Source organism: Aeromonas veronii (assembly GCA_041319085.1).
Classification (GTDB): Bacteria; Pseudomonadota; Gammaproteobacteria; order Enterobacterales; family Aeromonadaceae; genus Aeromonas; species Aeromonas veronii_F.
Genome location: CP101033.1, coordinates 170,344 through 279,986 on the forward strand (window position 1 = coordinate 170,344; position 109,643 = coordinate 279,986).

Sequence of the window (109,643 nt, forward strand, 5' to 3'; positions counted from 1 at the left end):
CCAGCGGCGGATCAGCGGGTCGACATGACCCGGATGCCTATCCATGAGGACATGTGTCCATCTTCTGCATCTACCTCGATCAGGCGTTTGAGTAGTGATCCCGCAGGCCGAGCCAGCGCCGTATCAGCGGTTCAACATGACTCGGGTGGCGGTCCATAAGGACATCTGCCCATCTTCTGCATCTACCTCGATCAGGCATTGGAATAGTGATCCCGTAAGCCGAGCCAGCGCCGTATCAAGGGTTCGACATGACCCGGATGCCTATCCATAAGGAAGCGCGCCATCTTTTGTACCTGCGGAATAAGTGGCTGATCCCGCACCAGATCGGCGATCTTGAGATCGGCCAGACCGGTCTGGCGGGTGCCGAGCAGTTCCCCCGGGCCGCGCAGTTCCAGATCGCGCTGGGCGATCAGGAAGCCATCGTTGGTCTCCCGCAGCACCCCGAGTCGGCTCTGGGCCGTCTTGGACAAGGGGGCATGATAGAGCAGCACGCAGTGAGAGGCCACCGCCCCCCGGCCAACCCGACCGCGCAACTGGTGCAGCTGGGCCAGTCCCAGTCGTTCCGGATTTTCGATGATCATCAGGCTGGCGTTGGGCACATCCACCCCCACCTCGATGACGGTGGTGGCGACCAGCAGTTGCAGTATGCCTGCCTTGAACTCCTCCATCACCCGCTGTTTCTCGACCGGACGCATCCGGCCGTGCACCAGCCCGATATGCAGGCCGGGCAGCAGGTTTTGCAGCTCGGCGGCGGTATCCTCGGCGGCCTGACATTCCAGCACCTCCGACTCCTCGATCAGGGTGCAGACCCAGTAGGCCTGCTTGCCCTCGGTGCAGGCGAGCTTGACCCGTTCGATCACATCGCCGCGACGGCTGTCGGGCAGCGCGACTGTGGTGATGGGGGTTCGGCCCGGTGGCAGTTCGTCGATGACCGAGGTATCGAGGTCGGCATAGGCGGTCATCGCCAGGGTGCGGGGGATGGGGGTGGCGGTCATGATCAGCTGATGGGGATGCACCCCTTCCCGCTCCCCTTTCTCGCGCAGGGCGAGGCGCTGATGCACCCCGAATCTGTGCTGTTCATCGATGATGACCAGCGCCAGACGCTGAAATACCACCTGCTCCTGAAAGATGGCGTGGGTGCCCACCACCATCTTGACGCTGCCATCGGCGATGGCGGCCAGCGCCTCTTCCCGCGCCTTGCCTTTCTGTTTGCCCGCCAGCCAGCCGACTCCGATGCCGAGCGGCTCCAGCCACTTGGCGAAGTTGATGGCGTGCTGTTCCGCCAGCAGTTCGGTCGGCGCCATCAAGCCCACCTGACAGCCGTTACCGATGGCTTGCAGAGCGGCCAGCGCCGCGACCAGCGTTTTGCCGGAGCCCACATCCCCCTGCACCAGCCGCATCATGGGGTGGCTCTGTTGCAGATCCTTAGCTATTTCCGCCACCACCCGGCTCTGGGCACCGGTCGGCTTGAACGGCAGGGCGCCGAGCAGCTGTTCAACCAGCGCGGGTGCCGGTTTAAGAGCGCGGGCCAGTTGGGTTTGCGCCTGCGCGCGCACCTTGAGTACCGAGAGGTTGTGAGCCAGCAGCTCCTCCAGCACCAGTCGCTGCTGGGCCGGATGCTGGCCGCTTTCCAGCAGCGGCAACGCCACCGAGGGGGGCGGGCGATGCAGTAGTTTCAGGGCGGCGGCCAGTTCAATCTGGTGGGGATAGAGGCCGGCGGGCAGCAGTTCCTCCACGCCATAGAGGTCGAGCTGGGCCAGCGCCTGATCGGTGAGGCTGCGCAGGGTGAGCTGGCGCAGCCCTTCGGTGGTCGGGTAGACGGGGGTGAGCGCCTCTTCGGTCTGGCCGGCTTGCTCCTCGCCGAGCAGCTTGTACTCGGGGTGGGCCATCTCCAGCCCGTACTTGCCGGGGCGCACCTCGCCAAAGCAGCGGATCAGCCGGCCCGCCGCCAGACTGTTTTTCTGGGCGGCGGTGAAGTTGAAGAAGCGCAGGGTGAGGGTGCCGGTACCATCGCTGATGCGACAGACCATCATGCGGCGGCGCCCCATCACCAGCTGAGTGTCCTGGATTTCGCCCTCGACGGCGCCATGCAGCCCGGGCGGCAGATCGCCGATGGGCCACACCTGGGTGCGGTCCTCGTAGCGCAGGGGGAGGTGGAACAGCAGATCCTGTACCGTGGCCAGCCCCAGCCGCTCGAGCTTCTCCAGCATCTTGCTGCCGACACCCTTGAGGCTATCGAGAGGAATTTTATCCAATTTCATCAATTAGATGCCCGAAAACACTGTAAATATGTCCAGATGATAGGGGTTGTTGAGGGGCCGATGCAAGCCGAGTTGCTGCTGGCAGGGCCGTCAAGGCGGGGGAAACGGCGGATATAACAAAGGCCTGCCGAAAACGGGAGGCCTTTGTACAGCTGTCAACGGGCGGGATGCAGGCGCATGACGCCCAAGGTCAGATGATCCGCTTGAGCAGCAGATGGGCCTTGACCCGGTGGATCCGTCCCAGCAGTTTGCGTACCTGTTCCGGGTAGTCCTGGATCTGCTCCACCTGATCGAAGTGGCTGATCCGCTTGGTGTTGGTCAGGATGTTCTCCCGCTCCGCGTTGAACTGGGGACGCAGCAGGTGGCGACGATCGTGCACCAGCAGGCCGTTCTCCAGATCCAGCGCCCAGGCGCGGGGGTTGAGGTTGTTGCCGGTGAGCAGGGCCCACTCGTCATCCACGAAGATCCCCTTGAGATGGTAGGAGTTGCGCTCGCAACACCAGAGCATCAGGTTGAGGCGACCATCGTCAATGTGACGCTGGTTGCGCTCGGCAAACTTGCGCAGGTTGGTCTCGTAGAGATAGGGCAGGCCACCGATGGTGGAGAACTTCTCTTCCGGCGGGATGAAGAAGTCGTTGGCGGTCTTGTCGCCCACCACGATGGTGACTTTGCAACCGCGCTGCAGCAGATCCTCGATATCCTTGCTCAACTCCTTGGGCGGGTTGAAGTAAGGGGTGCAGATGAAGATCTCCCGCTCGCTGGCGCGCACCAGATTGCGGATCATCAGGTTGAGCTGGTTGTTGCGCTTGCCCAGACCCGCCATGGGGGTGACGGCCACCTCCTGGGTGTTGACCGGCATGGTGCTGAAGCGGTACTGGCTCTGGCGCAGGTTCTGCTTGAAGCGGCGGATCGGCCCCTTCAGCTGTTTGGCGCTGGGGATATCGCTGTGATCCAGTCGCTGCACCGCGTCGCTCTTAACGAACAGGTCATCCACATAGTTGACCATGCTGCGGGCCAGTTCGGGGCTGGCGATCTGGTGATAGCGATCGAAGCGGTAGCGATCCTGTTGATGCAGGTAGATGTCATTGAGACTGGCGCCGGAGTAAAGCACCACATCGTCAAAGATGAAGCCCTTGAGGTGGAGCACGCCGAGCAGCTCGCGCCCCTTGACCGGTACGCCGTAGATTTCGATCTGGTGCTGGTGTTCGGCAGCCATGCCCTGATACATCAGATGGTTGCCACCCTGTTTGCCCTTGCCGATCAGGCCGCGCTGGGCACGATGGAAGTCGACGAACAGTTTGATGTCGAGGGCCGGATTGCGCTGCTTGGCGGCGTAGAGGGCGGAGAGGATCTCCCGGCCCGCTTCGTCATCCTGCAGATAGAGCGCGACCAGATAGATGCGCCGGGTGGCACTGGCGATAAGCGCCAGAATGCGGCGTTTGAAATCCTGGGCGCTGTAGAGCACTTCAAACTGATCCGCCGTTACGGCGATCTGGGGCAGGCGCGCCAGCAGTTGTCGATAATGGGCCGATGAATGCATAGAGAAACCTGAAATCACGGGGTTAAGCGTTCCACTCGGAGCGATGAATAGGCGATTCTAGCAATCTCGCCTTCTCAGCCAAAGAAAGAATCATCAGAAAGATGAAAAAGGCCTCACGAGTGAGGCCTTTTTGTCAACTTTTCGCCCTTGTCAGAGGAAGCTGTAGATGATCATCGCCATCACGCCGCCGGTGGTGCCGATAATGGTTTCCATCACGGTCCAGGTCTGCAGGGTCTGCTTCTCAGTCAGGCCGAGGTAGCGGTTGGCCAGCCAGAAACCGGAGTCATTGACGTGGGAGAGCACGATGGAGCCGCCACCGATGGCGATGGTGATGGCCGCCAGCTGGGCACCGTTGAGGCCGAGGGGTTCCAGCATTGGCAGCACCAGACCGCAGGCGGTCAGCATGGCGACGGTGGCAGAGCCCTGAATCACCCGTACCGCGGCGGCCAGAATGAAGGCCAGTGCGACGATGGGCAGACCTGAATCGGCCAGCATATTGCCCAGCGCGGCGCCCACGCCGGAATCAACCAGCACCTGCTTGAATACGCCACCGGCACCGGTCACCAGAATGATGACGCCGGCCGGCTGGATGGCGCTGTTGCAGACGCTCATCACCTCGTCACGGGACATGCCGCGGCGAATACCCAGCAGATAGAAGGCGGCCAGACAGGCGACCATGATGGCGGTGAAGGGGTGACCGATAAACTCCAGCCAGCCGTGCAGGGTAGAGCCTGCATCGACGAAGCGGCCGACGATGGTCTTGAGGCCGATCAGCAGCAGCGGCAGACCGATCAGACCCATGGCCAGCCCGAAAGAGGGCAGGGATTTGCTGTCATCGTGGGCGCTGTTCTGGGCATCGGCAGGCAGTGGCACATCGACGATCTTGCTGATGAAGTCACCGAACAGCGGGCCCGCCAGGATCAGCGCCGGGACGGCGGCGATCAGGCCGAACAGGATCATATAGCCGAAGTCGGCCCCCAGTTGGGAAGCCACCAGGATTGGGCCCGGCGCCGGAATAAGGAAGGCCTGGCAAGTGGCGATACCGGCCAGCAGGGCGATACCGATCTTCACCACGCTGCCGCCGCCGCGACGGACGATGGCGAAGGCGACGCCGATCAGCAGCACCACGGCCACGTCAAAGAAGAGCGGCAGGGCGCAGACAAAGCCGGTCAGCGCCATGGCCCAGTTGGCGCGCTTGACGCCGAACTTGCCAAGCAGGGTGTGAGCTACCCGGTCGAGGGCGCCGGTCACTTCCATCACCTTGCCGAACATGGCGCCCAGCGCCACCACTACCGCGACGAAACCGAGGGTGCCACCCATCCCTTTCTGGATGGTGGCGGCGATATCGGCCGGGTTCATGCCAGCGGCGAGGCCCGCCACCATGGAGACCAGGATCAGGGCAACCACGGCGTGGAGCCGGGCCTTCATCACCAGGAAGAGCAGCAGCACAATCGAGCCGGCGGCCGTCATGATCAGGGAGAGGTCAGACATTGTTATGCGTTCCTTTTTCCAAGTTCGGTCGTGACACCTTGCCGATCCATCGGCAAACCATATCTTTATGATTTATTTAGATTTATGGCGAGGGCTCAACATCATGTGCCCAGGTGACTATGGGTTTGCTCAGTCTGTGGCAGACTTCACATTTTCAATCGTTACCGGTAACATGTTACCGGTAACGTGCTAGATTAGAACCCATCAACAGCTGGTTTTTTGAAAAGTGGGACAGAGGTCAAATTATGGCGGGTAAGTGCATTATCGTGATGGGTGTATGTGGTAGCGGCAAATCCAGCGTGGGTCTGAAAGTGGCCGACGCGCTGGGCGCCAAGTTTATCGATGGTGATGACCTGCACCCCAGGGCCAACATCCAGAAGATGGCTGGCGGTAACCCCCTCAACGATGAGGATCGTGCCCCCTGGTTGGAGCGGATCCGCGACGCCGCCTACAGTCTCGAGCAGAAGAACGAGACCGGCATCATTGTCTGTTCCGCCCTCAAAAAGAAGTACCGCGACCAGATCCGCGAAGGCAACGAGTCGGTCAGCTTCATCTTCCTCGATGGCAGCCAGCCGCTGATCCTCGAGCGGATGCGTGCCCGAAAAGGCCATTTCATGCGTGAAAGCATGGTACAAAGTCAGTTCGATACTCTGGAGCGCCCGGATGGCGAAGCCGGTGTATTCCACATCGATATAGACGGCACCTTCGAACAGGTGGTTGACCGCGCCGTCACAGCATTGGAGCAAGCCCAATGATTCATCAGGTAATTTCCGACGTCACCGCCCGCATCCGCGAGCGCAGTGTCGTCCGTCGTCAGGCATTTCTGGCCCGCATCCAACGTCAGGCAGAGCAGGGCAAGACCCGCGCCGCGCTGGCCTGCGGCAACCTGGCCCACGCCGTGGCCGCCTGCAGCAGTGACGAGAAGGGTCGCATTCTCGATATGACCCGCGCCAACGTCGGCATCGTCACCGCCTACAACGATATGCTGAGCGCCCATCAGCCCTATCAGGGCTATCCGGATCAGATCAAGGCGGTACTGGCCGAGCTGGGCCACAGTGCCCAGGTCGCCGGCGGCGTGCCCGCCATGTGCGACGGTGTGACCCAGGGTCAGCCGGGGATGGATATGTCCCTCTTCTCCCGCGACCTGATCGCCCAGGCGACCGCACTGTCGCTCTCTCACAACACCTTTGATGCCACCCTGCTACTCGGTATCTGCGACAAGATAGCTCCGGGTCAGATCATGGGGGCCCTCTCCCACGCTCACCTGCCGACTGCATTTGTTCCTGCTGGCCCGATGGCGAGCGGCATCAGCAATGACGAGAAGGTGAAGGTGCGTCAGAAGTACGCCGCCGGTGAAGTGGGTCGCGATGCCCTGCTGGAGATGGAGTGCGGCGCCTACCACGCGGCAGGCACCTGCACCTTCTACGGCACCGCCAACACCAACCAGCTGGTGTTCGAAGCCATGGGCCTGATGCTGCCGGGCTCCGCCTTTGTGCACCCGCATAGCGAGCTGCGCCGCGCCCTGACCGCCGAAGCGGCCCGCCGTATCAGCGCCATGATCCCGGGTTCCCCGGCCTATCGCCCGTTGAGCGAGGTGCTGGATGAGCGCTCGCTGGTCAACGGTCTGGTGGCCCTGCTCGCCTCCGGCGGCAGCACCAACCACAGTATCCACATGGTGGCGCTGGCCCGCGCCGCCGGTCTGGTACTGACCTGGGATGACATCAGCGATCTCTCCGACGTGGTGCCGCTCTTGGTTCGCATGTACCCGAACGGCCCGGCCGACGTCAACGCCTTCGAACAGGCAGGCGGCGTGCCCGGCCTGATGCGCCGTCTGGCGCAAGAGGGGCTGATCCACATGGACGCTACTCCGGTCTTTGGCGAGATGCAGGATTACCTCAGCCGTCCGGCACTGGTGGATGGCCAGCTGGTATGGCAGCCGGTGGGCGAGAGCGGCGATGCGAGCGTGTTGTCGCCTTCCGGCAGCGTGTTCCAGGCCACCGGCGGCACCAAGCTGCTGGCGGGCAATCTGGGCCGCGCCGTGGTCAAGGTCTCCGCCGTGGCTCCCGAGTATCGGGTGATTGAAGCCCCGGCGCGGGTCTTCTCCTCCCAGCATGCGGTGGAAGCGGCCTACAAGGCGGGCGATCTCAATCAGGATGCCGTGATCGTGGTGCGCCACAATGGCCCGGCCGCCAACGGCATGCCGGAGCTGCACAAGTTGATGCCGGTGCTCGGCAACCTCCAGAAGGCGGGTTACAAGGTGGCGCTTGTCACCGATGGCCGCCTCTCCGGTGCCTCCGGCAAGATCCCGGCCGCCATCCACGTCACCCCGGAAGCGCTGCACGGCGGTGCTATCGGCCTGCTTGCTGACGGCGACCTGCTGCGGGTTGATGCGGTAAACGGCAGCCTCGACTGCCTGACCGATTTGAGTGGCCGTACCCAGGCCGAGATTGACCTCACTCTGGAACAAGAGGGGTGGGGCCGTGAACTGTTCAGCGTGATGCGTCGCGCGGTATCGAGCGCCGAGTGTGGCGCTACCATCTTTGACTAAGGAAGAGCTATGCAGAACTGGAAAGTGACCCCGGCCGAGGTGTTTGCCGCCTCCCCGCTGGTACCCGTGATGGTTATCAACGAGCTGGATCAGGCCCTGCCGATGGCCAAGGCGCTGCTCGACGGCGGCATCTCTGTCTTCGAAATCACCCTGCGCACCCCGGTGGCGCTCGATGCCATCGCCCTCATCGCCAAGGCGATGCCGGATGCCATGGTCGGTGCCGGTACCGTGCTCAACTGCGAGCAGTTTGACGCCGCCGTCGCTGCCGGTGCCCGCTTCGTCATCTCCCCGGGGATGACGCCGGCCCTGCTGGCCCACGCGGCCAAGAGCACTGCACCGCTGATCCCGGGTGTGGCAACTCCGTCTGAAGTGATGCAGGCGCTGGAAGCGGGCTACGACCACCTGAAGTTCTTCCCGGCCGAAGCGAACGGCGGTACCAAGGCGCTCTCCGCCATTGCTGCCCCATTGCCCCAGGTGAAGTTCTGCCCCACCGGCGGTATCGGCCCGAAAAACGTGGCCGACTATCTGGCGCTCAAGTGCGTGGCTACCGTCGGCGGCTCCTGGATGCTGCCGGCCGATGCGGTCAAGAGCGGCAACTGGGAAGAGGTGACCCGCCTCTCCCGCGAAGCGGTTGAGCTGGTTAAACGCTAAGAGAAAGTTGTGTAGATAAATCAAACAGGCCACCCTCGGGTGGCCTGTTTGCTTTTCGTTTCTCCCTCGGTGGGGTCAAATATCTTCGCGCGGCCGATTACGCTTCGCTAATCGACCCTACCCGATCCGTTGTTGTGGGTGATCACCCGAGGCTTTCCCCTTCATAGAGAGAAAAACCGATGTCTTTGTGGGTCTCGGGCTGGGGGTGGCCGTTGAGACGCGCCAGCAGCATGGTGGCCGCTTCCCGACCGATCGCTTCGCGCGGGGTGGCGATACTGGCCAGCTTGGGAGTCATGGCGTGGCCGATGTCGAGGGCGTTGCAACCGGCGATGGCGATCTGCTGGGGCACCGGAATCCACTTGGCCTGACACTGCAGCAGGGCGCCCACCGCCAGGTCATCGTTGGTGCAGAACAGGCCGTCGAGGTCGGGATAGCGCACCAGCGCCTGATCAAGCAGCTCGCCCCCCAGAGTGAAGCTGGAGGATTGCTCGGTCAGCAGATGCTGGCCGGTGAGGCCGAATTCGGTCATCGCCTGATAGTAGCCTTCCATCCGCAGCTGGGTACGCACATCTAGCCGCGCCCCAAGATAGACCACCTTGCGTCGGCCCCGGCGCAGCATCTCTGTTACCATGGCCCGGGCAGCGGCTCTATGATCCATGCCGACCACCATGTCGATGGGAGTTTGCGGCAGATCCATGGTCTCCACCACCGGAATGCCGGCGGTGGCGATCATTTTGCGGGTGCGCTCGGTGTGCTGGCTGTCGGAGAGGATCAGCCCGTCCACATGATAGGAGAGCAGGGATGCGACCTGTTCCTCCTCCCGCTCTGGGCTGTAGCTGTAGTGAGCGAGCAGGGTCTGGTAACCGGCTGGTCGGGTCACCGACTCGATGCCGTGGATCACCGCCGAGAAGACCTGGTTGGAGAGGGAGGGGATCAGGATGCCGATCGCCTTGCTGGTCGCGTTGGAGAGAATGTCCGGCGCCCGGTTGGGGATATAACCCAGCTCTTCCACCACCGCCGCGATCCGCTCTCGGGTCCCCTCCGCCACGGTCTGCGGGTCGCGCAGATAGCGGCTGACGGTCATCTTGGTCACGCCGGTCTGGTCGGCGATATCTTGCAGGGTGGGGCGGCGCTTGCGGGTGGGGTTCATAGGGGTGTCCAGCATGGATGTTACTTGTAACATTACCGTTTTTGGCGGATAAAGTCAGCATATGAAGCCGTTTTTGTAGGAGTTTTCCGATGATCAGAGGCAAGCAGTTCGTGGATGTCCGGTTCGAGCAACAGGATGTGGAGGGGGAGCAGTTCTCGGAGTGCCGCTTTATCGGCTGCAACTTCTCCTGGCTGGATCTGAGCGATAGCCGCTTCATCGATTGCAGCTTCTACGATCGGGAGAGCGAGCGGGGCTGCCTGTTGCAGGGTTGCGATCTGCGTGAGGCCAGCTTCCTGCGCTGCGATCTCACCATGGCTGATTGCAGCCGCAGCCAGTGTCTGGGGCTGGAGCTGCGCGACTGTCAGGCGGTCGGCATCAACTTCGGCCACGCCAGCTTCGCCAACCAGATCACCGTCAAGAGCTACTTCTGTGAGGCCCATCTGACCGGCAACAACTTCAGCTACGCCAGCTTCGAGGGCTGCTTGCTGGAGAAATGCGAGCTGACCGGCAACCGCTGGCAGGGGGCCAACCTGTTCGGTGCTTCGCTGGCGGGTTCCGATCTCAGCGGCTCCGAGTTTGGCCAGATCGAGTGGACCAGCTTCAAGCTGCAGGGCAGCGATTTGCGTCAGTGCGATCTGCCGGGGCTGGATCTGCGTCGGGTCGATCTGCAAGGGGTGCAGATCAACGAGGATCAGCAGCAGGCCTTGCTGGAGCAGATCGGTCTGGTGGTGTTCCCCTGAGCCGAGCGAAAATGAGGTAATTTTTCATCAAATGGGCGCGACAGTGGGTGGCGGCGTCTCTGAAACGACAAAAGCCTGCATGATGCAGGCTTTTGCTAGTGAGCGTGTGATGCGCTTGTCGGCCGGGTTAACTCAACCCTTGGACAGCCATTTGGTCGGGTTGATCGCCTCGCCCTGATAGCGGATTTCGAAGTAGAGGCCCGGTCTATCCTGACCGCCACTGTCACCGACCAGTGCCACCGGTTCACCCTGTTCCACATTCTGGCCAACTTGACGCAGCAGCGACTGATTGTGACCGTAGAGGCTCATGTAACCCTTACCGTGGTCGATCACCAGCAGCATACCGAAGCCATCGAGCCAGTCGGCGTAGACCACCTGCCCCGGTGCGACCGCCTTGACCTGAGCCCCTTCGCTGGCGCCGATCAGGGTGCCTTTCCACTTGAGCTGGGCGGTACGGGGCGAGCCATAGGAGATGAGGATCGGTCCCTGCACCGGCCAGCGCAGGCTGCCATTGGTCTTGAGGCCGCTATAGTGACCGGCACTGCTGATGCCCGAGCCACGCTCCGGTTTGCTGCTGGCCATCTCTTCGACCGGTTCTGCCGGTTTGACGGTTTTGTTCTGCTGGGCGGCGAGTCGTTGCTGCTCGGCGCGGCGTTGTTCGGCCAGCTTGCGCTGACGCTCCTGCTCCGCTTTCAGCTTGGCCAGCCGTTCCCGCTCGGCCCGTTCACGGCGCTCCTGCTCTTCCCGCTTGCGGCGCAGCTCTTCCAGCCGGGCTTTCAGCGCCTTCTCCGCCTTGACCAACTTGGTGAGCTTCTGCTCGTTATCCTGTACCGACTGCTGCAACTGGTTGCGCACCTTGGCCCGGCTCTGCTGGCTGGCCAGCAGGATCTGGTGATGCTCCTGCTGTTCGGCAAGCAGGGTCTGCAGTCTGGTCTCGGTCTCTTTGGTTGCCTGCTGGTTTTTCGCCAGCTTGTCGCGGGTGGCGCGCAGGGCGTCGATGGCCTCGATACGGGCCTTGTTGAGGTAGTCGTAGTAGTCGAGTGAGCGGCTCAGTTTGGCCGGATCCTGCTGATTGAGCAGCAGTTTGAGGTAGTCGTGGTTGCCCGCTTGAAAGGCGCTCTCCGCCTGTTTGGCCAGCAACTGCTTTTGATGTTTGGCTTGAACTTCCAGCCCCAGCTTGTCTTTTTGCAGGGTCGCCAGCTTCTGCTGGTTCTGCTTCAACTGCTGCCTGGTCTGGTTGAGTTTGGCGGCGGCGGCCGAGATGGCCTGCTCGTCAGCCTTGAGCTGGGTATTGAGCTTGGCAAGCTCCTGCTTGCTGAGCTTGATGGTCTTCTGTTGCTCTTTGATCTGGGACTGCATGGTCCCCAGCTGCTGATTGGCGGCCAAAGTCGGTGTGCTGGCGCCAAACGACAGGCAAAAAAACAGCGCGCCGGCCAACAGGCCGACGCGACTGGTTTTCTGTGAAATAACTTCGCATCCCCGCATGGGGAAGGATTATTTCAGAATCATCAGGGGCTTGCCAGTCATTTCCGGCGGTACCGGCAGACCCATCAGGGTCAGCATGGTGGGGGCCAGATCGGACAGTTTGCCACCTTCAACAACCTCGGCTTTGCGACCGAAATAGATGAGCGGAACCGGCAGATTGGTGTGGGCGGTGTGGGCCTGACCAGTCTCTTCGTCCAGCATCTTCTCGGCGTTGCCGTGGTCGGCAGTGATCAGGCACTCGCCACCCACTTCGGCCAGGGCGTCGGTGACGCGACCGATGCAGTGGTCAACGGCTTCACACGCTTTGACTGCGGCATCGAACACACCGGTGTGACCAACCATGTCGCCATTCGGGTAGTTACAGATGATGACGTCGTACTTGCCGCTCTTGATGGCCGCAACCAGCTTGTCGGTCAGCTCTTCGGAGCTCATCTCCGGCTGCAGGTCATAAGTTGCAACTTTCGGGCTGGCCACGATCTCGCGATCTTCGCCGCTGAAGCAGGACTCTTCGCCACCGTTGAAGAAGAAGGTGACGTGAGCATACTTCTCGGTTTCGGAGATGCGCAGCTGGGTCTTGCCCTGCTTGGCCAGCCACTCACCGAGGGTGTTGACCAGAGCGGTCGGCGGGTAGGCGCAGGCAGTTTTGATGTCGGCCGCGTATTCGGTCAGCATCACGAAGTTCAGCTTTGGCTCGACTGCACGGGCGAAGCCGGTGAAGTCGGTGTCAACGAAGGCGCGGGTGATTTCACGGGCACGGTCGGCACGGAAGTTCATGAAAATCAGCGCATCGCCATCTTCCATCGGTGCCGCTTCACCGATGCGAGTGGCTTTGACGAACTCGTCGTTCTCGTCGCGAGCATAGGCGGCAGCCAGTGCTTCGGTGGCGCTCTCGGCGGTGAACTCGCCCTTGCCCTGGGTCATCAGGTCATAGGCTTGCTGCACGCGATCCCAGCGGTTGTCACGGTCCATGGCGAAGTAACGGCCGATCATGGAGGCGAAACGACCCTTGCCCAGCTTGGCGAACAGGGCATCGAACAGCTCGATGGAGGACTGAGCGGAGCGCGGCGGAACGTCACGGCCATCCAGGAAGGCGTGCAGATAGATCTTCTCTGCGCCACGCTTGGCAGCCATTTCGATCATGCCCATGATGTGCTCTTCGTGGCTGTGTACGCCACCCGGAGACATCAGGCCCATGATGTGAACGGCTTTGCCGTTGGTCACGGCAGCGTCAACAGCCTTGGCCAGCTCGACGTTCTGGAAGAATTCGCCGTCCTGGATGTCTTTGGAGATGCGGGTCAGCTCCTGATAGACGATGCGACCGGCACCGATGTTGACGTGGCCCACTTCGGAGTTGCCCATCTGGCCATCCGGCAGACCGACGTCCAGACCGGAGCCGGAGATCAGGGTGCTGGTGTAGTCACGGGCCAGACGGTCGAGGTTGGGAGTCTTGGCGGCAGCGACGGCGTTGTGCTCTTGCTTGGTGCTGTAGCCCCAACCGTCCATGATGACCAGAACCAAAGGTTTCTTAGCTGTTGACATAAGACTATGTCCTCTCGGATTGGAAAAAATGCGGGAAATGAAACTAGCGTAATATTACTACATCTGCCGAAATAGTCACCTGATAGCCAAGGGGCGCTCCCGCGGCCCCGCAAGCCACGCCTTTCCTGCCATGCTCGCTGCCCAATGATGATGGGAGCCTGCTCGCGCTTTGCCGCCAAGATGGCTGATCTTATCAATACCCCCATGTATACTCGGGCCCTTGTCTTGGTCCCTGGATAGTAGAAGATGCAAGAGTATTTGGATTTTGCGGCCCGTAACCCGCTGCTGACCGCAGCCTGGTTGGGTCTGGCTGGCACCCTGGTTTACACCACTGTGCGTGCCCGTTTGTCACCGGTAAAAACCGTCAACAATCACACCGCGACCCTGCTGATCAACCGCGAGAATGCCACCGTGGTGGATATTCGCAGTCAGGAAGAGTACGCCAAGGGCCATCTGGCCGGTGCCCAGCACCTGCCGCTGACCCAGATCCAGAGCAATAATCTGGGCCCGGTTGAAAAGCATAAAGATGCCCCCATCATAGTGGTGTGCGAGTCGGGAATGACTGCGGGCGGCGCGGGCCGTCAGCTGAGCAAAGCTGGCTTCAAGCAGGTTTATGTGCTCGGCGGTGGCATGGCCCAATGGCGTGCAGAAAATCTGCCGGTAACCAAGAAACGCTGATTTAAGCAGGGCCTGAGCCCACTTATCCATATAACAAGGAATCAAACGAAATGGCTGACGAGATCAACAACCAGGAAGTACAACCGGAATTCCACATCCAGCGTGTTTACACCAAGGATGTCTCTTTCGAAGCGCCGAACACCCCGCACATCTTCCAGAAAGAGTGGCAGCCGGACGTCAAGCTGGATATGGATACCAAGACCAACATCCTGGCTGAGAACGTGTACGAGGTTGTCCTGACCCTGACCGTAACTTGCAAACTGGAAACCGAAACCGCCTTCCTGTGCGAAGTACAGCAAGCTGGTATCTTCACCATCGGTAACCTGCCGGAGCCGCAACTGGCTCACTGCCTGGCTGCCTTCTGCCCGAACATCTTGTTCCCGTATGCCCGCGAAGCCGTGGCCAACATGGTGAGCAAGGGTTCCTTCCCGCAGCTGAACCTGGCACCGGTCAACTTCGATGCCCTGTTTGCCCAGCACATGGCGCAAGCACAGGCCCAGCAGGCGACTGCGGAAGCCTGATAATGGCTGACCAGATCGCTATCTCGGTCTTGGGGGCGGGGTCTTATGGCTCCGCCCTTGCCATTTCTCTGGCGCGCAACGGTCATCCGACCCTGCTGTGGGGTCACGACCCTGCTCATGTCGCCGAGCTGGAACAAGACCGCTGCAACAAGGCTTTTCTGCCTGATGTCCCTTTTCCTGCCGATCTGCAGCTAACTGCGGATCTGCAACGTGCGGTACAGGCTGCCCCCGTGCTGCTGCTGGTCGTGCCGAGCCATGTATTTGGCGATGTGCTGACCCGGATCAAGCCCTTCCTGCGCCCCGATACCCGTATCGCCTGGGCCACCAAGGGTCTGGAGCCGGACAGTGGCCGTCTGCTGCAGGATGTGGCTCGTGAAGTGCTGGGTGACGAGATGCCGCTGGCGGTCATCTCCGGCCCCACCTTCGCCAAGGAGCTGGCTGCCGGTTTGCCGACCGCCATCTCGGTCGCCTCGACTCACGACGAGTTCGCCGACGATCTCTCCCACCTACTGCACTGTGGCCGCTCGTTCCGGGTCTATACCAATCCGGACTTCGTCGGTCTACAGCTGGGTGGGGCGGTGAAGAACGTCATCGCCATCGGTGCCGGTCTCTCCGACGGGCTCGGGTTTGGCGCCAATGCCAGAACCGCGCTCATCACCCGGGGTCTGGTGGAGATGCAGCGTCTGGGGGCTGCGCTGGGTGCCGATGCCAAAACCTTTATGGGGATGGCGGGGCTCGGGGATCTGGTGCTCACCTGTACCGACAACCAGTCGCGCAACCGTCGCTTCGGGCTGGCCCTCGGGGCTGGCAAGGATGTGAACACCGCCATGACCGAGATCGGTCAGGTGGTGGAGGGATATCGCAACACCAAAGAGGTGCATCTGCTGGCGGCCCGCTGCGGCGTCGAGATGCCCATCTGCGAGCAGATCTTCAAGGTGCTTTACGAGGGTAAGAACCCGAAAGAGGCGGCCATCGCCCTGCTGTCGCGAGACAAGAAGGACGAGTAATCTGCCGATTGCCCATGCAAAAGGCCCCTCCAGATGGCGGGGCCTTTTCTTTGCTGCAAGGGCTGCAAATCAGTAGTAGGAGTGGTCGCCGCGCTGGTGCTCGGTGGCGTCTTTCACACCGTTGAGCTCACCCGGGAACTTCTCCAGCAGCTGCTTCTCGATTCCCTCTTTCAGGGTGTAATCGACCATGGAGCAACCGTTGCAACCACCGCCAAACTGCAGGATGGCCAGTTTGTCTTCAGTCAGCTCGACCAGGGTGACTTTGCCACCGTGACCGGCCAGCATGGGGTTCACTTCGGACATCAACACGTACTCGATGCGCTCGATCAGCGGCGCGTCGTCGGCCACTTTACGCATCTTGGCGTTCGGTGCTTTCAGGGTGAGCTGGGAGCCCATCTGATCGGTCACGAAGTCGATGGTGGCATCCACCAGGAAGGGGGCGCTCAGGGGATCAACCATGCAGTCGAAGCCGCTGAAGGGCAGGTGTTGATCTTCCGGGTCCACGGCATCGGGCGGGCAATACGATACGCCACACTCGGCATTCTGGGTTCCCGGATTGACCACAAACACCCGGATATTGGTGCCATCAGGCTGTTTTTCCAGCAGTTTACGGAAATGGGCCTGGGCGGCGTCGGAAATGCTGATCATCACTATCCTCATAAACCTGAGTGTACGACTAGGGTATTCATGATAACGCGGTTATTAATGCTTGGGTAGCATGCCGATGGCTACTTGTTGTGCCGCAGGGTTCGACAGATTGCCCATACTTCTACCTTTGTGATGCCGCTCTCATGGAGCAAACGGCTGAGCTGCCCAGCGGTGGCGCCTGTGGTCACGACGTCATCGAGCAGGGCGACATGGCGATAGTGGTGGGGGCGGATCCGGAATGCCCCGCGCAGATTGCGCCGCCGTTGCCCGGCGCTCAGGGTTGTTTGTTGCGGGGTCGCCTTGATGCGCTGCAACAAAGTGTTGTCGCAGGGAATGTCGGTGAACTCGCCAAGGGCTTGCGCGATCTCCTCCGCCTGATTGAACCCTCGCCGCCACTGCCGCCACCAGTGCAGGGGAACCGGAATGATCGCCTCCGGCGGCTCGCGGCCATCCAGATGATCGGCCAAGAGGCGTGCCAGTAGCGGCGCCAGCAGGATCTGGCCGGAATATTTGAGCCGGGGGATCAGCATGGGGTAGGGAGCCTGGTAGTCGCCGATCACCTGCAACCGCTCCCAGGGGGGAGGCCTGCGCTGGCAGCGACCACAGACCGGTGTGCTCTCTTCTATATAGTCAGCCAGCGGTGCGGCGCAGAGGTGGCATCTCGGCTGTGACTGGTGCAGCGCCTGCCGACACCAGCTGCAGAGCAGGGGCTCGTTGTCGCAAGGCTGATGACAGAGCAGGCAACTCCCTTGCCAGTCGCCGTGGTTGCCGAGCAGCGGGCTTGCTTTAGCGAGCAGTCGCTTTAACATGCTGACCCCAAGAGCATGAACAGGGATCTTGAGTCTAGATGAGCATATCGGTAGAGCAGTTTGGCCAGGGGCCCGATCTGGTGCTGTTGCACGGTTGGGGGATGAACGGTGCGGTCTGGCATGGTATTGCCCAACAGTTGGCGCCCCACTATCGGGTTCATCTGGTAGATTTGCCCGGTTTTGGCAACAGCCTGCTGGCAGACGAGGTGGATTACAGCCTGCCCTGGCTTGCCGAGCAGGTGGCCGCCATCTTGCCGCAGAAGTGCCATCTGCTTGGCTGGTCGCTCGGCGGTCTGGTGGCAAGCCGGTTGGCGCTGACGCATCCCGATCGGTTGCACTCCCTGATCACGGTAGCCAGCTCTCCCTGCTTTATGGCGCGGGACGAGTGGCCCGGAATTGCCCCCAAGGTACTGACCGGCTTCAACCAGATGTTGGCGGGGGATTTTCGCCAGACCATAGAGCGCTTTCTGGCGATCCAGGCGATGGGCAGCGAACATGCCCGAGATGATATCCGTCAGTTGCGCCACTGGCTGGCCGAGCGCCCGGCGCCCCAGTTTGCCGCACTTGAGGCCGGGCTGACGCTGTTGGCCGACATTGACCTGCGCGAACCGCTGCGGGAGCTGGATCTGCCCTGGTTGCGGATCTATGGCCGACTGGATTCATTGGTACCCAAGGCGGCCATTCCCCTGCTGGATGATCTCTACCCTGCCAGCCGCAGTGTGACCCTCAATAAGGCCTCACACGCACCTTTTATCTCCCACCCTGACGAATTCTTTGAAATCGTTCGAGATTTTGTTGGCTAAAAAACAGCCTGCAAGCTTCATTAATCCTCTGGTCTGGCGGATAATTAAGCTATGACCAGAGGAGTAACATCATGCGTATTGATTCTGCTTTCAACAGCGGGGTACAGGGATTTCAGCGAGCCGAGCAGATTGCCGACAAGGCATCCAATCAGATCGCCCGCCTCAACACCCCCAGCGGGGATCAGGTGCAAGTGACCGATGAGCTCGTCAATCTCAAGGTGGCCGAGCAGCAGGCTGGCGCTTCCGCCAAGGTCGTGCAGACCGCCAGCGACATGATGGGAACCCTGATCGACATCCGGGTGTGAGATGAACATCAATGTCAGTCTGCCCCCCCTTATTCCGACACAGCTGCAACCCCAGGTGGAAGCGGCGAGGATGGATAATCGCCGGGCAGAGCTGATCCCGCAGGCCCGACAGGGTCAAGCCTCAAGTGCCGAATCCGAAGTCGGCTCCCAGAAAGAGAAATCCAAAGCCGGTCAGGCCTCCAGCAATCAGAGCTCCCAGAACAGCCGTGAAACCGGGCAATTAGCGCCGACGACACTACCAGACAATCGCTTTGTCGAGGCAACCGGTGAGGATGGTCAGCGCAAACAGCAAGATCCCAAACATCAGGAGCAGCAACAGCGGCAAGATCAACAGGTGCAGGATCTGATCGAGCGGGATCAGGAGGTACGCACCCACGAGCAGGCCCACCAGTCAGCGGGTGGTGAATACGCCAGCTCGCCCACCTATCAGTTTACCCAGGGGCCGGATGGCAAGCATTATGCGACGGGTGGCGAAGTCCAGATCGATACCGGTGCGGTGCCCGGTGACCCTGCAGCCACCATCGCCAAAATGCAGCAGATCCACTCTGCGGCGCTGGCCCCTGCCGAACCCTCCACTCAAGACCTGTCAGTCGCGCGCAGTGCCGCCGCGAGTGAAGCCAAGGCGCGCAAAGAGCTGATGGCCGAGCAGAGCGCAAAATCGGGCTGCGTGCTGAGCGCCTATATGGACAAGCGCAACAGCGTCATCGCGGGCCACTATCAACAGGCCGTCAGCCCGGCCGCTAACCAGTCCCTCAGCCTGCATATCTGAATCCCCCTCACCAAACTTTCAGCTGCGATACCTGTTTTGCAACTAATCTGAAGATCAGGCCCATGCCAACTTCTCAGGGGCTGTCGTGCATTTCGATGAAATCAAAGCGGAAGATTTCACCACCTTCCCACGTGTGCCGCCTCACCTGCAGATGGAGCAGTTTCTGATGCAGCTCGGAGGAGAGGGAACCGAAGGTGCCCATTTCAAGCAAATAAAGTGGTGCTGGCGGCTGGCTGGCCCAGCATGGAGAGCCCGAGAGCATGCTTGCCGCCCTGGCCCAGTAATCCTGAACTTCTCTGGTAAAAAAGCCCCTTGCGGGGCTTTTTGCATTCAGAGGGCTTCTGGAAGGTTTCGTTACTTTTTCGCTTTGGAGAGCGCTGCCGCGAAGGCGTTGCCCATGGCGCCCCCCATCGGGGCGCTTTGCCGCGGCTCACTTCTTGGTTTGGTGTTGCCAGCACTGCTGTTGCGTGCTTCAGCCGGCTTGCGCGCAGCTTGCCCCGCTTTTTCATCGAGGCGCATGGTCAGGCTGATCCGCTTGCGCGGGGCGTCCACTTCCAGCACCTTGACCCGTACTATGTCGCCAGCCTTGACCACCTCGCGGGGATCCTTGATGAAACGGTCGGTCAGGGAGGAGATGTGCACCAGCCCGTCCTGATGGACACCGATATCGACGAAGGCGCCGAAGTTGGTAACGTTGGTGACCACCCCTTCCAGCACCATCTCGGGCACCAGGTCGCTTATCTTCTCCACCCCGTCTCTGAAGGTCGCGGTTTTGAACTCGGGGCGCGGGTCGCGGCCCGGCTTGTCCAGCTCGCCGATGATGTCGGTGACAGTGGGCACGCCGAATTGCTCATCGGTGTAGTCGGCCGGTTTCAGGCTGCGCAGCAGGCTGCTGTTGCCGAGCAGGCTCTCCACTGTTTGCTCCAGTCTGGCGAGGATCCGCTCCACCACCGGATAGGACTCCGGGTGCACCGCCGAGCTATCGAGCGGATTGCTGCCACCGCGAATGCGCAGGAAGCCGGCGCACTGTTCGAAGGCTTTGGGGCCGAGTCGGCTCACTTTCAGCAACTGCTGACGGCTCTTGAAGGCGCCGTTCTCATCCCGGTAGGCGACGATGTTCTGGGCCAGCGTCTGGGAGAGGCCGGAAACCCGATTGAGCAGGGCGACCGAAGCGGTGTTCACATCGACACCGACCGCGTTCACGCAATCCTCGACCACGGCATCCAGTCGGCGGGCCAGCTGGCTCTGGCCGACGTCGTGCTGATACTGGCCCACCCCGATACTCTTGGGGTCGATCTTGACCAGCTCGGCCAGCGGGTCTTGCAGACGGCGGGCGATGGAGACGGCGCCACGGATCGAGACGTCGAGATCCGGGAACTCCTGGGAGGCGAGTTCGGAGGCGGAGTAGACTGAGGCCCCCGCTTCGCTCACCACGATTTTCTGCGCTTTGGCGTTGGGGTAGCGTTCGAACAGATCGCTCACCAGCCGGTCGGTCTCCCGCGAGGCGGTGCCGTTGCCGATGCTGATGAGCTCGACCTTGTGCTTCTGGCACAGCTCGCTCAGGGTCTTGAGGCTCTGATCAATCTGGCGTTTCGGTTCGAACGGATAGATGGTGGCGTGATCGACCAGTTTGCCGGTGGCATCGACTACGGCCACCTTGACCCCGGTGCGGATGCCCGGATCCAGCCCCATGGTGCATCGCATGCCCGCCGGGGCCGCCATCAGCAGATCCTTGAGGTTCATGGCGAACACCTTGATCGCCTCGTCTTCGGCTGATTCGCGGATGCGGCCGATCAGCTCGGTCTCCATCTGCAGCGACAACTTGATCTTCCAGGTCCAGCTCACGATCCCCTGCAGCCATTTGTCCGCCGGGCGGTTCTGCAGATTGAGCTTGAGGTGGTGGGCAATGATCCCTTCGCAGGGGCTGACACGCTCATCGTCACCGGTGACCAGCGCCAGATTGAGGATCCCCTCATTGCGGCCGCGCAGCATGGCCAGCACCCGGTGTGAGGGGGCCTTGTGCAGTGGTTCGTCGTGTTCGAAATAGTCCTTGAACTTGGCCCCTTCCTGCTCCTTGCCTGCCACCACGCGGGCGCGCAAGGTGGCATTCTGCCACAGGTAATCGCGCAGCTTCTCCAGCAGGTCGGCTTGCTCGGCGAAGCGCTCCATCAGGATATAGCGGGCACCATCGAGAGCCGCTTTGCTGTCGGCAATGCCCTGTTCGGCATTGAGGAAGGCGGCCGCCGCTTGCTCGGGATCCTGCATCGGGTCGCTGAGCAGCAGGTTGGCCAGCGGCTCCAGCCCGGCTTCGATCGCCATCTGCCCCTTGGTGCGGCGTTTGGGCTTGTAGGGGAGGTAGAGATCTTCCAGCCGGGTCTTGCTGTCGGCACCCTTCAGCTCGCGGGCCAGCTCGGGAGTCAGCTTGCCCTGCTCTTCGATGGAGCGAATGATCACCTGACGGCGATCTTCCAGTTCACGCAGATAGCCGAGTCGGCTCTCCAGAGTACGCAGCTGGCTGTCGTCCAGACCGCCGGTCACCTCTTTACGGTAACGGGCGATAAAGGGCACGGTCGAGCCTTCATCCAGCAGGCGCACCGCGGCCTGCACCTGTTCCGGGCGAGCATTGAGCTCACCGGCAATCTGTCTCTCTATAGTTTGCATCATGATGTTGTTGAGGGCCTCTGTGGTCGAGTCCGCGCCATCAGGCGCCAAGTGTGAGCACTATATGGGGTCGTGTAGCGGGATGCCACCCTGCGCCGGGGTCTGCACCAGTCAGACTGATAACGTCGCAGGGGAGGGCCGCTTATCTTGCTTTGGTTCCTGCTGCTCAGGATGTGCCTGTGGCAAGCCGCTCGCCAGCAGTCCGACTATTTGGGGTAGCTGATTGCGTTGATATACCAGCAGGCGTCACCCACAGGCGTACGGACGATGGCTTCGTCCCCGACCTCTTTCTTGAGCAGGGCGCGGGCCATGGGGGAGTCGATGGAGATGTAATCCTTGCGCTCGAAGATCTCGTCATAGCCGACGATGCGAAAGCGCTTGGTCTCGCCCTCTTCGTTTTCCACTTCAACCCAGGCGCCGAAGAAGACCTTGCCCTCCTGCGCGGGGGCATAATCGACAATTCCCAGCTCTTCGAGGCATTTACGCAGGTAGCGCACCCGCCGGTCGATCTCCCGCAGCCGCTTCTTGTTGTACTGGTAGTCGGCATTTTCGCTGCGATCTCCCAGGCTGGCAGCCCAGGCTACTTTCTTGGTGACCTCGGGTCGCTCCTGACGCCAGAGGAAATCGAGCTCTTCTTTCAGCTTGTTGTAGCCTTCACGGGTGATCAGCTTTGTCTTCATGGTGATGCGAACCTGGTCAAAGAGGGGTATTCATCGCTAACTGCTCGGGAATATTAGCTTTTGTCCTCTTGCTGTCGAGGGAAATCGTGATGGCTCGGCTGGCACCATTCAGGGCGTGGCTGGCCAGCGCGGTGACTTGATGGCCGTCACGCTCTCCAGATGAGTCATAAGCGGTAACATATTTGTGCTTTGTTCCCGCTATATCGCCCCCTAGTATTGGGGGCAGCTAAAGAATGAAGAGGCAAAGCAATGAGTCAGCAGCAATACAAGGTTCTGGTCGTGGACGATGACCTGAAATTACGTTCCCTGTTGGAGCGCTATCTCACCGAGCAGGGATTTGTGGTGCGCGGCGTGGCCAATGGCGAACAGGCCGATCGCTTGCTGACGCGTGAAAACTTCAGCCTGATGGTGCTCGACCTGATGTTGCCGGGGGAGGATGGGCTCTCCATCTGCCGTCGTCTGCGGGAAGCGGGCAACCAGATCCCGGTGCTGATGCTCACTGCCAAGGGGGATGAGGTGGATCGCATCGTCGGGCTCGAGATGGGGGCCGATGATTATCTGCCCAAGCCATTTAATCCCCGCGAACTGCTGGCGCGGATCCGTGCCGTGCTGCGTCGCCATACTGTCGAGCTGCCGGGGGCCCCCTCTGCCGCAGAGAAAGTCGTCAACTTTGGGGCCTTCCAGCTCAATCTGGCTACTCGCGATCTGAGCCGGGATGGTGAGCCGATGGCGCTCACCAGCGGTGAATTTGCGGTGCTCAAGGTGCTGGTCAGCCATCCGCGCGAACCGCTCTCCCGCGACAAGCTGATGAATCTGGCCCGTGGCCGTGAATACACTGCCACCGAGCGCAGCATCGACGTGCAGGTTTCCCGCTTGCGCCGCCTGCTGGAGCAGGATCCGGCCCAGCCCCGCTATCTGCAGACTGTCTGGGGGTTGGGGTATGTGTTCGTGCCAGATGGTGACGGTGCATGAAAAAGGTCGGCAGCATGTTCTCGCGCATGCTCTGGTTTCTGGCCGCCGTTCTGGTGGTCTATCAAGCGGTCTCCTACGTCACCTTCTACAACTATCTGCTGGCGCCTACCGTCAAGCAGATCAGCCACTTGCTGGCCAATCAGGTCAAGCTGATCTTTCCGGTCAACACTGAACAACTGGCGCTGAGTGAAGATGCCGAGCTGGTCTATGTGACGACCGGTACCGATATCTATACCCAGAGCGAGGCGGTGCCGCATGGCTTCAACGATGCCAAGCCGTACCCCTATCTGGAGGAGAACATCAGCCGCGAACTGGGTGGCCCGGCCAAGGTGCGGGTCGAGATCCAGGATCACTACATCATCTGGATCCAGCCGCCGCAGGCCAGCAACATCTGGGTGCGGATCCCGCTGACCGAGATTGAAGATGACGATATCGAACCCCTCATCATCTATCTGAGCGTGCTGCTGGTGATCACCCTGTTTGCGGCCTGGCGCTTTGCCCGGCAGTTGGTTCGTCCGCTGGAGGATCTGGAGGCCGGCGCCGTAGCCGTGGCGCGCGGCAACTTTCCCGATGCACTGGGGGAACAGGGGTCGCGGGAGGTACGCCGACTGACCCGGACCTTCAACCATATGTCGTGCTCCATCAAACGCTTGATCGAGGAGCGTAACCTGATGATGGCCGGGGTCTCGCATGACTTGCGCACCCCGCTGACCCGCATCCGGCTGGCCACCGAGATGATGTCCTCCGGTGACGAGAACCTCAAGGAGAGCATCAACGCCGATATCGATGAGTCCAACGCCATCATCGATCAGTTCATCGACTACATCCGCCCCGATGAGGGACAGGATATGGAGCAGATCGACCTGACCCAGCTGGTGCACGATACCCTGCTGATCTATTCGGAGCAGGGGCTGGAGGTCGATCTGGCGCTGCCGCGAGAGGCGGTGCGGGTGGCCTGCAATCCGGTTAGCATCCGGCGGGTGTTGAACAACCTCTCAAGCAACTCGTTGCGTTATGGGGCAAGCAGGCTACATGCCGAGTTGAAGGACGATGGGCACTGGGTGCGCTTGCGCCTCTCCGATGATGGTCCCGGCATTGCGGAGCAGGACTACTCCCGGGTGCTCAAGCCCTTTACTCAGGGCAATGTGGCGCGCACCGTCGGCGGCAGTGGCTTGGGGTTGGCCATCGTGGCCAAGATCGTCGCCCAGCACCATGGCACTCTCCGGCTGGGGCGCTCGGATCTCGGCGGCTTGCTGGTCGAGATGCGACTGCCGAAACATCAGCCACAGGAGTGGATGGATTGAGAGAAGGGCGTATCCGTGGATACGCCCTTCTGCATTATCAGACTACTTTTTCCGGCGTGATAGCGGCCGCCTTGCGATAGCGCTTGCCATATCTCAGTTGCTGGATCAGCAGGGCTGCCACGATCAATCCCAGCCCGATGGGGGTGGCGGGATGGATCGCCTCGCCGACCAGCAGGTGGAGCAAGACTAGCGAGGCAAAAGGAGAAATAAAGATGAGGTTGCTGATGGGAGCCGTGTTGGTGGCATGGCGCATCGCCATCAGCCAGAGTACGAAGCCAAACCCCATCTCGATGATCCCGACATAGATGGCGCCCAGCCAGCCTTGCCAGGCGGTCAGCTGGAAGTCGGCCAGCAGCCAGGTGGCGAGTACGATGAAGGGGAGGCTGATAATGAAACCAAGCAGCAGGCTGACGACGGGGTCCCCCTGATTGCGGGTATTGAGGATCCAGTAACTGGCCCAGATAAGGGTCGAGAGCAGCACCAGCGCGACCCCAAAGGGATTTTCAAAATGCAACCCAAAGACATCGCCCTTGGTGGCAATCACCAGGGCCCCGAAATAACCCAGCACGATCGCCACCCCATCGCGGCGGCGCAGGGTCTGACCGAGGAATGGCACAGAGAGCAGCGTGAGGGTGATGGCCCAGGTGTAGCTGAGGGTCTGTGCCTGCTGTGCTGGCAGCAAATCATAGGCTTTGAATAGCAGCAGGTAATAGAGGAAGGGATTCATCACCCCCAGCATCAGGTAATAGAGCGGGCGACTGCGCAAATAGCTGCAGAGTAGCGGCAGTTTACCCTGCTTGAGCACGATGGAGCCCAGCAGCAGGGTCGAGGTCAGCGCTGCAACCAGCAGCAGTTGCACCGGAGCGAAATAGGAGAGGGATATTTTGAAGGCCGTTGCCACAGTGGACCAGAGGGCCACGGCGCTGAGCGCGTACTGGTAGGCTTTCTTTTGATCTTTGATCATTGCTGTCGTGTCATGAACGGAAGAAAGCGGCAGTCTATCAGCCCATTGACGAGCTTGACTTGACGCCGGACATTCCTTGAGGTGATTCCTCTCATCGAAGAGCCTTTTCGGGGGCCGTCACAGAGATCCATCTGTCACAGAAAATTGCGCACAATATGTTCGCCCTCTCTTGCGCAAACGTGAAAAATCCGTATAATTCCCTCCGCTTACCCATGAGGTAAGCCAGACGATATGTCTGCTGCTGAGTGTCCTGTTTACAGGAGCCAGCCATACAGTCCTCCCGATATGGGGGGAAACGTGAAAAATCACACCTCTGGCGGGAGTAATCTCGGTCGGGCGGTGTTGATTTATGTTCTTTTATCTATTGGAGCTCTGTCAATGCAGAACCAAAGAATCCGTATCCGCCTGAAGGCTTTTGATCATCGCCTGATCGATCAATCCACTGCGGAAATCGTTGAAACTGCAAAGCGCACCGGCGCGCAGGTTCGCGGTCCTATTCCGCTGCCGACTCGCAAAGAGCGCTTCACCGTCCTGATCTCCCCGCACGTCAACAAAGATGCGCGTGATCAGTACGAGATCCGCACTCACAAGCGTCTGGTAGACATCGTTGAGCCGACTGACAAGACCGTAGACGCCCTGATGCGTCTGGATCTGGCAGCTGGTGTAGACGTCCAGATCAGCCTGGGTTAATTACGGAAAGAGGTTGATAACAATGACAATCGGTCTTGTAGGTCGCAAAGTGGGTATGACTCGCATCTTCACTGAAGATGGCGTTTCTATCCCGGTGACTGTTATCGAAGTTGAAGCTAACCGTGTAACTCAGGTCAAATCTGTAGAAACCGACGGCTACAACGCTATTCAGGTTACCACTGGCGCCAAGAAAGCCAGCCGTGTGACCAAGCCGGAAGCTGGCCACTTCGCCAAAGCTGGTGTAGAAGCCGGTCGCGGTCTGTGGGAATTCCGCCTGAACAACGGTGAAACTTTCACTGTTGGTAGCGAGCTGAAAGTAGATCTTCTCGCTGACGTTAAGCTGGTAGACGTTACTGGCACATCCAAAGGTAAAGGCTTTGCTGGTACTGTTAAGCGCCACAACTTCCGCACCCAGGATATGACCCACGGTAACTCCTTGTCTCACCGCGTTCCGGGTTCTATCGGTCAGAACCAGACTCCGGGTCGTGTATTCAAGGGCAAAAAGATGGCTGGTCACATGGGTGCTGAGCGTGTAACGACTCAGAACCTGGAACTGGTTCGTGTTGACGCTGAACGCAACCTGCTGCTCATCAAAGGCGCAGTACCGGGTGCAACCAACGGCAACGTGATCGTCAAACCTGCCGTCAAAGCGTAACGTCTGAGGAGATAGTAATGGAATTGGTAATGAAAGACGCCAAGAGCGCTCTTGAAGTTTCCGAGACTACCTTCGGGCGCGAATTCAACGAAGCTCTGGTTCACCAGGTCGTCGTTGCATATGCCGCTGGTGCCCGTCAGGGTACTCGTGCGCAGCTGACTCGCTCTGAAGTGTCTGGTGGCGGCAAAAAGCCGTGGCGTCAGAAGGGTACTGGTCGTGCCCGTGCTGGCTCCATCCGTTCGCCCATCTGGCGTTCCGGTGGTGTGACTTTTGCTGCTAAGCCGCAAGATCACAGCCAGAAAGTAAACAAGAAGATGTACCGCGGCGCTATCCGTAGCATTCTGTCCGAGCTGGTACGTCAAGAGCGCCTGATCGTTGTCGAGAAATTCGGCATCGAAGCGCCGAAGACCAAAGAACTGATCGCCAAGCTGAAAGAGATGGAACTGACTGACGTTCTGATCGTGACTGCTGAAGTCGATGAGAACCTGTTCCTGGCTGCTCGCAACCTGTACAAGGTCGACGTGCGTGATGTTGCCGGTATCGACCCGGTCAGCCTGATCGCCTTCGACAAGATTCTGATGACTGCTGACGCAGTTAAGCAAATCGAGGAGATGCTGGCATGATCCGCGAAGAACGTCTGTTGAAAGTTCTGAAGGCTCCGCACATCTCTGAAAAGAGCACCATGGTCGCAGAAAAGCAGAACACTATCGTGTTCAAAGTTGCTGTTGATGCCACCAAGGCGGAAGTCAAAGCTGCAGTTGCGAAACTGTTCGAGGTCGAAGTTGAGACCGTCCGTACCCTGAACATGAAGGGTAAGACCAAGCGCTCAGGTGCGCGTGTAGGCCGTCGTTCCGATTGGAAAAAGGCTTATGTGACCCTGAAAGCTGGTCAGGACATCGACTTCATGGGCGCAGCCGAGTAAGAGGAGTTCTCAAAAATGGCAATCGTTAAGTGCAAGCCTACTTCTCCGGGCCGCCGTCACGTCGTCAAGATCGTCAATCAAGAGCTGTACAAGGGCAAGCCCTTTGCCGCTCTGCTGGACAGCAAAAGCAAGTCCGGTGGTCGTAACAACAACGGCCGTATCACTACCCGTCATATCGGTGGTGGTCACAAGCAGCACTACCGTATCGTCGACTTCAAACGCGACAAAGACGGTATCCCGGCTAAAGTAGAGCGCCTGGAATATGATCCTAACCGTACCGCTAACATCGCTCTGGTGTTGTATGCAGACGGTGAGCGTCGTTACATCCTGGCTCCGAAAGGCCTGAAAGCTGGTGACGCAATCGCTTCTGGTGCTGATGCTGCCATCAAGGTAGGTAACGCCCTGCCGATGCGCAACATCCCGGTTGGTTCTACCGTTCACGCTGTAGAGATGAAACCTGGTAAAGGTGCCCAGCTGGCTCGTTCCGCTGGTACTTTCATCCAGATCCTGGCTCGTGAAGGTAACTATGTAACTCTGCGTCTGCGTTCCGGCGAAGTACGTAAAGTTCTGGCCGAGTGCCGCGCTACCATCGGTGAAGTCGGTAACTCCGAGCACATGTTGCGTCAACTGGGTAAAGCCGGTGCAAACCGCTGGCGTGGTATTCGTCCGACCGTTCGCGGTATGGCGATGAACCCGGTTGATCACCCGCACGGTGGTGGTGAGGGTCGTAACAAAGGCATGCAGCCTGTGTCCCCATGGGGCCAGAAGGCTAAAGGCTTCAAGACCCGTAAGAACAAGCGTACCGACAAGTACATCGTACGTCGTCGTAACAAGTAATTGTTAACATAGAGGAATCACCATGCCACGTTCTCTCAAGAAGGGTCCATTTATTGACCTGCACTTGCTGAAGAAGGTAGAGAAAGCGGTGGAAAGCGGGGATAAAAAGCCGGTTAAGACCTGGTCCCGTCGTTCAATGATCATCCCGAACATGATCGGTTTGACCATCGCTGTCCATAATGGTCGTCAGCACGTTCCGGTTTTCGTTACCGAAGAAATGATCGGTCACAAACTGGGTGAATTCGCACCGACTCGTACTTATCGCGGCCATGCTGCTGATAAGAAGGCTAAGAAGCGCTAAGGGATAAATGATGGAAGCTATCGCTAAACACCGTTATGCCCGTACTTCTGCCCAGAAAGCTCGTCTGGTAGCCGATCAAGTACGTGGTCTGTCCGTAGACAAGGCTCTGAATATCCTGACCTTCAGCCCGAAAAAGGCTGCTGTGCTGGTTAAGAAAGTGCTGGAATCTGCCATTGCAAACGCTGAGCACAACGAAGGCGCTGATATCGACGCGCTGCGTGTTGCTACTATCATGGTCGACGAAGGTCCCTCCATGAAGCGCATCCGTCCGCGTGCCAAAGGTCGTGCGGATCGTATCCTCAAGCGTACCGCTCACATCACTGTAGTGGTATCCGACGCTAAGGCTGGGAGATAAGCAATGGGTCAGAAAGTACATCCTAATGGCATTCGCCTGGGTATTACCAAGCCTTGGAATTCTACCTGGTTCGCGAACACCAAAGACTTCGCTGACAACCTGTACAGCGATTTTCAAGTACGCCAGTTCCTGACCAAGGAACTGAAAAACGCGTCCTTGTCCAAGATCACCATTGAGCGTCCGGCCAAGAGCATCCGTGTGACCATTCACACCGCTCGTCCGGGTGTTGTCATCGGTAAGAAAGGCGAAGACGTTGAGAAACTGCGCAAAGCTGTAGCCACTATTGCTGGCGTGCCTGCTCAGATCAACATTTCCGAAGTCCGCAAGCCGGAGCTGGATGGCAAACTCGTTGCCGACAGCATCACTTCCCAGCTGGAGCGTCGTGTCATGTTCCGTCGTGCTATGAAGCGCGCCGTACAGAACGCAATGCGCCTGGGTGCCAAGGGCATCAAAGTGGAAGTTTCCGGTCGTCTGGGCGGCGCTGAAATCGCGCGTACCGAATGGTACCGTGAAGGTCGTGTGCCGTTGCACACCCTGCGTGCCGACATCGACTACGCAACTTCTGAAGCCCACACCACTTACGGTGTGATCGGCGTTAAAGTTTGGATCTTCAAGGGCGAAGTTCTGGGCGGTCTGGCTGCTGTTAACGCTGCCGCTGCTCAAGAGCAAGCTCCTGCAAAGCCCAAGCGTGACAACAAGCGCCGCGCTGCTAAGTAAGGAGATTCGGTAAATGTTGCAACCTAAGCGTACTAAATTCCGCAAGACCCATAAGGGTCGTAACCGCGGTCTGGCCACCTCTGGTAACGAAGTATCCTTCGGTACCTTTGGCCTGAAGGCGACATCCCGTGGCCAACTGACTGCTCGTCAAATCGAAGCAGCCCGTCGTGCCATGACCCGTCACGTTAAGCGTCAAGGTAAGATCTGGATCCGTGTGTTCCCGGACAAGCCCATCACCGAAAAGCCCCTCGAAGTTCGTATGGGTAAAGGTAAGGGTAACGTGGAATACTGGGTTTGCCCGATCCAGCCTGGCAAGGTTCTGTACGAGATGGACGGTGTACCTGAGGCTCTGGCGCGTGAAGCGTTTGCCCTGGCCGCAGCTAAGCTGTCTGTTCAGACCACTTTCGTAATTAAGACGGTGATGTGATGAAAGCCCAAGATCTGCGTCAAAAGAGCGTCGAAGAACTGAACCAGGAGCTGCTGGGCCTGCTGCGTGAGCAATTCAACATGCGCATGCAAGCGTCCACCGGCCAGCTGGCTCAGACTCACACTCTGAAACAAGTGCGTCGTGACGTCGCACGTATCAAGACTGTACTGACTGAGAAGGCAGGTGCGTAATGACTGACAAGATCCGTACTCTGCAAGGTCGTGTAATCAGCGACAAGATGGACAAGTCCATCACTGTTGCTATCGAGCGCAAGGTAAAGCACCCGATCTACGGTAAGATCATCAAGCGCACTACCAAGCTGCACGTGCATGACGAGACCAACGAGTGTAAAGCAGGCGATCTCGTGGAAATCCGCGAATGCCGCCCGCTGTCCAAGACCAAGTCCTGGACCCTGGTTGCGATCTTAGAAAAGGCCTAATCGGTACTTTGTAGTTCAAGCGGCCCCTTATCGGGGCCGTTTGTTTTTTAGGCTACCTTTTCTGAAAATCCTGTGTTATAGTTTCGCGCCTTTTGAAGGCAGCCAGATCCCATTAGGGATAAGAAGTAAACAAAGCGGAGCACTAAGATGATCCAGATGCAAAGTATGCTGGGTGTTGCCGACAACTCCGGCGCTCGCAGTGTAATGTGTATTAAGGTTCTGGGTGGCTCGCACCGCCGTTACGCCGGCATCGGCGACATCATCAAGGTTTCCATCAAGGAAGCCATTCCTCGCGGTAAAGTGAAGAAAGGTGATGTGTATAACGCGGTGGTCGTACGCACCCGTAAAGGCGTTCGTCGTCCGGACGGCTCTGTCATCCGTTTCGACAACAATGCGGCTGTGTTGCTTAACAACAACCAACAGCCAATCGGTACTCGTATTTTTGGCCCGGTGACCCGTGAACTGCGTAATGAGAAGTTCATGAAGATTGTGTCCCTGGCACCCGAAGTACTGTAAGGAGTCGAACGATGGCAGCTAAAATCCGTCGCGAAGACGAAGTGATCGTACTTACCGGCAAAGACAAGGGCAAGCGTGGCAAAGTCACTCAAGTCCTGATTGCAAAAGGTAAGGTAATCGTTGAAGGCATCAACCAGGTGAAGAAACACCAGAAGCCGGTACCCGCACTGGGTCAGGCTGGCGGTATCGTCACCAAAGAAGCCCCCATCGATGTATCAAACGTAGCGCTGTTCAACTCTGCCACTGGCAAAGCTGACCGCGTTGGTTTCCGGATTGAAGACGGCAAAAAAGTCCGTTTCTTCAAATCCACCGGCGAACTTGTGAAGTAATTGGAGTTTAACGATGGCGAAACTGCATGATTACTACAAATCCGATGTAGTAAATGAACTGTCAAAGCAGTTCGGTTACAAGACTATCATGCAAGTCCCTCGGATCGAGAAAATCACCCTGAACATGGGTGTTGGTGAAGCGATCTCTGACAAGAAATTGCTGGAAAATGCTGCTGCCGATATGGCTGCCATTTCCGGTCAGAAGCCGCTGATCACCAAAGCTCGCAAATCTGTTGCGGGCTTCAAGATTCGTGAAGGCTACCCGATAGGTTGTAAAGTAACCCTGCGTGGCGAGCGTATGTGGGAGTTCCTGGAACGGCTGATCTGCATCTCCGTACCGCGTATCCGTGACTTCCGTGGCCTGAACGCTAAAGCGTTCGATGGTCGTGGTAACTACTCCATGGGCGTGCGTGAGCAGATCATCTTCCCGGAAATCGACTATGACAAAGTCGATCGCGTCCGTGGTTTGGATATCACCATCACCACTTCCGCGAATACCGATGAAGAAGGCCGTGCTCTGCTGGCTGCCTTTAACTTCCCATTCCGCAAGTAAGGTTAGGGTTATGGCTAAAACATCCATGAAAGCGCGCGAAGCAAAGCGTGCCAAGCTGGTAGCCAAGTACGCGACCAAGCGTGCCGAGCTGAAAGCTATCATCGTTGACATGAACGCTTCTGAAGAAGCGCGTTGGGATGCTGTACTGCAACTGCAACAGCTGCCCCGTGATTCCAGTCCGTCCCGCCAGCGTAACCGTTGCAATATTACTGGTCGTCCGCACGGTTTCCTGCGCAAGTTTGGCCTGTCTCGCATCAAGGTGCGTGAGCATGCCATGAAGGGCGAAATTCCGGGCCTGAAGAAGGCTTCTTGGTAACGAATCTCGGGAGTTAGACTTATGAGCATGCAAGATCCGATCGCGGATATGCTGACCCGCATCCGTAACGGTCAGGCGGCGAGCAAAGTTGCGGTTTCCATGCCTTCTTCCAAGCTGAAAGTGGCTATCGCCAAAGTGCTGAAAGAAGAAGGTTACATCGCTGGCTACTCCGTAGCTGGTGACGTGAAGCCGGAACTGGAAATTGAACTGAAATATTTCCAGGGCAAGCCAGTTGTAGAACTGATCCAACGCGTAAGCCGTCCAGGCCTGCGTATTTACAAGCGCACTACTGATCTGCCGAAAGTTATGGGCGGTCTCGGTGTTGCTATCGTGTCCACGTCTAAAGGTGTGATGACTGACCGTGCTGCTCGCAAAGCAAGCATGGGCGGTGAGATCATCTGCTACGTCGCTTAATAGGAGGTAGGAAATGTCTCGTGTTGCTAAGGCACCCGTCACTATTCCTGCTGGCGTAGAGGTGACTCTGAACGGCCAGGAACTGACCATCAAAGGTGGTAAAGGTTCTCTGGTTCGCTCTATTCACGCCGGTGTAGAAGTGACCAAAGAAGACAATGTACTCAAGTTCGCCCCGCGCGGCAGCATCGCTGGTGCTGACGCTCAGGCCGGTACTGCCCGTGCATTGGTCAACAACATGGTAATCGGTGTTACCCAAGGCTTCGAGCGCAAGCTGCAGCTGGTTGGTGTAGGTTATAAAGCCTCCATCAAGGGCAATGCTGTTGCGCTGGCTCTGGGCTTCTCTCACCCGGTAGAGCATGCGCTGCCGGCTGGTGTGACCGCTGAGTGCCCGACTGCTACAGAAATCGTTCTGCGTGGCGTCGACAAGCAGCTGGTTGGCCAAGTCGCCGCCGATATCCGTGCTTACCGCGCTCCGGAGCCCTACAAGGGCAAGGGTGTACGCTATGCCAACGAGCAAGTGCGTACTAAAGAAGCTAAGAAGAAGTAAGGTAACACTATGGACAAGAAAGCAGCTCGTCTCCGTCGTGCTACTCGTGCTCGGAAAAAGATGCAGGAACTGGGAGCCACCCGTCTGGTTGTTCACCGTACTCCGCGTCATATCTATGCGCAGGTTATTGCAGCCAACGGTTCCGAAGTTCTGGCCTCTGCTTCCACAGTAGAGAAAGCCATCAGTGAAGCTATCAAATACACCGGTAACGCAGATGCTGCTACCGCTGTAGGTAAAGCTATCGCTGAGCGTGCTATTGCCAAAGGCGTTCAGAACGTATCTTTCGATCGTTCCGGTTTCAAGTATCACGGTCGCATTGCTGCTCTGGCAGCTGCCGCACGTGACGCTGGTCTTCAGTTCTAAGCTAGGAGTCGAAGATGGCTAAAGTCGAATCTCAAGCCGGCGAACTGCAAGAAAAGCTCATTGCAGTAAACCGTGTTTCGAAAACTGTTAAAGGTGGTCGTATCATGTCCTTCACCGCGTTGACCGTGGTGGGTGATGGTAACGGCCGTGTAGGTTACGGTTACGGTAAAGCCCGTGAAGTTCCAGCTGCTATTCAAAAAGCAATGGAACAGGCTAAGCGTAACCTGAACAAGGTTGAGCTGAACAACGGCACTCTGCACCACCCGGTGCGTGGTGTTCACTCTGGCTCCACCGTGTTCATGAAGCCGGCCTCCCAAGGTACTGGTATCATTGCAGGCGGCGCTATGCGTGCTGTTCTGGAAGTTGCTGGTATCCACAACGTGCTGGCCAAGACCTACGGTTCCACCAACCCAATCAACGTTGTTCGCGCTACTGTAGACGCTCTGGTTCACGGTCAATCACCGGAACAGATCGCTGCCAAGCGTGGTCTGCGCGTTGAAGAAATTCTGGGGTAATGCGACATGGCTAACACTGTAAAAGTAACTCAAACTCGCAGCTCTATCGGCCGTCTGCCAAAGCACAAGGCGACTCTGCGTGGTCTGGGTCTGCGTCGCATTGGTCACACCGTTGAGCTGGAAGATACTCCTTGCGTACGCGGCATGATCAACCAGGTTTATTACATGGTTAAGGTGGAGGGCTAAGCATGCGTCTGAATACTCTGTCTCCGGCCGCTGGCTCCAAGCGTGTTAAGCACCGTCCGGGCCGTGGTATCGGTTCTGGTCTGGGCAAGACCGGTGGTCGTGGTGTTAAAGGTCAAACCTCTCGTTCCGGTGGCGGTAAAGTCCGCAACGGTTTCGAAGGCGGCCAGATGCCTTTGAAAATCCGTCTGCCGAAGTTCGGTTTCTTCTCTCGCAAATCTTTGGTTTCTGCCGAAGTGCGTCTGAACGAAATCGCCATGGTAGAAGGTGATGTGGTCGACCTGAGCACTCTGAAGCAAGCCGGTGTTGTTACTAAGAACATCGTATTCGCTAAAGTTGTTCTGTCAGGCAACATTGACCGTGCTGTGACCGTTCGTGGTCTGTCCGTCACCAAAGGTGCACGCGCAGCCATCGAGGCCGCTGGCGGTAAAATCGAGGAATAATCAGTACAATGGCTAAGAAACCAGGATTGGAAATTAAAGCACAGGGTGGTCTGAGTGAACTGAAGAGCCGTCTGCTCTTCGTTCTCGGGGCGATTATCGTTTTCCGTGCAGGCTCTTATGTGCCGATTCCTGGTATTGACGCCGCCGTACTGGCCGAGTTGTTCCAGCAACAGAAGGGCACCATCATTGAGATGTTCAACATGTTCAGTGGTGGTGCACTCTCGCGTGCTTCTATTCTTGCGTTGGGGATCATGCCGTACATTTCGGCGTCGATCATTATCCAGCTGCTGACAGTGGTTCACCCCGCTCTTGCTGAACTCAAGAAAGAAGGTGAATCCGGCCGTCGCAAGATTAGCCAATATACCCGTTGGGGCACGCTGGTTTTGGGAACTTTCCAGGCCATTGGTATTGCAACCGGTCTGCCGAATATGATGCATGGACTCGTGACTCATCCGGGTTTGGGCTTCTATTTCACAGCGGTTGTGAGTCTGGTCACCGGTACCATGTTTTTGATGTGGTTGGGTGAGCAGATTACCGAGCGTGGGATTGGTAATGGTATCTCGTTGATTATTTTCACGGGTATCGTTGCTGGTCTGCCGCATGCCATTGGCGCTACGGCCGAACAGGCACGTCAAGGGGAATTGCACATCCTGCTGTTGTTGTTGCTGGGCTTGATTGTTTTCGCAGTGACTTACTTTGTGGTGTTCGTGGAGCGTGGTCAGCGTCGTATCGTCGTTAACTATGCCAAGCGTCAACAAGGCCGCCAGGTATTTGCCGCGCAAAGCACACACCTGCCGTTGAAAGTGAATATGGCTGGTGTGATTCCTGCGATTTTCGCATCCAGTATCATCCTCTTCCCGGGGACCATTACCTCTTGGTTTGGTCAGGGCGAGGGTAAAGTAGCTGATATCCTGCAACAGGTCTCTATGGTCCTGCAGCCGGGTCAACCGCTTTACGAGATGCTGTATGCAGCAGCCATTATCTTCTTCTGCTTCTTCTATACCGCGCTGGTGTTCAACCCCCGCGAGACAGCAGATAATCTGAAGAAGAGTGGAGCCTTTATCCCGGGGATTCGCCCGGGCGAGCAGACAGCACGTTACATCGATAAGGTTATGACTCGCCTGACATTGGCAGGTGCGCTCTATATAACCTTTATCTGTCTGGTACCCCAGTTCTTGATGACTGCCTGGAACGTACAGTTCTACTTCGGTGGCACTTCGCTGCTGATTATCGTGGTAGTTATCATGGACTTCATGGCTCAGGTACAAACCCATATGATGTCTCATCAATATGGCGACGTCCTGAGGAAGGCCAACCTGAAGGGCTACGGCCGCTAAAGGTCGGCGTAGTTACGGAGTTAAGCAATGAAAGTTCGTGCTTCCGTTAAGGCAATCTGCCGTAACTGCAAAATCATCAAGCGTCACGGTGTGGTGCGTGTGATTTGCAGCGAGCCAAAGCATAAACAGCGCCAAGGCTAATTTTTTACGGTTAGTACTTGCAACAAATAGTTGTGCTGGCTAATATAGCCAGCCAACTTTTGTTGTGTATTGGTTGACCGCCACGTATCCGCTCACGGGCTTTGTGGTGGTCGTAATCTACTATATGTAGGAGTGAATAGTGGCCCGTATCGCTGGCATTAACATTCCTGACCATAAGCATGCAGTCATCGCTTTGACTGCGATTTATGGCGTCGGTCGTACCCGCTCCAAGGCCATCTGTGCCGCAGCCGGTATCGCTGAGAATGTGAAAATTAAAGACCTGGACGAAACTCAGATCGAGAGTCTGCGTGAACAAGTAGGTAAATTCACCGTTGAAGGTGACCTGCGTCGTCAGATTTCCATGAACATCAAGCGATTGATGGATCTGGGTTGCTACCGTGGTTTGCGTCACCGTCGTAGCCTGCCTGTTCGTGGTCAACGTACCAAGACCAACGCTCGTACCCGTAAGGGTCCGCGCAAGGCTATCAAGAAGTAACGGGAAGGTAGAAAATGGCTAAAACTCCGACTCGTGCTCGCAAGCGCGTTAAAAAGCAAGTGAGCGACGGTATTGCACACGTTCATGCATCTTTCAACAACACAATCGTGACCATTACTGACCGTCAGGGCAACGCTCTGTCATGGGCCACCTCCGGTGGTTCAGGTTTCCGTGGTTCCCGTAAGTCCACTCCGTTTGCTGCCCAGGTAGCTGCTGAGCGTGCTGGTGAGATCGCCAAAGAATACGGCGTGAAGAACCTGGAAGTCATGGTTAAAGGTCCGGGTCCCGGTCGTGAGTCTTCCATCCGCGCTCTGAACGCGGCTGGTTTCCGCATCACTAACATTACTGATGTGACTCCGATCCCGCACAACGGTTGTCGTCCTCCCAAGAAGCGCCGCGTATAACGCAGTAGCAACTTGGTCTAGGATTGTTGGAGAAAGAAGATGGCAAGATATATCGGTCCTAAGCTTAAGCTTAGCCGTCGTGAGGGCACCGACCTCTTCCTGAAGTCTGGTGTTCGTGCGATTGATTCTAAGTGCAAGATTGACACCGCCCCTGGTCAGCACGGTGCGCGTAAAGCGCGTCTGTCCGACTACGGTGTTCAGCTGCGCGAGAAACAAAAAGTTCGTCGTATCTACGGCGTATTGGAAAAACAGTTCCGCAACTACTACCGCGACGCTGCCCGTCAAAAGGGTAACACCGGTGAAAACCTGTTGCAGCTGCTGGAAGGTCGTTTGGACAACGTTGTTTACCGTATGGGCTTCGGTGCTACTCGTGCTGAATCTCGTCAGCTGGTGAGCCATAAGGCTATCATGGTAAACGGTCGCGTTGTAAACATTCCTTCTTTCCAGGTTTCCCCTGAGGACGTGATCTGCGTTCGCGAGAAGGCTAAGAAGCAAGCGCGTATCAAAGCTTCTTTGGAAGTTGCTGGTCAGCGTGAGAAGCCGACTTGGGTAGAGGTTGACGCTGCTAAAATGGAAGGTGCTTTCAAGCGTCTGCCAGAGCGTTCTGACCTGTCTGCCGACATTAACGAACAGCTGATCGTCGAGCTTTACTCCAAGTAAAGCTAGCTTCTAAAGAGAGGACACAATGCTGGGTTCTGTAACAGATTTTCTTAAACCGCGGCTAGTTGACATCGAGCAAGTTAGCCCGACTCATGCGAAAGTGACTCTTGAGCCACTTGAGCGTGGCTTTGGTCACACGCTGGGCAACGCCTTGCGTCGTATTTTGCTGTCATCTATGCCCGGTTGTGCAGTTACTGAAGTCGAAATTGACGGGGTACTGCATGAGTACAGCAGCAAAGAAGGTGTACAGGAAGACATTCTTGAAATCCTGCTCAACCTGAAAGGTATCGCTGTGAAGCTGGAAGGCAAGGACGAGGTAACTCTGTCCCTGACCAAGTCTGGAACAGGCCCCGTTACCGCTGGTGATATCACTCACGGTGATGAAGTCGAGATCGTAAACCCGGAGCACGTAATCTGCCACCTGACTGGAGCCAATGCTGAAATCAGCATGCGCCTGAAAGTTCAGCGCGGTCGTGGTTATGTGCCTGCTTCTGCTCGTGTTCACAACGATGACGAAGAGCGTCCTATTGGTCGCCTGCTGCTGGACTCCGCGTTCAGCCCCATCGTTCGTATTGCCTACAATGTTGAGGCAGCACGTGTGGAACAGCGTACCGACTTGGACAAGCTGGTCATCGACATGGAGACCAATGGTACTCTGGATCCTGAAGAAGCCATCCGTCGTTCTGCCACTATTCTGGCCGAGCAACTGGAAGCTTTCGTGGATCTGCGCGATGTCAGCGTGCCCGAGAAGAAAGAAGAGAAACCCGAGTTTGATCCGATTCTGCTACGTCCTGTCGATGATTTGGAGCTGACAGTTCGTTCTGCGAACTGTCTGAAGGCAGAAGCTATCCACTATATTGGTGATCTGGTACAGCGTACCGAAGTTGAGTTGCTTAAGACTCCTAACCTCGGTAAGAAGTCCCTGACTGAGATCAAGGACGTGTTGGCCTCCCGTGGTCTGTCTCTTGGCATGCGCCTTGAGAACTGGCCGCCCGCCAGCATCGCTGACGAGTAATCCAGATTACGGGTTTCACAGATTTAGTTAGAAGGATAAGGTCATGCGCCATCGTTTGAGTGGTCGTCAACTGAACCGGAACAGCAGCCATCGTCAGGCAATGTTCCGCAACATGGCCAGCTCCCTGGTTCGTCATGAGATCATCAAGACGACTCTGCCTAAGGCAAAAGAGCTGCGTCGTGTAGTTGAACCGCTGATCACCCTTGCCAAGACTGATAGCGTTGCTAATCGTCGCCTGGCATTTGCCCGTACTCGCGATAACGCGATCGTGGCTAAGCTGTTCAATGAACTGGGCCCGCGCTACCTGGAGCGTGCCGGCGGTTATACTCGCATTCTGAAATGCGGGTTCCGTGCAGGTGACAACGCCCCTATGGCTTATATTGAGCTGGTAGACCGCCCGGCCGCTGCTGAAGCAGCTGCTGAGTGATAAAGAAAAAGCCGGGCTTGTCCCGGCTTTTCTTTTAAAAGACTGTAATTTGAAATTCTTCTTCTTCATTGTCATTTAATCCCCTACTTACCCACCCATTTTTCTTATTCATCGCGGCTTCCGAGGAAGGCAGCCTTGATTCGATTATTCACTCTCTCCAGCAGGCTGTTGTGCATTGGAAAAAGGGTGCTGGTCAAAGATACCCAAGATGTAACGTCGAAGGTTTTTGGCAAAACGCTGTAATGTCAATCAGCATCCAAAATTGACCAGGGTTAGCTGGCTGATTTCATCCTCTGTTTGAAGCGGTACGAGACATTTCCTGTCTCGATGATCTCGCAGTGATGGGTGATCCTATCCAGCATCGCTGTTGTCATTTTCTCATCCGTAAATACCTTGCCCCATTCGCTGAACGCCAGGTTGGTGGTCAGGATCAGGCTGGTGCGCTCGTACAGCTTGCTTAGCAGGTGAAACAGCAGGGCTCCACCGCTTTCGGCAAACAGCAGGCAGCCCAGTTCGTCCAGGATCACCGCATCAACATTGACCAGCCGGTTCGCAAGCTGCCCAGCTTTGCCTGATGCCTTCTCCTGTTCCAGTTGGTTGACCAGGTCCACCACGCCGTAGAAACGCACTCGCTTGCCCCGGCGTACGGCATTGCGTCCTAGGGCGAACCTCACCCGTAGTCGGCGACACGATGGGCACAGTGGGCCCGCATTAGTCGATAAAGAGCTTTTCCTCCGCCTTGTGGATCTGGCGCATGGGGCGTTTTTGCAACTGACACCAGGACTTGTAACGGTCGCAAAACTGGGAGTAGCGGTAACAGCTGTTGGGATAGCGCTGGGTGTACTCCTCCCAGAGCAGCTGTTTGGAGACCCCCCTAGCACTTGAGCTCCTGATGGATAGAGGGCCAATCGGACACGATATGGCGAGCCGATATGGAGGTATCGGCCTGCGTGGTAATACGCAGGAGCCGACACTGGCCTTGGTGCAGCTACTTATCTGGCGAACAGAGAGGTCAGCCTCCAGCCGCAGTCGCAACACTTCACGAATTTTACGCATTGCAATCCTCTTGGCAGACATAGGCTCTTCCCTGGCTAAAGGGAGAGCGTATCAAAGGTCGTTAAATCAATGCGTTAAGAATGATTCCGGTGAATGTGAACAGGGATTCCGGGATGTTGAACACTGTTTCCGGAAAGAGGGGGCAAAGTGTTCAGGTTGAGCCGGAATGAGCGTTCACGTTGGTCCGGAAATGGTGTTCATGATCGGCAGGAATATGCACAGGTTACCGGCTCGTTCACGTAATGGCTCATCAGCGCCAGGAAGCGGGGATTGAAACGGCGCTCTTTGCCCCCGAGCACCTGGTCGACGCAGGTCTTGAGGTTGTCGTAGATGCCCTGGCGTGGCACGCCGCCCAAATAATGGAAAGCCGCATCGTGGGCGGCAAACAGCATCTACTGGGTTTCGCGGGGAAACACCATGACGAAGGGCTGGCGGCTGTGGGTGAGGCGAAAATGGGCAGCCTTGACCCGTTGCTCCACGCCGACGATCTCCACCTCTTCCTCGCTCCAGTCAAACTCATAGGCCTCACCCGCTGCGAACGTCAGAGGGACAAAGGCGGCCACGTTGGCCGGCAGCTGTTTATAGTCACGGACGAAGCGCTGGACGCTGTCGTATGCGCCCCGGTAGCAAGGTGTTGTAGGACTTCAAGGAGTTGTCTGGCACAGCGGCGTTGTTACTTGGGCCGCTTGGCATCGAGGTCCAGCCACTGGGTCTGCGTCGGCTCGAACTCGCCGAGCTTGGGTCTGGCAGGCTGCTGGCGTCGATATTTGGGCGGTTCGGAGGGGGGTTGGCGAAGGTACTTGCGAACGGTATTGCGAGAGAGTCCTGTGACTTTAGCGATGGCGCTGATGGACTGGCCGTCCACCTGGTACATACGCCGGATCTTCAACACGGTTTTCATGATTAACACTCCAGGTTCTCCGATCCAAAGATCGGATAGTTGCACACACTCCGGGGTGGTCAAAATTGGACGCTGAAAACCCCGGAAACCTGGTCATTTTTGCGCGCTGATCAACACGCTGTAAGGGAGTGGGTACAAGAATTTATGGGCTGGTATAACGAAGAGCACAAGCATAGCCGCATCGGCTTGTCACGCCGGGAGAGCGGCATCGAGGGGAATACAAAGGGCTATTGGCCAAGCGTCACGAGGTGTATCAGGCAGCCAGGGAAGCGAACCCGGCAAGGTGGCGTGGCCAAACCCGAAACTGGACGCCAGTGGGGGCGGTGATACTCAACCCGGATAGCCCGGAGCCAACACCAAAACTCGCGGCGTAAAAAACTGGTTTACGCGACATCTACCTTGAGACACGCCGACTGCTGGGTGAGGATGCCGAGATCTTTTTCAGACTTGATGTCTTTGGCTAACTCAGCGGCTAGTGCTTTGAGTTTGTCTTGGTCCATTTTCTTGCCCACGAAGGTATCCTTTTGAAAAAAGTTACTTATTCGTGCGTGGCTACACAATTGGATTTACAGGCCCCAAAAAGATGGGGGCGACTTGCGTCGCCCCCGGTAGTCGTATCGCTCATATCCTTGAACGAAGTTGCTCCCTGCAATCCCTGACTGTTTACCTCTTCCTTTAGGTTTCCCCTTCCCAATCCTTTGGGGTGTCCTTTAGCCATCTTGGCCTGACGAGTCATCCTGTCTCGTCGCACTTTCTCCGTCCTGGGAGGTGTCCTTTACCACATCCTGTGGTGATGTCCATTTGCCCAACCCTGGCAGCCAGTCTTCCTGACCGACTTCATTGCGTCCGTGCATGAGTAACTATAAGGATTTTATAACCGGCTACAACGCCAGATTGGAAAACGTTTTTATCATTGGCTATTTCGGAAGTGTTGTTTTTCGATTTATTCATTTATTAACATAGCCTTATGGCATTTACCTTCATGTTTTAAGATCCTATCTTCCGATTATCTCGAGGATCTTTCAGGCTGTTGACTTACATTTTGAATGGCAGATCTCTTACACGACGCTTTGGTTGCTTTTGAAATAGATTTTGCAGTCTGATGATGTTCATTCGGGGTGAGTGGGCGAGACACAAAATGAGTGGCTGAACGGAGAAATTATGAGCGCTGGTTGAGTCGTTCATAGATGGTCTGGCGTTCTTCCGGGGTGAGCGAAGAGAAGGAGTGGGTAAAGAGGCGCAGCAACAGGGACTTGTTCATGCCATCTTGCTGGGTCAGATTACCCAGCTCGTCGATGGCCACCGTGCTCATGGAGAAGGTGGCCTTTTTGTAGCTGGGCTTCAGGTGTTCGCCACTCTCGATAAAGGCCAGTGCCGAAAGAGCTTCATCACGATGCTGGCTCAGTTCAAGGCTGACCACCTTGGGTTTGCCCTTGGCGTAGAACTCCGCATCTTCGATAAATTCGTCGATGGTGAACTTCTTCTGGTGATGCAGCTGGTGTTTTTTCTTCAGAGCGGCTAGACCCATCTCACCCCCCCACTTGCAAGAACTCTTTGGCGATGGCCCGGATCTCTTCGGCGGATTTGCCATCCGGCTCGATCTCATCACCGAAAGCCCCTGCTCTTCGCTGTTGTCGTAGACGTTGCGGCCATAGGTGATGGTGTTCAGGACGTCGACACCGTGCGCACGAGGAGCAGACTTTTTTGCCTCCAGAATGCGTTTTACCTGATTGGCAGGGCGGGGCTCTGGGTCAGCACCACGGCTGCATTGAGCGTTGGATTGACTATCTTGCTGGCGTTGATGAGATCTTCCATGTGGGGCAGGGTCTTGAGGTTGCGGCGTTTTGGGCGCAAGGGGATCAGGGCGTGGGTGGCGACAGCCATGGTGGAGCGCAGTGCCCGGTTGTCTTGCCCACCGCAATCGACGATGACGTAGTCGTTCGGTTCTTCAGGCTGAGCAGGTCGTTGCGAATATTGCCATAGAGTTGAACGCAGTTGATTTGTGGCAGCTCCGGGTTGTCATTGCGCTCCTGAATCCAGTCAGAGGTGGTGCGCTGCGGGTCGCAGTCGACCAGTAATACCTCCCCCTGAAATTGGCATCTGAGGTAGACCGCCAGATTTTGTGCCAGGCAGCTCTTGCCATTCCCCCCCTTCTCTCCACCGACCAACAAGATCATGACATTCCCCTATCCATGAGAAAACCGCTGATTTCAGTATTAGGAGGGGCCAGCCTCATCACAAGGCGAGAGGAGTGATGCCCCTCTCGTTGTTTGTTGTTTCGATTAGTAATGAACGCTGCCTTCATGCCAGCGGCAGACATATTCCGGCACCAGCATCTGGGGTGCCTGGTCGACATGGCAGACTACCATGGGCATGGCGGGGGCACCTTCAGCCTGACTGAGAGTTGGCAGTGCTGACAGCATCAGAGTGGCGAGCAGCAGCATGGGTTTCATCTTCATAACAACTCCTTGGTTGAACCAACTATATGTGATCTTGATCACCTTTTGAGTTAAGTAGCCCTTGGCGCCAGCGCAAGGTGAGATGAATAAATTCAATTAATGAAAAAAGTATCAAAAGGTGTTGTGTTGGCTGGTCAGGATAGTTGAGTGCCTTGATGCGATCTTTGTGCATATTGAGTTGATGGGGAGGCTGCGGAGACGTATGCGTAGGGCAGGACACAAGGGGGGTGACATCAATGCCATGATCTGGGACAAGAAAAGATTTATGCAGTGAAGCGAGGGGGTATGAGTTTTTATTCTGCTTAAGCTGCAACTGTCGTGCGGATGTATTCAATAGCGAGACTGCAATATTCATTAATTATATAAAAACAAACCTATCATAATGATTTTAAATGCTTTTGTGTTTTTTGGTTTAATCCGCTTGGCGAGCGTGAATGAATAAAATACGAATCAACCTGAAATATAGCGAGGTGGTTTTGCATGGTTATTCGGTGCGCCTTGTGTGGAAAATACGCGATTTGCTACTGGGGTCATAGATTGAACGGTGAATATATTCAGTTCTTGTTGAATGTGATCAATGTCTAGGTTTGTGTCGGTTTGCAGGTCTAACCTCGGTCTCGAAAGGCAAGGGCAGGATAGAACACAAGCTGAGTACCCTACATAAAGAATATCCCGCCTTAGCCACGAGCATGAATAGAAGGAATCTATTCAATCACTCGCAGGGACCACTGCTAGACGGAATATAATCATGAGCAAATTTTATGTAGGTTCTGAAGTTGGCCAATTGCGCCGTGTCATGTTGCACCGCCCCAACCTCAGTCTGAAGCGTCTGACTCCTTCCAACTGCCAGGATCTGCTGTTCGATGACGTCCTGTCTGTTGAACGTGCCGGTCAGGAGCACGACAAATTCGCTCAGGTACTGCGCGATCAGAATGTCGAAGTTTTCCTGCTGACCAATCTGCTGGCCGAAACCCTGGATGTGCCGGAAGCCAAAGCCTGGCTGTTGCAACATCAGGTTTCCGATTACCGCCTCGGTTCTTCTTTTGCCAACGACGTGCGCTGCTTCCTGGCAGACATGCCGCACCGTGAACTGGCCCGTATTCTCTCCGGCGGCCTGACCTTCTCAGAGATGCCCTACAGCGGCGTCAACATGGTAGTGGGTATGCATGCGCCGACCGACTTCATCATCGAGCCGCTGCCCAATCACCTCTTTACCCGTGACACCTCCTGCTGGGTCTACGGTGGCGTCTCCATCAACCCCATGGCCAAGGCTGCCCGTCGCCGCGAGACCAACCATGTGAAGGCCATCTACCGCTGGCACCCGCAGTTTGCCGGTCAGGACTTCATCAAATACTTCGGTGATGAAGATCGCGACTACGACAACTCCACCATCGAGGGGGGCGACGTGCTGGTTATTGGCCGCGGCTCCGTGCTGATCGGTATGTCCGAGCGCACCACGCCGCAAGGGGTCGAGCACCTGGCTCGCGGCCTGTTCAAACACGGCCAGGCCAAACAGGTCATCGCCATGCAACTGCCGAAACACCGCAGCTGCATGCACCTCGACACCGTCATGACCCACATGGACATAGACACCTTCTCCGTCTATCCGGAAGTCATCCGCAAGGATGTGAACTGCTGGAGCCTGACACCGGGTGGTGCCACCGGCATGAACATCAAGGAAGAAGGCTACTTCGTGACTGCCATTGAGAAGGCGCTGGGTGTGGATCAGCTGAAACTCATCACCACCGGCGGCGACAGCTTCGAGGCCGAGCGCGAGCAGTGGAACGACGCCAACAACGTGCTGACCGTGCGCCCCGGCGTAGTGGTGGGTTACGAGCGCAATACCTATACCAACGAGAAGTACGACAAGGCTGGCATCACAGTGCTGCCCATCCCGGGTGAAGAGCTGGGACGTGGTCGCGGCGGCGCCCGCTGCATGAGCTGCCCGATGGAACGCGACGGCATCTAACAAGACGGCGTGGCGCCGGCAAGAGGCCGGCGCCACAGATACCAAGAATCGAGAGTAACACTCATGAAAAAACCAACTGTCGTCGTCGCCCTGGGTGGCAATGCTCTGCTCCGTCGTGGCGAGCCGCTCGAAGCTGACATCCAGCGCAAGAACATCGCCACTGCCGCCAAGACCATCGCCCTGATCGCTCAGGAGTACAACGTGGTGCTGGTGCATGGCAACGGCCCGCAAGTCGGTCTGCTGGCCCTGCAAAACAGTGCCTACACCAAGGTATCCCCCTATCCGCTGGATGTGCTGGGTGCCGAGTCTCAGGGCATGATCGGCTACATGCTGATCCAGGAGCTGAAAAACCTGATGCCGAGCCGCAACGTCACCGCGTTGCTGACCCAGGTGCAGGTCGATCCCAAGGATCCGGCGTTTGCCAATCCGACCAAATTTATCGGCCCCGTCTACGAAGAGGCTGAAGCCCGCACCCTGGCAGAAGAGAAGCACTGGGTGGTCAAGGCTGACGGCAAGTTCTTCCGCCGCGTGGTGCCGTCCCCGCTGCCCCAGCGCATCGTCGAAGGCGACGCCATCGAAACCCTGATCGCCCAGGGCCACCTCATCATCTGTACCGGTGGTGGTGGTATCCCGGTGACCTGGGATGGCCAGAGCCTGACCGGTATCGAAGCCGTCATCGACAAGGACATGTCTGCCGCCTATCTGGCCAAGCAGATCAAGGCCGACGCCCTGCTGATCCTGACCGATGCTGATGCCGTCTACCTGGACTGGGGCAAACCGACTCAGCGTCCGCTGCGGGTGACCAGCCCGGACGAGCTGGCCGGGGTCAAGTTCGACGCAGGTTCCATGGGGCCGAAAGTCGAAGCCTCCTGTGAATTTGTCAAAGCGACCGGCGGCATGGTCGGCATCGGCTCTCTGGAAGATGGCCTCGCCATCCTCAAGGGTGAAGCCGGTACCAATATCGTCGCCACCCGTACCGTGAATGCGTAATTGAAACTCGGCCCTCCGGGGTCTGCACAAATCTGTACTGAAGAATGCGTAGTCAACACTACTGCCTAAATTGGTCTGAACAAATATAGAGAGAACTCATCATGGCTTTTAATCTGCGTAACCGTAACTTCCTGAAACTGCTGGACTTCACCCCGCGCGAAATCCAATACATGATCGATCTCGCCATCGACCTGAAAAAAGCCAAATACGGTGGCTACGAGCGCAAGCATCTGGTTGGCAAAAACATTGCCCTGATTTTCGAGAAGACCTCCACCCGTACCCGCTGTGCGTTTGAAGTGGCGGCCTTCGACCAGGGCGCGCAAGTCTCCTACCTTGGCCCAAGCGGTTCCCAGATCGGTCACAAGGAGTCCATGAAGGATACCGCCCGGGTACTGGGTCGCATGTATGACGGTATCGAATACCGTGGCTACGGTCAGGAGATCGTGGAAGAGCTGGGTGCCTACGCCGGTGTCCCGGTCTGGAACGGCCTGACCAACGAATTCCACCCGACCCAGATCCTGGCTGACTTCATGACCATGCTGGAGCACGGCAAGGGCAAACGTCTGGATCAAATCAAGTTCGCCTACCTGGGTGATGCCCGCAACAACATGGGTAACTCCCTGATGGTCGGCGCCGCCAAAATGGGCATGGACATCCGTCTGGTTGCGCCGAAAGCCTTCTGGCCGGAAGAGGAGCTGGTTGCCAAGTGCCGCCTGATTGCCGAAGAGACCGGCGCACGCATCACCCTGACCGAAGATGTGAAAGAGGGTGTACTGGGCACCGACTTCCTCTACACCGACGTCTGGGTATCCATGGGTGAAGCGAAAGAAGCCTGGGATCAGCGCGTGAAACTGATGACGCCGTATCAGGTCAACATGGATGTCATCAACGCCACCAAGAACCCGGATGTGAAGTTCATGCACTGCCTGCCGGCGTTCCACAACGACGAGACCACCATGGGTAAGGAAGTGGCTGAGAAATATGGCATGAAAGGCCTGGAAGTGACCGAGGACGTGTTCGAATCCGAGCACAGCATCGTGTTCGACGAGGCCGAAAACCGGATGCACACCATCAAGGCAGTGATGGTTGCTACGCTGGGCGACTAAGGTCGCAGTAGTGGTGCCGGGGGGTGACCCCCGGCTTTTCGACCATGTGACAGCGGCATAATACCTCTACCCCTACGACCCGCAGATACATGGATACCACACCACAGAAGGAAGCTGGACCATGACCAAATTCAAGTTCCCGTCAGCCTACACGATACTGTTTGTGCTGATCGCCCTGGTAGCCGCCCTGAGCTGGGTAGTGCCGGCAGGCAAATATGAAATGACCATGAACGAAGCCCTCGGCAAAGAAGTGCCGGTGGCGGGTACCTACAAACTGGTGGAGGGTAATCCCCAGGGGATCGTCGACGTGCTGCTGGCACCTATCGATGGCCTCTACAACCACGACACCTATGAGGCTGGCGCCATCGACGTCTCCCTCTTCATCCTGATCATCGGTGGTTTTCTTGGCATTGTGACCAAGACCGGTGCCATCGATGCCGGTATTGAACGTGTGACCGACCGCCTGCGCGGCCGGGAAGAGTGGATGATTCCGATCCTGATGGCGCTGTTCGCCGCAGGTGGAACCATCTACGGCATGGCCGAAGAGTCGCTGCCGTTCTACACCCTGCTGGTGCCGGTGATGATGGCTGCCCGCTTCGACCCAGTGGTGGCGGCGGCAACCGTGTTGCTGGGCGCCGGTATCGGTACTCTGGGCTCCACCATCAACCCGTTTGCGACCGTGATTGCCGCCAACGCCGCTGGTATCTCCTTCACCGATGGTATCTGGCTGCGCGTCGCCATGCTGGTCGCCGGTTGGCTGCTCTGTGTTGCTTACGTCATGCGTTACGCCAAGATGGTGCGCAGCGATCCGAGCAAATCGCTGGTGGCTGACAAGTGGGAAGAGAACCGTGCCCACTTCCTCGGCAACAAGAGCGATCAAATGCTGGAGTTCACGCTGACTCGCAAGATTGTGCTGGGTATCTTCGTCGCCGCTTTCGCCGTGATGATCTACGGTGTGGCCGTGCTGGGCTGGTGGATGGCGCAGATCTCTGGCGTGTTCCTGGCCGCCGCCATCATTGTTGGGGTCATCTCCCGCATGAGCGAGGAGGAGCTGACCTCCAACTTTATTGATGGTGCCCGTGACCTGCTCGGCGTGGCGCTGATCATCGGTATCGCCCGCGGTATCGTGGTGGTGATGGATAACGGCATGATCACTCATACCATTTTGCACAGTGCAGAAGGGATCGTGACCGGCCTTTCCACCATCGTCTTTATCAACGTGATGTTCGTGCTGGAAGTGGTGCTCTCCTTCCTGGTGCCGTCCTCCTCCGGTCTGGCCGTGCTGACCATGCCGATCATGGCGCCGTTGGCCGACTTCGCCAACGTAGGTCGTGAGCTGGTAGTGACTGCTTACCAGTCTGCCTCCGGTCTGGTGAATTTGGTGACCCCGACCTCCGCCGTGGTAATGGGCGGTCTGGCCATCGCCAAGGTGCCTTATGTGCGCTACCTGAAGTGGGTGGCTCCGCTGCTCGCCATCCTGACCGTGCTGATCGTGGCCTGCCTGAGTCTTGGCGCCGTGCTCTCATAAGGGCTGACAAGCAAGATGAAACGGGAGCCTGCGGGCTCCCGTTTTTATGAGCGCAAAAAGTACTGGGCACAGCATAACAGGCAACAAAAAGGCGACCCGCAGGTCGCCTCGATGCATTCGGGGACGGTGGTTAGCGGGCCTGCGCCAGCGTGCGCACCACGGCGGCATGGGCCTGACGAGTGCGACTGATGTGGCGCGGCGCGACCAGTACCACGTCATTGCCCGCAACGGCGCCCATGATCTCGGGATTGGCGTTGCGATCCAGCAGGCGGGCCACCACGGTAGCAGCGCCCGGGGTGGTATGGATCAATACCATCTGCTGGTTGTGCACCACTTCACGCACCATGTCGTGGATCGAGCGGGTGCTGCCTGCTGGCTCAAGCTGATCGTCGACCAGGGTGTAGACCTTCTTGCCATTGGCATTCTGCGCCTTGGCAACGCCGAGGCGGTGCAGCAGGCGAGAGATGGTGGACTGGCTAATATCGGCAAAGCCGCGCTCTGACAGCTCGCGGCGGATCTCTTCCTGGGTGCTGTAGCAGTGTTGACCGATGATCTGGCGACAGGCATCCAGCTGTGCCAGATCGGGCTCTTGGGCAACGGGGCGACTGAGGGGTTTGACCACGGCGACTTCCTTTGACGATGACCGGAGGTAAACGCGCGATATTTGCCATAGCGGTCAGTTATCAGCCAAAAACACTGATAATCCATCCATGTGCAGGGAATGAACGGGCATTACCATCTTGGGATGGCAAATTATAGCTGACTGGAAATTTGGTGATGTGACAGGGGTCAAAAATGGGCCCCGCAGGGCCCTATCAGATATCAGTAACGCTCGCTGACGATGTCCTGAGTGAAGGATTTCTCGCAATATTTGCACTTCATCCGCACCACGCCTTGCACCTCGCGCACCCGGAAGTAGCTGTCCACCGGCTCGTTGTGGGAGATGCAGTTGGAGTTGGGGCAGTGGAACACCCCGGCGATGAACTCCGGCAGTTCCAGCTGGTGCTTCTTCACCACATTGAAGTCTTCGATGATGTTGACGGTCGCTTTCGGGGCGAACAGCGCCAGCTGATTGGCCTGTTGCTCGGTCAGGCGGGTGTTCTCGATCTTGATCAGATCCTTCTTGCCCAGCGCGCCGGATTTCAGGTTGAAGCCGACGGTGATCCGCTCCTGGGTTTCAACCAGTTGGAACAGCTTGAGGATTTTGATGCCCTGGCCAGCGGGGATGTGATCGATAACGGAGCCGTGACGGATGGCTTCGACTTGCAGTTGGTTCTTGTCAGACATGATATTCCCCTAAGCTCAGACAGTTTCGTTCAGTACCAGTGCCAGCAGCGCCTGGCGTGCATAGACCCCGTTCTCCGCCTGCTGGAAGTAGCAAGCGTGGGGGGTCTTGTCGACCGCTACATCGATCTCATCGACGCGGGGCAGGGGGTGCAGGATCTTCATGGTGGGCTTGGCCCCTTCCAGGGTCGCCAGCTCCAGCACGAACTTGGCGGCCATGTGCTTGTACTCGGTCTCGTCGAAGCGCTCTTTCTGGACGCGGGTCATGTAGAGGATGTCGAGCTCCGGCATCACCTCTTCCATGGTCTGGTGGACGCTGAACTGGATGCCTTTCTCTTCCAGCTCTTCGCAGAGGTAGTCCGGCATCGCCAGCGCTTCCGGGGAGATGAAGAAGAAGCGGCAGTTAAACAGGCTGAGCGCCTGGGCCAGCGAGTGCACGGTGCGGCCATATTTCAGGTCACCGACGAAGGCGACGTTGAGGTTGTCCAGACGACCCTGGGTCTCATGGATGGTGAACAGGTCGAGCAGGGTCTGGCTCGGATGCTGGTTGGAGCCATCGCCGCCGTTGATGACCGGCACGCGGGAGAACTCGGCGGCGAGGCGGGCCGCCCCCTCTTTCGGGTGGCGCATCACCACCGCATCCGAGTAGGAGCCGATGATCTTGATGGAATCAGCCAGTGTCTCGCCTTTCTTGGCACTGGTGTTGCCACCGTCGGCGAAGCCGATGATGTTGCCGCCGAGGCGCTGTACCGCGGTCTCGAACGAGAGGCGGGTGCGGGTGGAGGCTTCGAAGAAGCAGCTGGCAACCAGCTTGTCTTTCAACAGGCTGGTGTCAGGTTCAGCCTTCAACCGTTGTGCGGTTGAGACTACCAGTTCCATTTCTGACCGGGTCAGGTCCGAAATGGAGATGACATGTTTCTTATAGAGTGGATTGGTCATCGTCTGCATTCCCTTTGACATCATTGGAGGTTTTTCGGGCACAAAAAAAAGCCCCTGAAACAGGGGCTTTTTTTAAAAATAACTGGGGATCGTTGGGGTGGGAACCGGAAACAAAGGGGCCGCTTTGGTGCGCACCACCTGTCTGCAAGGCTGTTTTCTGAATCAAAAACTGCATCGTTTCGTCCCGACCTTTTTCAAAACCGGACAGATTATAGGGCTGGTTTTCAAATTGTCAAAATTTTATTTCTGATGCCAATTTCAGCATGAAAAACGTTTAAGTGGTGGGAACTGGACGACAAATCCACACCCTGTGCATCTCTTGCAGCGATTCCCCATCGCGGGCCATGGCACGCAAATATCCGAGTCGGTGGTGCCCTTCCAGCAGGCAGTAGGGTTGCGGCAGTGGTTGCCCGTTCGGATAACTGCACCCCTCGGCGGGCGCCAGCACGATGATCGGCTCGGGCCAGGTGCCTTCGCTCAACATCTTCTCGCCGAGCCAGGAGCGGCGCACATAGCGATTGCTGTGCAGCATCTCGCCCCAGCGCTCGATCACCTCCATATGGCGGGAGTCCACCTGATCCACCAGTTGCGCGGTGGGCCAGCGCTCACAGGTGAATTGATGGCTGGCGAGATCGATAAAGCTCCAGTTGGACTCAAAACCGCGCCAATGCCGGTAAATCCACTGGGAGAGCACATTTTCGGGGATGAAGGGCACCAGCGGGGTGACCCGGGCCAAGTAGTCGGGCAGGGACTCTGTCTTGCGTTCGTCCCTGAAGTTGAGGGGTGCCAGTTGTTGGAGCAGTCGGTAATTGAGCATAAGCAGCCTCCCGGTACCTGCTTTCACCCTACCCCCATTTATGCCCAATTCCTACCCCGGTAGGGCTGCAAATACAGCAAGTTATCCCACTTCGCTGCACAAATAACCGCGACTTGTTCGGGATTTGTGCAATCGCATCGAAAGCGTAAAAAAAGCCTTTACCTTTGATCTCCACTTTGTATACTACGCCTCGTTTGTTGCAGGGGCGTAGTTCCAATTGGTAGAACAGCGGTCTCCAAAACCGATGGTTGCGGGTTCGAGTCCTGCCGCCCCTGCCATTTTCAGAAAGGCCAGCTCATTGAGCTGGCCTTTCGCATTTCCGGCGTTCGCCATTTCTATCCGTCAGTCCCCTTTTTTACCTGCTATCCATCTTCGACAATTTCAACCGTTCTGAACGGCAGGTCAGCTGGCGCCGACCTGTATTTTGAGGGTCTCCACCAGCCGCTGGTGGCGGGCGGGGAGCGGCCACTCGGCGCGGTAGATAAGCCAGAGGGTGTCGATCACCTCGATCCGGCTCTGGATCACCCTGATCTGCTCCTGTTTGGCAAAGGCGGTGACGGCGAAGCGGGGTAGTACGGTAAAGCCGAGGCCGCGGGCGACCGGCTCCAGGATCAGACCGATCTGGTTGGTGAAGCCGCGCAGTGGGATCTCGTCAACGCGCTGGCCGGGGTAACGGCGTCCCAGCAGGCGCCGGGCCATGCTGCGGCCATCCGGGTGACCGATAAAACCGAGTTGGCAGAGGTGCTGCCAGCTCTGCTCTTCGCCATCGTTGGGTACCACCAGACAGAGGGGCTCGCGGGCAAAGGGCTCGGCGGCGATGCTGGGGTGCTCCGGCGGTTGATCCACCAGCCCCAGATCGCTGCGCCCTGCCAGCACCGCCTGCACTATGTCGGGGGTGGGGGCGAAGCGGTGCTGGATGGTGAGGCCGGGGTGCTCCTGTTGCTGGTCGAGCAGCAGGGGATAGAGCAGCAGACCTATGCTGCCCGGGGTCGTGAGGGTGATGGTGCCGCTGTGGGGATCGTCATCCGAGAGACGGGCTCGCAGCTGTTCGGCGGCCTGCGCCTGCTGGCGGGCGAAGTCGAGCAGCACCAGCCCGCGCGGGGTGAGCTCCAGCAGACGGGGCTTGCGCAGCAGCAGGGGGCCGAATTCGGCCTCGAGGCGCGAGATATGCTGGCTGACGGCGGCCTGAGTGAGATCCAGCCGCTCGGCGGCACGGGTAAAACTGCCGGTTTCATGCACCACCACCAGGGTGTGGAGCCAGAGTGGATTAACCATAAATTTAATTTATGCCTTCCATTAGTTTGACCTTGTTTTTCATTATGGCGCCTCTTCCTATCATGTCACTTGTTTCCCACACACAATTTCAAGGTGACGTATGACTTACCCGCGCAACTTCTCCCACATCGGCATCACGGTGACTGACCTCGACAAGGCGGTCGAGTTCTATACCAAGGTGATGGGCTGGTATCTCATCATGCCGGCGACCACCATCAGCGAGGATGACTCCGCCATCGGCGTGATGTGCAACGACGTGTTTGGCCCGGGCTGGGGCTCCTTCCGTATCGCCCACCTCTCTACCGGCGACAAGATCGGCATCGAGCTGTTCGAGTTCCCCAACAGCGAGCAGCGCGAAAACAACTTCGAATTCTGGAAGACCGGAGTGTTCCACTTCAGCGTGCAGGATCCGGATGTCGAGGGGCTGGCGGCGCGCATTGTCGCGGCTGGCGGCAAGCAGCGGATGCCGGTGCGCGAGTACTACCCGGGCGAGAAGCCCTACCGCATGGTCTACATGGAAGATCCCTTCGGCAACATCATCGAGATCTACAGCCACAGCTATGAGCTGACCTACTCCGCCGGTGCATATCAGGGGTAAGTGACAGGCCGCCTTCGGGCGGCCTGCTGCTGTGTTGTGGTGACGGTCTGCAGCATGGAATATGAGGGGATGATTAAGGATCACGAGACAAAAGACCGCGCGGTGCCACATACGGACCCGCGTGTTAGCGCATTATCTCCCCAGGCCAAGACCTGGTCGCCTGAACGTTTGCAATGTGTCTGAGACGGTTTTCGCGCCGGATCGGGTGGGGTGTTGAGGGAGTCATTGGGTGAAAAGCCAGCCCGGTGGCGAAGGCATCGCCACCGGAGCGGGCTCAGGGTGTCTGCCTGACCCAAATCAGCTGGTCGGTAGCAAAGCCCAGCCCCTTGGCCTTGGCGATCAGCGCGTCCACCTTCTCCTTGGGCGGATTGGGGGAGCGGGAGAGGATCCAGAGGTAATCGTGGTTGTAGCTGGTCACCAGCGAGAGCTGGTAGTCGGGGTCGAGGTCGATGACGTTGTAGCCGCCGTAGAAGGGGCCGAAGAAGCTCACCTTGAGCCGTGCCTCGTCGGGGTTGCCGACGAAGTAGGCTTTGCCCTCGGCTTCGCGCCAGCTGCCATCGCTCTGCTTGCCGCGGTTGAGCACCTTGACGCCGCCATCGTCGCGCAGGCTGTAGGTGGCGCTCACCTGCCCCAGCCCCCGCTCGAAGCTGTGGTCGAGACGGGCGATTTCGTACCAGGTGCCAAGATAACGATCGAGCTGGAAGCCGGTGACGGGGCGGATACCGTCGGCAATCCCGGTACAGGCCGTCAGCAGCAAAGCGGTGAACAGGCAAAGCAGTGAACGCATAGGTAATCCCTCTCTTGTTATCCCTCGATGATGCGCAGCTGGCCATCCCGGAAGCGGGAGGCCTGATCCGTCGGCGTGCTGCCGAAGAAGCGCTTGTACTCCCGACTGAACTGGGAGTTGCTCTCGTAACCGACTCTGGCTGCCGCGGTGCCCGCCTTGATGCCGTCGTGCAGCATCATCATCCGCGCCTTGTGCAGCCTAAACGACTTGATGTACTGCAGCGGCGAAGTGGCGGTGACCGCCTTGAAGTGGTGGTGAAAGGCGGAGACGCTCATGTTCACCTCCCGTGCCAGCTCCTCCATGGTGAGGTTGTCGGCATAACGGGACTCTATCATACGCAGCACCCGGGCGATCTGGCCCACATGGTTGTGGCGATTGGCGAGCGCCTGCAGCGCCGGGCCGCCTCCCTCGGTGAGGGCGTGAAACAGCATCTCCCGCACCGTTTGCGGCCCCAGCACCTTGGCGTGCAGCGGGTTGTCCATCAGCTCGATCAGCCGCTCGGCGGCGCAGAACATTGCCTCCGACAGGGGCACCGAGTGGACGCCGCACTTCTGCGGAGCGGGGGCGGGCAGGGCGTCGCCCAGCTCCAGCAACAGCGCTTGCAGGGTGACCATGTTGATCTCGATGGTAAAACCGATCAGCGGCTGCTCGGGGGAGGCGAAGCACTCGCACTCGCAGGGCAGCGGCAAGGTCATCAGCAGGTAGTGGTTGGGGTCGTAGCGAAACACCTGATCCGCCAGATAACCCACCTTGTGCCCCTGCAGGATCACGATCATCCGCGGCTGGTAGAGCACCGGGGTGCGGTCGTGGTACTCGGTGGTATAGATGAAATTCACCTGCTCCACCGGGGAGGGGGTGATGCCGGGGGCGGTGACGTGGCGGGTCACTCTGGCGGCGAGGTCGCTGTAACGGTTTGGCATGGGCGCTCTTTGATTCAACTGTTCCGGTTTTCGCTGCTTTGTAGAAATAGGCAAGAATAAAGCAGGATGTTGTCTTGATGGTAGGGTGGTTCTGGAGAAAAATGCAATCACGATTTCGCGGCCTGGCCGCCCTGACTATCAGAATAAGGCAATGTCGATGAACAACTTTACGCTCCATACCCCGACCAAAATCCTGTTTGGCCAAGGGCAGATCGCCCAGCTGCGCGAGCAGCTCCCGCGCGACGCCCGCGTCATGATCACCTACGGCGGCGGCAGCGTGGTACGCAGCGGCTTGCTGGAGCAGATCCGCAGCGAACTGGCTGGTTTCACTCTGTTTGAATTTGGCGGCATCGAGCCCAACCCGGCCTACGAGACCCTGATGGGGGCCGTGGAGCTGGCCCGTGCCGAGCGGGTCGACTTCCTGCTCGCCGTCGGCGGTGGCTCGGTGCTCGATGGCACCAAGTTTATCGCCGCTGCCGCACACTACGATCGGGCCAAAGAGCCCTGGCACATTCTCGAGACCGTCGGCAGCGAAGTGCGCTCCGCCATCCCGCTCGGTTCGGTGCTGACCCTGCCGGCTACCGGTTCCGAAATGAACATGGGCGCCGTCATCACCCGTCGCAGCAGTAGCGACAAGGTGCACTTCTTCTCGCCGTTGGTGATGCCGCGCTTCGCCGTGCTCGATCCGGTGCTCACCTATACCCTGCCGGAGGGTCAGGTGGCGAACGGGGTGGTGGATGCTTTCGTCCATACCGTGGAGCAGTACCTCACCTATCCGGTCAATGCCAAGGTGCAGGATCGCTTCGCCGAAGGCTTGCTGCTGACCCTGATCGAAGAGGGCTCCAAGGCGCTGGCCGAGCCGTACAACTACGAGGTGCGCGCCAACATCATGTGGAGCGCCACCATGGCGTTGAACGGTCTGATCGGTGCCGGTGTGCCGCAGGACTGGGCCACCCACATGCTGGGTCACGAACTGACTGCCCTGCACGGTCTCGACCACGCCCAGACCCTAGCGGCGGTACTGCCCGCCCTGTTGCAGGCCAAGCGCAAACAGAAGCATGCCAAGCTGCTGCAATACGCGGAGCGGGTGTGGGGTCTGCGCAGCGGCAGCGAAGCGGAGCGCATCGATGATGCCATCGCCGCGACCCGCGACTTCTTCGAGCGGATGGGGGTCAAGACCCGACTGCGCGACTACGGTCTGAAAGATCTCGGTATCGATACCCTGATCGGCAAGCTGGGTGAGCACGGCATGAGCCGTCTGGGCGAGCACAGCGATATCGATCTGGTGCAGAGCCAGCATATTTATGAAGCGGCCTGGTAAGGGCCGCCAATCGGCGCCACACGGGCGAAACGATTGAATTGCCGGGGCCCTCTCCCGCCATCTGGCGGCTGAGTGGCCCCGCTTTTGTTGGGAAAATGTTGCTTTTTGGCGTTTCGCTGCGAGAAGTGCGACGAAAGCGGATTTCGTAAGAACAAAAAACGCTAAGATAGAGGGCCGGTAAAACATTTTTTTTGACTGGTTGGATCACTTTTTTCAGCCGTTTTTACTGGTATAAGCCTCTAATTTGGTTTGTTTTTTTTAATCGTAGCCAGGGATGGGCTGAATTCTGTACGAGTGCCGTCGGGACTGCGGTTGTAATAAAACTCCAAAATTTGATACTAATCACCTTCGCGCCTGAAAAGCGGGGGCCTGACCATGACAGGAGGTTGAGGTAAAGCCTACTGATTTTCATAACAAAGAGCCCTGGACCTGCACTTTGGTCATGTCTTGTTTCGTCAGAAGTGAGACACTGGGCAGCGATTGTTTATTAACCATCAGGGAATAGTCATGCAGATTGGAATACCGAGAGAGAGTCTCGCCGGTGAGACCCGGGTCGCAGCGACCCCGGCTACCGTCGAGCAGCTGAAAAAGCTCGGCTTCGAGGTCGCCATCGAGTCCGGCGCAGGCCAGTTGGCCAGCTTCGATGATGCCGCCTTCGAGGCTGCCGGTGCCAGCGTGGTGCCGAATGTCTGGCAAGCCGACCTTATCTTCAAGGTCAATGCGCCGACCGATGCCGAGATCGCACAAATTAAAGATGGTGCCACTCTGGTGAGCTTCATTTGGCCCGCACAGAACCCTGAGCTGGTCAAGAAGCTGTCCGAGCGCAACATCAATGTGATGGCGATGGATATGGTGCCGCGGATCTCCCGTGCCCAGTCCCTCGATGCCCTCTCCTCCATGGCCAACATCGGTGGCTATCGTGCCGTGGTTGAAGCTGCGCACCAGTTCGGTCGCTTCTTCACCGGTCAAATCACTGCAGCCGGTAAAGTGCCGCCTGCCAAGGTGCTGGTGATCGGTGCCGGTGTTGCCGGTCTGGCCGCCATCGGTACTGCCGGTTCCCTCGGCGCCATCGTGCGTGCGTTCGATACCCGTCTGGAAGTGGCCGAGCAGATCGAATCTATGGGTGGGGAATTCCTCAAGCTGGACTTCGGTGGCGAAGACGGCGCATCCAGCGATGGTTATGCCAAAGTGATGAGCGAAGAGTTCATCAAGGCCGAGATGGAGCTATTCGCCCAGCAGGCCAAAGAGGTGGACATCATCATCACCACCGCTCTGATCCCGGGCAAGCCGGCTCCCAAGCTGATCACCAAAGAGATGGTCGACAGCATGAAGTCGGGCTCGGTGATCGTGGATATGGCCGCTCAGGCTGGCGGTAACTGTGAATACACAGTGCCGGGCGAACTGCATGTCACTGCCAACGGCGTCAAGGTGATCGGTTACACCGATCTGCCGGGTCGCCTGCCTGCCCAATCCTCCCAGCTCTACGGTACCAACCTGGTCAACCTGATGAAGCTGATGTGCAAGGAGAAGGACGGCAACGTTGCCATCGACTTCGAAGACGTGGTTCAGCGCAACATGACGGTGATCCAGGCCGGTGAAGTGACCTTCCCGCCGCCCGCCATCTCCGTCTCTGCCGCCCCGCAGAAACCGGCCGCCGCCAAACCGGCCGCCAAGAAGGAAGAGGCCAAGCCCTCCAACAAGAAGTTCGTGTTCGGTGCCCTCGGTATCGCCGCCTTCGGCTGGATCGCCTCCGTTGCCCCGGCAGCCTTCCTCTCCCACTTCACCGTATTCATCTTGGCCTGTGTGGTCGGTTACTACGTGGTGTGGAACGTCTCTCACGCTCTGCACACGCCGCTGATGTCGGTCACCAATGCCATCTCCGGCATTATCGTGGTCGGTGCCCTGCTGCAGATCGGGCAAGGGTCGACCCTGGTCACAGCGCTGGCGTTCATCGCCGTGCTGATTGCCAGTATCAACATCTTCGGCGGTTTCACCGTCACTCAGCGCATGCTGAAGATGTTCCGTAAGGATTAAGGGGGTTTAACGTGTCTCAAGGACTGGTAACAGCATCCTATATCGTTGCCGCCGTGCTCTTCATCCTCAGTCTCGCGGGACTGTCGAAGCAAGAAACGGCCAAGCATGGCAACCTGTTCGGTATCGCGGGTATGGCTATCGCCCTGCTCGCCACCGTATTCAACCCGGAGACCAGTGGCGTTCACTGGATCATTCTGGCCATGGTGATCGGCGGTGCCATCGGCGTGCGTCTGGCACTCAAGGTCGAGATGACCGAGATGCCCGAGCTGGTGGCCGTGCTGCACAGCTTCGTCGGTATGGCGGCAGTGCTGGTGGGCGTCAACAGCTTCATCGATCTGCACCCCTCTGCCCCTGCTGAGGTAGTCGTCTCCGTCGGTTCCAACCTGGATGCCACGCTGGCAGCCGCCCGTGCGGCGTTCGAACAGGCGGCCAGTGTCGCCCAGGTCGAGCACCTCTCCGGCGCCATGCTGAACATCCACCTGGTCGAGATCTTCCTGGGCGTCTTCATCGGTGCCGTGACCTTCACCGGTTCCGTGGTTGCCTTCGGCAAGCTGCGCGGTCTGATCTCCTCCAAGCCGCTGATGCTGCCGCACCGCCACAAGCTGAACCTGCTGGCTGTAGTCGCTTCTCTGGCGCTGATGGTCTACTTCGTCAACGCGGGCGGCTCTACCTTCGCTCTGCTGGTGATGACCCTGATCGCCTTCGCCTTTGGCTGGCATCTGGTTGCCTCCATCGGTGGCGCCGACATGCCGGTGGTGGTCTCCATGCTGAACTCCTACTCCGGTTGGGCGGCGGCGGCGGCGGGCTTCATGCTCTCCAACGACCTGCTGATCGTGGTGGGTGCGCTGGTAGGTTCCTCCGGTGCCATCCTCTCTTACATCATGTGCAAGGCGATGAACCGCTCCTTCATCTCGGTGATCGCCGGTGGCTTCGGCTCCGATGGCGTGGCCTCCACGGCTGATCAGGAGATGGGCGAATACCGCGAAACCAGCGCCGAGGAAGTGGCTGACCTGCTGAAGAACTCCAGCTCCGTCATCATCACCCCGGGCTACGGCATGGCGGTGGCGCAGGCCCAGTATCCGGTGGCTGAAATCACCCAGAAGCTGCGTGATCGCGGCGTCAAGGTGCGCTTCGGTATCCACCCGGTTGCCGGTCGTCTGCCTGGCCACATGAACGTGCTGCTGGCGGAAGCGAAAGTGCCGTATGACATCGTGCTGGAAATGGACGAGATCAACGACGACTTCGCCGATACCGATACCGTGCTGGTGATCGGTGCCAACGACACCGTCAACCCGGCCGCGATGGAAGATCCGGGCAGCCCGATCGCCGGTATGCCGGTACTGGAAGTGTGGAAAGCGCAGAACGTTATCGGCTTCAAGCGCTCCATGAACACTGGCTATGCCGGTGTCCAGAACCCGCTGTTCTTCAAGGAAAATACCCAGATGCTGTTTGGCGATGCCAAGGCCAGTGTCGAAGCGATCCTGAAGGCGCTCTAAGCGTCGATGAGATGAGACAAGAGGAGGCTTCGGCCTCCTTTTTTATTGCCCGCTTTTCACGGAATAGGGGCAAGACGTTGATGGCAAAGGGCCTTGGCCGGATGGGGGGATCCGTTGCCTGCAGCGGGCCAGCAATCCGGTGACGTTGCCCCGGCTGGAAGGCATAATGGCGGCAAAAGGCGAGGAGGCTAAATTTTATTTGAGGCTCGTGCCACTAGAACCAAATAAAGTTACATGGACGGGCGGCCCTCCAGATAGCAACCATACCCTCATACGATGCCTGCGGCACAGTGAACCAGAGAAACCACAGATGAAAGCACAATGGACCGATTTCATAACCCTGCTCAAGCGTGAAGTGGTGCCGGCTCTGGGCTGCACCGAGCCGATGTCGGTCGCTCTGGCTGCGGCCAACTGCCGTAAGCTGCTGGGGCAGGATCCGACCCGCATCAGCGTCTGGGTCAGTGGCAACCTGTTCAAGAACGGCATGGGGGTCGGGGTGCCGGGTACCGGCATGATCGGTCTGCCGGTGGCGGCTGCGGTCGGCATCACCGGCGGCAATCCCGATGCCGGGCTGGAGGTGCTCAAGACTCTCACCCCGGCCCAGGTCGAGGCGGCCAAGGCGTTGCTGCCGGTCATCAAGGTGGATGTGAAGGATGTGCCGGACGTGCTCTACGCCGAGGTACTGGCCGAAGTTGAAGGGCACAGCGCCCGGGTGGTGATCTGTACCGACCACACCCGCATCATCCTGATGGAGAAGGATGGCGAGGTGCTGATGGCGCAGAACAGTGCCCCCGGCGTGCAGATCCAGCCAGCCAAATCCGCCAAACCGGCCATGACCCTGCGGGAGATCGTCGATTTTGCATTGGAAGTGCCGCTGGCGGAGATCGACTTTATCCGCGAGGCCGCCACCATGAATCAGGCGCTGGCAGATGAAGGGTTGCAGGGTTACGGCCTGCAGATCGGCAAGATCCTCACCGAGCAGGTGGAGCGCAAGCTGCTCTCCGATGACCTGATGACCCTGGCGATGCGCCTCTCCTCCGCCGCCTCCGATGCGCGGATGGATGGCGCAATGCTGCCCGCCATGTCCAACTCCGGTTCCGGCAATCAGGGCATTGCCGCCACCATGCCGGTGGTCGCCGCCGCCCGCTTCCTCAAGGCGAGCGACGAGCAGCTGACCCGGGCGCTGGTGATGAGCCATCTGGTGGCCATCTACATCAAGACCTATCAGAACAAGCTGTCGGCCCTCTGTGCCGCCAGCACCGCCGCCATGGGCGCCGGTGCAGCCATCACCTGGCTGCTGGGCGGCCAGTATCAGCAGATCAGCCACTGCATCAACAACATGATTGGCGATGTCTCCGGCATCATCTGCGATGGCGCAGGCAGCGCCTGCTCCATGAAGGTCTCCACCTCTACCTCGGCGGCGGTGAAGTCCTCGCTGATGGCTATCAACAACCTGCATGTCCCCCAGAGCGAGGGGATCGTCTCCGACGATGTGGACCAGACCATCGCCAATCTGGGCCGCCTCTCTAAACAGGGGATGCTGGATACCGACATCGAAATCATCAACATCATGCGAGCGAAACAGCAGAAGCAGTGAATCTGTGACAAGGGGGCAGTACACCGCATCGACGCGCCGCCCTTCTCCCGCTCCTGGGATGCCTTGAACGTGGCGGGCAATGTCGCGAAGTAAGAGTTGCGATGACGGCGCCGTCACGCGGATCCTGCTCTACAGAGCAATCTGCGGGTAACAGCTGAGGGTAAATTGCAGCGATAAAAAAACCGATGCCAAGGCATCGGTTTTTTGTTACCGGTTTATCCGTATCACTCAGCCACGGCCGAGGCGGTTCTCCGGGTAGTTTTTGGCCAGCACTTCGCGGGCATGCTTGGCCAGTTGCGGCATCTTCAGGGCGTCGTAAGACTCGACCATGATTTCCAGCGCTTTCTCGGTTTCGGCTGTGTCGGGGTAGGTTTCGACAATCAGCTTGGCCCGGTTGGCGGCAGCGACCAGTGCATCACGCTTCACGTAATACTCGGCAACGCTCAGGTCATATCTGGCCAGACGATTCTTCAGGCCAATCATGCGGGCACGGGCATCGGCGGCATAGACACTGTTGGGGTAGTTCTGCAGCAGGGTCTTGAAGTCCTGGAATGCCTGACGGGCATATGCCGGGTCTTTGTCGTCCCGATCGATACCGAACAGGCTCTGGAAGAAGTTGTAATCCGCCGCCATGTTGGTCAGGCCGCGCATATAGAAGACGTAATCGATATTTTTATGCGCCGGATTGAGGCGGATAAAACGGTCGATATTGGCGATCGCCTGAGCGGTATCATCCTGCTTGTAGTAGGCATAGATGAGGTCAAGCTGCACCTGGTTAGAGTAGGCGCCGAACGGGTAGCGAGAGTCCAAAGCCTCCAGCAATTCAGTGGCTTGCACGTAATTGCCAACGTCCAGTTTGAGGCGTGCTTTCTGGTACAGGGTCTCCGGCGGTTCGTCGGGTACCTTGGGTTTGGTGCTGGAACAGCCTGTGATCAAGGTAGCGACCAAGGCGAGCGACATCAGCAGGTGAGACTTCTTTCCCATCAACAACATCCGGTCCATTTCCACGAAATTGGCAAAGTATCCGTTATGCTTGGCTAAAAGAAAAGCTAGAATACCCGGATTATTTCGAATTGATACCCCCCGCTCAAGAGACCATACATGAGCCAGCATATTGAACTGACAGGCGAATTCCAGGATCACCAATTCGGGCAGCGACTCGACCAGGCCCTTGCCGAATTGTTTCCAGACTACTCCCGCACCCGCATCAAGGAGTGGATTTTACAGGACAGAGTGACCCTGGACGGTCAGGTTGCCAACACCCCGCGCGAGAAAATTCTGGCCGGGCAACAGGTGCATGTGAATGTCGAGCTGGAAGCCGATACCCGCTGGGATGCCCAGGAGATCGAGCTCAACATCGTTTATGAAGATGAACACATTCTGGTGATCGACAAACCGGCCGGACTGGTGGTTCACCCTGGCGCAGGCACGCCCGATGGCACCATCCTCAACGCCCTGCTGCATCGCTATCCCGGCATTGCCGAGGTGCCCCGCGCCGGTATCGTGCACCGTCTGGATAAAGACACCACTGGTCTGATGGTGGTTGCCAAGACCGTACCTGCCCAGACCCACTTGGTGGAAGCGCTGCAGGCGCGCCAGATCACCCGTGAGTACGAAGCGATCGCCATCGGTCACATGACCGCAGGTGGCACTGTTGATGCGCCCATCGGCCGTCACCCGACCCAGCGTACCCATATGGCCGTGGTGCCCAATGGTCGTCCTTCCGTGACCCACTACCGGGTGCACGAGAAGTTCCGTGGCCACACCCGTCTGCGTCTGCGTCTGGAGACCGGTCGTACCCACCAGATCCGTGTCCATATGGCGCACATCAAGCACCCGCTGGTGGGCGATCCCGCCTATGGTGGTCGTCTGCGCCTGCTGCGCAATGCGACGCCGGAGCTGACCCAGATGCTGCGCAGCTTCAACCGTCAGGCACTGCATGCCACCATGCTGCAACTGGCGCACCCCATCACGGGTGAAGTGATGCAGTGGCACTCCGAGACGCCACAGGACATGGTGGATCTGATGGAAGTGCTGCGCGCTGACACCCTGGCCAATCCGGACGATCTGGTCTGGAACTGATGTGATAGGGCCTGCTGCGTCGGTTTCTGGCGTCATCCGGCCCGAACAGATGCCAAACGGGGTTCCCTTGCAGGAGCCCCGTTTTTTATAGCGGTGAATTGAAGGAGTCACAGATGAAATGGATCGAACCCGATTGGCCAGCCCCGGCGTGTGTCAGGGCGTTGTCGACCACCCGGGATGGCGGCGTCAGTGAAGGGGTCTTTGCCGGTCTCAATCTGGGCGCCCACGTGGGTGACGAACCGGCGCGAGTCGAGGCCAACCGGACCCGGCTGCAGCAGGTGGCCGCTATCCCGGGGCCCCTCAACTGGCTCAATCAGGTGCACGGCACCGTGGTTCATCCGGTCAACAGCCATTATCAGCAGGTGCCGGATGCTGATGCCGCCTGCGCCCATGAGGCGGATCAGGCCTGCATCGTGATGACTGCTGACTGTCTGCCGGTGCTGTTCTGCGATCGGGCCGGCACAGTGGTCGCCGCCGCCCACGCTGGCTGGCGTGGACTGAAAGAGGGCGTGCTGGAGGCGAGTATCGCGGCCATGGGCTGTGAGCCGGGCGAGATCCTGGCCTGGCTTGGCCCGGCCATCGGCCCCACAGCGTTTGAAGTGGGTGGCGAGGTGCGCGAAGCCTTTATGGCGGATCAGGCTGAAGCGGTCGCGGCTTTCGTGCCTTCCGCCAACGACGGCAAATGGCTGGCGGATATCTACCAACTGGCTAGGCTGCGCCTCGCCCGCGCGGGCGTTACCGCCGTCTATGGCGGCGAATACTGCACCTTCAGCGATAGCGAGCAGTTCTACTCCTATCGTCGCGACGGTCAGACCGGCCGGATGGCCTCCCTTATCTGGTTGGCCCGCTAAGCAATCACCCACCAAGTAATACCCCGTCTCTCTCAAGAGCAAATCCGTATGAGAGAGGCGGGGCTCCTGCCTTTCCCCCGCTTTGCAGAAAAAATAACCAGTCATTGCCCTTGAAATAGCCCGCACGGGCCTCATCTTTCATCTCAGAAAGTTATGTTGTTTGCCGCGCAAGCGGCGTCCGTCTTGAAAGGGGGAGTGCAATGCGCCTCGATCGCCTGACCAGCAAATTCCAGATTGCTATTTCCGATGCCCAGTCTCTTGCGCTGGGTCGTGACCACCAATTTATCGAACCCGTTCATCTGATGACCGCGCTGGTCAATCAGGATGGCGGCTCCATCCGTCCGCTGCTCACCCTGACCGGGCTGGATATCAATGCTCTGCGCTCCCGCCTCGGCGAGGAGCTGGATCGCCTGCCGCGCGTGAGCGGCGTGGAAGGGGACGTGCAGCTCTCCAACGGCCTCGGCCGCCTGCTCAACGTCTGCGACAAACTGGCCCAGCAGCGCAAGGATCAGTTCATCTCCTCCGAACTGTTCGTGCTGGCTGCCCTCGACGACAAGGGAACGCTGGGTGAGCTGCTGCGCGCCCAGGGGCTGACCAAAGAGAAACTCGAAGCGGCCATCGACAAGGTGCGTGGCGGCAAGAAGGTGGAGGATGCCAACGCCGAGGAGAACCGTCAGGCGCTGGAGAAGTACACCATCGATCTGACCGAGCGGGCCGAAATCGGCAAGCTCGACCCGGTGATCGGCCGTGATGACGAGATCCGCCGTACCATTCAGGTGCTGCAACGCCGCACCAAGAACAACCCGGTGCTGATCGGTGCCCCCGGTGTTGGTAAAACCGCCATCGTCGAGGGGCTGGCCCAGCGCATCATCAACGGTGAAGTGCCGGAAGGGCTGAAGAACAAGCGGGTGCTGTCGCTGGACATGGGGGCGCTGGTAGCCGGTGCCAAGTATCGCGGCGAGTTTGAAGAGCGGCTGAAAGCCGTACTGAACGATCTCGCCAAGGAGGAGGGCAACGTCATCCTCTTTATCGACGAGCTGCATACCATGGTCGGCGCCGGCAAGGGCGAAGGGGCGATGGATGCGGGCAACATGCTGAAACCGGCATTGGCCCGTGGTGACCTGCATTGCGTCGGCGCCACCACGCTGGATGAGTACCGTCAGTACATCGAGAAGGATGCGGCCCTTGAGCGCCGTTTCCAGAAGGTGCTGGTGGAAGAGCCGAGCGTGGAGGACACCATCGCCATCCTGCGCGGCCTGAAAGAGCGTTACGAGCTGCACCACCATGTGCAGATCACCGACCCCGCCATCGTGGCGGCGGCCCAGCTGTCGCACCGCTATATCGCGGATCGCCAGCTGCCGGACAAGGCCATCGACCTCATTGACGAGGCGGCAGCCAGCATCCGGCTGCAGATCGACTCCAAGCCGGAGGCGCTCGATCGTCTCGAGCGGCGCATCATCCAGCTCAAGCTGGAGCAGCAGGCGCTGATGAAGGAGGACGATGACGCCAGCCGCAAGCGTCTCGAGCTGATCAATCAGGAGATTGGCGAAAAAGATCGGGAATACAACGAGCTGGACGAAGTGTGGAAGGCCGAGAAAGCCGCCCTCGCCGGCACCCAGCATATCAAGGCGGCCCTGGAGCAGGCCCGTCAGGATCTCGATGTGGCACGCCGCGCAGGCGATCTGGGGCGGATGTCCGAGCTGCAATATGGCCGCATTCCGGAGCTGGAGAAACAGCTGGATCTCGCCACTCAGGCCGAGATGCAGGAGACCAGTCTGCTGCGCAACCGCGTCACCGATGTGGAGATCGCAGACGTCCTGGCCCGCTGGACCGGTATTCCGGTCGCCCGCATGCTGGAAGGGGAGCGCGACAAGCTGCTGCGGATGGAAGATCAGTTGCACAGCCGGGTGATTGGTCAGGAGGAGGCGGTCGATGCGGTCTCCAACGCCATTCGTCGCTCCCGTGCCGGTCTCTCCGACCCGAATCGCCCCATCGGCTCCTTCCTGTTCCTGGGGCCCACCGGGGTGGGCAAGACCGAGCTGTGCAAGGCGCTGGCGGAGTTCCTGTTCGATACCCAGGATGCCATGGTGCGGATCGACATGTCGGAGTTCATGGAGAAACACAGCGTGGCCCGTCTGGTGGGGGCGCCTCCCGGATACGTGGGTTATGAAGAGGGTGGTTATCTGACCGAGGCGGTGCGCCGTCGTCCCTACTCGGTGATCCTGCTGGACGAGGTGGAGAAGGCACATCCGGATGTGTTCAACATCCTGTTGCAGGTGCTTGATGATGGCCGCCTGACCGATGGTCAGGGTCGCACCGTCGATTTCCGCAACTCGGTGGTGATCATGACCTCCAACCTCGGGTCGGATCTGATTCAGGAGCACCACTCCGAGAAGGATTACGACGAGATGAAGGCCATGCTGATGGAGGTGCTGACCCGCAGCTTCCGGCCGGAGTTTATCAACCGGATCGACGAGACAGTGGTGTTCCATCCCCTCGGCGAGGAGCACATCAAGTCCATCGCCCGCATCCAGCTCAAGAGCCTGATGGGCCGTCTCGAGGCTCAGGGTTACGAGGTGGAGGTGAGCGAAGCGCTGCTCGAGAAGCTGGTGCATGCCGGGTTCGACCCCGTCTACGGGGCGCGGCCTCTCAAACGGGCGATCCAGCAGAAGGTGGAGAACCCGCTGGCGCAGGCCCTGCTCTCCGGCCGCATCGTGCCGGGCAAAAAACTGGTGCTGGGGGCCGACAGCAATGGCCTTACCATGACCCAGTAACCGATCTCGTGTCGATGTTTGCAACGCCAGCCCTCGGGCTGGCGTTGTCATATCTGGCCGCGGGGATTTGGAAGCAAAAAAAACGGCAATCCGAAGATTGCCGGGAGGAATGTAGTGATGCGACCTGGCGTGGGTTGAGCGGGTCGCAGGGGCAAGCCCCGGTTTCGCCGTGGGCCATCAGGGATGACCACGCGGCTTACAGCATGTCCGGACTGCGCTCGTTCAGTCCGCACCGCCACATACCTTCAGGGCTGACCCGCGTGCCACAGCTTGCGGGCCAGACCGATGAAATCAACTCGTTTACAGCATGCCTTGCACGGCGGCCTTCATTTCAGAGGGCCAGACGCCGACCTGTGCCTGTTTGTCGATATGCTCCTTTACGAGAAAACCGGCTTACAACATGCCCGGGATGGCGGCCTTCATTTCAGAGGGCCAGACACCAACCTGCACCTGACCGATGTGCTCCTTTTGCAGCAGCAGCATGGCCAGACGGGATTGACCGATGCCGCCGCCGATGGTTTGCGGCATCCGTGTGGCCAGCAGATCCTGATGCCAGTCGTACTGCAGGCGATCCTCGTCGCCGGTGATGGCGAGCTGGCGGCGCAGCGCCTCGGCGTCGACCCGGATCCCCATGGAGGAGATCTCGAAGCTGTCCTGCAGTACCGGGTTCCACACCAGGATGTCGCCGTTCAGCCCTGCCAGACCCAGCTCGCTGTGGCTGCTCCAGTCGTCGTAGTCCGGGGCACGCACGTCGTGGCGCTCGCCGTGGGAGAGGGCACCGCCGATGCCGATCAGGAACACGGCACCCAGCTCCTTGGCGATGGCTCGCTCGCGCCCCTTGGCATCGAGGTCCGGATAGCGGGTCAGCAGCTCTTCGCTGTGCAGGAACTGGATCTCGGCTGGCAGGAAGGGGGTCAGCTCATGCTCGGCACAGACCGCCCGCTCGGTGGCCTTGATGGCGGCCCAGATACCGCGCACGGTCTCCTGCAGATAGGCCAGATCCCGGCGCTCGCTCGGCATCACCTTCTCCCAGTCCCACTGATCCACGTAGACCGAGTGGATGGGGGTGAGCTTGTCTTCATCCGGACGCAGCGCCTTCATGTGGGTGTAGATCCCTTCACCTGGACCGAAGCCGAAGCGGCCCAGAGTCTGGCGCTTCCATTTGGCCAGTGAATGGACCACTTCGTAGCTGTGCTCCGGCAGGGTTTTTACTTTGACCTGCACTGCATTCTCGTGGCCAGAGAGGTTGTCCTGAGTGCCATCACCGACCCGGCTCAGAATGGGGGCTTGCACCTCCATCAGACCCAGTTGCTGGGCGAGTTGGTGGGAGAACATCTCTTTGACGAAGCTGATCTGCTGTTGGCTGCGAATGTAGTGCTGTTTCATGCTGAATTCCTGTTTCAAACCCCGTTGGATGTGGTGATTCTTCAACGGATTGCCAACTAAATTCAATATTCGATAATAGAAATAGGCTTTGTGTGTTTTTTTCTTCAAAATAAGCCGTTATTTAATGAGATATCGCCAACGGGAGTGCAAAAAAATGCCGGAAAATTACCGGATCGATAATCTCGATCAGGCCATCCTCACCGCCTTGATGGAGAATGCGCGGATCCCTTACGCCGAACTGGCGAAACAACTGGCGGTCAGCCCGGGCACCATTCATGTGCGGGTGGAGAAGATGAAGCAGGCAGGGATCATCGAGGGGACGCGGGTACAGGTGAATGCGAAGAAGCTGGGCTATGACGTCTGCTGCTTTATCGGGATCAATCTGAAGAGTGCCAAGGATTACCCCTCGGCGCTGGCCAAGCTGCAGGCGCTGGACGAGGTGGTGGAGGCCTACTACACCACGGGTCACTACAGCATCTTCATGAAGGTGATGACCCGCTCCATCGATGAGCTGCAGATTGTGCTGATCAACAAGATCCAGACCATCGACGAGATCCAGTCCACTGAGACCCTGATCTCGTTGCAGAATCCGATCCTGCGGGATGTGAAACCTTGAGTCGGGTTGCCGGAGTGGCGATAGCGCCATCTCCCGAGAGAAAATCGATCAGCCGTATCTGCGGGTTCAGCTCTGGCAAACGGCCAATGGCTGGTGCCGCAGAGATTGAGAGGCGGCGGCCATCGGCGGTGATCCGCTGGCAGGCGGGCTTCGTTGATGCAAGACCATGACAGGGAAAGGAGATCGTATGCGTGCATTGGTAACGGGCTGCGGCCGTCGACTCGGATTTTATCTCTGTGAACAGCTGGCGGCGGCGGGTTGGCAGGTGACGGGCTGCTATCGCAGCGAGCGGCCGGAATTGGCCAAGCTGGCGGCACTGGGGGTCGAGCTGGTGCAGGCGGATTTTGGCCGGGAAGAGGACGTTGGCAAGCTGATCGATGTGCTGGCTGCCCATCAGGATCTGGCGCTGGTGATCCACAACGCGTCGGCCTTCGAGCCGCAGGCGACCGATCCGGCGGCGCAGTTGGCTCAGTTCGAGCAGTTTTACCGAGTGCACATGGCGGCCCCCTTCCAGCTCAACCGGGCGCTGGCACCCAGGCTGGCAAGCAACCCCAACGCCAGCATCATTCACATCACCGATATCTATATTCACGCCCCGTCCCCCCGTTTTGCCAGCTATGTGGCGACCAAGGCGGGAGCCCATTCGCTGGCCATGAGCTTTGCCCGCGAGTTGGCGCCCACAGTGCGGGTCAACACCATAGAGCCGGGCCCGATCCTGTTTCTCGACGAGCATGACGAGGTGTGGCGCCAGCAGGTGTTGGCGAAAACACCGCTGGCGCGGGAGGGGGGGCTTGAGCCCATTTGGCAGGCGGTGCAGCTACTGATGGCGAACAGCTATATGACCGGGGCCAGCATCAAGGTGGATGGCGGGCGCGCGCTGGCCACTCTTTGAGGAGGGACCGAGCACCAGCGGTCCCAGCCCGACCAGCCGGGTCAGCAAGCCCTTGCCAGGTTTGAGCTTGCCCGACGGACCGAGGAGCGTCACCTGCAGCGCCACCTTGGGGTCATGCACCTCGCCATGGCCGTACAGCTCGGCTAGCAGCTCCGTCAGATAGGAATCGACCGCTGCCGTGGCAAAGTCACCGCTCAGGTTGCTGGCCAGGATATCGATGTCGAGCGGTCGGTCGTGCACCTTGCAGAGCGGATCGCTGCGATCCCGGCCGTGAGCCACCTCGAGGGCGACAAAGTGCTGCTTGAGGCGGGCGGCATCGAGCGGACTTTCCAAGACCAGCAGGCAGTTGAGAAAGTCGTGGCTGGAGTGCATCCCCACCGGTTTGGTGCGGATCACCGAACTCAGCTGCAAGGGGCCGATGTGGGCAAGCAGCTCGGCCAGTGCGCGGCTGACATGGATGTGTGGGTCAAGATTGGAACCAATGCTACACAGATAGAACATGCTCACCTTCCCGGGGTTGGGCTCATCTGAAATGTATACGCAGCTCACGGTTATCGGATTAACTATGGCTTAACATTGTCTTATCTATTGTGATCCGGCACTGATTGGCAGAAAGGAGGTTTGCATGAGTGTGGAGCTGAAATGGGCGCTGTTGACCGCCTCGGGAGCGTTGGCGATGATCCTGACCATCTGTCTGGCCTCTGTCGCCTTGGCGTGACTCACCACAATCCAGATAATCCAAACCGGCCCGTTGGCCGGTTTTGTTTTTTGGGTCGGTGCGGCTATGCTGGCGCACCGGTGAGAATGCAAGAGAAGAGATGATGACCAAGGTTCGCCCACGCTCCCTGCTGCAGGTGGTATTGATGGGATTCGTGCTGGTATTGATGCCGCTGGGCGGCATGATCTGGCACAACAGCACTGCCTTGGCCCACCTTGGCCAGCTCACCAGCAAGGAGATGGCGCGCGCGGTCAAGGATACTCGCCGCGCGACCCTGCTGACGACGCAAGCCATCGACATCGAACGCACCTTGCGCCGCTTTGCGGTGCTGGGGGATCGCCGCAGTCTAACCAGTTACCAGCAACAACTCGATGGCTATCGGGTGCTGTTGGCGGAACATCGCAACACCATCTCCGACGGTCAGCTCTACCGCAGTCTGGATCAGGGGCTGGTCTGGCTCGACAGCCTGCAGGAGGTCGCGTTGGCCCGGGTTGCGGTAGCGGGCGACAAACTCGAGCAGTTCGACGAAAGCAACAAGCAACTGGAAGTGATCACCCGCAAACGGGTTGACGAACACATGGATCGAGTTCAGTTGACCATTGCCGGACTGATTCGGGAACTCTGGTGGGTGAGCGGTTTCGTGGTGGCGCTGAGCCTGCTGATGGTCTTTATCTTCACCTACCTCATCATCCACCCGGTACGACAGATTGAGTCGCGCATTTTGAGCTTGGGGGCCGGGGTTGAGCCCGATCATCAGCCGGTCGATGGCCCGGCGGAACTGGTGCTACTGGGGGAACGGATCGTCTGGCTGCACGACAAGCTGAAGGAGCTGGAGCTGCAGAAATACCAGTTCTTGCGCCATGTTTCCCACGAGCTCAAGACCCCGCTGGCGGTACTGCGGGAGGGGTCGGATCTGCTCTGCGAGCAGTTGGTCGGGCCTTTGACGGCGGATCAGCTGGAGATCTGCCAGATGCTCGATGAGAGCAGTCGCCGTCTGCAGACGCTGATCGAGCGGCTGCTCGACTTCAACCGGCTCAGCCAGCAGGAGGCGTTCGCGCGGGAGCCGGTAGCGCTCACCCCCATGCTCATCGAGTTAGTCACCGAGTACCGGCTGGCATTGGAGTCCAAGCAGATCCGTGTACACTTGCCGACCGAGTCGGTCACCCTGTGGGCGGAGCCCTACCGGCTGCGACTGATCCTAGACAACCTCTTCTCCAACGCGGTCAGCTACGGCGCCTGCGGGGGCAATATCTGGATCAGGGCAGGGCAGGACGAACAGGTAAGTTGGTTGGACGTGGCCAACGAGGGACCCAAGATCCCCGCGGCCGATCAGCAACGCATTTTTGAACCCTTCGAGCAGGGCAGTACAGTGCGGCAAGGTCTGTTGAAAGGCTCAGGCATAGGTCTTTCCATCGCTCGCGAGTCGGCCTGCAGTCTGGGAGGGGAACTGGTTCTGGTAGAGGATGAACAGGCGGATGTCTGCTTCAGGTTGACGTTGAAATGAGGACGATGAAGATACAAGGCGTATTTCCAGCTCTGATTGCAGGGCTGCTCGCGGGTTGCACCCTGCTGCCGCAACAGCCACAGCGGGACTCCGCCGATATCGCTTTTGCCAAGCGAATGGCGTTTGCCAACAAGGAGATGCAGGTTCGTCTGCAATACTCCGACTGGCTGCTGGCCAGTCACCCCCAGCAACGGGTGCAGGAGCGTCAGCGTCTGAAAGGGGCCGACGATCTCGAGAGCCGGGTCAGTCTGGCGATGGTGGATTCCCACCCCGCCGAAGCGGTGGCCAATCGCACCGCCGGCCTGGCGCGCTTGAAGCAGATGCTGCCCGAACTGGGTCTCGATACGCAGGCCTTTTTGCGCAGTTGGATCGCTCTCGGCGAGCAACTGCTGGTTCGCGACAGCCGTCGCGAGGACCAGAGTCAGAGTCAGGAGATCCAGCGGCTGCGCCGCCAGATCAAGCAGCTGACCGCTATCGATGACCAGCTCAACCAGCGCAAGCTGAACGAGCATCGTGAGGTAACACCATGAGCCGGATCCTGTTAGTGGATGACGATGTCAGCCTGCTCAAACTGATGAGTATGCGGCTGCGCAGTCAGGGTTATGAAGTGGATACCGCCGACAGTGCGGAAGGAGCCCTCTACCGGTTGCGTCAGCAGCGGGCCGATCTGGTGCTGAGCGATCTGCGGATGGCCGGTATGGACGGTCTGGCGCTGTTCGAGCGGATCCAGGCTCAGTGGCTGGGTTTGCCGGTGATCATCATGACCGCCCACGGCACCATCCCGGACGCCATTCAGGCGACCCGCTCCGGGGTCTTCAGCTTTCTGACCAAACCCATCAACAAGGATGAGCTGTTCGCCACCATCGAACATGCGCTGAGCCTGACGCGGCCGAAGCGGCAGCAGGAGTGGCAGTCGCTGATCCTGACGCGCAACCCCCAACTGGAACAGCTGCTTATTCAGGCCCACAGCATCGCCACCATGGAGGTGCCGGTGCTGATAATGGGGCCGTCAGGTTCCGGCAAGGGGGCGATGGCGCAGGCGTTGCATCAGGCCAGCCAGCGCCGCGACAAGCCGCTCCACACTATCAACTGCGCCGCCATTTCCTGGGCTCAACTCGATTTACAGCTGTTTGGGGAAGATGGCCAATCCGGGCTGTTCGAGTATGCCAAGGGGGCGACCCTGTTTCTCGACGAGATTGGCAGCCTCTCCGAATCCTTGCAGGCCAAGCTGCTGCAGGTGATGGAGGAGTATGGTCAGGGCACCCCGGAGGTGCGGGTGCTCAGCTCCAGCCATCAGGATCTGGTCAAGGCGATGGAGGAGGGGCGCTTTCGGGAAGATCTCTTCTACCGTCTCAACGTCGCCAACATCACCTTGCCATCGCTCAGTGCCCGCAGCGAGGATATCCCCCTGCTGGCTCGTCAGACGCTCGATGACTACCGCAGCCGCCACGGCGACTGCGCCGCCATGGGCTTTTCGCCCGAGGCGCTGGCGATGCTGGCGGCGGCGGCCTGGCCCGGCAACGTGCGCCAGCTCTGCAACCTGGTGGAGCAGCTCGCCAGTCTCTGTTGCAGCGCGGTGATCGGCGTCTCTATGGTGGAGTCCGCCCTGAGCGGCGGTGGCGGCGGCATCCCCTCGTTCAACGAGGCGCGGGCCGAATTCGAGAAGGAGTATCTGATCCGTTTGCTGCGCACCACCGAGGGCAACGTGACCCTGGCGGCCAACATGGCGGGCAGAAACCGTACCGATTTTTACAAACTATTGAATCGGCACGGTATCGAAGCGTCAAACTTCAAATCGAAGGGATAAATCAGGCGGGATCAACGACCGCCGGAGCGGCATCGGCTTGTTGGGTTTTATGGGAGAGCCAGAGGCCGCTCGCCTTCATCGGGTAGCTGAACTCAAGAGTGCGCCGATGATCTGGCGAATGAGTGACATCAGGTGGGATCAACGACCGCCGGAGTGACATCGGCTTGTTGGGTTTTATGGGAGAGCCAGAGGCCGCTCGCCTTCATCAGGTAGCCGAACAAGGCGCCAATGATGAGGGAGGGCAGGATCAGCCGCCACTCGCCAGCCGCCCCGAAGGTGGCACAGCAACCGGCAAAGGTGCCGGGAATGTAGCCGAGCCACTGCTGCTTGGCCTGCACGCACATCAAGGTTGCGACCACCCCGGTCATCACGTAACCCGCCACGCCTGCCCCCCACAGACTGTCGCCATGGATCAGCAACAGCGCCCACAGCATGCCGCTGGTGTTGCAGAAGAGGGTCTGCAGCAGCGCCTTGTAGCCACCGCTTGACGCGAAATAGCTGGTGCAGCCGAGAAAGCCGACCCAGGAGATAAGGCCGAACGCGACGGCAATCCAGCCCCAGACGGCGGAGAGAATTCCAGTGGTGATGGCGATGGCGATCAATGGGCTCATGGGGCGTCTCTTCAGTTGGCTTCGCAAAATGGGCAGCCTACCCCCGGCAATCGGGGCGGCAAGCGGGGGCCGAATTGTGTGTGATCTTCATCACCCTTTTCAACTCAGGAATACGCTTGCGCTCGCGAAAAAAATTAATTGGTGACCGGCCTGACAGTCGGCCATAGTTAGAGGGACTGTCCTGCTCATGGAGAGAGTCTGATGGCGCCCAATGTGATCGTTCCCCTGCTGGTGTTCGTAGTCCTGTTTCTGGTCGGCACCATGGCCAAGGCACTGCCCCTGCACCACATGATGTAAATTTGTGTGAAATAAAAATCTGCCGGGGCGGGTCTTATCCATAGTGCCTCACTCAGCCCCGGGAGTTTTTCATGTTGATCAAGCATCGTACCGCTCACCCCCTCACCGAACAGGATGTCACCCCGGAAGCCGTCTATCAGGACCGCCGCCTTATTCTCAAGGGGCTGGGTCTGGGCGCCGCCACCCTGGCGTTTCCCACTCAGGCCGGCGTACTCGATCTGCTGCGCGGTAAAGAGGACGCTCCCCAATTAGCCACCAAGCCGCTCAACAGCAAGCCTGCGGAGCGCCTGGCCAATCTGGTGCTGACACCGGAAGAGAAGGCCACCAGTTACAACAACTTCTATGAGCTGGGCACCGACAAGTCCGACCCGGCTCGCAACGGCCATTACCTCAAGCCCGAACCCTGGACCCTCAAGGTGGAGGGGGAGGTGGCCAAGCCCTTTACCCTCGATGTGTGGGATCTCATCAACAAGAGCGAGCTGGAGGAGCGGATCTACCGGCTGCGCTGCGTTGAAGCCTGGTCCATGGTACTGCCCTGGAACGGCATCTCGCTGGCAGAGATCATCCGCCGTGCCGAGCCCACCAGTCGCGCCAAATTTGTCGCCTTCGAGACCCTGTTTGATCCGAAACAGCTGCCGGGGCAGGCCTCCAGTCTGGGGGGCGGCATCGACTATCCCTACGTGGAGGGGCTGCGTATCGACGAGGCGATGCACCCTCTTTCTTTCCTGGCGATGGGGCTCTATGGCAAGACCCTGCCCGCCCAGAATGGTGCGCCGATCCGGCTGGTGGTGCCGTGGAAGTACGGCTTCAAGAGCATCAAGAGCATCGTCTCGATCCGGCTGGTGGAGGAGATGCCGCCGACCACCTGGAACCTGTTGGCGCCCAACGAATATGGCTTCTACGCCAACGTCAACCCGCAGGTGGATCACCCGCGCTGGAGTCAGGCCAGCGAGCGCTTTATCGGCGAGGGCGGAGTGTTTGGCGCCAAGCGTCAGCCGACCCTGATGTTCAACGGCTATGGTGACGAAGTCGCCTCGCTCTATCAGGGGATGGATCTGCGCCAATGGTACTGAGATTGAAACCGGCCCATATCAGCGGCTTGCGGGCGTTGGTGCATCTGGGCTCCTTCGGCTTTCTGCTCTGGTTGGGGTTTGCCATTCCGGCAGGTTTGCTGGGGGGCGATCCGGTGCCCGAGCTTATCCACTACCTCGGCAAGGGAGCGCTCAATCTGCTGCTGCTCACCCTGCTGGTGTCGCCGCTGGCCAAGCGCTGGCGGCAGGGGCCGCTCATCAAGCTGCGCCGCCCCCTCGGGCTCTGGTGCTTTGCCTGGGCGTTGCTCCACTTCATGGCGTGGCTGGGGCTGGATCTGCAGTTTGACTGGGGGCTGATAAGCGGCGAGCTGGTCAAGCGCAGCTACATAGTTGTGGGGATGGTGGCCCTGCTGCTGCTGGCCGCCCTCAGCATCACCTCGCTGCCCGCCTTGCAGCGCAGAATGGGTGCAGCATGGCAGAAGCTGCACAACTGGGTCTATGCCATCGCCCTACTGGTGCCAGTGCACTACTGGTGGTCGCTCAAGAGCGGTTGGGGGGAGCCCCTTATCTACCTGCTGCTGGCCTGCGCCCTGCTCTGGCCGAGACGGGATAAGCTGCTGCGCCCCATGCGGGGACGCTGGAATGCAAAAGAGGCCTAATCGGCCTCTTGTTGTTTGATCTCGCCGGTGTAGGCATCGACGATGAGATGCACCTTCTGATCTTGGCGATTGAGGGTTTTGACCTCGAATTTGTCCCCTTCCAGCTCCACTTCCCGAATGTCGTGATACCCTTGCGCCAGCAAGAGTTTGACCAGCCCGGCCATGTCGAGACGGCTCTGGACCGCCCAGCTTGTGGCACTCAACAGGCAAAGGATCAGCAGGACACTGCGCGGGATCATATTCATTCCGGATTCATGGCTGGCAGACTATAAACGCCATTATGTTAGGTTTTTGGAGATGAATCATCCATGAATAGAGCGCTCCCTCTGCTCGGGTTATTGCTGCCGGTGCTGGCACAGGCGGTCACGCCTGATGAAGCCCAGTTGCAGCAAGCTGTTCATGAGGGCCGGGTTCGGCCCTTCCATGAAATGATGGAGGTGGCGGCCAGATTGCCGGTGCGGGTGTTGCGGGTGGATCTGGGGGAAGAGGATGGTATCTGGCTCTATGAACTGCGCGTCATCGATCGGGAGAACAGCGTCATCAAGGTGGCCTATCGGGCCGACAACCTTGAGCTGGTGTGGGCCAAGGGCCACCATCTGGAGCGGCTGTTCGAACCGCCCAAGCCCCTGGTCGAGGATGATGAATAACCCCTGTGTGGAAGCCTGTTCATGCGAATTCTGATTGTTGAAGACGAAAAAATCCTGGCCGGCCAGTTGGCCGAACAGCTGCGCCTCTCCGGCTTTGTCACCGATCTCTGCCACGATGGCAACGAGGCCGGTTTTCTCGGTGAGACCGAACCCTATGACGCCATCATTCTCGACCTCGGCCTGCCGGGGCGCGATGGCCTGAGCGTGCTGAAAGAGTGGCGCAGCAAGGGAATCGATACCCCTGTGCTGGTATTGACCGCCCGTGGTCAGCTGCACGAGAAGATCGAGGGGCTCAACGCCGGTGCCGATGACTATCTCACCAAGCCGTTCCAGGTGGCCGAGCTGGTGGCGCGGGTCCATGCGCTGGTGCGCCGGGCGGCGGGCAACGCCAGCTCCATTCTGGAGATTGGCGGGGTGCGGCTCGACATGGCGGCGTCGCAGGTATGGTACGAAGGGACCCCCATCAAGCTGACGGCCCACGAGTTCCGGGTGCTGGGTTACCTGATGCAGCATCGGGGCAAGGTGGTGTCGCGCAGCGAGCTGATCGACCACATCTATGCTCAGGATTTTGACCGTGACTCCAACACCGTGGAGGTATTCATCGGCCGGATCCGCAAGAAAACCAACCCCGATCTGATTGAGACAGTGCGCGGCCTCGGGTACCGGATCAACGAATGAGGCTGGTCAGAACCCTACGGGGGCGACTGGTCGCCATCGCGCTGGTGTGGTGCGGGCTGTTCCTGTTCGCCACCGGCTTCAGCCTGCAGACCATGATGCGCCACTATTGGCAGGAGGCGGAGGCTGACGGCCTGCGCCTGCAGCTCTATGATCTACTCTCCCGGCTGGAGGTGGCCAAAACCGGCCTGCCGGTGGTCACCGGCTCCCTCTCCGATCCCCGCTTCAATCAACCCTACTCCGGCTATTACTGGCAGCTGGAGCTGGGCCACGATGTGGTGGGGCGCTCCCGCTCCCTGTGGGATACCAACCTGAAGAGCGACGGCCTCAAGTCGGCGTTTGGCGATCCCGACCTCTTCGTCGGCAAGGGGCCCAACAAGGAGCCGCTGCTGATCATGACCCGCACCGTGCTGCTGCCCGGTTCCGATCGGGTGTTTACCCTGGTGATGGCCAAGGACAGCAGCGCCCTGACCCAAACCCTCAACAAGACCCGCATCAGCCTGTTCCTCGGCCTCGGCTTTGCCGCCGCCGGTCTGGTACTCGGCTTCATGTTCCAGATTGTCTACGGCTTGCGGCCGCTACACCTGCTGCGCCGTGAACTGGGGCGGGTTCATGAGGGTCATCAGGAGGGGTTCCGGCTGCGCTATCCGCTGGAGATCCAGCCGCTGGTGGAGGATATCAACCGACTGTTGCACCACTACGGCGAGCTGCTGCAGCGGGCGCGATCTCACACCGGCAATCTGGCCCACGCCCTCAAGACGCCGCTCAGCATCATGCGCAATCAGGTGGCCCAGTTGCCACCGGAGGATCAGGCCGCCATCGGCGAGCAGCTCGACCAGATCCAGCGCCATATCGACTACCACCTCGGCAAGGCGCGGGTGACCGGCGCCGCCAAGATCCTCGGGGTCTCGACCCCGGTACGGGCGCGGGTGGAGTACATCTGCCGTGCCTTCTCCCGCCTCTATCCGGGCAAGACGGTGGATCTGCAGGTGCCCGCCAATCTGGCGGTCGGGGTAGAAGAGCAGGACTTCGACGAGATGGTGGGCAACCTGCTGGAGAACGCCTTCAAATGGTCTGCCAGCGAGCTGCGTATCTCCAGCGCCGAGCTGGGGGGCTGGATCACCCTGCGTATCGAGGATGACGGCCCCGGCATGAGCGAGGATCAGATCGCCAAGGCGGTGCTGCGCGGGGTGCGGCTCGACGAGAAGGTGCCGGGCTCGGGCCTGGGCCTCAACATCGTCTCCGATCTGGCGGAAGCCTATCGGGGCAGTTTCATCATGGGCCGCGCCGAACTGGGCGGTCTGGCCGCCTCCCTCTCGTTGCCCAAGGTGGCAAGAGTCGAGAGCTAGGCATAACATATGGCATTTGTTTTAGCCTGAGGAAGAGAACCATGACCGACGATCCGTGGGCACTGTGTCACCTTGACGATTCGTTTGATGCCTCTGTGCTGGGGGTCAAGGGCGCCCAGATCCAGTGGTTTGAAGACAGGGATGGCCTGATCGCGTTCCTTCTGGAAGATTTTGTCGACCTGCTGGCCGATGTTGGCGAGCTGGACGAGGAGCAGACCGAACAGGCGCGCGAGCGCTTCACCCTGCTGGTGGAGCAGAGCTTCGACGATCGCACCCTGATGGATGCCATCAACGATCTCGCCTCCGGCCTGCGTCGCATCGCTTGGTTGGGGCCGCTCTCGGAGCTGGCCGAAATCAGCGACGAGTTTGCCTCCGGCCTGCGCCGCTATTTCTGGAGCCAGTACGACGGGGACGAAGATGACCCGGACGCCTGGGTGCCGGAAGAGCTGTGGCCGCAACTGGTGGAGTGTGCGCAGGAGTATATGGAAGAGGGGGATTTTTAGCAGATGCCCCGTAAACCCTAGCCCAATCGGGCGGGGATATAAGGGGAGCTAATCTGATGCGTTTGCGAGCCCGCCTATGTCTTCAGTGTCTCGATAGTCGCGCCTGCCGCACGTCCGCAGCGGTTGTTGATTTCACTGGCACGCGCTATAACTGTGCTTATATACAGCCTGTGTTTTTAATCATGAAAAGAGCCACAAAAGTACGCATTTACCCCACCGACGAACAAGCGGTATTCCTCAATGCCCAGTTCGGCGCAGTGCGGTTCGCGTACAACAAAGCCCTTCATATTCAGCGGCACATGTTCCAGCGCCACGGGGTTTCACTGAAACCCAAACGCGACTTGAAACCCCTGCTCGCCGTGGCAAAAAAATCGCGCAAATACAGCTGGCTGAAAGAGTACGATTCACAAGCCTTACAGCAGGCGGTGATCAACCTGGACAAGGCATTCGCCAATTTTTTCAACCCCAAGCTCAAGGCCAGGATGCCCACCTTCAAGAGCAAGAGAGGCAGGCAATCGAGCTACCACCCCAATGGCAAAGTGCTGACCGATGCCATCCTGTTACCGAAGATGACGCCCATCCGAGCTGTCATTCACCGAGATATTATCGGCGTGGTCTCCAGTATCACGGTCAGCCGTGGCCCGACAGGGAAATACTATGCCTCCATCCTTTGCGATGATGGCCGTGAGGCTCCCGCCAAGCCCTCCCTCATCACAGAGGTGACAGGCTATGATATGGGGCTGTCCCACTACCTCATTGCGTCGAGTGGCAAAAAGATGGCCAACCCGCGCCATCTTATCAAGGCCAGTCGCAATCTGCGGCGAAAGCAAAAAGCACTGTCTCGCAAGAAAAAAGGCAGTGCCAATCGTAGTAAGGCCAAATTACAGCTGGCCGCCCTGCACGAGCGGGTAGCCAATGCTCGCGCTGATTTTCAGCACAAACTCTCTCGCACGATAGTTGACGATAACCAAGCGATCATCGTGGAGACGCTTAAAACAACCAATATGATGAAAAACCACAAGCTGGCCCGCGCCATTGGCGATGCTGGCTGGCATGGTTTTATCATGAGGCTGGAGTACAAAGCCCAAGCGGCGGGCCGCCACCTAATCAAACTCGATCAGTGGTTTGCCAGCTCTAAACCATGTAGCGAGTGCAGCCACAAGATGCCGGAGATGCCACTTCACCAGCGACAGTGGGTATGTCCAGCGTGTGGGGCAGAGCATGACCGCGACATCAACGCGGCCATAAACATTCGACAGCAAGGAATATTGGAATTAAAAGCGGCGGGGCTCGCCGTTTCTGCCCATGGAGGCCAGCGTAAATCCGTCAATCTGACGGTAGCGGCCTAAGAAGTGGGAAGCCTCGCCGCTTGCGGCGAGGTGCAGTCACGTTCGAGCTATCCAGGGTGCCGATCGCTGTGTGATAGAGATCCTTCACGGCGCGGACTTTGGTTCACAGGTAGGAGGTGGGGTCGCCCGGGATGTGGCAATCGGCACACTCGGTGTGGAGCCCCTTGGTGTTCTGGAAGTGGACGCCGCCCTGATACTCGGCGAGCAGTGTCTGCATGACGTGGCAGGAGACGCAGAATTCCAATAGTAGTCATGACAGGGGTAAGGCGTTGGCCTCTGTCGTGGATTATATTTTTTGCAAACGTTTGTTTTTTTAAAAAATGAATTGATCGAATTATATTCGATCAATCACCGATTAATGCTCTTTCCACGATAGCTGTTAGCCCCCTCGCAAAACCCCACAAGATTCGTTGATATAGTGAACAGTGAGCCACAACGGAGTGTCGCCGATGAGCCCTTTCTCACTACTGTGTGTCGCCGCCAATGTGCAACTGCTGGCCGAATTCGAACAGGAGCTGGCCCCGCTGCTAGGCCATTTTGCGCTGGTGGTGGTGGTCGGGCGGGAGTCGGCGGAGCTGGCCTTGGACGAGCTGGATCGCAAGGGGCAGCCACCCGCCGTGGTGGTGTGTGACAGCGATCTGGGGGACGGGCGAGGGGCCGACTTTCTGATCCGCCTCGGCAGCCGCCATGAGGCGTGCCGCAAGATCCTGCTCGGCAGCCAGCCGGAGATGAAATCGATCATCGAGGCGGTCAACCTCGGTCGTCTCGACTACTACCTGCAGCGCCCCTGGCGCGATGGCAGCCTGCGCTGGGCAGTGATCGAGCAGGCCAGCCACTTTGTGCTGCTTCAGCCCGAGGCTGACCTGCTGAGCTATGCCGCCGTGCTCGATAGTCAGAAGCTGCTGCGGGCCCACGTCGATCGCCAGCTGGCGGCCTATCGGCAGGGTTTTATGGATTACACCCACTGCAGCGATGAAGAGTTGTCGCGGGTGGTGATCGACGGCCTCTACCAGTTTTTCGATGGCAACGACGAGGGGCGGGTCTGCCGCCACTACAGTCCGGGCCATGTGCTGACCCGCGAGGGGGAGCCCAACAGCTTTCTCTGGTTTATCGCCAAGGGGGAGGTGGTGCTGCGCAAGCGGGACGAGCAGGGCATCGATCAGGAGGTGGTGCACTACCGCACCGGCTCGCTGGTGGGGGGCATGTCCTTCGTCACCGGCGAACCCGCCTTTACCACCGGGGTGACCCTGACCGGCGCCGAGGTGATCAAGCTCGACAAGCTGCAATTCTCCCGGGTGATGCAGGCGCGCAGCGAACTGCTCCCCTCCTTTACCAATCTGCTGCTGCGCCACTTCAACCGCCGCCTGCAAAACAGCATCCGAACCGAGATGCGGTTGCAACAGACCCTCAACTCCCTCGATGCCGCCCACGCCCAGCTGGTGGAGAGCGAAAAGATGGCGATGCTGGGTCAGCTGGTGGCCGGTGTCGCCCACGAGCTGAACAACCCGGTGGCGGCCATCATCCGTGGCAGCGAGACCCTGCGGGCCGCCATCCCCGATCTGGTCAATCTCGAACTGCCAGTCCCCATCAAGGGGCTGGGTAATCAGACCCTCTGTCAGGCCCTGACCGCCCAGCCGGTCTCGACCAGCGAGATCCGCGACAAGACCCGGCAGGCGGAGGGGCGCTTTGGCGATCGCCAGCAGGCGCGGCTGGCGGTGCAGATGAATCTAGATGACGAGCTGAACTGGCAGCGCTGGTTTGCCAGCCGCACTGCCGCCGAACGGGAGGCGCTGCTCGCCCGGCTGGAGCTGTTCCAGCAGACCGGCAGCTTCCTGCGCAATATCGAGGTGTGCGCCCGCCGCATCGGCGATCTGGTCAAGAGCCTCAAGCAGTATGCGCGGCAGGATCGGCTCGAACCCTCGCTGGTGGACCTGCACGAGGGGCTGGAAGATACCCTGATGATTTTCGAAAACCGCCTCAAGCATCATGAGCTCTGCAAGGAGTACCAGCCGCTGCCGCTGGTGCGCTGTCACCCCATCGCCCTGCAGCAGGTGTGGACCAACCTGATCGCCAACAGTCTGGATGCCATGAGCGGCCCGGGGCGACTCACCATTCGCACCGGATTGCTGGAGCCCGAGTGGGCCATGGTGGAGATCGAGGACAGCGGTTGTGGCATCGAACCCGAGCTGTGGCAGCGGATCTTCGATCTCAACTTCACCACCAAGCGGGAGGGCCATTTCGGTCTTGGTATCGGTCTGAGCGTCTCGCTGCAGATAGTGCAGCAGCATCATGGCCGGATCGAGGTGGCCTCCGAACCGGGCCGCTACACCCGGATGCGAGTCTGCCTGCCGCTGGATGGCATGGGGCAGGCTGGTTATGGGGGCGAGCCTCACCACAACAAAGAGCATGCGGCCTGAGCCGTCGCCAGTATCAATCGTGCGGCGTGCCAAACCATGTCGCCAGGGAGGAGCAATGAACAAACACTATCTGATCCTGTGTGTGGATGATGAGCGGGAGGTGCTGGATGCGGTGATCCACGATCTCGCCCCGTTTCGTTCCCACTTCGAACTGGAGGCGGCCGAGAGTGTCGATGAGGCGCGCTCGGTGGTAGAGGAGTGGGAGAGCGACGGCAACAAGCTGGCGCTGATCCTCTGTGACCACATCATGCCCGGAACCCTGGGGGTCGATTTTCTGGTGGAGCTGAACCAGCGTGCCACCACCCGCGCCAGCCGCAAATTGCTGTTGACCGGGCAGGCCGGGCTGGAGGCCACCATCGATGCGGTCAATCGCGGCGGGTTGCACTACTACCTTGCCAAACCCTGGCAGTTGGCGACGCTACAAGAGGCGGTTCGCGAACAGCTGACCGACTACCTGCTGGCGGAGGATGGCGAAAATGCCTTCCACTATGCGCCGCTGCTCAATCAGGCGCGGCTGTTTGCCGCCATCCACGATCACCCGTGCGACGAATAGGGGCAGTTGGGCTTTCACCGTGGCAGTTGTATACTGTCTGCATATACAGTATTGCAGGTAGCCACCGATGCGACTCTTTATCGCCGAGAAGCCCACGCTGGGCCGCGCCATTGCCGATGCCCTGCCCAAGCCCCACAAGAAGGGCGACGGTTTTATCGAAACAGCCCAGGGGGATGTGGTCACCTGGTGCATCGGCCATCTGCTGGAGCAGGCCGAGCCCGATGCCTATGACGCCGCCTTCAAGCAGTGGCGGATGGAGCATCTCCCCATCATCCCCGCCCAGTGGCAGCTGGTGGCCAAACCCAAGACCAAAACCCAGCTCACCGTCATCAAGCGGCTGATCAAGCAGGCCGACTGCGTGGTCAACGCCGGTGACCCGGACCGGGAAGGGCAGTTGCTGGTGGATGAGGTGATCGACTTTCTCGGCTACCCGAAGACCAAGCCGGTGCAGCGCTGCCTCATCAGCGATCTCAACCCGCCCGCGGTGCGCCGCGCCCTCGACAAACTGAGGGATAACAAGGAGTTCGTGCCGCTGGCGGTTTCCGCACTGGCCCGCAGTCGGGCCGACTGGCTCTACGGCATCAACATGACCCGCGCCTATACCCTGCTCGGCCGCAAGGCCGGTTGCAGCGAGCTGCTCTCGGTTGGCCGGGTGCAGACCCCGCTGCTGGGGCTGGTGGTGCGGCGGGATCTCGAGATCGAGGCCTTCGTGCCCAAACCCTTCTACGAGGTGCTGGCCCATCTGTTGACCGATAGCAACGAGCGTTTCACCGCCAAGTGGCTGCCATCGGAAGCCTGTCTGCCGTGGCAGGATGAGGAGGGGCGGGTGCTCAACCGGGCGCTGGCCGACAAGGTGGTTAGCCGGATCAACGGCCAGCCCGCTCAGGTCGAATCGGTGGAGGAGCAGGCCCGCAAGCAGGCGGCGCCGCTGCCCTATAACCTCTCCAGCCTGCAGATCGATGCCGCCAAGCGCTTCGGCATGGATGCCAAGCGAGTGCTCGATATCTGCCAGAGCCTCTACGAGCGTCACAAGCTCATCACCTATCCGCGCTCCGACAGCCGTTATCTGCCGACCGACCACTTCAAGCGGGCCGAGCAGGTGCGTGGCGCCATCGCCGCTACTGCGCCCGTGCTGGCCAAGGCGGTTAGCGAGGCGGATGACAAGATCCGCAGCAAAGCGTGGAACGACAGCAAGGTGGATGCCCACCACGCCATCATCCCCACCGAGAAGCAGGGCAACCCCGGTATGCTGGGGGCCGACGAGGCGAAGCTCTATGGCCTGATTGCCCGACAGTATCTGCTGCAGTTCTATCCCCCGTTCGAATACAACGACAGCAAGGTGCTGCTGCGCATCGCCGGTGGCCTGTTTCAGGCCAAGGCGCGGCGAATCCTCAAGGTGGGCTGGAAGGCGCTGCTCGGAGTGGAGGAGGATGACGACGAAGAGAAAGCGGGCACGCTGCCGGCTCTCAAAGAGGGAGAGCAGCTGCTCTGCGAGCGGGGCGAACTGCTGGAGAAGATGACCCAGCCGCCCAAGTCATTTACCGATGCCACCCTGCTGGCCGCCATGACCGGCATCGCCCGCTATGTGCAAGATCCCGATATCCGCAAAACCCTGCGCGATACCGATGGCCTCGGTACCGAAGCGACCCGGGCAGGCATTATCGACCTGCTGTTCAAGCGTCGCTTTCTGGTGCGTCAGGGCAAGAGCATCAAGGCGACCCCGACCGGGCGGGCGTTGGTGCAGGCGCTGCCCGCCACCGCAACCACGCCGGATATGACGGCGCTGTGGGAGCAGAGCCTCGGCCAGATCGCCGAGCGCCACGGCAGCTATCAGCAGTTTATGGGGCCGCTCACCGAGCAGCTTAACGGCCTGATCGAGGGGGCGCGGCAGGACTCCGGCGCCAGCTTCAGCGCCCTGCCCAAGGAGGCACCGGGTGCCAGCAAGCGGCGTTTTAGCAAGCGCAAGAGTCCGTCGGCCAGCAGCGCTGGCGGTGCCCCTCGCAAAAGCACTGGCAAGCGCACAGCCAGAAGCAAGGCGGCCTGACTGTTTGAGGGAAGTTGTTGGCTGATGCGCAGAAGCTGCAGTGAAAGAGAGAGGGGCCACGGGCCCCTCTCTCTTTTTATCGCCGTAAGGGCCTGTCACCACTTAGCCGGTGTAGACGTTCTCTTCCGGATAACGGATGCGGGTCTCGACCGGGCGGGCCAGCATAAAGGCCAGGGTCAGGGGGCCAAGACGGCCGCAGATCATCACCAACACCAGGATCAGCTTGCCCGGTTCGCTCAGGGAGGCGGTGATGCCGGTAGAGAGGCCAACGGTGGCAAATGCCGAGATGGTCTCGAACATGATTTTGTCGAACGGCAGATCCTCGGTCACCATCAGCAGGAACATCGCCAGCATCAGTACCATGGTGCTGACGATGATGATGGCCAGCGATCGGGTCACGATTTGGGGCGACAAGGTACGGCCAAAAGCGGTGACATGGGGCCGTTTGGTCAGAAACGCCTTGGTCGCCAGCAGCACGACTGCGAAGGTGGTCACCTTGATACCACCACCGGTCGAGGTCGCACCGGCACCGATAAACATCAGCATCATAAGGAACAGCAGGGCCGCCGGGGTCATCAGCCCGATATCGATGGTATTGAAACCGGCGGTACGGGCACTGGCAGACTGAAAGAAGGCCGCCAGCAGCTGGCCACCGAACCCGGCGTTGCCGAGGGTGCCCGGGTTATTGTGTTCCAGCAGCCAGAACATCAGGGTCCCGGCCAGCAACAGCGCCGGGGTCATCAGCAGCATCAGCTTGCTGTGCAGCTTCAGCTTGCGCCAGCGGCGGTTGCGCACCAGATCAACGATGACGGTAAAGCCGATCCCCCCCAGGATCAGTAAGCCGGTGATGGTCAGACTGATGATGGGGTCGTATCTATAGTCGATGAGATTGTTGGCAAACAACGAAAACCCGGCGTTGTTGAAGGCCGAGACCGCGTGGAAGAAGCTGACATAGAGGCCGTGCACCCAACCCATCTCTGGCACCCAGCGGATCGCCATGATGCCGGTGCCGATCAACTGGGCAATCAAGGCGAACAGCATGATCCGTTTGACCAGCTGGATGATGTTGACCGAGCCCTCCTGCCCCAGCGCCTCCTTGGCCAGTACCTGTTGGCGCAGACCGACCCGCTTGCTGAAGATAGCGATCAGCAACAGGGTCATGGTCATCTGGCCCAGTCCACCGATCTCTATCAGCATCAGCAGGAAAATCTGCCCCTGCAGGGTGAAGGCGGTGCCAGTGTCCACCACGCCAAGACCTGTCACACTGATGGCGGAGGTGGCGGTGAACAGGGCGTTGACGAAGGTGACCTCGCCATTGTGGCTGGAGGGTTGTACCAGAAAGATGGTGCCAATCAACAGAATGATCAGAAAGCTGCCGAGGATCAGTCGGGCTTCGCTCCAGCGGGAGTCCTGCTCTCGATGGAGAGCGAACGCGTAGCTGCTGCGCCAGCTGATCATAGGGTTTCGAGCCAGTGGTCGATGGCATGCTTGTTGCCCGCCAAGATCAGGATGTCGCCCAGTTGCAGATCCATCTTGCCGGTCAGCACGTTGTGCAGCACTTCACCGCGCTTGATGGCGAGCAGTTGGAAATCGCTCTGTTGCAGCAGGTGGAGATCACCGAGCGCCTTGCCATTTTGCGGCAGGCCGATAACGAACTCGGTCAGCACCATGTTGTGGCCCAGCTCCAGATAGTCGAACAACCGGTTGTCCAGCATGCTCTGGGCGACCCGGCGGCCCATGTCCCACTCCGGGTTGATTACCTTGTCGGCGCCTACTTTCTGCAGGATCTTGGCGTGGAACTTGTCACGCGCCTTGACCCATACCTTCTTCACGCCAGCCTCTTTCAGGACCAGGGTGGTGAGGATGCTGGTCTCCAGGTTGTCACCGATGGCAACGAAGACGATATCGAAATTGGCCAGTCCCAGCTCGGCAACGGTTGCTTCGTCGGTGGCATCTGCCACGATAACGTGATTGCAGAGGGCGGCAATTTGCCGGGTCTTGCTCTCATCGATATCGATGGCCAGGACTTCTGCATCCTGCCGTTGCAGCTCTTCGCACAGCGCGCTGCCAAACAGGCCCAGGCCGATGACGGCAAACTGGTTGTTCATGGGTTGTTCCTCAACAGTTGAAGCCGCCTACTCTAACTCACAGTGATTCACGCGAAAAGGGCTCGGGTTTTTCGTCATGGACAACTTGAGGTAGACTGCGCCCCTGCACCAAGCCGGGATAGACCGATGAAACTGAATGCCAACGCCTCTTTGTTGAAGCTCAACACCCTTGCCCTCGATGCGTACTGCCTCTGGCTTGCCGAGGTGGAGCAGGTTGCCGATCTGGCCACTCTGCGTAGCGATCCCGAGTTGAGCACACTTCCCCGCTTAAATCTGGGTAGCGGCAGTAATGTGCTCTTTACTACCGATTTTCTCGGTCTGGTGGTGCTCAACCGGCTCAATGGGATTACCGCTGAAGATGATGGTGATCACTGGTTGCTGCATGTGGCGGCGGGTGAGAATTGGCATCAGCTGGTACGCCACTGCCTGCTGCAGGGCTGGTATGGGCTGGAGAATCTGGCGCTGATCCCCGGCACGGTCGGTGCGGCGCCGGTGCAGAACATCGGTGCGTATGGCGTTGAACTGGCCGACTTCTGCGCCTATGTCGAGGCATTCAACTGGCAGAGTGGCGAGATCGAGCGGATTACGGCGGCAGAGTGCCGCTTTGGTTATCGCGACAGCATCTTCAAGCACGAGTATCAGGACTCCCATCTGATTACTTCCGTCGGGCTCAAACTGCCCAAGGCGTGGCAGCCGGTGCTGGGCTATGGCCCGCTGGCGGCACTCGGTGACGCGCCTTCGGCGCAGGCCATCTTTGATACTGTCTGTGCCACCCGCATGGCCAAGCTGCCGGATCCCGCCGTACTCGGCAATGCCGGCAGCTTCTTCAAGAATCCGGTGGTACCTGCCGCGCTGGCGGAGTCGCTCAAGTCGCGCTACCCGCAGATGCCCTGCTATCCAGCCGGAGAAGGACAGGCCAAGCTGGCGGCGGGCTGGCTCATCGATCAGTGCGGTCTGAAAGGCTTCGCCATCGGCCGCGCTGCCGTCCATCAGGAGCAGGCGCTGGTGCTGGTCAATCTGGGAGGGGGCAGTGCCATGGAGCTGATCGCGCTGGCGGCCCATGTCCGCGATAGCGTGGAACAGACGTTTGGCGTGGTGCTGGAGCACGAGGTGCGCTTTATGGGTGCGCACGGTGAAACCTGCCTCGATGAGGTGATCTCATGACCCTGACTCCCATCAGACAGACCCTGATCACCCTGCTGCGCGACGGTCAGTTTCACTCCGGTGAACAGCTGGGCGAGCAGCTGGGCATCAGCCGGGCGGCGGTGAGCAAACACATGGCGGCGCTCAAGGAGCTGGGGCTGGATCTGTTCAGCCTGACCGGCAAGGGCTACCGGCTGGCGGTGCCGATGGCGCTCTATGATCAGGCCACCTTGCAAGCGCTGGCCCCGATGGCGCCGGTGCACTGTTTCCCGGTCATTGGCTCGACCAATCAACACCTGCTGGATCGGGTCAATGCGCTGCGCTCTGGCGAGAGCTGTCTGGCCGAGTGTCAGACCGCCGGGCGCGGGCGTCGTGGCAAACCCTGGGTTTCGCCGTTCGGTTGCCAGCTGCTCCTCAGCATGTACTGGCGACTCGAACAAGGTATGGCGGCAGCCATGGGGCTGAGTCTGGCGGTCGGTGTCGCGGTAGTCGACGCGCTGGAATCTCTTGGCTATCAGGGCGTTGAGCTCAAGTGGCCGAACGACCTCTACTATCAGGGACGCAAGCTGGCGGGCATTCTGGTTGAGATGAGCGGTAGCGCCGGAGCCAGTTGTCATCTGGTGATCGGCATCGGTCTTAATCTGGCGATGCCGGCCCGCGAGGGAGAGAAGATCGATCAGGCCTGGGCCGAGCTGCGCCATATCAATCCGGAACTGGTGGATCGCAATCAGCTGGCGGCCCGGATGATCGTCCATCTGCAACAGGCGCTGCACACCTTTGAGCAGCAGGGGCTGGCAAGCTTTGTCGATGAGTGGAACCGGCTCGATCACTTTGCCGGTCGCCCGGTGCGCTTGCTGATGGGGGAGCAGGAGATCCGCGGTATCGCCCGTGGCATCGACGATCGCGGTGCCCTGCGACTGGAGACGGACGAAGGGATCAAATTCTATCTGGGGGGCGAGCTCTCCCTGCGCCGGGGCGACTGAGGGCCGGCAAGGCCGCTCATGATGCCAAATAGAAGAGGGGGCCTGTGCGGGCCCCCTCTTCGTTATCCGGCGTTATCCGGCCCACTGCCATCATTTGCGCAGCTTGATCTGCTCGATGGCGTGCTCATGGCCCTTGGTCATGATCAGGTTGGCGCGCTCACGAGTCGGCAGAATGTTTTCCTGCAAATTCAGATAGTTGATATCTTGCCAGATATTGCTGGCGATCTGGGTCGCCTCACTTTCCGCCAGCTTGGCGTAGTTATGGAAGTAGGAGTCGGGATCCGAGAAGGCGCCGCTTCTGAACTTGAGGAACCGTTCGATATACCAGGTGCGCAGCAGTTCGGCATCGGCATCCACATAGATGGAGAAGTCGACGAAGTCCGACACGAACACCCGATGGGGCTCCTGGGGGTAGTCCATGCCGCTTTGCAGCACATTGAGCCCTTCCAGGATCAGGATGTCCGGCTGCTCCACCACCTTCTTCTCATCGGGAATGATGTCGTAGATAAGGTGGGAGTAGACCGGCGCTTCAACCCTCTCGTGACCGGCGCGGATATTGGCGACAAACTCCACCAGATGGCGGATGTCATAGGATTCCGGGAAACCCTTGCGACGCATCAGGCCGCGCTCTTCCAGTACCTTGTTGGGATAGAGGAAACCATCGGTGGTGACCAGCTCCACCCGCGGATGTTCCGGCCAGCGCTCCAGCAGCGCCTGCAGAATACGGGCCGTGGTGCTTTTGCCCCCCGCCACGCTGCCGGCAATGCTGATGATATAGGTGCCCTTGCCGCGGGACTGACCGAGGAACTGCTCCAGTACCCGGCTGCGACGCTGCTTGGCTTTGACATAGAGATTGAGCAGGCGAGAGAGGGGTAGGTAGATCTCTTCCACTTCCCGCAATGACACCTTCTCGTTGATCCCGCGCAGGGTCTGCAGATCGTGTTCGGTCAGGGTCAGGGGGACCGAATCGCGCAATAACGCCCATTGTTTGCGGGTGAATTGCAGATAGGGGTTATGCTCTGTCGTCATGGTGTCATCACTGTTTCTTGGGCACGGCGACCATACACCAAGGGTGGGGGAGCGACAAGGGACGCAGCAGGATTGGCTTGTTTGCCCCCGCTTTTTTGCAAGCGCCCCAACAATAAAGCAGATTTTGCCCGGCTCAATGGTTGCATCCCCCAAAACCTTACAATAAAATGCGCGACGCTTGACTGTCTGTCGTCTATTTGCCGTGCAAAAGCGATAAACACAACGGGTGCAAGCAGAATTACCGTTGTGACAATCTGGCGTCTGGAGGGGTTCCCGAGCGGCCAAAGGGATCAGACTGTAAATCTGACGGCTCTGCCTTCGAAGGTTCGAATCCTTCTCCCTCCACCATATTTCTCTGCGGTTTGAGTTCTTTGGGTTAGAGAAATGCGGGCATCGTATAATGGCTATTACCTCAGCCTTCCAAGCTGATGATGCGGGTTCGATTCCCGCTGCCCGCTCCAAGATGCTGATATGGTTCAGGCGATACCAAGAGCTACACCCTCGGGTGAGGTCGGCAGTCGATTCTGCCTGTCAGCACCAGTCTCTCTTCCCCACCAGATTCAAATCCATCGTATAAACTGTTCTGTGGTTAGCTTGCCACCGCGTACTCAGCGTTAGTTTAGAGGGACGATCATGTCTAAAGAAAAATTTGAGCGTAATAAACCGCACGTTAACGTGGGTACCATCGGCCACGTTGACCACGGTAAAACCACCCTGACTGCAGCTATCACCAACGTGCTGGCCAAGCACTTCGGTGGTAAAGCTTTCGCCTTCGACCAGATCGACAAGGCACCGGAAGAGCGTGAGCGTGGTATCACCATCAACACCTCCCACGTAGAATACGACACCGCTACCCGTCACTACGCACACGTAGATTGCCCGGGTCACGCCGACTACGTTAAAAACATGATCACCGGTGCTGCCCAGATGGACGGCGCGATCCTGGTGGTAGCAGCGACTGACGGCCCGATGCCGCAGACTCGTGAGCACATCCTGCTGGGTCGTCAGGTTGGTATCCCGTACATGATCGTGTTCATGAACAAGTGTGACATGGTTGATGACGAAGAGCTGCTCGAACTGGTCGAGATGGAAGTTCGTGAACTGCTGACCGAATATGACTTCCCGGGTGATGACCTGCCGGTAGTACGTGGTTCCGCGCTGAAAGCGCTGGAAGGCGACGCTGCATGGGAAGAGAAGATCATCGAGCTGGCTCACCACCTGGATACCTACATCCCGGAGCCGGAGCGCGCAATTGACCTGCCGTTCCTGATGCCTATCGAAGACGTATTCTCTATCGCTGGCCGTGGTACCGTAGTTACCGGTCGTGTAGAGCGTGGTATCGTTAAAGTCGGTGAGACCGTAGAAATCGTGGGTATCAAAGATACCGTTTCTACCACCTGTACCGGTGTTGAAATGTTCCGTAAGCTGCTGGACGAAGGTCGTGCAGGCGAGAACATCGGCGCACTGCTGCGTGGCGTGAAGCGTGAAGACGTAGAGCGTGGTCAGGTCCTGGCCAAGCCGGGTTCAATCAAGCCGCACACCAAGTTCGAATCTGAAGTGTACGTCCTGTCCAAAGAAGAAGGTGGTCGTCATACCCCGTTCTTCAAAGGCTACCGTCCGCAGTTCTACTTCCGTACTACCGACGTGACCGGTACCATCGAACTGCCGGAAGGCGTTGAAATGGTAATGCCAGGCGACAACATCAAAATGGTTGTTACCCTGATTGCCCCGATCGCGATGGACGACGGCCTGCGTTTCGCTATCCGTGAAGGTGGCCGTACCGTAGGTGCTGGTGTTGTAGCCAGCGTAATCGCTTAATCTTTGGCTTACATAAATAAAGCAAAGCCCCTATAATAGGGGCTTTCTTATGCAGGGGCGTAGTTCGAATTGGTAGAACAGCGGTCTCCAAAACCGATGGTTGCGGGTTCGAGTCCTGCCGCCCCTGCCATATACCTCGTCTCGTACGGGGCTTTTGTGTCTTTGGTTACGTCAGATACAGGTGGGTTGTATGAGTGTTAGTTCTGAGAGCCAGGGCGGAAGCAAGGATACCCTGCTGTGGGGCCTGGTTTTCATTATCCTGGCGGCCGCTGTAGTGGGTAATTACCTGCTCAACGATGTTGTCGCTGTCGTCCGCGCCTTGGGTGTGGTCGTTGTCATTGCTGCTGCTGGTGCAGTCGCCCTGCAAACCACCAAGGGAAAGGCTACGCTGGCATTCGCCCGTGAGTCTCGCCTGGAAGTCCGCAAGGTCGTATGGCCGACCCGTCAGGAAGCCATTCAGACAACCCTGATTGTGCTGGCGGTGACCGCCGTGATGGGGCTGTTGCTGTTCATTCTGGACGGTGCCTTGGTCTGGTTGGTCAACCTGATTACCGGTGTGTAAGGATAAGCCATGACTGAACAACGTGAACAACGTATGAGATGGTATGTCGTGCAGGCTTTTTCCGGCTATGAAGGCCGGGTAGCCAAGTCCCTGCGCGAGCATATCAAGATGCATGGCATGGAAGACATGTTCGGTGAAGTGCTGGTCCCGACCGAAGAAGTGGTCGAGATGCGTGCAGGCCAAAAGCGCAAGAGTGAGCGCAAATTTTTCCCGGGCTATGTCCTGGTCCAGATGATCATGGATGAAACTACATGGCACTTGGTGCGTAACGTACCGCGTGTAATGGGCTTCATCGGCGGCACTTCCGACCGTCCGGCACCGATCTCCGATAAAGAGGCCGATGCCATCCTCAATCGTCTGCAGGATGCCCACGACAAGCCGCGTCCGAAAACCCTGTTTGAACCGGGTGAAATGGTGCGGGTTGCCGATGGTCCGTTTGCCGACTTCAACGGTACCGTTGAAGAGGTCGATTATGAGAAGAGCCGCGTGAAGGTCTCTGTACTGATCTTCGGTCGTTCTACTCCTGTTGAACTGGATTTTGGTCAGGTCGAAAAGGGCTGATTGAATTCTGTACGTTTAACGGTTGTCAGGGGCAGCGAATATCTCTATAATTCGCTGCCCCTTTATTAGTTGGGGAGCCGTTTGCAGGAGCATGTCTCCGAGGCGCTAGAACCCATTTTTGAGGTAATTTCCTAATGGCTAAGAAAGTCACAGCTTATATCAAGCTGCAGGTTGCTGCTGGTGCAGCCAACCCGTCTCCTCCCGTTGGTCCTGCACTGGGTCAACACGGTGTGAACATCATGGAATTCTGTAAGGCGTTCAACGCTCGTACAGAGAAGCTGGAAAAAGGTTCACCGACTCCGGTCGTGATCACCGTTTACAGCGACCGTTCCTTCACCTTCGAAACCAAGACTCCGCCTGCTTCCTTCCTGCTGAAGAAAGCTGCTGGCATCAAGTCTGGTTCTTCCAAGCCGAACAAAGACAAGGTTGGTAAGGTGACCGTTGCCCAGCTGCAAGAAATCGCCAAGACCAAAGAGCCGGATATGACCGGTGCCGATCTGGATGCAAAAGTACGTTGCATCGCCGGCTCCGCTCGTTCCATGGGTCTGGTAGTGGAGGAGTAAGACAATGGCTAAACTGTCCAAGCGTATGCGCGTTATTCGCGAAAAAGTTGACGGTACCAAAGAGTACTCCATCAACGAAGCCATTGCCCTGCTGAAAGAACTGGCTACCGCCAAGTTCGTTGAAAGCGTTGACGTTGCTGTCAACCTGGGTATCGACGCTCGTAAATCTGACCAGAACGTACGTGGTGCAACTGTACTGCCGCACGGTACCGGCCGTGACGTTCGCGTTGCCGTATTTACCCAAGGTGCCAATGCCGAAGCTGCCAAAGCTGCCGGTGCTGACCTGGTAGGTATGGATGACCTGGCCGATCTGGTTAAGAAAGGCGAGATGAACTTCGACGTAGTTATCGCATCCCCGGATGCCATGCGCGTTGTTGGTCAACTGGGTCAAATCCTGGGCCCGCGCGGTCTGATGCCGAACCCGAAAGTGGGTACTGTAACCCCGAACGTTGCCGAAGCCGTCAAGAACGCCAAGGCTGGTCAGGTTCGTTACCGTAACGACAAGAATGGTATCATCCATACCACTCTGGGTAAGGTTTCTTTCAACGAAGTTCAGCTGAAAGAAAACTTGGAAGCTCTGCTGGTTGCCCTGAAAAAAGGCAAGCCCTCTTCCGCCAAAGGTCAATTCATCAAGAAAGTCAGCATCTCCACCACCATGGGTGCCGGTGTTGCCGTAGACCAAGCTTCTCTGGAAGCTCAGGCCTAATTGATGGATTTTACAAGGCGCAAAATTTAATCTATAATTTTGCGCCTTGATTGGTTGGGGGTTTCGACCTCCGTCCAAGACCGCAGGAGGCTGCAAAGCCTTAATGTTTCCTGCGTAGACGGTGCCGGAAACCCAGCGAGAAAGATTCTTTCTCTTCTGGAATCCTGCTACCGCATCGTTCCCCTCTGTTGTAAAGGTAGGGGGGATGTGTCAGTACTGGGTCATTTGACCCGGATTCAATCCAGGAGTTAAGCCAATGGCATTGGGACTCGAAGACAAAAAGGCAATTGTTGCTGAAGTCAACGAAGCTGCCAAAGGCGCTCTGTCTGCAGTTGTTGCCGATTCTCGCGGTGTAACTGTAGACAAGATGACCGTCCTGCGTAAAACCGCTCGTGAAGCCGGTGTGTACATGCGCGTTGTGCGTAACACCCTGCTGCGTCGCGCGGTAGAAGGTACCGAATACGAGTGCCTGAACGACGCATTTACCGGTCCTACCTTGATTGCTTTCTCTAACGAACACCCGGGCGCTGCTGCTCGTCTGTTCAAAGAGTTTGCCAAAGCGAACCAAAAGTTCGAAATCAAGGCTGGCGCTTTTAACGGTGAGTTTATCGCCGCAGCACAAATTGATCGTCTGGCCACGCTGCCGACTTACGAAGAAGCAATTGCGAAGTTGATGGCTACCATGAAGGAAGCCTCTGCTGGCAAGCTGGTTCGTACTATCGCTGCTGTTCGCGACCAGAAACAAGCTGCTGCTTGATTCTCGCCTATCTAGGCTGTTTGAGTTTATTCAACATCAGGAATTTTTGTCATGTCTATCACTAAAGACCAAATCATCGAAGCCGTTGCTTCCATGTCCGTAATGGAAGTTGTTGAGCTGATCGAAGCTATGGAAGAGAAGTTCGGTGTTTCTGCCGCTGCTGCCGTAATGGCTGGCCCGGCTGCTGCTGAAGCAGTAGAAGAGAAGACCGAGTTCGACGTAGTTCTGACTGCTGCCGGTGCTAACAAAGTTGCCGTTATCAAAGCAGTTCGTGCCGCTACCGGCCTGGGCCTGAAAGAAGCCAAGGATCTGGTTGAAGCCGCTCCGGCTAACCTGAAGGAAGGCGTGTCCAAGGACGAAGCTGAAGCTCTGAAGAAAGAGCTGGAAGCTGCCGGTGCTTCTGTTGAGATCAAATAATCTGCATTTATGTAGATTAGCCTGATAAAACAGGCTAAGGCTGGTGAATTTTTGTTCACCAGCCTTTTTGCGCTGTAGACTGAGAGCATTTCACACCGTTTACGACTCTCGGTGCACCAGCAATCCGGACTGTTTCCATTCGTCCGGGCCAACACAAAACGGTGTTGAGACAGAGCTGTCCTGCGGGACAGAGTGGGTCACTTATCAGCGAGCTGAGGAACCCTATGGTTTACTCTTATACCGAAAAAAAACGCATTCGTAAGGACTTCGGTAAGCGAGACCAGGTACTGGACACGCCTTATCTGTTGTCCATTCAGCTGGACTCCTTCAAGCAGTTCATCGAGGCTGACCCGGAAGGTGAATATGGCCTAGAGGCCGCTTTCCGTAGCGTTTTCCCGATCACCAGTTACTCCGGTAGTGCTGAGCTTCAGTATGTCAGCTATCGCCTGGGTGAGCCGGTATTTGACGTAAAAGAATGCCAGATCCGTGGAGTGACCTACTCCGCGCCGCTGCGTGTCAAGCTTCGTATGGTTCTGTACGATCGTGAAGCAGCTGCCGGCACCGTCAAAGACATCAAGGAACAAGAAGTATACATGGGCGAAATTCCGCTCATGACCGAGAACGGCACCTTTGTTATCAATGGTACCGAGCGGGTTATCGTCTCCCAGCTGCACCGCAGCCCGGGCGTCTTCTTCGACCACGATAAAGGCAAAACTCATTCATCCGGTAAGGTACTGTATAACGCTCGCGTTATCCCCTACCGTGGCTCCTGGTTGGACTTCGAGTTCGATGCGAAAGACAACCTGTTTGTCCGTATCGACCGTCGTCGCAAACTGCCAGCATCCATTATTCTGCGCGCCCTGGACTTCAGTTCCGAACAGATCCTGGCCACTTTCTTCGAGACCATCGGTTTTGAAGTAAAAGATGGCAAGTTGATGATGGATCTGGTGCCGGAGCGTCTGCGTGGTGAAACTGCGACCTTTGACATCGTGGCCAATGGCGCCGTGGTGGTTGAGACCGGTCGTCGTGTGACTGCGCGTCACATCCGTCAGTTGGAAAAAGATGCCGTTACCCAAATTGAGGTGCCGGTTGAGTATGTTGTTGGCAAAGTTGCTGCCAAGGACTACGCACATCCGCAAACTGGCGAGATGGTCGTGACCGCCAACCAGGCGCTGAGCCTGGAAGCGATCGCCAACCTGTCCCAAGCCGGCTTCAAGCACTTCGAGGTTCTGTTCACCAACGAACTGGATCACGGTGCCTACATGTCCGAGACCCTGCGTGTCGACTCCAGCTCCAACCGTTTGGAAGCGCTGGTCGAGATCTATCGCATGATGCGTCCGGGCGAGCCGCCTACTCGCGAAGCTGCAGAACAGCTGTTCGAAAACCTGTTCTTCTCCGCCGAGCGTTACGACCTGTCTACCGTAGGTCGGATGAAGTTCAACCGCCGTCTGGGTCGTGAAGACGAGACTGGCGCTGGCGTACTGACCAAAGACGACATCGTTGAAGTCATGAAGCGCCTGATCGACATCCGTAACGGCAACGACGAAGTGGACGATATCGACCACTTGGGTAACCGTCGTATCCGTTCTGTCGGTGAAATGGCTGAAAACCAGTTCCGCGTCGGTCTGGTGCGTGTCGAGCGTGCGGTCAAGGAGCGCCTCTCCCTGGGCGACCTGGACACCCTGATGCCGCAGGATCTGATCAACGCCAAGCCGATCTCCGCCGCAGTCAAAGAGTTCTTTGGTTCCAGCCAGCTGTCCCAGTTTATGGACCAGAACAACCCGCTTTCCGAAGTGACCCACAAGCGCCGTATCTCTGCGCTGGGCCCGGGTGGTTTGACGCGTGAGCGTGCCGGCTTTGAAGTCCGAGATGTACACCCGACTCACTACGGTCGTCTGTGCCCTATCGAGACTCCTGAAGGTCCGAACATCGGTCTGATCAACTCGCTGTCCGTGTACTCTCGTACCAACGAGTACGGTTTCCTCGAGACCCCGTACCGCAAGGTCATTGACGGTGTGATCACCGACGAAGTGGACTACCTGTCTGCTATTGAAGAAGGCAAGTACGTGATCGCACAGGCTAACGCCGCGACCACTGAAGATGGCCGTCTGAAAGATGAATTGATCCCGTGCCGTCACAAAGGTGAATCCACCTTTATGAACGCCGACCAGATCCAGTATATGGACGTGAGCCCGCAGCAGATCGTATCTGTGGCAGCGGCTCTGATCCCGTTCCTGGAACACGATGACGCGAACCGCGCATTGATGGGTTCAAACATGCAGCGTCAGGCTGTACCGACTCTGCGTGCTGACAAGCCGCTGGTAGGTACCGGTATGGAACGCGCTGTGGCCGTTGACTCCGGTGTAACCGTAGTGGCCAAGCGTGGCGGCGTAATCGACTATGTCGATGCCTCCCGTATCGTCCTGAAGGTCAATGAAGATGAGCTGTTGCCAGGCGAAGCCGGTATCGACATCTACAACCTGACCAAATACACCCGTTCCAACCAGAACACCTGTATCAACCAGCGTCCTTGCGTGATGTTGGGTGAGCCGGTCATGGCTGGCGACGTACTGGCTGACGGCCCGTCCACCGACCTGGGTGAACTGGCGCTGGGTCAGAACATGCGCGTCGCGTTCATGCCGTGGAACGGTTACAACTTTGAAGACTCGATCCTGGTGAACGAGCGTGTGGTTCAGGAAGATCGCCTGACCACCATCCATATCCAGGAACTGGCCTGTATCTCCCGTGATACCAAGCTGGGTCCGGAAGAGATCACTGCTGACATCCCGAACGTGGGTGAAGCCGCTCTGTCCAAGCTGGACGAGTCCGGTATCGTCTACGTGGGTGCCGAAGTGAAGGGCGGCGACATTCTGGTCGGTAAGGTAACGCCGAAAGGTGAAACCCAGCTGACGCCGGAAGAGAAGCTGCTGCGCGCCATCTTCGGTGAGAAGGCGTCCGATGTGAAGGACTCTTCCCTGCGTGTACCGAACGGTGTGTACGGTACCGTGGTTGACGTGCAAGTCTTTACCCGCGATGGCGTGGAAAAAGACAAGCGTGCCAAAGAAATCGAAGAGATGCAGCTGAAGGAAGCGAAGAAGGACTTGACCGAAGAGTTCAAGATCCTGGAAGACGGCATTTTCGGCCGCTCCCGCAACCTGCTGCTGGCCGCCGGTTACAGCGAAGATCGTCTGAACAAGCTCGATCGCTCCAAGTGGTTTGAACTGGCCATCGAAGACGAAGGCAAGCAGACCGAACTGGAACAGATCGCTGAACAGCACATTGAGCTGAAAGCCGACTTCGACAAGAAATTCGAGAACAAGCGTCGCAAGATTATCCAGGGTGATGATCTGGCGCCGGGCGTACTGAAAATCGTCAAGGTTTATCTGGCAGTCAAGCGTCGCATCCAGCCGGGTGACAAGATGGCGGGCCGTCACGGTAACAAGGGTGTTATCTCCAAGATCTGTCCGGTCGAGGATATGCCCCATGACGAGTTCGGCCGTCCGGTCGACATCGTACTGAACCCGTTGGGTGTACCATCCCGTATGAACATCGGTCAGATCCTCGAAGTGCACCTGGGCCTTGCGGCCAAGGGTATCGGCGAGAAGATCGATCGCATGGTCAAAGAGCAGCGCGAGCTGCACGAGATGCGTAACTTCCTGCAACAGGTCTATGACCTGGGCGAGAAGGACACCCAGCAAGTGAACATCGCCGAGCTGTCTGACGACGACGTACGTATCCTGGTGGGTAACCTGCGTAAGGGTCTGCCGGTCGCTACTCCAGTGTTTGATGGTGCCAAAGAGCGCGAAATCAAAGCCCTGCTGAAGCTGGCCGATCTGCCGGAATCCGGTCAGATTGATCTGTTCGATGGCCGTACCGGTAACCGCTTCGAGCGTAAAGTAACCGTTGGTTACATGTACATGCTCAAGCTGAACCACTTGGTCGACGACAAGATGCACGCGCGTTCTACCGGTTCTTACAGCCTGGTTACCCAGCAGCCGCTGGGTGGTAAGGCTCAGTTCGGTGGTCAGCGTTTCGGTGAGATGGAAGTGTGGGCCCTGGAGGCTTACGGTGCGGCATATACCCTGCAGGAGATGCTGACCGTCAAGTCTGACGATGTGAATGGCCGTACCAAGATGTATAAGAACATCGTGGATGGCGACCACCGTATGGAGCCGGGCATGCCCGAATCCTTCAACGTATTGCTGAAGGAAATCCGCTCTCTGGGTATCAACATCGAGCTGGACGAAGAGTAAGAGCTCGCTCTTATTGTTCGAGAATTGACGTGGGCGCCCCGCTGTTTTGGCAGCCGGGGCGCCGAGGTTAGACTCCTGACAGGGGAAACACGTGAAAGACTTACTCAAGTTTTTGAAGGCTCAGACCAAGACCGAAGAGTTTGACAGTATCAAGATCGGTCTGGCCTCTCCTGACATGATCCGCTCCTGGTCATTCGGTGAGGTCAAAAAGCCTGAGACCATCAACTACCGGACTTTCAAGCCGGAGCGTGATGGTCTGTTCTGCGCCCGTATCTTCGGACCGGTGAAGGACTACGAGTGTCTGTGCGGCAAGTACAAGCGCCTGAAACACCGTGGTGTGATCTGTGAGAAGTGCGGCGTTGAAGTGACCCAGACCAAGGTCCGTCGTGAGCGTATGGGCCACATCGAGCTGGCCAGCCCGACTGCCCACATCTGGTTCCTGAAGTCGCTGCCGTCCCGTATCGGTCTGCTGCTGGACATGACCCTGCGCGACATCGAGCGCGTGCTTTACTTCGAATCTTTCGTAGTAATCGAGCCGGGCATGACCAACCTCGAACGCAGCCAGATGCTCTCTGAAGAGCAGTACCTGGATGCGCTGGAAGAGTGGGGCGACGAATTTGACGCCAAGATGGGTGCCGAAGCAATCCTGGCATTGCTGCGCGCAATCGATCTGGAAGGTGAAGTCAAAACCATGCGCGAGGAGCTGGATCAAACCAACTCCGAGACCAAGCGCAAGAAGACCACCAAGCGTCTGAAGCTGATGGAAGCTTTCCTGCAGTCCGGCAACAAGCCGGAGTGGATGATCATGACAGTGCTGCCTGTGCTGCCGCCGGACCTGCGTCCGCTGGTACCGCTGGACGGCGGCCGTTTCGCGACTTCCGATCTGAACGATCTGTACCGTCGCGTGATCAACCGTAACAACCGCTTGAAGCGTCTGCTGGATCTGGCTGCTCCGGACATCATCGTGCGCAACGAAAAGCGTATGCTGCAAGAGTCCGTCGATGCGCTGCTGGATAACGGCCGTCGCGGTCGTGCCATCACCGGCTCCAACAAGCGCCCGCTGAAATCCCTGGCCGACATGATCAAGGGTAAGCAAGGTCGTTTCCGTCAAAACCTGCTGGGTAAACGTGTCGACTACTCTGGTCGTTCCGTTATCACCGTAGGCCCGACCCTGCGCCTGCATCAGTGCGGTCTGCCAAAGAAAATGGCTCTGGAACTGTTCAAGCCGTTCATCTATGGCAAGCTGGAAACCCGCGGTCTGGCGACCACTATCAAGGCCGCCAAGAAGATGGTGGAGCGCGAGGAAGCTGTCGTTTGGGATATTCTGGACGAAGTGATCCGCGAGCACCCGGTGCTGCTGAACCGTGCACCGACCCTGCACCGTCTGGGTATCCAGGCATTCGAACCGACGCTGGTCGAAGGTAAGGCAATCCAGCTGCACCCGCTGGTTTGTGCTGCGTATAACGCGGACTTCGATGGTGACCAGATGGCGGTCCACGTACCGTTGACCCTGGAAGCCCAGCTGGAAGCACGTGCGCTGATGATGTCTACCAACAACATCCTGTCGCCAGCCTCCGGTGAGCCGATCATCGTTCCTTCTCAGGACGTGGTCTTGGGTCTGTACTACATGACCCGTGCCCGTATCAACGCCAAAGGCGAAGGTATGGTGCTGGCCGGCCCGAAAGAAGCCGAGAAAGTTTATCGCGCCGGTCTGGCCGATCTGCATGCTCGTGTGAAAGTGCGCATTACCGAATACCTGCGTCAGGAAGACGGTTCTCTGCGTGAACACACCGAGATGAAGAACACCACCGTTGGTCGTGCGATCCTGAGCCTGATCCTGCCGAAAGGCATGGAATACGCCCTGATCGACGAGCCGAAGGTGCTGACTGCTGCAGAGCAGGCTGACCTGGATGCCAATCCGCAGAACTGGATCAAATCCGTCTCCAACAAGGCGCTGGGCAAAAAGCTCATCTCCCGTCTGCTGAACACCTGCTATCGCAAGCAGGGCCTGAAGGACACCGTTATCTTCGCTGACCAGCTGATGTATACCGGTTTCCACTACGCGGCCCTGTCCGGTGCTTCCGTTGGTATCGATGACATGGTCATCCCGGATGCCAAGAAAGAGATCATTGCGGCAGCCGAAGCCGAAGTTGCAGAGATCCAGGACCAGTTCCTGTCCGGTCTGGTGACTGCGGGCGAACGTTACAACAAGGTTATCGATATCTGGGCCAGCGCCAACGAGCGCGTCTCCAAGGCCATGATGGAGAACTTGTCCAAAGAGCGTAACGTCAACTCGCTGGGTGAAGAAGAAGAACAGGCATCGTTCAACAGCATCTTTATGATGGCCGACTCTGGTGCGCGTGGTTCCGCCGCCCAGATCCGTCAGCTGGCCGGTATGCGTGGCCTGATGGCCAAGCCGGATGGCTCCATCATCGAAACGCCGATCGTCGCGAACTTCCGCGAAGGTCTGAACGTATTGCAGTACTTTATCTCCACTCACGGTGCTCGTAAGGGTCTGGCGGATACCGCACTGAAGACTGCGAACTCCGGTTACCTGACTCGTCGTCTGGTAGACGTGGCACAAGACATGGTGATCACCGAGGACGATTGCGGCACTACCGAAGGTCTGTGGATGACTCCGCTGATCGAAGGTGGCGACGTTGTCGAGCCGCTGCGTGAGCGCGTGCTGGGCCGTGTGGTTGCCGATGACGTGATCAAGCCGGGTACTGAAGATGAGGTGCTGGTAGCACGTAACACCCTGCTCGACGAGCAGCTGTGTGACCTGTTGGAGCAAAACTCTGTTGACCGCGTGAAGGTACGTTCTGCCATCACCTGTGAAACTGACTTCGGTAACTGTGCTCACTGCTACGGCCGTGATCTGGCCCGTGGTCACCTGGTTAACAAAGGTGAGGCTGTCGGTGTTATCGCCGCCCAGTCCATCGGTGAGCCGGGTACCCAGCTGACGATGCGTACGTTCCACATCGGTGGTGCGGCATCCCGAGCTGCTGCCGAGAACAGCATCCAGGTCAAGAACACCGGTACCATCAAGCTGCAGAACGCCAAGTTCGTTCACAACAGCGATGACAAACTGGTTATCACCTCCCGTTCTACCGAACTGACCATCATGGACGACATGGGCCGTACCAAGGAAAGCCACAAGCTGCCTTACGGTTCCGTGCTGGAAGTGAAGGACAGCCAGGCCGTGAACGCTGGCGAGACCGTTGCCAACTGGGATCCGCACACCCACCCGATCATCACCGAAGTGGCAGGTCGTCTGCACTTCGAACACATGATCGATGGCGTGACCATCACTCGTCAGACCGACGAGCTGACCGGTCTCTCCTCTATCGTCGTGCTGGACGTCAACGAGCGTCCGAGTGCCGGTAAAGAGATGCGTCCGACCGTTAAACTGGTCGACCTGAACGGCAAAGACGTGATGATCCCGGGTACCGATGTAGCCGCCCAGTACTTCCTGCCGGGCAAGGCGATCGTGAACCTGGAAGATGGTGCCAACGTGGGTGTGGGTGACGCGGTAGCGCGTATCCCGCAAGAGTCCGGCGGTACCAAGGACATCACCGGTGGTCTGCCGCGCGTTGCGGATCTGTTCGAAGCACGTCAACCGAAGGAACCGGCAATTCTGGCCGAGATCTCCGGTACCATCTCCTTCGGGAAAGAGACCAAGGGCAAACGCCGTCTGGTCATCACCCCGACTGATGGTGGCAACGTCTACGAAGAGATGATTCCGAAGTGGCGTAACCTGAACGTGTTCGAAGGTGAAAAAGTTGAGAAGGGTGAAGTGCTGGCGGACGGTCCTGAGTCTGCTCACGACATCCTGCGTCTGCGCGGTATCAGCCCGGTCGCCAACTACATCGCCAACGAAGTGCAAGACGTTTACCGTCTGCAAGGCGTTAAGATCAACGACAAGCACATCGAAGTCATCGTTCGTCAGATGCTGCGCAAGTGCGAGATCCTGAGCGCTGGCGATACCGATCTGATCGAAGGCGAACAGGTTGAGGTTGCTCGTGTGAAGATTGCCAACCGTAAGCTGGTTGCCGAGGGCAAGACCCCTGCTACCTTCCGTCATGTACTGATGGGTATTACCAAGGCATCTCTGAGCACCGAGTCCTTCATCTCTGCGGCTTCCTTCCAGGAAACCACTCGCGTTCTGACCGAAGCCGCCGTTGGCGGCAAGCGTGATGAACTGCGTGGTCTGAAAGAGAACGTCATCGTGGGTCGTCTGATCCCGGCTGGTACCGGCTTTGCCTACCACCATAGCCGGATCAACCAGCGTGCTGCCGCAGCTCGTGCTGTTGGTACCCCGCAGGTGACCGCTGATGAAGCTCAACAGAACCTGGCGGATCTGCTGAACGCAGCCGGTAGCTTCGACGAAGAGTAACTCGTCATCCGTGATTAAAAAGGGCTCCTTCAAGGAGCCCTTTTTGTTGGCCAATTCCTCGGTAAAGGTAGACGCAGCGCGGGTTTCAGGATGATCCAGAGCAAAGTTGTAGAGTAAAAAATCAAAAAAAGTTGACTTTACTCCCCTGCAATTTAAAACTCGGGAAAGTTGAATGGTTATTACAGGGGTAGAACATGACTGTCGGTATCGAGGAAGCCATGCTTCCCGAAGAACAGCTGATCAGCCGCACTTTTACAGATGAAGACAGGGAATTGTTGCGCTCATACGATGGGCTCATCGATGGCTTGGCCGAGCTGTTCGGCAAGCATTGTGAGGTGGTCCTCCACTCCCTGGAAAATCTGCACGAGTCGGTGATCAAGATCGCCAACGGCTTCAATACCGGACGCACCCTCGGGGCGCCCATCACCGATTTGGCATTGCGCATGCTCAAGGATATCGAGAGCACCGGCCAGGATTACACCCAGAGCTATTTTGCTCGCAGCCGCACCGGTGCGCTGATGAAGTCGAGCACCATTGCTATTCGCAACAGCGAGCGGCAAGTGGTGGGGCTTATCTGCATCAACCTGCACATCAATGCACCTTTCCACGAGTTCGTGGCCGAATTTTTCCCGACGCCCCAGCAGGCGGCGCGTCAGTCACCCGAGACCTTCGCCAACAGTGTGGAAGAGCTGGTTGCCCAGACGGTGGATAACACCATCGACGAGATCAATCGCGATCCCACCGTGGCCAACAATGCCAAGAACCGCTTCATCGTGACCCAGCTGTTCGAGAAGGGCATTTTCGACATCAAGGATTCGATCAATCTGGTGGCGGACAAACTCAATATTTCAAAACATACCGTTTATCTTTACATCCGACAGCGCAAGCAGGGTGAAGACGAGAACGAGTAACTCAATTCCATAAGGGGATAGATGAATGGCTAAAGAAGTGATTGCAACCGACAAGGCGCCTGCCGCCATTGGTCCTTATGTTCAGGCGACCAAGGTAGGCGAGATGATCTTCACCTCCGGGCAGATCCCGCTTGATCCTGCCACCATGGAGATCGTTGCCGGTGGCATCGAAGCTCAGGCCGAGCAGGTAATGAAGAACCTGATCGCCGTATTGCAGGCTGCCGGTGCCGATGCTGGCAAGGTAGTGAAAACCACCTGCTTCCTGAGCGATATGAACGACTTCGTAGCCTTCAATCAGGTCTATGCCCGTTACTTTGGTGATGCCGCACCGGCCCGCTCCTGCGTGGAAGTGGCCCGTCTGCCCAAAGATGTGCTGGTCGAGGTTGAGGCCATCGCCCATCTCTGATCGGCAACAGCTAAAAAGCCCCTCATGGCAGGGGCTTTTTTGTTTTTGGCGTAAAATGGACAGGCATCAGTACAGGAGCCATGTTATGAGTCTGAGTTTTGCCCTGCTGGTGACCGGGCCTGCCTATGGCACCCAGTCCGCCAGCACCGCCTACCGCTTTGCCCGCAGCCTGTTGGCTCAGGGTCATACCCTCTCTCATCTCTTTTTCTATCAGGAGGGGGTCTGCAACGGCAACGGCCTGCATCTTCCCGCCTCCGATGAGACCGACCTGGTGCGTCTGTGGCGAGAGCTGGCAGAGGAGCAGGGGATCCGTATCGATGTCTGCGTCGCTGCCGCCATGCGGCGTGGTGTGCTCGATGAGCAGGAGGCCAAGGGGGCAGGGCAGGCGCACTTCAATCTGCAAGCGCCGTTTTGCCTGAGCGGTCTGGGCCAGTTGGCCGAGGCGGCGCTCACCGCCGATCGGCTGGTTCAGTTTTAGGGGGAGTCATGAGCAAGAAAATCGCCTTTATCTGCAGTCGTGGCCCCCATGGCCATGCCGCCGGCCGGGAAGGGCTGGATGCCCTGCTGGCCACCTCGGCCATGACCGATGAGCTGGCGCTGTTCCTGATTGGGGACGGTGTGCTGCAACTGCTCAAGGAGCAACAGCCGACCGCTATTTTGCAGCGCCACTACGCGCCTACCTTCAAAATGCTGGAACTCTACGACATCGAAGAGGTCTATGTTTGTGCTGACTCGCTGGCAGAGCGTAGCGTGACAGTAGATGATCTGCTGATCCCGGTCGAGAGTCTGCCGCGCCAGGAGCTGGCTCGGCGCTGGGCACAATGTTCGACTCACATCAGCTTTTGAGGTCTCCATGTTGCATCTGATATTGAACTCTCCCTTTCAGAGTCAGGCTTTGGCACAGGCGCTTTCATACCTCCAGCCCGAGGATGAGCTGGTTCTGATGCAGGATGCCGTGATTGCGGCATCGGCTCCCCAGTGGAGCGCGCGGCTGGCGGGCATCCCGCTTTATGTGATGCAGGAGGATCTGCAAGCTCGCGGTTTGCATCATCGGGTGGGTAATGTGCTCGACATGGCGGGTCTGGTGGCACTGATTGCGCAAAAAGGTTCCCCGCGCACCTGGGGTGGCTGACAGACACATTTTCAAGATAATTCAAGGTGATGTCGTGAAATCAAACGGATCCGAATTGCCCTTTTGTGGCGCAAATTGTATAAATCTTGACTCCCCAGACAACAGGGCATAAAATTTCGCGTCCCCGTATCTGCGGGGAGGATTTTCCACACGTTTATGAAGTCATTATCAGGAGCCTTTTGATGGCAACTATTAACCAGTTGGTTCGCAAGCCACGCATCAAGCTCGTTGTGAAAAGCAACGTGCCGGCGCTGGAAGCGTGCCCTCAGAAGCGTGGCGTATGCACCCGTGTATATACCACCACCCCGAAGAAGCCTAACTCTGCACTGCGTAAAGTATGCCGTGTACGTCTGACCAACGGCTTCGAAGTCACCTCCTACATCGGTGGTGAAGGTCACAACCTGCAAGAGCACTCTGTTGTTCTGATCCGTGGCGGTCGTGTAAAAGACTTGCCAGGTGTTCGTTATCACACCGTTCGTGGTGCGTTGGACTGTGCCGGTGTTAAAGACCGTAAGCAGGCTCGCTCCA

At 58.4% G+C, this 109,643-nt stretch carries 119 protein-coding genes, 4 tRNA genes and 4 pseudogenes (1 of these 127 running past the window's edge); 90 read left to right on the forward strand and 37 right to left on the reverse strand.

All coding sequences use genetic code 11. The annotated features are described in order from the left end of the window. Positions 1-191: 191 nt before the first annotated feature. The 3 genes from recG to gntU form a co-directional block, all read right to left on the reverse strand. Positions 192-2,261, reverse strand: a complete 2,070-nt coding sequence (gene recG, locus NMD14_00780) for an ATP-dependent DNA helicase RecG (GenBank protein XEI33063.1) — start codon at positions 2,259-2,261, stop codon at positions 192-194. Positions 2,262-2,451: 190 nt separating this feature from the next. Next, entirely contained in the window at positions 2,452-3,801 is a 1,350-nt protein-coding gene (gene pssA, locus NMD14_00785) for a CDP-diacylglycerol--serine O-phosphatidyltransferase (GenBank protein XEI33064.1), read from the reverse strand. A 150-nt stretch (positions 3,802-3,951) separates the two neighbouring features. Next, positions 3,952-5,292, reverse strand: coding sequence for a gluconate transporter (gntU, locus tag NMD14_00790; protein XEI33065.1), 1,341 nt, complete (start codon positions 5,290-5,292; stop codon positions 3,952-3,954). A gap of 245 nt (positions 5,293-5,537) precedes the next feature. Between gntU and NMD14_00795 the strand changes: the two genes are divergently transcribed. Genes NMD14_00795 through NMD14_00805 form a run of 3 tightly spaced genes read left to right on the forward strand, consistent with a single transcriptional unit; the run spans position 5,538 to position 8,491 of the window. Further along, positions 5,538-6,047, forward strand: a complete 510-nt coding sequence (locus tag NMD14_00795; protein ID XEI33066.1) for a gluconokinase — start codon at positions 5,538-5,540, stop codon at positions 6,045-6,047. Beyond that, the gene (gene edd / locus NMD14_00800) at positions 6,044-7,840 is read left to right on the forward strand and encodes a phosphogluconate dehydratase (GenBank protein ID XEI33067.1); all 1,797 of its coding nucleotides are present in this window, start codon (positions 6,044-6,046) and stop codon (positions 7,838-7,840) included. Before NMD14_00795 ends, edd begins: the two co-directional genes overlap by 4 nt. Positions 7,841-7,849: 9 nt before the next feature. After that, positions 7,850-8,491 (forward strand): bifunctional 4-hydroxy-2-oxoglutarate aldolase/2-dehydro-3-deoxy-phosphogluconate aldolase, encoded by a 642-nt coding sequence (locus NMD14_00805; protein ID XEI33068.1) that lies wholly within the window; start codon positions 7,850-7,852, stop codon positions 8,489-8,491. A gap of 142 nt (positions 8,492-8,633) precedes the next feature. On the opposite strand, the gene NMD14_00810 is transcribed toward NMD14_00805, so the two are convergent. Beyond that, positions 8,634-9,641, reverse strand: coding sequence for a substrate-binding domain-containing protein (locus NMD14_00810; GenBank protein ID XEI34686.1), 1,008 nt, complete (start codon positions 9,639-9,641; stop codon positions 8,634-8,636). A gap of 89 nt (positions 9,642-9,730) precedes the next feature. Between NMD14_00810 and NMD14_00815 the strand changes: the two genes are divergently transcribed. Next, positions 9,731-10,381, forward strand: coding sequence for a Qnr family pentapeptide repeat protein (locus tag NMD14_00815; protein XEI33069.1), 651 nt, complete (start codon positions 9,731-9,733; stop codon positions 10,379-10,381). 132 nt (positions 10,382-10,513) lie between these two features. Here NMD14_00815 and NMD14_00820 read toward each other — a convergent pair whose 3' ends face one another. Together NMD14_00820 and gpmM are read right to left on the reverse strand one after the other, a co-directional pair. Beyond that, a complete protein-coding gene (locus NMD14_00820) occupies positions 10,514-11,866 on the reverse strand; it encodes a peptidoglycan DD-metalloendopeptidase family protein (protein ID XEI33070.1) in 1,353 nt (450 codons plus the stop codon). Positions 11,867-11,875: 9 nt separating this feature from the next. Continuing rightward, the gene (gene gpmM, locus NMD14_00825; GenBank protein XEI33071.1) at positions 11,876-13,405 is read right to left on the reverse strand and encodes a 2,3-bisphosphoglycerate-independent phosphoglycerate mutase; all 1,530 of its coding nucleotides are present in this window, start codon (positions 13,403-13,405) and stop codon (positions 11,876-11,878) included. A gap of 246 nt (positions 13,406-13,651) precedes the next feature. On the opposite strand from gpmM, the gene NMD14_00830 reads away from it, so the two are divergent. Genes NMD14_00830 through gpsA form a run of 3 tightly spaced genes read left to right on the forward strand, consistent with a single transcriptional unit; the run spans position 13,652 to position 15,611 of the window. Further along, entirely contained in the window at positions 13,652-14,083 is a 432-nt protein-coding gene (locus tag NMD14_00830) for a rhodanese-like domain-containing protein (protein ID XEI33072.1), read from the forward strand. 50 nt (positions 14,084-14,133) lie between these two features. Then, positions 14,134-14,604, forward strand: coding sequence for a protein-export chaperone SecB (secB, locus tag NMD14_00835; protein XEI33073.1), 471 nt, complete (start codon positions 14,134-14,136; stop codon positions 14,602-14,604). 2 nt (positions 14,605-14,606) lie between these two features. Continuing rightward, complete coding sequence (gene gpsA / locus NMD14_00840) at positions 14,607-15,611, forward strand: NAD(P)H-dependent glycerol-3-phosphate dehydrogenase (GenBank protein XEI33074.1); 1,005 nt, start codon at positions 14,607-14,609, stop codon at positions 15,609-15,611. 69 nt (positions 15,612-15,680) lie between these two features. Here gpsA and nfuA read toward each other — a convergent pair whose 3' ends face one another. Both nfuA and NMD14_00850 read right to left on the reverse strand, forming a co-directional pair. Continuing rightward, complete coding sequence (nfuA, locus tag NMD14_00845) at positions 15,681-16,259, reverse strand: Fe-S biogenesis protein NfuA (GenBank protein XEI33075.1); 579 nt, start codon at positions 16,257-16,259, stop codon at positions 15,681-15,683. A gap of 80 nt (positions 16,260-16,339) precedes the next feature. Then, complete coding sequence (locus NMD14_00850) at positions 16,340-17,068, reverse strand: ComF family protein (protein ID XEI33076.1); 729 nt, start codon at positions 17,066-17,068, stop codon at positions 16,340-16,342. Between the two features lie 38 nt (positions 17,069-17,106). Here NMD14_00850 and bioH point away from each other — a divergent pair, with 38 nt between their 5' ends. The 3 genes from bioH to NMD14_00865 all read left to right on the forward strand — a co-directional run bounded on the left by bioH (position 17,107) and on the right by NMD14_00865 (position 18,945). Beyond that, positions 17,107-17,871: a pimeloyl-ACP methyl ester esterase BioH gene (gene bioH, locus NMD14_00855; GenBank protein XEI33077.1), complete on the forward strand. Its 765-nt coding sequence runs from the start codon at positions 17,107-17,109 to the stop codon at positions 17,869-17,871. Positions 17,872-17,942: 71 nt separating this feature from the next. Further along, on the forward strand, positions 17,943-18,176 hold the full coding sequence (locus NMD14_00860; protein ID XEI33078.1) for a flagellar biosynthesis protein FlgE: 234 nt from the start codon (positions 17,943-17,945) through the stop codon (positions 18,174-18,176). A 1-nt stretch (position 18,177) separates the two neighbouring features. Further along, complete coding sequence (locus NMD14_00865; GenBank protein XEI33079.1) at positions 18,178-18,945, forward strand: hypothetical protein; 768 nt, start codon at positions 18,178-18,180, stop codon at positions 18,943-18,945. Between the two features lie 354 nt (positions 18,946-19,299). Here the strand turns inward: NMD14_00865 and NMD14_00870 are convergent, their stop codons facing one another. Further along, complete coding sequence (locus tag NMD14_00870; protein ID XEI33080.1) at positions 19,300-21,609, reverse strand: RNA-binding transcriptional accessory protein; 2,310 nt, start codon at positions 21,607-21,609, stop codon at positions 19,300-19,302. Positions 21,610-21,812: 203 nt separating this feature from the next. Further along, a complete protein-coding gene (greB, locus tag NMD14_00875) occupies positions 21,813-22,286 on the reverse strand; it encodes a transcription elongation factor GreB (GenBank protein XEI33081.1) in 474 nt (157 codons plus the stop codon). Between the two features lie 249 nt (positions 22,287-22,535). Here greB and ompR point away from each other — a divergent pair, with 249 nt between their 5' ends. Beyond that, positions 22,536-23,258: a two-component system response regulator OmpR gene (ompR, locus tag NMD14_00880; protein ID XEI33082.1), complete on the forward strand. Its 723-nt coding sequence runs from the start codon at positions 22,536-22,538 to the stop codon at positions 23,256-23,258. Continuing rightward, positions 23,255-24,562, forward strand: coding sequence for a two-component system sensor histidine kinase EnvZ (envZ, locus tag NMD14_00885; protein ID XEI33083.1), 1,308 nt, complete (start codon positions 23,255-23,257; stop codon positions 24,560-24,562). The genes ompR and envZ overlap by 4 nt, the downstream gene beginning before the upstream one ends. A gap of 37 nt (positions 24,563-24,599) precedes the next feature. Here the strand turns inward: envZ and NMD14_00890 are convergent, their stop codons facing one another. After that, a complete protein-coding gene (locus NMD14_00890; protein XEI33084.1) occupies positions 24,600-25,526 on the reverse strand; it encodes a DMT family transporter in 927 nt (308 codons plus the stop codon). A 378-nt stretch (positions 25,527-25,904) separates the two neighbouring features. Here NMD14_00890 and rpsJ point away from each other — a divergent pair, with 378 nt between their 5' ends. The 28 genes from rpsJ to rplQ all read left to right on the forward strand — a co-directional run bounded on the left by rpsJ (position 25,905) and on the right by rplQ (position 39,528). Then, the gene (gene rpsJ / locus NMD14_00895; GenBank protein XEI34687.1) at positions 25,905-26,216 is read left to right on the forward strand and encodes a 30S ribosomal protein S10; all 312 of its coding nucleotides are present in this window, start codon (positions 25,905-25,907) and stop codon (positions 26,214-26,216) included. 22 nt (positions 26,217-26,238) lie between these two features. Continuing rightward, positions 26,239-26,871 (forward strand): 50S ribosomal protein L3, encoded by a 633-nt coding sequence (rplC, locus tag NMD14_00900; protein ID XEI33085.1) that lies wholly within the window; start codon positions 26,239-26,241, stop codon positions 26,869-26,871. A 17-nt stretch (positions 26,872-26,888) separates the two neighbouring features. Further along, on the forward strand, positions 26,889-27,494 hold the full coding sequence (gene rplD, locus NMD14_00905; GenBank protein XEI33086.1) for a 50S ribosomal protein L4: 606 nt from the start codon (positions 26,889-26,891) through the stop codon (positions 27,492-27,494). Next, positions 27,491-27,793, forward strand: a complete 303-nt coding sequence (gene rplW / locus NMD14_00910; protein ID XEI33087.1) for a 50S ribosomal protein L23 — start codon at positions 27,491-27,493, stop codon at positions 27,791-27,793. The genes rplD and rplW overlap by 4 nt, the downstream gene beginning before the upstream one ends. Positions 27,794-27,808: 15 nt before the next feature. Continuing rightward, a complete protein-coding gene (gene rplB / locus NMD14_00915) occupies positions 27,809-28,630 on the forward strand; it encodes a 50S ribosomal protein L2 (GenBank protein XEI33088.1) in 822 nt (273 codons plus the stop codon). Positions 28,631-28,652: 22 nt separating this feature from the next. Then, positions 28,653-28,931, forward strand: a complete 279-nt coding sequence (gene rpsS / locus NMD14_00920) for a 30S ribosomal protein S19 (GenBank protein XEI33089.1) — start codon at positions 28,653-28,655, stop codon at positions 28,929-28,931. Positions 28,932-28,941: 10 nt separating this feature from the next. Further along, on the forward strand, positions 28,942-29,286 hold the full coding sequence (rplV, locus tag NMD14_00925; protein XEI34688.1) for a 50S ribosomal protein L22: 345 nt from the start codon (positions 28,942-28,944) through the stop codon (positions 29,284-29,286). A 3-nt stretch (positions 29,287-29,289) separates the two neighbouring features. Continuing rightward, positions 29,290-30,003: a 30S ribosomal protein S3 gene (gene rpsC, locus NMD14_00930; protein XEI33090.1), complete on the forward strand. Its 714-nt coding sequence runs from the start codon at positions 29,290-29,292 to the stop codon at positions 30,001-30,003. A gap of 13 nt (positions 30,004-30,016) precedes the next feature. Next, the gene (gene rplP / locus NMD14_00935; protein XEI33091.1) at positions 30,017-30,430 is read left to right on the forward strand and encodes a 50S ribosomal protein L16; all 414 of its coding nucleotides are present in this window, start codon (positions 30,017-30,019) and stop codon (positions 30,428-30,430) included. Continuing rightward, entirely contained in the window at positions 30,430-30,621 is a 192-nt protein-coding gene (gene rpmC / locus NMD14_00940; protein ID XEI33092.1) for a 50S ribosomal protein L29, read from the forward strand. The genes rplP and rpmC overlap by 1 nt, the downstream gene beginning before the upstream one ends. Continuing rightward, positions 30,621-30,869 (forward strand): 30S ribosomal protein S17, encoded by a 249-nt coding sequence (rpsQ, locus tag NMD14_00945; GenBank protein ID XEI33093.1) that lies wholly within the window; start codon positions 30,621-30,623, stop codon positions 30,867-30,869. Before rpmC ends, rpsQ begins: the two co-directional genes overlap by 1 nt. Before the next feature lie 147 nt (positions 30,870-31,016). Then, complete coding sequence (gene rplN / locus NMD14_00950; protein ID XEI33094.1) at positions 31,017-31,385, forward strand: 50S ribosomal protein L14; 369 nt, start codon at positions 31,017-31,019, stop codon at positions 31,383-31,385. Positions 31,386-31,396: 11 nt separating this feature from the next. Continuing rightward, positions 31,397-31,714 carry a 50S ribosomal protein L24 gene (rplX, locus tag NMD14_00955; GenBank protein ID XEI33095.1) on the forward strand — a complete coding sequence of 106 codons (318 nt, stop codon included), beginning with the start codon at positions 31,397-31,399 and terminating at the stop codon, positions 31,712-31,714. A 13-nt stretch (positions 31,715-31,727) separates the two neighbouring features. Then, positions 31,728-32,267 (forward strand): 50S ribosomal protein L5, encoded by a 540-nt coding sequence (gene rplE / locus NMD14_00960; protein ID XEI33096.1) that lies wholly within the window; start codon positions 31,728-31,730, stop codon positions 32,265-32,267. 10 nt (positions 32,268-32,277) lie between these two features. Next, positions 32,278-32,583: a 30S ribosomal protein S14 gene (gene rpsN, locus NMD14_00965; protein XEI33097.1), complete on the forward strand. Its 306-nt coding sequence runs from the start codon at positions 32,278-32,280 to the stop codon at positions 32,581-32,583. Between the two features lie 21 nt (positions 32,584-32,604). Next, a complete protein-coding gene (gene rpsH / locus NMD14_00970; GenBank protein XEI33098.1) occupies positions 32,605-32,997 on the forward strand; it encodes a 30S ribosomal protein S8 in 393 nt (130 codons plus the stop codon). A 13-nt stretch (positions 32,998-33,010) separates the two neighbouring features. Further along, a complete protein-coding gene (gene rplF, locus NMD14_00975; GenBank protein ID XEI33099.1) occupies positions 33,011-33,544 on the forward strand; it encodes a 50S ribosomal protein L6 in 534 nt (177 codons plus the stop codon). A gap of 9 nt (positions 33,545-33,553) precedes the next feature. Next, on the forward strand, positions 33,554-33,907 hold the full coding sequence (gene rplR / locus NMD14_00980) for a 50S ribosomal protein L18 (protein XEI33100.1): 354 nt from the start codon (positions 33,554-33,556) through the stop codon (positions 33,905-33,907). A 14-nt stretch (positions 33,908-33,921) separates the two neighbouring features. Then, entirely contained in the window at positions 33,922-34,422 is a 501-nt protein-coding gene (rpsE, locus tag NMD14_00985; protein XEI33101.1) for a 30S ribosomal protein S5, read from the forward strand. 6 nt (positions 34,423-34,428) lie between these two features. Then, the gene (rpmD, locus tag NMD14_00990) at positions 34,429-34,608 is read left to right on the forward strand and encodes a 50S ribosomal protein L30 (protein XEI33102.1); all 180 of its coding nucleotides are present in this window, start codon (positions 34,429-34,431) and stop codon (positions 34,606-34,608) included. A gap of 2 nt (positions 34,609-34,610) precedes the next feature. Further along, positions 34,611-35,048 carry a 50S ribosomal protein L15 gene (gene rplO / locus NMD14_00995; GenBank protein XEI33103.1) on the forward strand — a complete coding sequence of 146 codons (438 nt, stop codon included), beginning with the start codon at positions 34,611-34,613 and terminating at the stop codon, positions 35,046-35,048. Between the two features lie 8 nt (positions 35,049-35,056). After that, positions 35,057-36,385, forward strand: a complete 1,329-nt coding sequence (gene secY, locus NMD14_01000) for a preprotein translocase subunit SecY (protein ID XEI33104.1) — start codon at positions 35,057-35,059, stop codon at positions 36,383-36,385. Positions 36,386-36,412: 27 nt separating this feature from the next. Next, on the forward strand, positions 36,413-36,526 hold the full coding sequence (gene rpmJ / locus NMD14_01005) for a 50S ribosomal protein L36 (protein XEI33105.1): 114 nt from the start codon (positions 36,413-36,415) through the stop codon (positions 36,524-36,526). Between the two features lie 139 nt (positions 36,527-36,665). Then, positions 36,666-37,022 carry a 30S ribosomal protein S13 gene (gene rpsM, locus NMD14_01010; GenBank protein ID XEI33106.1) on the forward strand — a complete coding sequence of 119 codons (357 nt, stop codon included), beginning with the start codon at positions 36,666-36,668 and terminating at the stop codon, positions 37,020-37,022. Between the two features lie 14 nt (positions 37,023-37,036). Further along, positions 37,037-37,426, forward strand: a complete 390-nt coding sequence (rpsK, locus tag NMD14_01015) for a 30S ribosomal protein S11 (protein XEI33107.1) — start codon at positions 37,037-37,039, stop codon at positions 37,424-37,426. A gap of 39 nt (positions 37,427-37,465) precedes the next feature. Beyond that, a complete protein-coding gene (rpsD, locus tag NMD14_01020; protein XEI33108.1) occupies positions 37,466-38,086 on the forward strand; it encodes a 30S ribosomal protein S4 in 621 nt (206 codons plus the stop codon). A 25-nt stretch (positions 38,087-38,111) separates the two neighbouring features. Continuing rightward, a complete protein-coding gene (rpoA, locus tag NMD14_01025) occupies positions 38,112-39,101 on the forward strand; it encodes a DNA-directed RNA polymerase subunit alpha (protein XEI33109.1) in 990 nt (329 codons plus the stop codon). A gap of 43 nt (positions 39,102-39,144) precedes the next feature. Continuing rightward, on the forward strand, positions 39,145-39,528 hold the full coding sequence (rplQ, locus tag NMD14_01030; protein ID XEI33110.1) for a 50S ribosomal protein L17: 384 nt from the start codon (positions 39,145-39,147) through the stop codon (positions 39,526-39,528). A gap of 272 nt (positions 39,529-39,800) precedes the next feature. On the opposite strand, the pseudogene NMD14_01035 reads toward rplQ, so the two are convergent. The 5 genes and pseudogenes from NMD14_01035 to NMD14_01055 all read right to left on the reverse strand — a co-directional run bounded on the left by NMD14_01035 (position 39,801) and on the right by NMD14_01055 (position 41,485). Then, positions 39,801-40,163 (reverse strand): annotated as a pseudogene (locus NMD14_01035) (ATP-binding protein). Positions 40,164-40,242: 79 nt separating this feature from the next. After that, positions 40,243-40,605, reverse strand: a pseudogene (locus NMD14_01040) (IS21 family transposase). 176 nt (positions 40,606-40,781) lie between these two features. After that, positions 40,782-40,976 (reverse strand): hypothetical protein, encoded by a 195-nt coding sequence (locus NMD14_01045; protein XEI33111.1) that lies wholly within the window; start codon positions 40,974-40,976, stop codon positions 40,782-40,784. Beyond that, entirely contained in the window at positions 40,977-41,147 is a 171-nt protein-coding gene (locus NMD14_01050; GenBank protein ID XEI33112.1) for a hypothetical protein, read from the reverse strand. A gap of 110 nt (positions 41,148-41,257) precedes the next feature. Then, positions 41,258-41,485, reverse strand: a complete 228-nt coding sequence (locus tag NMD14_01055) for a helix-turn-helix domain-containing protein (protein ID XEI33113.1) — start codon at positions 41,483-41,485, stop codon at positions 41,258-41,260. Positions 41,486-41,602: 117 nt separating this feature from the next. Between NMD14_01055 and NMD14_01060 the strand changes: the two are divergent. Continuing rightward, positions 41,603-41,859, forward strand: a pseudogene (locus tag NMD14_01060) (IS3 family transposase). Between the two features lie 785 nt (positions 41,860-42,644). On the opposite strand, the gene NMD14_01065 reads toward NMD14_01060, so the two are convergent. The 4 genes from NMD14_01065 to NMD14_01080 all read right to left on the reverse strand — a co-directional run bounded on the left by NMD14_01065 (position 42,645) and on the right by NMD14_01080 (position 43,944). After that, positions 42,645-43,013, reverse strand: coding sequence for a CopG family transcriptional regulator (locus NMD14_01065; protein ID XEI33114.1), 369 nt, complete (start codon positions 43,011-43,013; stop codon positions 42,645-42,647). A 194-nt stretch (positions 43,014-43,207) separates the two neighbouring features. Beyond that, positions 43,208-43,369 (reverse strand): hypothetical protein, encoded by a 162-nt coding sequence (locus NMD14_01070; protein ID XEI33115.1) that lies wholly within the window; start codon positions 43,367-43,369, stop codon positions 43,208-43,210. Beyond that, on the reverse strand, positions 43,345-43,662 hold the full coding sequence (locus NMD14_01075; protein ID XEI33116.1) for an AAA family ATPase: 318 nt from the start codon (positions 43,660-43,662) through the stop codon (positions 43,345-43,347). The genes NMD14_01070 and NMD14_01075 overlap by 25 nt, the downstream gene beginning before the upstream one ends. Before the next feature lie 105 nt (positions 43,663-43,767). Further along, positions 43,768-43,944 (reverse strand): hypothetical protein, encoded by a 177-nt coding sequence (locus NMD14_01080; protein XEI33117.1) that lies wholly within the window; start codon positions 43,942-43,944, stop codon positions 43,768-43,770. 748 nt (positions 43,945-44,692) lie between these two features. Here NMD14_01080 and arcA point away from each other — a divergent pair. The 4 genes from arcA to NMD14_01100 all read left to right on the forward strand — a co-directional run bounded on the left by arcA (position 44,693) and on the right by NMD14_01100 (position 49,537). Beyond that, positions 44,693-45,913 (forward strand): arginine deiminase, encoded by a 1,221-nt coding sequence (gene arcA / locus NMD14_01085; protein ID XEI33118.1) that lies wholly within the window; start codon positions 44,693-44,695, stop codon positions 45,911-45,913. A gap of 63 nt (positions 45,914-45,976) precedes the next feature. Next, entirely contained in the window at positions 45,977-46,903 is a 927-nt protein-coding gene (arcC, locus tag NMD14_01090) for a carbamate kinase (GenBank protein ID XEI33119.1), read from the forward strand. A gap of 101 nt (positions 46,904-47,004) precedes the next feature. Then, positions 47,005-48,009 carry an ornithine carbamoyltransferase gene (gene argF, locus NMD14_01095; protein ID XEI33120.1) on the forward strand — a complete coding sequence of 335 codons (1,005 nt, stop codon included), beginning with the start codon at positions 47,005-47,007 and terminating at the stop codon, positions 48,007-48,009. Positions 48,010-48,130: 121 nt separating this feature from the next. Further along, positions 48,131-49,537, forward strand: coding sequence for a YfcC family protein (locus NMD14_01100; protein ID XEI33121.1), 1,407 nt, complete (start codon positions 48,131-48,133; stop codon positions 49,535-49,537). Between the two features lie 130 nt (positions 49,538-49,667). On the opposite strand, the gene NMD14_01105 is transcribed toward NMD14_01100, so the two are convergent. From NMD14_01105 to NMD14_01125, 5 genes are all read right to left on the reverse strand, one after another. Further along, a complete protein-coding gene (locus NMD14_01105) occupies positions 49,668-50,159 on the reverse strand; it encodes an ArgR family transcriptional regulator (GenBank protein ID XEI33122.1) in 492 nt (163 codons plus the stop codon). A 200-nt stretch (positions 50,160-50,359) separates the two neighbouring features. Continuing rightward, positions 50,360-50,824 (reverse strand): aspartate carbamoyltransferase regulatory subunit, encoded by a 465-nt coding sequence (pyrI, locus tag NMD14_01110; GenBank protein XEI33123.1) that lies wholly within the window; start codon positions 50,822-50,824, stop codon positions 50,360-50,362. Positions 50,825-50,839: 15 nt separating this feature from the next. Further along, a complete protein-coding gene (pyrB, locus tag NMD14_01115; protein XEI33124.1) occupies positions 50,840-51,760 on the reverse strand; it encodes an aspartate carbamoyltransferase in 921 nt (306 codons plus the stop codon). After that, complete coding sequence (locus NMD14_01120; GenBank protein XEI33125.1) at positions 51,741-51,935, reverse strand: hypothetical protein; 195 nt, start codon at positions 51,933-51,935, stop codon at positions 51,741-51,743. Before NMD14_01120 ends, pyrB begins: the two co-directional genes overlap by 20 nt. Before the next feature lie 99 nt (positions 51,936-52,034). Beyond that, a complete protein-coding gene (locus tag NMD14_01125; GenBank protein XEI33126.1) occupies positions 52,035-52,577 on the reverse strand; it encodes a hypothetical protein in 543 nt (180 codons plus the stop codon). A 201-nt stretch (positions 52,578-52,778) separates the two neighbouring features. Here NMD14_01125 and NMD14_01130 point away from each other — a divergent pair. After that, positions 52,779-52,855: transfer RNA gene (locus tag NMD14_01130), tRNA-Trp, on the forward strand. 124 nt (positions 52,856-52,979) lie between these two features. On the opposite strand, the gene NMD14_01135 is transcribed toward NMD14_01130, so the two are convergent. After that, positions 52,980-53,852 carry a LysR family transcriptional regulator gene (locus NMD14_01135; GenBank protein XEI33127.1) on the reverse strand — a complete coding sequence of 291 codons (873 nt, stop codon included), beginning with the start codon at positions 53,850-53,852 and terminating at the stop codon, positions 52,980-52,982. Positions 53,853-53,952: 100 nt separating this feature from the next. Between NMD14_01135 and NMD14_01140 the strand changes: the two genes are divergently transcribed. Next, on the forward strand, positions 53,953-54,450 hold the full coding sequence (locus NMD14_01140) for a lactoylglutathione lyase family protein (protein XEI33128.1): 498 nt from the start codon (positions 53,953-53,955) through the stop codon (positions 54,448-54,450). 274 nt (positions 54,451-54,724) lie between these two features. On the opposite strand, the gene NMD14_01145 is transcribed toward NMD14_01140, so the two are convergent. Then, on the reverse strand, positions 54,725-55,237 hold the full coding sequence (locus tag NMD14_01145; protein ID XEI33129.1) for a lipocalin family protein: 513 nt from the start codon (positions 55,235-55,237) through the stop codon (positions 54,725-54,727). A gap of 17 nt (positions 55,238-55,254) precedes the next feature. Beyond that, a complete protein-coding gene (locus NMD14_01150) occupies positions 55,255-56,157 on the reverse strand; it encodes an AraC family transcriptional regulator (protein XEI33130.1) in 903 nt (300 codons plus the stop codon). Between the two features lie 157 nt (positions 56,158-56,314). Between NMD14_01150 and yqhD the strand changes: the two genes are divergently transcribed. From yqhD to NMD14_01170, 4 genes are all read left to right on the forward strand, one after another. Then, positions 56,315-57,478, forward strand: coding sequence for an alcohol dehydrogenase (yqhD, locus tag NMD14_01155; GenBank protein ID XEI33131.1), 1,164 nt, complete (start codon positions 56,315-56,317; stop codon positions 57,476-57,478). A 507-nt stretch (positions 57,479-57,985) separates the two neighbouring features. After that, on the forward strand, positions 57,986-59,512 hold the full coding sequence (pntA, locus tag NMD14_01160; GenBank protein XEI33132.1) for a Re/Si-specific NAD(P)(+) transhydrogenase subunit alpha: 1,527 nt from the start codon (positions 57,986-57,988) through the stop codon (positions 59,510-59,512). An 11-nt stretch (positions 59,513-59,523) separates the two neighbouring features. After that, positions 59,524-61,008 (forward strand): Re/Si-specific NAD(P)(+) transhydrogenase subunit beta, encoded by a 1,485-nt coding sequence (gene pntB / locus NMD14_01165; GenBank protein ID XEI33133.1) that lies wholly within the window; start codon positions 59,524-59,526, stop codon positions 61,006-61,008. Positions 61,009-61,318: 310 nt separating this feature from the next. Further along, entirely contained in the window at positions 61,319-62,605 is a 1,287-nt protein-coding gene (locus NMD14_01170; GenBank protein XEI33134.1) for an L-serine ammonia-lyase, iron-sulfur-dependent, subunit alpha, read from the forward strand. Positions 62,606-62,833: 228 nt separating this feature from the next. On the opposite strand, the gene NMD14_01175 is transcribed toward NMD14_01170, so the two are convergent. Next, a complete protein-coding gene (locus tag NMD14_01175) occupies positions 62,834-63,589 on the reverse strand; it encodes an outer membrane protein assembly factor BamD (protein ID XEI33135.1) in 756 nt (251 codons plus the stop codon). A gap of 117 nt (positions 63,590-63,706) precedes the next feature. On the opposite strand from NMD14_01175, the gene rluD reads away from it, so the two are divergent. The 3 genes from rluD (at position 63,707) to clpB (ending at position 68,312) form a co-directional block, all read left to right on the forward strand. Beyond that, the gene (gene rluD, locus NMD14_01180; GenBank protein ID XEI33136.1) at positions 63,707-64,687 is read left to right on the forward strand and encodes a 23S rRNA pseudouridine(1911/1915/1917) synthase RluD; all 981 of its coding nucleotides are present in this window, start codon (positions 63,707-63,709) and stop codon (positions 64,685-64,687) included. 113 nt (positions 64,688-64,800) lie between these two features. Continuing rightward, positions 64,801-65,538, forward strand: a complete 738-nt coding sequence (gene pgeF, locus NMD14_01185) for a peptidoglycan editing factor PgeF (GenBank protein ID XEI33137.1) — start codon at positions 64,801-64,803, stop codon at positions 65,536-65,538. 200 nt (positions 65,539-65,738) lie between these two features. After that, a complete protein-coding gene (gene clpB, locus NMD14_01190; protein ID XEI33138.1) occupies positions 65,739-68,312 on the forward strand; it encodes an ATP-dependent chaperone ClpB in 2,574 nt (857 codons plus the stop codon). Positions 68,313-68,705: 393 nt separating this feature from the next. Here clpB and asnA read toward each other — a convergent pair whose 3' ends face one another. Next, entirely contained in the window at positions 68,706-69,698 is a 993-nt protein-coding gene (gene asnA, locus NMD14_01195; protein ID XEI33139.1) for an aspartate--ammonia ligase, read from the reverse strand. Between the two features lie 154 nt (positions 69,699-69,852). On the opposite strand from asnA, the gene asnC reads away from it, so the two are divergent. Then, positions 69,853-70,314, forward strand: a complete 462-nt coding sequence (asnC, locus tag NMD14_01200) for a transcriptional regulator AsnC (protein XEI33140.1) — start codon at positions 69,853-69,855, stop codon at positions 70,312-70,314. A 187-nt stretch (positions 70,315-70,501) separates the two neighbouring features. Then, positions 70,502-71,206 carry an SDR family oxidoreductase gene (locus NMD14_01205; GenBank protein XEI33141.1) on the forward strand — a complete coding sequence of 235 codons (705 nt, stop codon included), beginning with the start codon at positions 70,502-70,504 and terminating at the stop codon, positions 71,204-71,206. Here the strand turns inward: NMD14_01205 and NMD14_01210 are convergent. Further along, entirely contained in the window at positions 71,132-71,707 is a 576-nt protein-coding gene (locus NMD14_01210) for a 2-amino-4-hydroxy-6-hydroxymethyldihydropteridine diphosphokinase (protein ID XEI33142.1), read from the reverse strand. The genes NMD14_01205 and NMD14_01210 overlap by 75 nt on opposite strands. Positions 71,708-71,831: 124 nt before the next feature. Here NMD14_01210 and NMD14_01215 point away from each other — a divergent pair, with 124 nt between their 5' ends. The 4 genes from NMD14_01215 (at position 71,832) to NMD14_01230 (ending at position 75,235) form a co-directional block, all read left to right on the forward strand. Beyond that, on the forward strand, positions 71,832-71,924 hold the full coding sequence (locus tag NMD14_01215; protein XEI33143.1) for a YnhF family membrane protein: 93 nt from the start codon (positions 71,832-71,834) through the stop codon (positions 71,922-71,924). Between the two features lie 103 nt (positions 71,925-72,027). Then, positions 72,028-73,428, forward strand: a complete 1,401-nt coding sequence (locus tag NMD14_01220) for a HAMP domain-containing histidine kinase (GenBank protein XEI34689.1) — start codon at positions 72,028-72,030, stop codon at positions 73,426-73,428. Between the two features lie 5 nt (positions 73,429-73,433). Beyond that, the gene (locus NMD14_01225) at positions 73,434-73,958 is read left to right on the forward strand and encodes a hypothetical protein (GenBank protein XEI33144.1); all 525 of its coding nucleotides are present in this window, start codon (positions 73,434-73,436) and stop codon (positions 73,956-73,958) included. After that, complete coding sequence (locus tag NMD14_01230) at positions 73,955-75,235, forward strand: sigma 54-interacting transcriptional regulator (protein ID XEI33145.1); 1,281 nt, start codon at positions 73,955-73,957, stop codon at positions 75,233-75,235. Before NMD14_01225 ends, NMD14_01230 begins: the two co-directional genes overlap by 4 nt. Positions 75,236-75,363: 128 nt before the next feature. On the opposite strand, the gene NMD14_01235 is transcribed toward NMD14_01230, so the two are convergent. Further along, entirely contained in the window at positions 75,364-75,846 is a 483-nt protein-coding gene (locus NMD14_01235; GenBank protein XEI33146.1) for a DUF1097 domain-containing protein, read from the reverse strand. Between the two features lie 368 nt (positions 75,847-76,214). Between NMD14_01235 and msrP the strand changes: the two genes are divergently transcribed. Both msrP and msrQ read left to right on the forward strand, forming a co-directional pair. Beyond that, positions 76,215-77,216 (forward strand): protein-methionine-sulfoxide reductase catalytic subunit MsrP, encoded by a 1,002-nt coding sequence (msrP, locus tag NMD14_01240; protein ID XEI33147.1) that lies wholly within the window; start codon positions 76,215-76,217, stop codon positions 77,214-77,216. Next, positions 77,207-77,833: a protein-methionine-sulfoxide reductase heme-binding subunit MsrQ gene (msrQ, locus tag NMD14_01245; GenBank protein ID XEI33148.1), complete on the forward strand. Its 627-nt coding sequence runs from the start codon at positions 77,207-77,209 to the stop codon at positions 77,831-77,833. Before msrP ends, msrQ begins: the two co-directional genes overlap by 10 nt. Here the strand turns inward: msrQ and NMD14_01250 are convergent. Continuing rightward, positions 77,830-78,078 (reverse strand): PepSY domain-containing protein, encoded by a 249-nt coding sequence (locus NMD14_01250; GenBank protein XEI33149.1) that lies wholly within the window; start codon positions 78,076-78,078, stop codon positions 77,830-77,832. The two genes, msrQ and NMD14_01250, sit on opposite strands and share 4 nt — an antisense overlap. Before the next feature lie 63 nt (positions 78,079-78,141). Here NMD14_01250 and NMD14_01255 point away from each other — a divergent pair, with 63 nt between their 5' ends. The 5 genes from NMD14_01255 to NMD14_01275 all read left to right on the forward strand — a co-directional run bounded on the left by NMD14_01255 (position 78,142) and on the right by NMD14_01275 (position 82,356). Beyond that, positions 78,142-78,480, forward strand: coding sequence for a hypothetical protein (locus tag NMD14_01255; protein XEI33150.1), 339 nt, complete (start codon positions 78,142-78,144; stop codon positions 78,478-78,480). Between the two features lie 21 nt (positions 78,481-78,501). Continuing rightward, positions 78,502-79,158: a response regulator transcription factor gene (locus tag NMD14_01260; GenBank protein ID XEI33151.1), complete on the forward strand. Its 657-nt coding sequence runs from the start codon at positions 78,502-78,504 to the stop codon at positions 79,156-79,158. After that, positions 79,155-80,504: a sensor histidine kinase gene (locus tag NMD14_01265; GenBank protein ID XEI33152.1), complete on the forward strand. Its 1,350-nt coding sequence runs from the start codon at positions 79,155-79,157 to the stop codon at positions 80,502-80,504. Before NMD14_01260 ends, NMD14_01265 begins: the two co-directional genes overlap by 4 nt. 41 nt (positions 80,505-80,545) lie before the next feature. Further along, positions 80,546-81,007: a hypothetical protein gene (locus tag NMD14_01270; protein XEI33153.1), complete on the forward strand. Its 462-nt coding sequence runs from the start codon at positions 80,546-80,548 to the stop codon at positions 81,005-81,007. 182 nt (positions 81,008-81,189) lie between these two features. After that, entirely contained in the window at positions 81,190-82,356 is a 1,167-nt protein-coding gene (locus NMD14_01275; protein XEI33154.1) for a transposase, read from the forward strand. Between the two features lie 106 nt (positions 82,357-82,462). Here NMD14_01275 and NMD14_01280 read toward each other — a convergent pair. After that, positions 82,463-82,573, reverse strand: a pseudogene (locus NMD14_01280) (NapC/NirT family cytochrome c). A 232-nt stretch (positions 82,574-82,805) separates the two neighbouring features. Here NMD14_01280 and NMD14_01285 point away from each other — a divergent pair. The 3 genes from NMD14_01285 to NMD14_01295 all read left to right on the forward strand — a co-directional run bounded on the left by NMD14_01285 (position 82,806) and on the right by NMD14_01295 (position 87,370). Continuing rightward, entirely contained in the window at positions 82,806-84,773 is a 1,968-nt protein-coding gene (locus NMD14_01285) for an ATP-binding protein (GenBank protein ID XEI33155.1), read from the forward strand. A 55-nt stretch (positions 84,774-84,828) separates the two neighbouring features. Further along, positions 84,829-85,326, forward strand: a complete 498-nt coding sequence (locus NMD14_01290) for a response regulator (GenBank protein XEI33156.1) — start codon at positions 84,829-84,831, stop codon at positions 85,324-85,326. A 67-nt stretch (positions 85,327-85,393) separates the two neighbouring features. Continuing rightward, on the forward strand, positions 85,394-87,370 hold the full coding sequence (locus tag NMD14_01295) for a DNA topoisomerase III (protein ID XEI33157.1): 1,977 nt from the start codon (positions 85,394-85,396) through the stop codon (positions 87,368-87,370). 102 nt (positions 87,371-87,472) lie between these two features. On the opposite strand, the gene NMD14_01300 is transcribed toward NMD14_01295, so the two are convergent. Further along, positions 87,473-88,828, reverse strand: coding sequence for a TrkH family potassium uptake protein (locus tag NMD14_01300; GenBank protein ID XEI33158.1), 1,356 nt, complete (start codon positions 88,826-88,828; stop codon positions 87,473-87,475). After that, entirely contained in the window at positions 88,825-89,478 is a 654-nt protein-coding gene (locus NMD14_01305) for a TrkA family potassium uptake protein (GenBank protein ID XEI33159.1), read from the reverse strand. Before NMD14_01305 ends, NMD14_01300 begins: the two co-directional genes overlap by 4 nt. Positions 89,479-89,604: 126 nt before the next feature. On the opposite strand from NMD14_01305, the gene murB reads away from it, so the two are divergent. Both murB and birA read left to right on the forward strand, forming a co-directional pair. Beyond that, positions 89,605-90,642, forward strand: a complete 1,038-nt coding sequence (murB, locus tag NMD14_01310; protein ID XEI33160.1) for a UDP-N-acetylmuramate dehydrogenase — start codon at positions 89,605-89,607, stop codon at positions 90,640-90,642. Beyond that, positions 90,639-91,604: a bifunctional biotin--[acetyl-CoA-carboxylase] ligase/biotin operon repressor BirA gene (gene birA / locus NMD14_01315; GenBank protein XEI33161.1), complete on the forward strand. Its 966-nt coding sequence runs from the start codon at positions 90,639-90,641 to the stop codon at positions 91,602-91,604. The genes murB and birA overlap by 4 nt, the downstream gene beginning before the upstream one ends. Positions 91,605-91,694: 90 nt before the next feature. Here birA and coaA read toward each other — a convergent pair whose 3' ends face one another. Next, a complete protein-coding gene (gene coaA, locus NMD14_01320; GenBank protein ID XEI33162.1) occupies positions 91,695-92,633 on the reverse strand; it encodes a type I pantothenate kinase in 939 nt (312 codons plus the stop codon). A gap of 263 nt (positions 92,634-92,896) precedes the next feature. Between coaA and NMD14_01325 the strand changes: the two genes are divergently transcribed. From NMD14_01325 to rpsL, 18 genes are all read left to right on the forward strand, one after another. Next, a tRNA-Tyr gene (locus tag NMD14_01325) sits at positions 92,897-92,981 on the forward strand. A gap of 38 nt (positions 92,982-93,019) precedes the next feature. Further along, a tRNA-Gly gene (locus NMD14_01330) sits at positions 93,020-93,094 on the forward strand. 172 nt (positions 93,095-93,266) lie between these two features. Further along, positions 93,267-94,451, forward strand: a complete 1,185-nt coding sequence (tuf, locus tag NMD14_01335) for an elongation factor Tu (protein ID XEI33163.1) — start codon at positions 93,267-93,269, stop codon at positions 94,449-94,451. Between the two features lie 53 nt (positions 94,452-94,504). After that, positions 94,505-94,581 (forward strand) — tRNA-Trp (locus tag NMD14_01340). Between the two features lie 60 nt (positions 94,582-94,641). Continuing rightward, positions 94,642-95,013 (forward strand): preprotein translocase subunit SecE, encoded by a 372-nt coding sequence (secE, locus tag NMD14_01345; GenBank protein ID XEI33164.1) that lies wholly within the window; start codon positions 94,642-94,644, stop codon positions 95,011-95,013. 33 nt (positions 95,014-95,046) lie between these two features. Continuing rightward, positions 95,047-95,574, forward strand: coding sequence for a transcription termination/antitermination protein NusG (nusG, locus tag NMD14_01350; GenBank protein ID XEI34690.1), 528 nt, complete (start codon positions 95,047-95,049; stop codon positions 95,572-95,574). Positions 95,575-95,708: 134 nt separating this feature from the next. Beyond that, positions 95,709-96,137 (forward strand): 50S ribosomal protein L11, encoded by a 429-nt coding sequence (gene rplK, locus NMD14_01355; protein ID XEI33165.1) that lies wholly within the window; start codon positions 95,709-95,711, stop codon positions 96,135-96,137. A gap of 4 nt (positions 96,138-96,141) precedes the next feature. Next, entirely contained in the window at positions 96,142-96,843 is a 702-nt protein-coding gene (gene rplA / locus NMD14_01360; protein ID XEI33166.1) for a 50S ribosomal protein L1, read from the forward strand. A 256-nt stretch (positions 96,844-97,099) separates the two neighbouring features. Next, positions 97,100-97,600 carry a 50S ribosomal protein L10 gene (gene rplJ / locus NMD14_01365; protein ID XEI33167.1) on the forward strand — a complete coding sequence of 167 codons (501 nt, stop codon included), beginning with the start codon at positions 97,100-97,102 and terminating at the stop codon, positions 97,598-97,600. Positions 97,601-97,651: 51 nt separating this feature from the next. Further along, a complete protein-coding gene (gene rplL / locus NMD14_01370) occupies positions 97,652-98,017 on the forward strand; it encodes a 50S ribosomal protein L7/L12 (GenBank protein XEI33168.1) in 366 nt (121 codons plus the stop codon). A 224-nt stretch (positions 98,018-98,241) separates the two neighbouring features. Further along, entirely contained in the window at positions 98,242-102,270 is a 4,029-nt protein-coding gene (gene rpoB, locus NMD14_01375) for a DNA-directed RNA polymerase subunit beta (protein ID XEI33169.1), read from the forward strand. A gap of 91 nt (positions 102,271-102,361) precedes the next feature. Next, positions 102,362-106,666, forward strand: a complete 4,305-nt coding sequence (rpoC, locus tag NMD14_01380; GenBank protein ID XEI33170.1) for a DNA-directed RNA polymerase subunit beta' — start codon at positions 102,362-102,364, stop codon at positions 106,664-106,666. Between the two features lie 194 nt (positions 106,667-106,860). Further along, positions 106,861-107,577, forward strand: a complete 717-nt coding sequence (locus NMD14_01385) for a transcriptional regulator (protein ID XEI33171.1) — start codon at positions 106,861-106,863, stop codon at positions 107,575-107,577. Between the two features lie 25 nt (positions 107,578-107,602). Next, the gene (locus tag NMD14_01390; protein XEI33172.1) at positions 107,603-107,983 is read left to right on the forward strand and encodes a RidA family protein; all 381 of its coding nucleotides are present in this window, start codon (positions 107,603-107,605) and stop codon (positions 107,981-107,983) included. Between the two features lie 85 nt (positions 107,984-108,068). Then, complete coding sequence (gene tusD, locus NMD14_01395; GenBank protein XEI33173.1) at positions 108,069-108,461, forward strand: sulfurtransferase complex subunit TusD; 393 nt, start codon at positions 108,069-108,071, stop codon at positions 108,459-108,461. 8 nt (positions 108,462-108,469) lie between these two features. Then, positions 108,470-108,829 (forward strand): sulfurtransferase complex subunit TusC, encoded by a 360-nt coding sequence (gene tusC, locus NMD14_01400; protein XEI33174.1) that lies wholly within the window; start codon positions 108,470-108,472, stop codon positions 108,827-108,829. Between the two features lie 7 nt (positions 108,830-108,836). Then, positions 108,837-109,115: a sulfurtransferase complex subunit TusB gene (gene tusB, locus NMD14_01405; GenBank protein ID XEI33175.1), complete on the forward strand. Its 279-nt coding sequence runs from the start codon at positions 108,837-108,839 to the stop codon at positions 109,113-109,115. 182 nt (positions 109,116-109,297) lie between these two features. Then, on the forward strand, positions 109,298-109,643 hold the 5' portion of the coding sequence (gene rpsL / locus NMD14_01410) for a 30S ribosomal protein S12 (GenBank protein ID XEI33176.1). Its footprint extends 29 nt past the window's final position; only the first 346 of its 375 coding nucleotides appear in the window; it begins with the start codon at positions 109,298-109,300; its stop codon lies beyond the right edge, outside the window.

Coding starts and splice junctions, on each gene's coding strand:
- recG (XEI33063.1), bottom strand. CDS start 2,261: ATGAAATTGGATAAAATTCCTCTCGATAGCCTCAAGGGTGTCGGCAGC.
- pssA (XEI33064.1), bottom strand. CDS start 3,801: ATGCATTCATCGGCCCATTATCGACAACTGCTGGCGCGCCTGCCCCAG.
- gntU (XEI33065.1), bottom strand. CDS start 5,292: ATGTCTGACCTCTCCCTGATCATGACGGCCGCCGGCTCGATTGTGCTG.
- NMD14_00795 (XEI33066.1), top strand. CDS start 5,538: ATGGCGGGTAAGTGCATTATCGTGATGGGTGTATGTGGTAGCGGCAAA.
- edd (XEI33067.1), top strand. CDS start 6,044: ATGATTCATCAGGTAATTTCCGACGTCACCGCCCGCATCCGCGAGCGC.
- NMD14_00805 (XEI33068.1), top strand. CDS start 7,850: ATGCAGAACTGGAAAGTGACCCCGGCCGAGGTGTTTGCCGCCTCCCCG.
- NMD14_00810 (XEI34686.1), bottom strand. CDS start 9,641: ATGAACCCCACCCGCAAGCGCCGCCCCACCCTGCAAGATATCGCCGAC.
- NMD14_00815 (XEI33069.1), top strand. CDS start 9,731: ATGATCAGAGGCAAGCAGTTCGTGGATGTCCGGTTCGAGCAACAGGAT.
- NMD14_00820 (XEI33070.1), bottom strand. CDS start 11,866: ATGCGGGGATGCGAAGTTATTTCACAGAAAACCAGTCGCGTCGGCCTG.
- gpmM (XEI33071.1), bottom strand. CDS start 13,405: ATGTCAACAGCTAAGAAACCTTTGGTTCTGGTCATCATGGACGGTTGG.
- NMD14_00830 (XEI33072.1), top strand. CDS start 13,652: ATGCAAGAGTATTTGGATTTTGCGGCCCGTAACCCGCTGCTGACCGCA.
- secB (XEI33073.1), top strand. CDS start 14,134: ATGGCTGACGAGATCAACAACCAGGAAGTACAACCGGAATTCCACATC.
- gpsA (XEI33074.1), top strand. CDS start 14,607: ATGGCTGACCAGATCGCTATCTCGGTCTTGGGGGCGGGGTCTTATGGC.
- nfuA (XEI33075.1), bottom strand. CDS start 16,259: ATGATCAGCATTTCCGACGCCGCCCAGGCCCATTTCCGTAAACTGCTG.
- NMD14_00850 (XEI33076.1), bottom strand. CDS start 17,068: ATGTTAAAGCGACTGCTCGCTAAAGCAAGCCCGCTGCTCGGCAACCAC.
- bioH (XEI33077.1), top strand. CDS start 17,107: ATGAGCATATCGGTAGAGCAGTTTGGCCAGGGGCCCGATCTGGTGCTG.
- NMD14_00860 (XEI33078.1), top strand. CDS start 17,943: ATGCGTATTGATTCTGCTTTCAACAGCGGGGTACAGGGATTTCAGCGA.
- NMD14_00865 (XEI33079.1), top strand. CDS start 18,178: ATGAACATCAATGTCAGTCTGCCCCCCCTTATTCCGACACAGCTGCAA.
- NMD14_00870 (XEI33080.1), bottom strand. CDS start 21,609: ATGATGCAAACTATAGAGAGACAGATTGCCGGTGAGCTCAATGCTCGC.
- greB (XEI33081.1), bottom strand. CDS start 22,286: ATGAAGACAAAGCTGATCACCCGTGAAGGCTACAACAAGCTGAAAGAA.
- ompR (XEI33082.1), top strand. CDS start 22,536: ATGAGTCAGCAGCAATACAAGGTTCTGGTCGTGGACGATGACCTGAAA.
- envZ (XEI33083.1), top strand. CDS start 23,255: ATGAAAAAGGTCGGCAGCATGTTCTCGCGCATGCTCTGGTTTCTGGCC.
- NMD14_00890 (XEI33084.1), bottom strand. CDS start 25,526: ATGATCAAAGATCAAAAGAAAGCCTACCAGTACGCGCTCAGCGCCGTG.
- rpsJ (XEI34687.1), top strand. CDS start 25,905: ATGCAGAACCAAAGAATCCGTATCCGCCTGAAGGCTTTTGATCATCGC.
- rplC (XEI33085.1), top strand. CDS start 26,239: ATGACAATCGGTCTTGTAGGTCGCAAAGTGGGTATGACTCGCATCTTC.
- rplD (XEI33086.1), top strand. CDS start 26,889: ATGGAATTGGTAATGAAAGACGCCAAGAGCGCTCTTGAAGTTTCCGAG.
- rplW (XEI33087.1), top strand. CDS start 27,491: ATGATCCGCGAAGAACGTCTGTTGAAAGTTCTGAAGGCTCCGCACATC.
- rplB (XEI33088.1), top strand. CDS start 27,809: ATGGCAATCGTTAAGTGCAAGCCTACTTCTCCGGGCCGCCGTCACGTC.
- rpsS (XEI33089.1), top strand. CDS start 28,653: ATGCCACGTTCTCTCAAGAAGGGTCCATTTATTGACCTGCACTTGCTG.
- rplV (XEI34688.1), top strand. CDS start 28,942: ATGGAAGCTATCGCTAAACACCGTTATGCCCGTACTTCTGCCCAGAAA.
- rpsC (XEI33090.1), top strand. CDS start 29,290: ATGGGTCAGAAAGTACATCCTAATGGCATTCGCCTGGGTATTACCAAG.
- rplP (XEI33091.1), top strand. CDS start 30,017: ATGTTGCAACCTAAGCGTACTAAATTCCGCAAGACCCATAAGGGTCGT.
- rpmC (XEI33092.1), top strand. CDS start 30,430: ATGAAAGCCCAAGATCTGCGTCAAAAGAGCGTCGAAGAACTGAACCAG.
- rpsQ (XEI33093.1), top strand. CDS start 30,621: ATGACTGACAAGATCCGTACTCTGCAAGGTCGTGTAATCAGCGACAAG.
- rplN (XEI33094.1), top strand. CDS start 31,017: ATGATCCAGATGCAAAGTATGCTGGGTGTTGCCGACAACTCCGGCGCT.
- rplX (XEI33095.1), top strand. CDS start 31,397: ATGGCAGCTAAAATCCGTCGCGAAGACGAAGTGATCGTACTTACCGGC.
- rplE (XEI33096.1), top strand. CDS start 31,728: ATGGCGAAACTGCATGATTACTACAAATCCGATGTAGTAAATGAACTG.
- rpsN (XEI33097.1), top strand. CDS start 32,278: ATGGCTAAAACATCCATGAAAGCGCGCGAAGCAAAGCGTGCCAAGCTG.
- rpsH (XEI33098.1), top strand. CDS start 32,605: ATGAGCATGCAAGATCCGATCGCGGATATGCTGACCCGCATCCGTAAC.
- rplF (XEI33099.1), top strand. CDS start 33,011: ATGTCTCGTGTTGCTAAGGCACCCGTCACTATTCCTGCTGGCGTAGAG.
- rplR (XEI33100.1), top strand. CDS start 33,554: ATGGACAAGAAAGCAGCTCGTCTCCGTCGTGCTACTCGTGCTCGGAAA.
- rpsE (XEI33101.1), top strand. CDS start 33,922: ATGGCTAAAGTCGAATCTCAAGCCGGCGAACTGCAAGAAAAGCTCATT.
- rpmD (XEI33102.1), top strand. CDS start 34,429: ATGGCTAACACTGTAAAAGTAACTCAAACTCGCAGCTCTATCGGCCGT.
- rplO (XEI33103.1), top strand. CDS start 34,611: ATGCGTCTGAATACTCTGTCTCCGGCCGCTGGCTCCAAGCGTGTTAAG.
- secY (XEI33104.1), top strand. CDS start 35,057: ATGGCTAAGAAACCAGGATTGGAAATTAAAGCACAGGGTGGTCTGAGT.
- rpmJ (XEI33105.1), top strand. CDS start 36,413: ATGAAAGTTCGTGCTTCCGTTAAGGCAATCTGCCGTAACTGCAAAATC.
- rpsK (XEI33107.1), top strand. CDS start 37,037: ATGGCTAAAACTCCGACTCGTGCTCGCAAGCGCGTTAAAAAGCAAGTG.
- rpsD (XEI33108.1), top strand. CDS start 37,466: ATGGCAAGATATATCGGTCCTAAGCTTAAGCTTAGCCGTCGTGAGGGC.
- rpoA (XEI33109.1), top strand. CDS start 38,112: ATGCTGGGTTCTGTAACAGATTTTCTTAAACCGCGGCTAGTTGACATC.
- rplQ (XEI33110.1), top strand. CDS start 39,145: ATGCGCCATCGTTTGAGTGGTCGTCAACTGAACCGGAACAGCAGCCAT.
- NMD14_01045 (XEI33111.1), bottom strand. CDS start 40,976: ATGCTGTTTGCCGCCCACGATGCGGCTTTCCATTATTTGGGCGGCGTG.
- NMD14_01055 (XEI33113.1), bottom strand. CDS start 41,485: ATGAAAACCGTGTTGAAGATCCGGCGTATGTACCAGGTGGACGGCCAG.
- NMD14_01065 (XEI33114.1), bottom strand. CDS start 43,013: ATGGGTCTAGCCGCTCTGAAGAAAAAACACCAGCTGCATCACCAGAAG.
- NMD14_01070 (XEI33115.1), bottom strand. CDS start 43,369: ATGGCTGTCGCCACCCACGCCCTGATCCCCTTGCGCCCAAAACGCCGC.
- NMD14_01075 (XEI33116.1), bottom strand. CDS start 43,662: ATGATCTTGTTGGTCGGTGGAGAGAAGGGGGGGAATGGCAAGAGCTGC.
- NMD14_01080 (XEI33117.1), bottom strand. CDS start 43,944: ATGAAGATGAAACCCATGCTGCTGCTCGCCACTCTGATGCTGTCAGCA.
- arcA (XEI33118.1), top strand. CDS start 44,693: ATGAGCAAATTTTATGTAGGTTCTGAAGTTGGCCAATTGCGCCGTGTC.
- arcC (XEI33119.1), top strand. CDS start 45,977: ATGAAAAAACCAACTGTCGTCGTCGCCCTGGGTGGCAATGCTCTGCTC.
- argF (XEI33120.1), top strand. CDS start 47,005: ATGGCTTTTAATCTGCGTAACCGTAACTTCCTGAAACTGCTGGACTTC.
- NMD14_01100 (XEI33121.1), top strand. CDS start 48,131: ATGACCAAATTCAAGTTCCCGTCAGCCTACACGATACTGTTTGTGCTG.
- pyrI (XEI33123.1), bottom strand. CDS start 50,824: ATGTCTGACAAGAACCAACTGCAAGTCGAAGCCATCCGTCACGGCTCC.
- pyrB (XEI33124.1), bottom strand. CDS start 51,760: ATGACCAATCCACTCTATAAGAAACATGTCATCTCCATTTCGGACCTG.
- NMD14_01120 (XEI33125.1), bottom strand. CDS start 51,935: ATGCAGTTTTTGATTCAGAAAACAGCCTTGCAGACAGGTGGTGCGCAC.
- NMD14_01125 (XEI33126.1), bottom strand. CDS start 52,577: ATGCTCAATTACCGACTGCTCCAACAACTGGCACCCCTCAACTTCAGG.
- NMD14_01135 (XEI33127.1), bottom strand. CDS start 53,852: ATGGTTAATCCACTCTGGCTCCACACCCTGGTGGTGGTGCATGAAACC.
- NMD14_01140 (XEI33128.1), top strand. CDS start 53,953: ATGACTTACCCGCGCAACTTCTCCCACATCGGCATCACGGTGACTGAC.
- NMD14_01145 (XEI33129.1), bottom strand. CDS start 55,237: ATGCGTTCACTGCTTTGCCTGTTCACCGCTTTGCTGCTGACGGCCTGT.
- NMD14_01150 (XEI33130.1), bottom strand. CDS start 56,157: ATGCCAAACCGTTACAGCGACCTCGCCGCCAGAGTGACCCGCCACGTC.
- yqhD (XEI33131.1), top strand. CDS start 56,315: ATGAACAACTTTACGCTCCATACCCCGACCAAAATCCTGTTTGGCCAA.
- pntA (XEI33132.1), top strand. CDS start 57,986: ATGCAGATTGGAATACCGAGAGAGAGTCTCGCCGGTGAGACCCGGGTC.
- NMD14_01170 (XEI33134.1), top strand. CDS start 61,319: ATGAAAGCACAATGGACCGATTTCATAACCCTGCTCAAGCGTGAAGTG.
- NMD14_01175 (XEI33135.1), bottom strand. CDS start 63,589: ATGGGAAAGAAGTCTCACCTGCTGATGTCGCTCGCCTTGGTCGCTACC.
- rluD (XEI33136.1), top strand. CDS start 63,707: ATGAGCCAGCATATTGAACTGACAGGCGAATTCCAGGATCACCAATTC.
- pgeF (XEI33137.1), top strand. CDS start 64,801: ATGAAATGGATCGAACCCGATTGGCCAGCCCCGGCGTGTGTCAGGGCG.
- clpB (XEI33138.1), top strand. CDS start 65,739: ATGCGCCTCGATCGCCTGACCAGCAAATTCCAGATTGCTATTTCCGAT.
- asnA (XEI33139.1), bottom strand. CDS start 69,698: ATGAAACAGCACTACATTCGCAGCCAACAGCAGATCAGCTTCGTCAAA.
- asnC (XEI33140.1), top strand. CDS start 69,853: ATGCCGGAAAATTACCGGATCGATAATCTCGATCAGGCCATCCTCACC.
- NMD14_01205 (XEI33141.1), top strand. CDS start 70,502: ATGCGTGCATTGGTAACGGGCTGCGGCCGTCGACTCGGATTTTATCTC.
- NMD14_01210 (XEI33142.1), bottom strand. CDS start 71,707: ATGTTCTATCTGTGTAGCATTGGTTCCAATCTTGACCCACACATCCAT.
- NMD14_01215 (XEI33143.1), top strand. CDS start 71,832: ATGAGTGTGGAGCTGAAATGGGCGCTGTTGACCGCCTCGGGAGCGTTG.
- NMD14_01220 (XEI34689.1), top strand. CDS start 72,028: ATGACCAAGGTTCGCCCACGCTCCCTGCTGCAGGTGGTATTGATGGGA.
- NMD14_01225 (XEI33144.1), top strand. CDS start 73,434: ATGAAGATACAAGGCGTATTTCCAGCTCTGATTGCAGGGCTGCTCGCG.
- NMD14_01230 (XEI33145.1), top strand. CDS start 73,955: ATGAGCCGGATCCTGTTAGTGGATGACGATGTCAGCCTGCTCAAACTG.
- NMD14_01235 (XEI33146.1), bottom strand. CDS start 75,846: ATGAGCCCATTGATCGCCATCGCCATCACCACTGGAATTCTCTCCGCC.
- msrP (XEI33147.1), top strand. CDS start 76,215: ATGTTGATCAAGCATCGTACCGCTCACCCCCTCACCGAACAGGATGTC.
- msrQ (XEI33148.1), top strand. CDS start 77,207: ATGGTACTGAGATTGAAACCGGCCCATATCAGCGGCTTGCGGGCGTTG.
- NMD14_01250 (XEI33149.1), bottom strand. CDS start 78,078: ATGAATATGATCCCGCGCAGTGTCCTGCTGATCCTTTGCCTGTTGAGT.
- NMD14_01255 (XEI33150.1), top strand. CDS start 78,142: ATGAATAGAGCGCTCCCTCTGCTCGGGTTATTGCTGCCGGTGCTGGCA.
- NMD14_01260 (XEI33151.1), top strand. CDS start 78,502: ATGCGAATTCTGATTGTTGAAGACGAAAAAATCCTGGCCGGCCAGTTG.
- NMD14_01265 (XEI33152.1), top strand. CDS start 79,155: ATGAGGCTGGTCAGAACCCTACGGGGGCGACTGGTCGCCATCGCGCTG.
- NMD14_01270 (XEI33153.1), top strand. CDS start 80,546: ATGACCGACGATCCGTGGGCACTGTGTCACCTTGACGATTCGTTTGAT.
- NMD14_01275 (XEI33154.1), top strand. CDS start 81,190: ATGAAAAGAGCCACAAAAGTACGCATTTACCCCACCGACGAACAAGCG.
- NMD14_01285 (XEI33155.1), top strand. CDS start 82,806: ATGAGCCCTTTCTCACTACTGTGTGTCGCCGCCAATGTGCAACTGCTG.
- NMD14_01290 (XEI33156.1), top strand. CDS start 84,829: ATGAACAAACACTATCTGATCCTGTGTGTGGATGATGAGCGGGAGGTG.
- NMD14_01295 (XEI33157.1), top strand. CDS start 85,394: ATGCGACTCTTTATCGCCGAGAAGCCCACGCTGGGCCGCGCCATTGCC.
- NMD14_01300 (XEI33158.1), bottom strand. CDS start 88,828: ATGATCAGCTGGCGCAGCAGCTACGCGTTCGCTCTCCATCGAGAGCAG.
- NMD14_01305 (XEI33159.1), bottom strand. CDS start 89,478: ATGAACAACCAGTTTGCCGTCATCGGCCTGGGCCTGTTTGGCAGCGCG.
- murB (XEI33160.1), top strand. CDS start 89,605: ATGAAACTGAATGCCAACGCCTCTTTGTTGAAGCTCAACACCCTTGCC.
- birA (XEI33161.1), top strand. CDS start 90,639: ATGACCCTGACTCCCATCAGACAGACCCTGATCACCCTGCTGCGCGAC.
- coaA (XEI33162.1), bottom strand. CDS start 92,633: ATGACGACAGAGCATAACCCCTATCTGCAATTCACCCGCAAACAATGG.
- tuf (XEI33163.1), top strand. CDS start 93,267: ATGTCTAAAGAAAAATTTGAGCGTAATAAACCGCACGTTAACGTGGGT.
- secE (XEI33164.1), top strand. CDS start 94,642: ATGAGTGTTAGTTCTGAGAGCCAGGGCGGAAGCAAGGATACCCTGCTG.
- nusG (XEI34690.1), top strand. CDS start 95,047: ATGAGATGGTATGTCGTGCAGGCTTTTTCCGGCTATGAAGGCCGGGTA.
- rplK (XEI33165.1), top strand. CDS start 95,709: ATGGCTAAGAAAGTCACAGCTTATATCAAGCTGCAGGTTGCTGCTGGT.
- rplA (XEI33166.1), top strand. CDS start 96,142: ATGGCTAAACTGTCCAAGCGTATGCGCGTTATTCGCGAAAAAGTTGAC.
- rplJ (XEI33167.1), top strand. CDS start 97,100: ATGGCATTGGGACTCGAAGACAAAAAGGCAATTGTTGCTGAAGTCAAC.
- rplL (XEI33168.1), top strand. CDS start 97,652: ATGTCTATCACTAAAGACCAAATCATCGAAGCCGTTGCTTCCATGTCC.
- rpoB (XEI33169.1), top strand. CDS start 98,242: ATGGTTTACTCTTATACCGAAAAAAAACGCATTCGTAAGGACTTCGGT.
- NMD14_01385 (XEI33171.1), top strand. CDS start 106,861: ATGACTGTCGGTATCGAGGAAGCCATGCTTCCCGAAGAACAGCTGATC.
- NMD14_01390 (XEI33172.1), top strand. CDS start 107,603: ATGGCTAAAGAAGTGATTGCAACCGACAAGGCGCCTGCCGCCATTGGT.
- tusD (XEI33173.1), top strand. CDS start 108,069: ATGAGTCTGAGTTTTGCCCTGCTGGTGACCGGGCCTGCCTATGGCACC.
- tusC (XEI33174.1), top strand. CDS start 108,470: ATGAGCAAGAAAATCGCCTTTATCTGCAGTCGTGGCCCCCATGGCCAT.
- tusB (XEI33175.1), top strand. CDS start 108,837: ATGTTGCATCTGATATTGAACTCTCCCTTTCAGAGTCAGGCTTTGGCA.